Below are 88,636 nucleotides of genomic sequence, written 5' to 3'. Positions count from 1 at the left end.
CAATCTCGCCGTCTGCGTTCAGTTCCGCACTCATCCGCGACTGGTCGCCGGCCACAAGCTCATTGACCAGGAAGGCGTCACCAACTGGCAAACCGTCGACGCCCATGCGCTGGCCATACACATTGATTGCCGTCCCGTCCGTATCGGACTGCTCCCAGAACACCACATAGCCGTCATCCGGAAGCATCACCAGCGACAGGTCACGGTTCGAAAGCGCACCGGTATGAAGAACAATGTCAGGCGTGGTCGGAGCGCCTGAGGCATCAAAGTGACGCGCCTGAATACCCACATCGACCTCGTACCAGGCAGCAACAAAACCGCCGTCGGACAAGGCACCCGTCAATACATTCGATTCCTGCCCCGTCTTGACCGCCGCAATCGAGAAGGTACCGACAGCCACAGAACCGTCCGCATTCACAATCTGGGCGTAGGAATCCGTGCTGGTGGTGGAGCTGCCACTCCAGTCATGCCAGGTATACAGAACCCGGCCGTCCGACAGTTCCGTCGCACTCGGGCGGCCCGAATGCTGGCTGAACTGGGTCGTCGCGCCAACATTGTTGCCGTCGGCATCATAAATCTGGGCATAGGAATAATGATAGCTGGTCAGAATGCTCCAGCTCAGCACATATCCCCCATCCGACAAGGCCGTCACATCCGTGTAATAGGCACCGCCGCTGCTTCCAATCTCCGCAGCATCACCGATAGCCTGGACCGATGTGCCATCATACTGGAACTCGCGCACATTGACCCGTGCCGTGCCATCAAGCCCGGCATCCGTCCAGCTGATCACAAGGTTGCCATCCGCAAGCACCGCGACCGAGACATTCGCCTGATCCTCAAGGATCCGGTCGCTTACCTGGAACTCATAGCCCGCAGGCTGGCCATCCGCGCCATACAATTGACCATATACACCCCAGCCGTCACCGTCCTGGCCGTCAGACTGCCACACAATCACATGGCCACCCGCGAGCGTTGGATGATCAGCTGCAAAGGTCGCCACTCCCGGTTCCGTTTGGTCAAGCGCAACCTCGGTGTTGATCTGATGGTCAACTGCAGGATCGTCAACCGAAGGTGGTGGCGTCTGTGGTTCCGGTTCCGGCACCGGCGAGATCGCATCAATATCCAGCACACGCGCTTCGATGTCATAACCGTTGCCATCGCCGCTGTCGGACTGCCAGGTCACGACAATCTCGCCGTCTGCGTTCAGAGCCAGGTCGATATTCGACTGCGTACCTGCAGTTTGATCGTGAACGATAAATTCATCCCCGATCTTGATTCCCTGTGCATCAATACGCTGTCCATAAAGATTGCCATCTCCACCTTCCCAGGCAACCAGGAAAGTACTGTCACCGAGCCCAAGAACCTCTGGCTGGAGCTCCCATTTGCCTGCAATCGTTCCGCTGGAGATGGTAAACTGCGGTGTCGTGGCTGATCCAGCGGCATCAAAGAAGCGCCCCTGAATGTAGCCATCCTGGGTATGCCAAACACTGATGAACCCGCCATCATCTGTCGCAGCAGCAACGGCTGAATAATCATTGGCACTATTGCTGACATTGAATACCAGTGAGCTGCTTACAGCATTGCCACTGGCATCAAAGATTCTGCCCATGGCGTCGTGATCACCGCTGGAAGCCCCAGGAGGCAGACCAATCCAAGTGTAAAGAATATTCCCGTTTGAAAGCTCCGTCACCGACGGGAAAATATTATGTTTCGTTCCTGAAACCTGGATAAGACCGCTGATCGACGTACCGTCAGAACCAATGATCTGAGAATAAGTCTCGTATATCGATCCACCTGAATTATCATACCAGGAAACAACATATGCACCGCCGGACAGTGCAGCCACATCTGTTTGGACATAAGATGTCGAGGTCGCGCTTGTATCCAGTGTAAGCTCATTACCCACCGTGGACAGGCTCGTGCCATCCCAGTCAAACTTCTGGGCGACCACCTTGTTGTTGTCCATCCATGTCACCACAAAGGTGCCGTCATCCAGGGTTGCGACCGCCGCAAAGGCTTGATCGCCCAGTGCACCGCTGCTGACCTTAAACTCAAAGCCGACAGGCTGGCCCGTACCGTCATAAAGCTGGCCGTAGACACCTTCGCCGTCGCCGTCCTGACCATCCGATTGCCAGACAATCACATGACCGCCCGCAAGGGTGGCATGCGTGGCGTCAAACGTCGCAACGGACGGCTCCGTCTGGTCAAGCGCAACTTCTGTGTTGATCTGGTGATCCGTGCCGGGATCCGCAACCGGCGGAGGAGTTGGCGCTGGAACAGGCGAGATCACGTCCATATCCAGGATGCGTGCTTCGATGTCATAACCGTTGCCGTCACCGCTGTCGGACTGCCAGGTCACAACAACCTCGCCGTCTGCGTTCAGGGCAGCATCAATGTCAGCTTGCGTACCGGTTGTGCCCGCATGCACGACAAAGGCATCCCCAATGGAACCACCCTGAGCATCAAACCGCTGACCGTAGACATTCACATCATTGCCGACATCCGTTGTCTGCCAGAAGACAACGAAAGTGTCGTCCGCAAGCACAACCACATCGCCAGACTGCGTCATGTTGGTACCGCCCGATGTCCCATTCCCTGCGGAAACCTGGATTTCAGCTGTGGTCGCGATACCATTGGCATCAAAAAGACGCATGACCATGCCTTTGTGATCAACCGTCGTGCCATCCCATGCGTTCCAGACAACAACGAAACCACCATCGCTGAAACTATCTGCGGCAGACGCAGATTGGCGGTCACCACTGGCATTGTGCAGGATGAAGGAGCTCACAGATTCGACGCCGCTGGCATCAAAAATGCGGCCATGGACATTATCACGGCTACCGCTGGTGGACCAATCCGTCCAGGTCACCAAAACCCTACCATCAGAGAGCTCTGCAAGAGCCGGCAGAGCCTTGCCTGTCGAAGCATCCAGGGACTGGCTGACTGAATTCACCAGATTGCTGTTGGTGTCATAGAAATTGGTTCGCAGCACACCTGCACTATCAAACCAGGAGATTACGTGACCTCCAGCGTCAAGTGCTTCAACATCAAAGGGCGCCGGCCAACCGGCCGCGTAGTTTGCCGCCGAGGCATCCAAGGTCTGTTCGGCCCCAACAACGTCAAGGCCGCTTCCATTCCAACTGAATTCCTGAGTGTGAACGCTGAGCGTTCCATCTGAGGCTTCGCTATACCAGGCAACTAGGAAATTACCATTCGCCAGGACATCGACCTGTGCATGTTTCTGATCACCGGCCGCATTTGCATTCACCTGGAATTCAAAACCGACAGGCTGGCCCGCGCTATCATAAAGCTGGCCATAAATCCCGCCCTGATCACCGTCCTGACCGTCAGACTGCCACACAATCACATGACCGCCCGCAAGGGTGGCGTGCGTGGCCTCAAACGTCGCAACAGATGGCTCCGTCTGGTCAAGCACAACTTCTGTGTTGATCTGGTGGTCGGCAGCCGGGTCCGCTACAGATGGCGGAGGGGTTGGCGAATCGAATTCCAGCACCTTGGTGACGACATCATAATCACCACTTTCGTTGGACTGCCAGCTGACGACGACCTTGCCATCCGCCATGGTCGAGATTTCGGGGACCACCTGCAGGCCGGCTGGGGCATCCGAGATCAAGAATTCGCTATCAATCTTTTGGCCACTAAAGTCTATTAGCTGGCCATAGATGCTCTGATTGCCGGCATCCCCATCATCCCAGACAACCAAAATCTTGCCGTCGCTAACGACTGCAGCAGCCACTTCTGCGTTGGCAAAGACACTGCCATCAGAGATTTCGAAGAAGGATGCATTCGAATCCACCTGACCATCTGCCAGGACCACACGACCGTTAACGGGCCCGCCGTAGGTGTACCAGATTTCCATGAACTCACCGTCCGGCAATTCCACGATCTGCAGACCATTCTGGGTTCCAGAATAGCTGGAATTGGTTTTCACCGGCGTGGAAGTACCGGTCGAGTTATAGGAATAGGCGTAAACGTTGTCACCATAAGGCACCCAACGGAAACCCACTACAACGTCGCCATCAGTCATCTGGGTCACATCGGTGATCAGAAGCGAGCTTTCCGGCCACGGCTGGAATGAGCCGCCTGACGTTGAGGTGTCAGTTTCATCAAAAAATTCTATCCAGCCGCGCTTACCTGCACCGGTACCAGCCTGCCAGGCAATCACAAAGCCGCCATCATCTTTTGCTTCAATCTGGGTCAAGCCGAAGGTGCTGGTGCCTGCGACATCTGTCGCAATCTTGGTGCCATCCGCGGTCAGGTTCGTACCATCAAAATCATATCGCTGGACAAATACGCCATCGTCCGCTGCCCAGGAAACAACGAATGATCCGTCATCATAAGCCGCAATAGAGACCCCTACCTGAGCCCCAGATCCTGCTGCATCAATCGCCACCGCTGACGTGAGCGCATTGCCTTCAGCATCGAATATCCGAACATAGGCCTTGCCGGTGTTGTCATCCTGCCACGCCACGGCATATGCTGTGGAAGATAAGCCCGCTACTGCTGAATAAAGCTGATCACCAGTAAGGTTGGCATTAACTACCACTTCAGGCGTACTAGAATAAGTCATCGACACACTCCCGTCACAATATAATAGGGCCGCCTCCAAACAAGAGTGGACGCCTATAAAATTCGGATTTATGAATCCCCAAATCACACCTTTAAATAGAAAGGCACGAGATTGACGGATAGCGGGCCATTGTTATTGTGTCAAATACAATTTCATAAAATTCCTGGAATATCATGCGAGATGCATATCCACTTCAATGCCAGGAAGATGCGCATCCTAAAAGAACTGCTTCTCGCGAGTTTGGGGCGTTCTTGCGATATGGCGTCAATGTCCGCTTCCCCTCCCCCTAGCAGAGATGCAAGTTCCCCAAAATCCGAAAACGACATTAATTTTGTCCAGAAATTCCTGGACACATTTAGTGTCTCTTTTCACGCATAAGATAAAGGGCTGACAGAGGCGACTATGTAGCAGCGATGTCGCACCCACATTATCTAGTATGTTCGTTGGACAGAACTAGAGGCACAGGACAGCCACTGTCCCGCGACACTAATTTTGTTACTTTTCGACATTAGACTCAAAAGTCGCCCAACTGCGCAAGTAGACCCGAAAAAGATAGCCTTCGCCCTAAAACGCTCTAGCCATGCACTGTCAGATCAACAGGCAGCCGCCTGACACGCGTACCTGTCGCCCTGTATAGCGCATTCAGAACGGCGGGCTGTATTACACCTTGCAGGCGCTCTCCCATCCCCATCGGGGTTTCCTGGCTATCAACCAACTCAACGACCACCTCCGGCTCCTGGCCTATTCGAGCAATCCCGTAATCATGAAAATTCGACTGTTCGACCGCACCGCCCCTAACAGTGATTGCGTCATGAAACAACATGGACAGAGCAAACACGGCAGCACCTTCCGCCTGCTGCCGAACCCCATCAAGGTTCACGATAACACCGTTATCCAACACCAGTGAGATCTTGGTAACGCTGAGAGAGCCATCCTCCCCTTTTTGCACTTCTGCAAGGCAGGCATGGTAGAAGTTGATGTCACCGCTTTCTTCTGCACCGTACGCAAAACCCACTGAAACACCTCGCTGTTCAGCCTTCTTTAACAACTCACCCAACCGTCTCAGCACATAGCGCGCACGTTCCGATGCTCCAATATTCTTCTTTCGAAACTCAATCTGGTCTTCTCCCAATTGCTCACACAATTCGTCCAGAAACATTTCTTTCGCTGTCGACGTGTAGCCGTGGGATATGCCGCGCAGAATACCAATCGGCATTGGCCTGTCTTCCAGGGTGCCGTGCACCTTATAGTTAGGCACCCGATAGGGTGCAGGTTCCGCACCCGCCCACACAATACCGTCCCCACCTTCCTTATTCCGATACATGGGATTGGAATTGAATTTGATTGCAGACATCGCGGCCAATCTGCTGTCCCAGGATACAATATGTCCCCTTTCATCCACCGAAGCAGCGATCCTGTTGACCGCTAGCGTACGGTAATAATCATGCTGAATATCGTCTTCCCTTGTCCAGATCACCTGAACCGGCCTACCGATAGCTTGCGATATTTCTACAGCTTCGATCACAAAGTCTTCTTGGGCCCGCCGGCCAAAACCGCCCCCCATCAAGGTTGTGTTGAGGGTGATTGCGCTTTCTGGCCAACCAAAATGCTTGGAAACAAAATGAACAGTGGTTCCCGGACTTTGGGTCGGCGCCCAAATTTCACACCCGTCGCCCTTTACATGGGCCGTACAGTTCATCGGCTCCATCGTCATATGGGCTACAAAGGGAAACTCGAATGTTGCCTCAAGTATTTTATCGGCGTCGCCCAATACCTCGTCGACGTTTTGCCCCTCCGATAAAAAAATAGTCTCAGGGTTATCCAAATGACCATAAAACCTGCTTACAATTGAGCGGCTGTCTTCGCCTGCGAAAGAGCCTTCATCCCACTCAATTTCAATCAAGTCCCTCGCCTTTTTTGCTGCCCAAAAACTATCAGCTACAACAGCCAAACCGCTACTTACCAGCACTGCCCCAATAAACCCTTTCACGGTTTTGGAATTCTTAAGCGAATATGATCGCAAACGCCCGCCGAATACCGGACACCGCGCGACTACCGCTGTAGCCATGCCAGGAACACGCACATCAATGCCGTAGATCGCTTTTCCTGTAACTTTTGCCTTTGCATCCAAGCGGGGAAAACTCTTACCAATCAGCCTAAACTCTTCGGGCTGACGAAGAGGCAAGTCTATTTCTGATAGGGCCAGGCCTGTTGTGTATGCTGCCGCCTCGCCAAAGGTCATTGAGCGGCCGTCGATGTCGCAAAAAATTTTCCCCTCTTTTGTCCGAAGTGTTGCAACCGGCACCTTCCAAGCCTTGGCGGCCCCCTCCAGCAGCAAAAGCCTCAAGCGAGCGCCCGCCTGCCGATGAAAGTACCAGCCTTCGAAAGAGCTAATTGACGCCGTAGTTCGCTGTGGCCCGAAGCGCTCTTCACACGCATAGGCCTGCTTAACCTCATCAATCTGGTGCCAAGCGGCATCAAGCTCTTCAAGAAAATATTGTGCCAAAAGGTTCGTTACACCCTGGCCCATTTCAGAGCGGCTTACATAAAAAGTGATGCTGTTATCCGGGTGCAGATCGCATAGCGAATACATAGCCATTTTGGGAAGATCCGGTGTTTCGGCCCTCAACGGAATTGACGCTCCAGAAATAGAGAGTGCAAGAACCCCAGCGCTTGAAAGACCCACTTTAAGAAAAGACCGACGGGACACGGTAGGGCTGCTGCGGGCTTTCATGCTCTCTCTCCGGGATGCATTGAACATCCATGGTTTGTAGCCGAAAGCAACCTATCTTGCAGGTGAACAATGTTGATAATAACCATGCATGAAATTCATGGTCACCCGCCAGCTGGCTGGCTTTCGATTGTGCGGTGCTGGGCGTATTAATTCTGCTCATAGTTAACATCAACACTACAAATTTGAACTTTGCTGAATTCTCCTCAATTTTCTTGGAAACCATTGAGGAGACTGTAAATGCGTGCGCTCGTTAACCTGGTGGCACCCCTGATAATCGCCAGCAGTGTCCTTGCAGAGGATCTGCCGCCCCCCGAGACAGATGCGATCACACGCCATCCGATAGCAGACATCGCCTCAGAGGCCGCATTGAGTTCCGCCCCACTATTGAGAGGGTTGCTCAGCCTGCCCAATGACGCCCATTTTCCCGACCAAATCGAGAAAAACATACTGTGGTTAACGCTGCAGTTTAAGAAACGGGGTTTCGACGTTCGCCGCGTTGAAACAGAAGGCCTCCCACTACTTCTGGCAAGCAAACATGTTGATCCTGACGCGCAAACCACACTGATTTACCTTCAGGCAGATGGCCAGCCCACCGACCCAGAGAAATGGGACCAGGCATCACCTTTTACTCCTGTTTTCAAAGCGCCAACACCAGATGGCTGGGAAAAGAAGCCTTGGCCTTCAGCGGCGTCAGGCCCCCTACCAGACGCAGACTGGCGCGTTTTTGCCCGCTCCGCATCCGACGCAAAGGGCCCGATTGTCATGCTGATCGCAGCCCTGGATGCGATGGAACAACAGGGATTAAGGCCCACCACCAACCTGAAGCTTGTCATGGATTTCGAGGAAGAGCTGGGCTCACCAAACCTTCCACTGGCGGTAGATCAAAATCGGGATCTGTTCGACGCCGACCTGTTACTTATCTTCGATGGACCTCGGCACCTCAGCAATCAACCGACATTGTTTTTCGGCGCCCGGGGCATTGCCAGGATTACGCTAAAATCCTTCGGCGCGAAGGCACCGCAACATAGCGGAACGTTCGGGAACTACGCCCCGAACCCAGCTCAAGACATGGCAATCTTGCTGGCTTCCATGAAGGACCAACATGGCCGCGTCCTTATTGGCGGCTTTCAGGATGGTATTGTAATCAGTGACACCGAAATGAAGGCCCTCAGGGAGGTGCCAGACAACGAACAGGCCATGTTGGAACACCTGGGCGTCAAGTCACCGGAACGCGTCGCGTCGACTTACCAGGAAGCCATGCAGTATCCGTCGTTAACACTTCTCGGGATCGAGAGCGGCTGGACAGGCAAGCAGACAAGGACAATCGTTCCCGCCACTGCAACTGCTGAACTGGACATACGGCTTGTACCAGAGAAAGACCCAGAGGCGCTCATCCACCTCCTGCGGGAACACATTCAGGCCCAAGGGTTTCACATCATAGCCGGCAGCGTTCCTACCGAGAATGAACGCAAAACCTATGACCGGCTGATTGCCTTTGAACACAGAATATCCTACGGCGCCTTTCGCACAGCGTTAGATTCAAAGGCCGCCATCTGGGCCATACGTGCCATGACAAAAGCGTTTGGCCACGCGCCGGTTCAAATCCGGATTGTTGGTGGTTCGATCCCGATATCACCGTTTGTCAATGCCCTGGATATTCCGGCAATCGGCGTTCCAACGGTTTATCTGGAAAACAACCAGCACAGTCCGAATGAAAACCTCCGATGGGGCAATTATGTTGAGGGCATTCAGACCTTCTTTTCCCTACTGACAGAAGAGAGCGACCCCAGATGACCTCCATAACCACCAAACTAGCCAATTGCTCTGTAGGCATCGCCTTCCTGGCTTTGGGAGGAACAACATCTCCCGCATCCGCAAACGACAGGGGACCATATCTGGAGCAATGTCAGGTCGAAGGCATCAGTGGGCATGTCGATTGCGGTTCCATTGAGGTACCGGAAAATTGGCAGGACCCAGACGGTCGCAATATCTCCCTAAATATTGTCGTTTCCCGTGCGACTGAAGTCGGTGCAAAACTCGCCGACCCTCTGGTGTTCGTAGCTGGCGGTCCGGGTATAGATGTTACCTCCTCCGCAGCGTGGCGAAGCCAAAGCTGGGCCAAAATCCGTACGACGCGGGATCTGGTCTTCATTGATGCGCGCGGCACCGGCGGCAAGAAAGCATTGAAATGTGACTATCCTGGCCCACCCGAAGCCTACGCCACCATTATCGGGAAAATCTGGTCTGCCGACCGCTTCAGGCACTGCCTCCATCATCTTGGTGCCAACCATGACCTGTCCCAATACACGACGATCAATATCGCTACTGATCTTGCGTATGCCGTGAAGCTGTTAGGGTACAGGAACGCCAACTTTGTGGGGTCCTCGTACGGCTCCCGCGTCGTTATGGAACTGATGAGCCATCGCCCGGACCTCGTCCGCACAGGCATTACGGTTGGCATGGCTATTCCAAGAAAAAACGGAATCAATGATCTTGGGAAGCAATTCAAGGATGCGCTCGAAGCCCGCGTCCGACAGTGCAATCAAACACCAGCCTGCAATCAGGTCTACCCCACCTTTTACGAAGACTTCACAAAGATTGTCCGCCGGCTGGACGAAGGGCCAATTGAGGTGGAATTAGAAAACCAGGCTTTGGGAGGCACCGAGAAAATCTCCCTATCGAAGGGCTCTTTTCTTCATATCGTTCGCAACCTGCTTTATGACGCCAGGCGGTCAGCCCATATCCCCAAACTCATACAAGAAGTTGCCATGGGCAGGAACAATGGCCTTCTAGCCGACTTCGCGCAGCGTTTCGAACCTGGGCAGGCCAAGATGCTCGCTGATGCCATGTGGGCCACCATTCAATGCAGCGAGGATTTCAAGGGAACCGACCTTGACCATGTACAAAAGTCTAGTGTCACGAACTTCTATGGCCTGGACCGCGTAACCAACATAGCCAAACTGTGTGGCTTTTGGCCTCAGGCGCCCCACCCGGAAGCGCACTCGGAATATGCCGCATCGGCCCACCCCTTATTGATTTTCAACGGCTCTGCAGACCCTGCCACTCCTCTATCATGGGCTACAGATCTTGCATCCCAGCGCTCGAACACCTTTGTTACGGTTGTACCTGGTGGCAGTCATGGGCTTGGTTTTGTCTGGGATAACTGCTTAGTGCCATATGCGGACACATTCTTAACGACACAGGATGACAGCGGCCTCCGGGACGCGCAGGCATGTATCGCAAGAACACCGATGCCGGAGTTCAAGTAATGAACAGTGCCTTTGTGGGAATGCTACCCGACAGGGAGGAGGTGCGAAGGAGAAATACCTGAGTAGCGGCGAAAACATACCGCCATGTGATCCGCAGAACTAAAGCCACAAAACCGGGCGACTTCCTTGACGCTTTTGCCACCCTGCTCAAGCAGTGCTGTAGCCGTCTCCATTCGAATTTGTGAAACCATGAAGGCTGGTGACAGGCCAGTTTCAGCCTTGAACCACCTGTAAAAGCTTCTGCGAGACATAGCCATATGATCGGCCAATTCTTCAACAGAAAGGTCTCGACGCAGGTTTTGTCTTATCCAGGCCAATAACGCAGCGACCTTTGGGCCACTGGCTTGAGCGGCCAGAAGCATGCTGAGCTGGCGCTGACTACCTGAGCGCCGGTACGGAACCACAAGTTCCTTTGCAACCGAAAATGCTATTTCATCTCCGTACCAGCGAGCAACAAAGTCAAGCGCCAAATCTATCCCGCTAGCCACCCCCGCGGACGTTGCGATGTGTTCTGTCACTGAAAACAACTTGTCCGGATCAACCGTTAACGCGGGATATCTTGCTTCCAATCTCAATGCTGCCTGCCAGTGAGTGGTCACCAGAAGGCCATCCAGAAGCCCGCTTGGAGCCAGCAGGAATGTACCATTGCAAATGGAAACGATAAAGGTACCCGTTTTATGGAGCGCCCATAGCTTTTCGGCCAGCGCTTTGCTCTTTTCAACCTTCTCAAGGCTGGCGATATCCCCACCGGACAGGATAAGAACATCAAGGTCAACTTCCGGTGATACAAGGCTGCCATCTACACTAACCGTCATGCCATTGGAGGCCACAACAGATTTTCCATCCAGTGAAAAGTACGACAGCTGGCATTTTTTCTCCGATGAATGCTGCCGTGAAAGCCTTCGGGCAGTAGCATCTGCCACGCTAAACACGTCTGCGGGCCCCGTGACATCCAGGGACTGAAAGCCATCGAATACCAGAAAACCGATTTTTCGCACTGCCCGCTCCTTGGTTGGCACAAAATAACGTATATGCGGCACCAGAACTCTTGCCACAGAAACTATAATCCCTTCCGTAAATTGTCAAAGATACCCGGAAAGGACTACGCTAATGGAAATTACAACGGCTAAAACCTTCACCGCCCCCCGCCCTTGGGGCAACAAGGAAGTGGCACGATTTGGCGACATAGGTGTTCGCATCCACTGGACAGATCAACCCTATATCTGGCACGAAAATGACGGCGACGAAGTCTTTGTCGTCCTCGATGGTGCCGTAACGATGCAAGTTCGCATGGATGGCACCGAAAAGAATATCGAAATGCTACCAGGAGACATCCTTTCCATCAAAGAAGGCGAAGAGCATCGCGCAATTCCCACGCCCGAAGCCCGCATTCTCGTCATTGAAAAAATGGACAGCGTGTGATGACGGCCCGCGTTATACTCTCACCATGCTGGACCGGCACACGCGAATGGGGATGGTACCCCTGGCTGTCTCGAGAGCTCACTCAAAATGGCGTGCCTTTTGGTTTTGCCGATATGCCCAACCCCGATCTCCCGGATGTCGATACCTGGTCATCTGCACTCCTGGACCGCATTGATCACACCGCAATTCAAGAGACTATCTTGGTTGGGCATAGCCTGGGATGCATAAACATTCTGAACGCAATTGCTCAGCTCCCCCCCAATAAACCACATTTCAAAGCCGTGGTGTTCATTGCGCCTTTCACCCACCCCCTGGGTGTTACCGCAGTGGACACTTTTTTCACATTGTCAGTTGCTGCCAACCTGTCGAAACTGCCAGCAAGATACACGTGGGTTATAGCCTCCGACAACGACCCATACATTCCTGATACCTGGGCCAATCTGGAGCGCCTCAACAAGGGATCAAAGGCAAACACTCTGGTACTGCACGGCAGGGCCCATTTCTCGGCTGCTTCCGGTTGCACCGAATTGCCCGAACTATCGACTCTTATCCAGTCGATCCTGGAGTGTGACGATGAATATATCTAAGAACACGGCGCTACTCTTGATCGATTGGCAGCAAGGCTTTGACAAAACCACCCATTGGGGAACCGAGCGAAACAATCCTCATGCTGAGGAGCGGGCCCAGATGCTCCTCTCCTTTTGGCGCGCAACAAAAAAGCCAATCTTCCACATTATTCATGACAGCCTGGAATCAGACAGCCCCTTGAAAGTGGGCAGACCGGGGGGCCGTTTCAAAAGCGGCCTGGAACCCTTTGTCGGCGAGTGCGTCATCAAGAAAAACGTCAACAGCGGTTTTATCGGAACGCAATTGGAGAGATCCCTGAACAAACTTGGAATCAAGCAATTGGTCATTAGTGGTCTCACAAGCAATCACTGCGTCTCGACCACAACGAGAATGGCTGGCAATTTGGGATATGAAGTCCTTGTCGCTGAGGATGCCTGTGCGTGTTTTGACCGCGTATCCGCCTCGGGCACCCACTATCCTGCACAGCTCGTACATGACGTCAGCTTGGCCAACTTAGATCGCGAATTCTGCACCGTACTTCCGAGCATAAAAATTATTGAAGCACCGTTTCATAGAACCGCTTCTATGGAATAGAATCATCCCTGCCAATAACAAGACAGGGATGATATAGAGGCTGCCAAGAAGGCCCTATACCGCTCCCGGCTATGCTTCTATAACCAGCTTGCCAATCATACTGCCGCTTTCCAAGACTTCATGGGCTTTGGTAAAGGCCCCTGCTGAAAAGCCTTCTAGTTTCCTGGCCATGGTTCCCTGCATTTCCCCGTCATCAACCAGGCAGGCAATTTCACTCAAGATTTCTTTTTGGCGTGCCATATCAGCTGTTTGGTAGGTGGAGCGCGTAAACATGAACTCCCAGGCGATAGCGGCACTCTTATGCATGAATAGCTGGATATCGTGCTTTACTTTAGCGCTGGCCAGGAAGCACACAGCCCCTTGCGGTTTCACAAGGTTGGCCGCTATGTCGAAATAGGCGTCTGTGTCGTGACAGCATAAGATATAGTCGAACTGATCAGGCGGAAGAGAACCGACGTCACTATAGGATACGACAGAAGTTGCACCCAAAGCTTTGCACCAGGCCTGGCTCTCTGGCCGGGAAGCTGTCGCAGATACTTCCAGCCCAAGACGCTTCGCCAACTGGATCGCAATTGAGCCAACCCCGCCAGCACCATTAATGATCAGGAATTTCTTGCCCTTGTTATCATCAGTGCGCTCACTTACTCTCAATCGGTCATAGAGCGCTTCCCATGCAGTAAGGCTTGTCAACGGCATCGCTGCAGCTTCTGCAAAGTCCATTGCTTCAGGCTTCAGAGACACAATCCTGGCATCAACTGCATGAAACTCCGCATTGCACCCTGGCCGACGAATGTCACCTGCGTACCAGACCTTATCACCCACCTGAAAATCGGTGACACTGGCACCCACCTTTTCAACGACACCCGAACAATCCCAACCAATAACAGAGAATACGCCATCGTCGGCCTTGCCGCCCCTCACCTTCACATCCACCGGATTTACCGAAACGGCTTTCACCTTGACCAGCAAGTCATGGTCGCCAGGCTCTGGCACCGGCCGTTCTTGCTCAAGGAAACACTGAGGATCTGTGACAGGCAATCCTCGATCAAACCCAAATACACGCATACCAGCGCTCCTAAAATTAATGCAGCCCTTGACATATGCCCTTAGGAACAAAATTTAAAGTATGCACATTTTTGGTTTATACTATCACTTTGTATACTAAGGAGGCATTGGTGCGAGCAAAAATTGGACAGAGAAATGACCATACCTTCTGCGGCGTCGAAGCCACCCTTGAAGTGATTGGAGGCAAATGGAAGGGTGTAATTCTGTATCACCTCGTCCCTGAAACCCTCCGATTTGGAGAACTCGGGAAGCTCATGCCAAAGATCACTCAACGCATGCTAACCCGCCAACTGAGAGAGCTGGAAGGGGACGGTTTGGTCCACCGAAAGGTATACCCTGTTGTGCCGCCACGGGTAGAATATAGCCTGACAGAAAGAGGCCGAACCCTGGCCCCGCTCATTATGCAGCTTAAAAACTGGGGTGACGCCTACCTGAGCAAAGAACAGCCTGGCACAGGGTTCGACACAGAAACCCCTGGGGATTAGGTTAGGCGCACTAGCCCTGCCCCTTCGCAACAGCACGAACCCATTGAATGACCAGCGCCAGCATCTGTTCATCAGAATTACACGCCTGATTTAGAGATGCCCATGTCGGAAACGCAAGCAGGTGAGCAACCGTCACCTGAAGCTCGGGCGTGACATGTTCTGCGACAGCCAAAATGTCCTTGCTAACGTCTGCCAAGAATCCTTCGAACCCCTCCAGAGCATTTGCAAGTGGCGGTACGTCATCCTTGTCTCTGTATGTCTGATGCCACATTGGCGCCGTACGCCCGTAATAGGCATACAGTGAAGAAAGCGCTGCCTCGCAGCGACTGATCAGGTCGTCATAGCCCATCCATTCCTCAGCGCTGGGCCTGGGGTTCTGGTCGGTCCACCGAGAAGTGCACGCCTTCAGCTGAGCCTCTTCATCTGGGAAGTACTTGTAAACGGTTAGACGCTGGACACCTGCCTCTTCAGCAATTGCTGTCACAGTTGTGGCCTTCGGGCCCACGCGTTCATGAAGCGCAATGATTGCATCCACAATTCGCCCTTTGGTCTCCTCCTGAGCCTGAGCCCGACGGGTCATCTGATATTTTCGCTTGGACATTAAATGAACACCACTGTTTAATAAATTATTGACTCGACTAATCTGGACAGTATATCACATTAAATGATCAAATGTGTTCATTTAAATAAACAGGCGAGTTTGTGATGAGTACCCACAATCAACCTAGCACCCCCCATACCGAACCGACGATGGCGCCCCCTTTTCATGTGGCAGCCGACATCATCTGTTTACCGTCTTGGTTACCTGTACCTGGCGCAGGCATGCTACCTGTTAATTCCTTTCTTCTTCTGGGAAAAGAGCCGATATTGGTGGACACTGGCCTTTCCGCGCTCAAAGACCAATTCCTGAAGGCCCTGGATAGCATTCTTCCGCCGGAGCAACTCCGCTGGATATGGATCTCTCACACAGATGCTGATCACATTGGAAACCTCACCTCTGTCTTGGCACGGGCCCCAAAAGCCGAGGTTGTCACAAATTTCCTTGGCATGGGAAAAATGAATATGCTTGGCTGTGCTCCCGAACACTTTCATATGCTGGAGATCGGACAATCCCTTGAAACTCAGGACCGAGCCCTAACCGCCGTTCGCCCACTCTATTACGATGCGCCAGAAACCATGGGGTTCTCCGACGCCAAGAACAAAACCTTGTTCGCCGCAGATGCCTTTGGCGCACTGCTGTCACAACAATATATGCAAGCGGAAGACATCCCTGCAGTTGACCTGCGAACTGGCCTCATGCAGTGGGCACAGATAGACGCGCCCTGGTTAAGCATGTTGGATGATGACAAATTTTCTCGGGCCGTTGAAAACGTTAAATCGGAAGCCCATCAGATTGTATTGTCCGGCCACCTCCCCCCACAACAGTCAGGCCTTGCAGACCTCCCAGCTCTTGTAAAGGAGGCGCAAGAGCACCCACACAACTAACCCTAACAATAAGCCTCCGAAAAGTCGGCACGCCCAGCCCCTAACAGGCGTGCCGACATCCCTCGCAGACAATTGAGACCGCCCCCAACAAACTCGCCCCATTGGGACCGCAAGGTTACCCTACACAGGCCCAAGCAAAACGCACCCATTTGCGAGCTTCACGCCAGACACTACTGGGAGTTTTTGTGCGCGTTTAGTTCGATCAAGGAGTTAATCCAATGACCCGCGATTTCTCCCTGCTGGAGCAGGCAAAAGTATACTCATTTGACTATCTTTCGTCCCTTGCTAACCGAAGGGTCTTCCCAAGCATAGATAGCCTTGAAGCGATGGAGAAACTGGACGCGCCATTGCCGGAAAGCCCGCATCAGAACAAGAAGTGCTGCGTCGCCTGCATCAGTACGGCAGCTCAGCCACAACTGTGACCGCTGGTGGGCGCTTTTTTGGTCTCGTGGTGGGAGGGGCGCTCCCGATAAGCCTGAGGCTGGCACATTCTCTATGCTGAAGCGTGGCCGCGTCATCGGACTTGAAGTCGTCGTAGGCTTCCAGCAATTGCCGGCCTTAAGCCGGAGCCTGCTTCGCTGCGCTGCAACCCAGGCCTTCCCAGCCCTCCAAAGCGCAGATGAAGGCATCATCCTTCCCACAACCCCTTCGTGTGGATGATGACCCGCGGCCCGGCTGCCTACTCGCAGCTGGGCCGCTCCCTTGCCAGGCACTGCGACGTCCACTCGCATGACAACAGCAGCTACATTACCGAACGAATACACTGAAAAGCACGGAGATAGCTTGCAAGCATTATCCAAGCACAACTTAGGAACATGATAAGGAGACGCGGAAGAACTTGTTCAATCAGTAATTTTGAAAAACACAGCTTATCTCAGCTGCATCGCGGAACACACACAATGAAACGAAACCCATCAAATGCGATCAGGATTTCGCGCGAAACCGCTTTACCTTGGCCCTGTTTCCGCAAACTGTCATATCGCACCAACGGCGGTTTTTTTGACGGCTATAGTCCAAGAACATCCAGGCGCACTGGTGCCCCTGGCATTGGCGAACTCGGCTAACACGCTCAGGATCCAAAAGAATACTTTCTGCATCTTGCACAATTTTCCATAACACTGATCGCAAGGAGGGGCTTGCCCCGCCGAATGTCAAAACGAACGCACCATCTCTAAATTCAATGGCGCTATTTTCACAGGTTTCTTTCCTCCAGCGGTTGAAAGCTTCCATCATATCCGGTGAAACCTTTCGCCCGCTGACAACACAAGAGAACAAATGAAACAGATCTTCTCTCAGGCATTTGGCGTCCGAAAGAAGCAAGTCTGAACCTTCTCCTGACACCTTAACAGCTGCCTCGACTTGCTGAGCCGATAGAGCCCCAGCTTGAACAGCCCACTGAGCCAGTCGCGAAATATCAGAGATAAGTTCCCTTTCCCGCCCTTCGCGCTCATCAAGCGTGTTGACAAAGTCTAACGCCATAGAGCCGCCCGTTAACTCAAAAAAATATTCGTTTCCAATAGCTTGCCCGCCAAATCGGGTGTCAGGAGAAAAATTCATCACAGTAACCTCTTTAAATATGTTTGCAGGTTACCATGTTTTCATGTAACTGTCAAAATGACTAATAACGGTTACAATCTTGTTAGGAGTATAACGCCATGCGGTACCCAGCACTTATTCTCGCTCTTATCTCGATAATCTGGGGACTAACTTGGGTTTCGATCAAACTTGGCGCACATTCCGTCCCTCCGCTCTTTTTTGCAGGGACACGCTTTGTGGTTGCTGGAGTGATTCTGGCTGTAATTTTTTATCCGCGTCTGCAGTGGGCATCATTGTGCAGGGCCGCACTCAAGCTGTCAGTTGTTTCCATATTCCTGATTTCCTTTTGCTACGGTCCTCTTTACTGGGGCATGGCCCAAACATCGTCAGGTCTTGCGGCAGTCATCAACCTATCGTTGGTCCCCATCGGACTGCTGTTGTTTGGCGTTTTAGGAAAACAGGAACAGCTGACGGTCCCAAATATCGCTGGCGTGGTTATAGGCACTGCAGGCCTGATAATTATGTTCCTTCCGGAACTTCAGAATGGGCAAACCGCCAATGCTCTTGGCATTTCAGCCATTGTCACAGGCACTCTTTCTGCCTGCCTTGGCGCGGTACTCACCAAACGCTGGCTCAGTGACTTATCAACACAAACAATCAGCACGACAACTTCATTGTTAGGCGGAATTGGTCTCTTGATGTGGTCATTTGCCAGGGAAACCATCGGCGCTCACACGCTTATCGCTCTGGCAGAACCAACAGCTTTAATTAGCTGGCTTTTTCTGGTCGTGGCAGGCTCGCTCATCGCCTTTACCCTGTACATGCACCTTATAAAGGTTTGGGGCGCATTGCGTGCTGGCCTCTATGCATTCATCGCCCCGATTATTGCCCTGGTCGCAGGGAATGTAATGCTCGATGAAACAATGGAGCCTGTCCAATACCTCGGCGCAGCCATAATGTTTGGAGCAGCGGCCCTCATAACCGGCACACGAATGAAACAGGCGGCACCAAAAACAGCCGCCACCTGTACTATCCCCCAACAATAAGGAATTCCAATGAAACCAATAGCATTGATCGGCGCTCCCAGTAGCGCTGGGGCCTATGCTCCCGGACAAGAGAAAACCCCATCCGCTTTCAGGAGAGCCGGCTTGATCAGTCTTCTGCAGTCCGCTGGGCATACATGCCACGACTACGGAGACACTGAACACTTCCGTTGGACGGCAGACCGACAGTCACCAAAGGCAATGAATGTTGACAAGATTCATGCCACGGCCACGCAACTGGCCCCCCTCGTCGCCCGGGCGCACGCAAACAACTGTATCGCGCTGGTCATTGGTGGTGACTGCACAGTTGAACTGGGTGTGGTCGCCGGCGCCCTGCAATCAACCAACGATGTCGGCATGATTTATATCGATTTCGACGCAGATTTAAACACACCTGAAACAACCACCGATGGCGCACTTGACTGGATGGGGGTCGCGCACATGCTTGGCCTTGATGGCACGGTCGAAAAATTGCGAAGCCTGGGACCACATATACCAATGTTAGGTATGGATCAGGTTTGTCTCTTCGGAGCTGGAAATATAAAGCCACACGAACAGGAAGTTATCACTAGCAACAAAATCAAAATGTTCTCAGCAACTGAAGTCACAGATGCCCCAGTAGCGATCGGTAAAGCCGCACGCAACTGGGCTTCAAGGTTTGAAAAACTCGTTGTTCACCTTGATGTCGACATCATTGATTTTGAAGATTTTCCGATTGCCGAGAACGTTCGAAGAAAGCAGGCCCTCCGGCTTGATACTGTCATGACGGCGCTCTCTGCGATCTTGGAGGCCCCAAACCTGACGGCACTGACGGTGTGTGAAATAAACCCAGACCATAGCTCACCAGACGGTCATGACCTTGCAACATTTGGCCGCAAACTCGCTGCGGCTCTCGGCTAACCAGCAATAACAATCAAGAGTGTCCCATGCTCCTTCTTAACAACCACCCAAACAGCCAGAAAGCGCTCCCTAACGAGATTCAGCAGGCTTTCACAGAAGCAACTTGCCAGGATGTCATCAAATCATTCAGGGCCGTGGGTAGCGAACTCAATGCCACACCTTTACATCAGATGCATAATCTGGCTGACGAGTTTGGTGTTGCCTCGATTGCCATCAAAGACGAAGCCCACCGGTTAGGCTTGGGAAGCTTCAAGGCCCTGGGCGGGGCCTATGCAGTGTTCCGCCATTTTGAGGAAAAGCTTGGCGCACTTGATGACCTAAAACCCGATCAGGTTACATATCAAAACCCGACCTCCCGCGCGATTGCTGCGGCCATCACTGTAGCCTGCGCTACCGATGGCAATCATGGAAAGTCCGTGGCCTATGGCGCAAAGAAAATAGGTGCCCGCGCCCACATTTTCCTTCACCGAGATGTAAATCCTGAACGCGCCGATGCGATCGCTCAGTTTGGTGCAAAGCTACATTATGTGGATGGCACTTATGACGATGCCATTAAATACGCAGAAACAATAGCCAAGGCAAATGGATGGAGCCTGATATCGGATACTTCATGGCCTGGATATGAAGAGGTGCCTCTTACCGTCATGCAGGGATACACTATTCTCGCTCAGGAAATGCTCCAGCATCTTCAGAAGCCCCCAACTCATGTCTTTTTACAAGCGGGAGTTGGCGGAATGGCTGCGGCCATTTCAGCATTTTTCAAATCAGCATTAGGCGAAAGATGCCCCAAGATTATTGTTGTGGAACCTGAAAGCGCTGCATGTATCCAAGCTGGCATTCAACAAGGTTCTCCACATAAGGTTAGCGATGAGACTTCGACTGTAATGGCCATGTTGGAATGCTATGAGCCTTCCCATCTGGCTTGGAAGATTCTCACCCATACGGCCACAGCTACGCTATCCATTGAAGATGAAGCGGCAATAAACGCGTTACGCCTACTGGCGAAGCCTTATGGGAACGACCCACACATTGTTTCTGGAGAAAGCGGCGGCGCTGGGCTTGCCGGCTTTTTGCAGGTTGCATCGAACCCAGACCACAGAAAAGTTTTGGGAATTGATCATCAATCACGCATCCTCGCAATCAACACAGAAGGCGCAACAGCCCCAAAGCTCTATGCCGACCTACTAACCAATCATAGCCGTTTATCGGATGTGCCGGAGCAAGACGCGTGAACAGGAAAAATATAACACTCAATGCTGATCGGTTGCTATCTCGACTAGAACAACTTGGGGCGACAGGAAGAAGCCAGTCCGGTGTTTTGACACGACTGGCAGCATCAGATGAAGACAGAGCCGGACGTGACTTGTTGGTCAGTTGGCTGGAAGAAGCTGGCCTAGAAGTCAAAATTGATGGCATTGGAAACATCTTCGGCCTTTGGAAGCCCCCTCAAGGCCATGATCTTTCCCCGCTCATGATCGGGTCTCACATTGACACTCCAATAAATGCCGGCATTCTGGACGGCTGTTATGGCGTGATCGCTGGCCTTGAAGTTATCCAAAGCCTTCAAGAGGCGGGGCACACAGCTTCCAGGCCGCTCATGGTAGCAGCATTTTCAAATGAAGAAGGCGTTCGGTATGCGCCCGACATGATGGGCTCTCTGGTCTATGCCGGTGGCTTACCTTTGGATGAAGCGCTCGCGACCGTTGGCACCGATGGCACTGTCCTTGGCGATGAATTGCGCCGGATTGGCTACCTGGGCGAAAACCAACCAGGCTTTGTAACGCCGTATGCATATCTTGAACTGCATATCGAACAGGGGCCCATACTTGAACGCAAGGGAATTGACATCGGGGTGGTGGAAAACCTGCAAGGAATTTCATGGCAGCGGGTAACCATCAATGGACAAGCCAATCATGCGGGTACGACGCCAATGTCGATGCGTAAGGATGCAGGTGTCGCGGCTGCCAAGGTTATCACTTACCTGCACGAAACCGCATGCCGCTCTGAAACAAGCGTTGCCACTGTTGGAACCCTGTCCTTCAGACCGAATGCGATTAATGTTGTGCCCTCCCAGACAACCCTGACCGTCGATCTACGAGACCCGTCAGAACAAGAACTCCGGAAACTGGAGCAAGACTTGAAGCATTTTCTATCTGAACTGGCCGCAGATTCTGGACTAAAGATCGAATGTGAAAGGCTGGCTCGATTTGAGCCGGCCGAATTTGCCCCTGAAATTGTCGCCATGATTGAAAAGATAGCCCAGAACGATGGATTGACGACACTAAGGATGACATCAGGTGCCGGCCATGACGCACAGATGATGGCTCGCATTTGCCCATCTGCCATGATTTTTGTGCAAAGCGAAGATGGCATCAGCCACAACCCGAGGGAACATACGCCCACGCCAGACCTTCTAAATGGCGCAAACATCTTACTGAAAGTGATTCTAGAATTGTCGAGAGATAAGAACAGCACACAGGGAGTTGGACAGGAACTTCGGTAATTTGGAGGCTCAGACACCACGCCCATACCTACAGCTTTTCTGCGGCGTCCGCACCAAAGTCACATTGAACTGCTCACTTCAACGAAAGATTTGCTTCATGGCCAATATGCCTCTTTTTTCAAGATTAGCCACTCACCTGGACACCTGCTGCGCCCAAAGCAGGATGAAGAAGGTCCTCTCTGGTTTTCCTGGCCACAGCCGAGATGACATCCGTTTCTTCAAAGGAAGATCCGCACAATACCGCTATCGTGAAAGAGGCCAAGGAACACCTATTGTCTTTGTGGCTGACCCTCCTGTGACACTGGAGTTTTACGACGAATTGCTGGACCGGTATGCCTCCCACTTTCGTGTCATCATTTTTGAGATCCCGGCTATGGGTTTCACTGTCCCACGCTTTGGTCTGGATTTCACCTTTCCGTCCATTAATGACAGCATCATAGAATTTCTGGAATGTGTTGTAGGCCCGTCTGCAATACTGGCCTTTTCCTGCGTCGCGGGGTTAGGGGCAGTTGATATTGCGAACAGGCGCCCAGACTTGGTGAGCCGTCTTGTTCTGATTCAGACCCCGTCCTGGGCTGAAGAAATTCAGTGGAAAAAAACACGAGACCCAAAGAAGATTCTGGCGAAACCCTTCATCGGCCAAATTGTCATGAACTTCCTGAAGAAAAACCGTGCTCCCGCTTGGTTTTCGCTGGTTCTCGGCAACAAAGATTATTACCAGCCCTTCAGCGCAATGGCGCAACAGACAATAGCGGAAGGTGCAGGGTGGGCCCTTGCCAGCGCATTCCAACGATATTTGCCTGATGACGGGCCTGACCTCCCCCTGATCAAGCAGCCGTTTCTCTGTCTCTGGGGTGATCTGGATGGCAGTCATCTGCAAACAGACAAACAGTCCAGTCTGTCATTTGGCCCGAAAGGAAATATTGTCCGCTATCATGACCTGGGCCATTTCCCGGAGCTGGAAAGCGTTGATCGGATCTACGGGGATATCTCTCACTTCATCACAGGCGGATAGCGCGCATCTCCTGCAGCTTTAAAAATTACGCAACCCACAAAGCCCGCGTTTTGAGAGATGGAGACATTCTTCCGACTTGGAGTAGATGCCCGCCCCTTTCGACCGCAGCTGCTGGACATCCGCACCCAACCCTAAAATCCGATTTCAATTGAAACAGTCAGCAGGATCATCGCGACAAATGAGAAAATGATCCAAAGCGGGAAGATGAATTTGGCCCAGCGCCCCCAGCCCACCTGCGCGGTGGCCAGATAAGCCAGCAGCGTGCCGGATGTGGGCGTGATCATATTGGTCAGGCCATTGCCGAACAGGAAGGCCATCACGGTGGTTTGCGGCGGCACGCCCGAAAGCTGCCCGATCGGACCCAAAATCGGCATGCTGACCGCCGCCTGGCCCGAGGTGGACGGGATCAGGAAATCCAGCAGAAGCTGCGAGACAAACATGCCCTGCGCGGCCACGATGGCGCCGCCATCGCCGATCATGCCGGTCAGGCCGTGCACGACCGTATCCAGCACCTGCCCTTCCGACAGCACGATCGACACGGCAGTCGCCACGCCGATCAGGAAGCTGGCCATCAGCACCTTTTTCATGCCGTAAACGAACGCATCGGCCGCTTCGCTGGCGCCAAGGCCACTGGCCGCAGCCAGCGCAACACTGAGCCCGATATAGTAGGCCGACAGGCCATCATGGTGCCAATGCCACCGGTTGGACGCATAGACCAGAAGCGCCACCCCCAGCACCAAAAGAACCAGGCTGGCAGTTTGGCGCGGGTTCAGGCGTTCCTTTGTGAATTCAATGGTCTGTGACTGACCATAGGCTGCGTCGCGGCGCACCACCCACAGCATGAAGGCAATGCCCACAGCCAGGAACACCAGATAGAAAGCGAAACGCACACCGGCGCCGCTGAAAATCTGCAACCCGACAAGCGGCTGCGCGATGGTGAGCGGGATCGGGTTGGTAACAGACGTGAGATAGCCCACTTTCACAGACACCGTGACAATCGCGAGGCCAATGATACGGGACATGCCCAGCCGCTCCGCCATCGCCGCCATCACCGGGATCACAAGCAGATATTCGGACGCCAGCCCAAGGAAGGTACTGCCCGCGGAAAAGACAACCATCAGCCCCGGCACCAAGATCAGCATATTGCCCTTAAAGAGGCTCAGCAGCCGTTCAAGCCCGGCGTCAATCGCGCCCGTTCGGGTCAAAATCCCGAACATGCCGCCAATGATCAGCACCATGAAGATCAGGCCCGATGCCCGGTCCAGCCCCTTGGGGATCGCCATGGCGGTTCCAATCAGGCCAACGGGTTTGGCGATGTCCTGGCTTTCACTTGGCACCGCGAACAGGCTGGCGGGCGACCGGTCTTTGTCCAGCACCTGATAGCTGCCCGGCACAACCAGCTTGCCGTCGCGCGCATAGCGGCCAGAATCGACCGCATAGGTCAGCACCATGGCCAGCAGCAGAATGCCCAGCAAAATCACGATGGGATTGGTGGTTTTCTTGCGCGCCTCGGCCTTGATGTCCGCCGTGCTGTCAGCAGTGGCCTCTTCCTTACGGGTGTTGATCTCAAGGCTCATTCGGCGGTCACTTCCCTTGGCTTATGGGTAACAGAATATGGGATGGACGGGTTTCGTCCATAAAAATCCGGTTCCGGGCACGCATGGTGGTGGTCCAGTTCCCTTCCGGCTCACCCGTATTGGGGTTCAGGTCGAAATGCGGAAAATTGCTGCTGGCAATATCCACCCGGATACGGTGGCCTTTGCGGAACAGGTTGGCGGTGGCGAACAGTTCAATCGTCAGCTCATACACCCGGCCAGCCTCCATCAGTTCCGGATGCTCCCAATCGTCGCGGTAGCGCGCGCGCAGGATGCCGTCGGTGATATTCATGGCGAAACCGGCTGGATAGTCCTTGCCAGGGGGATACACATCCACCAGCTTGACCGTGAAATCCGTGTCCGGGCAATCAGACGCCACCCACAGCCGCGCCTCAATCGGCCCGGCGACGCGGATGTCGGCCTCAAGCGGGGCTGTCTCGAACGACAGCACGTCAGGCCGGTCCTTCAGGTCCCGTCCGGGCGATGTGCAGCCGAAGAAGCTGTCCTGTTCGCGCTGATCAAAGGCCCCGCCAGTCATCAGCGGCTCGCCTGATGTCACGGCGCCGCCGATGGTTGGCGTGGGCTGCCGGGGGTCGTAGATATAGTCTTCAAAAGCTTCGCGCCCATGCGGCGCCTGCGGGCGCAGGCTGCCACCTTTCGTCAGGAAAAAGGCCGTGGGCGCGCCCTGGCCTACCGGCCAATCGGGGAAGCTCAGCCACCGGCCGCCGTGGCTCAGGCGCCCGCTTGCATCTGCGTCGCCACTTCCGCCGCCCATGACAAACAGGCTGACCGGCTTATGTTCATCAAACATCGCGTCGGCCTTGCCCTTCAGATAGCGGTCAAACCAGTGCAGGCGATAGTCAAGATAATCCATGCCGAAATGGTGTTCAAAAACAGCGTCGTCGCCAAAGTCCACGTCACCGGCATAGGAAAAGGACCGCTGCCCGTGGGTCCAGGGCCCCATGGTCAGAAACACGGGGCTTTTGCGCCCCTCCCGAAGGCCCTGATAATTGGTGATTGAGGTGGCCACATAGGGGTCATACCAGCTGCCCATTACCATCACCGGGATGTCAGGCATATCACCGTACCGCCCGAGGGCCGACAGGCCGCGGCGCTGCCAGAAAGGCCCGTATGTGCCGTTCTGCCACTGTTCGAACAGGTAGGCCTCATATTCCGGCGCGGCGCTCAGGGGTGAATGCCCGGGCGTCCAGGGCATGTCGTGGAACCAGTCTGTCAGCCTGACGGCTTCAAGCGCGGCTTTGCGCGCCGGGTCAGCGGCTGTTTTGGGGCTGAGAAGCGCATGCTTGTAGGCCCAGGTGACCTGCTTCAGCTCAAACGCGCCGCCGCGGCGGATGCCGCCATGATAGGCGCTGGCGAAACCGCCTGAGTCCATGAACATGGCGGAAAGCCCGGGCGGATTCAGGCAGGCGGCGGAAATTTGTGTGTGCGCGCCATAGGACACGCCAAAAGTACCAATCTTACCGTCGCACCAGGGCTGGTCCACAATCCAGGCCATGGTGTCAAAGCCGTCCTCGGCTTCATTCAAATATTTGGAAAAGGTGCCTTCTGACCCATAGCGGCCCCGGCAATCCTGCATCACAACCACATAGCCGTGGCGGGCGAAATAGCGGGCGATTTCTGTCCTGGGGCGCGGCGCGGGGTGGGCGACAGACCGCTCTGACCTGTTCAGCCCCTGCTTGCCATATGGCGTGCGTTCCATCAGGACCGGCCATCTGCCGGACTTGAGGTCACTAAAAGCGCTGGGGAGATACACGTCTGTTGCCAGGCGGACGCCGTCACGCATTGTGATCATGACATCCTGCATGACTGTAAGCTCTTGCGGCGATGTATCCTTGCCGATGTGAACCAAGATGGAACTCCCCAACTACGCGATTTGATCTGTGAAGCGGATGCTCCACCCGGGTTCGAATACAGCCGGAACCCGGGTGGAAGCGTTTGGCCCATGGAGCCAACATTGTGTGAAACGGGCACCCCGAACAGGTGCCCGGTCCGGTGCTTAGAATTTGGCCCGGAAGCCCACAGAGAAGCGGCGACCCAGCACATCATAGGTGCCTGCATCCGTGTTGTGGTTACCGCGCGAGGCGTCCCCAATCAGCGGAGGCTTGTTGTTGAAGACATTGTCGATGGTGGTGTAGAGCGACAGGTCATCCGTGAACTGGTAGCTCACCGTGGCATCGAAATAATGCTGGTCACCGATATAGGGGCGGAAGAGGTTCTCGGGCTCTTCGTTCCCAAGGGCCACGCGTTCGTCCGTTACCTTGCCGATATAGCGGTAGCGCACGGAGGCGGTCAGCGCGTCGCGGCGGTAGGTTACCCGGCCGGTCATGCGCCATTTCGGGTTGGCCCGGCCACAGATTGTACGCACGCCCACGGCGCCCGCGCATTCGTTGGCCTCAAGGATCGGGCTGCCCTGGGTGATCGAGTCAAACAGCCGCGTGCCCGCAAGCTTGATGTCGAAATCGCCGCCCATGGCTTCGAACCCGTAGGCTGCGTTAAAGTCCACACCCTTGGTCTCAAGCGCCGCGATATTCTGGTTGAACAGCGACACTTTCGACAGCTGACCATCGCTTTCACGGGCCGTCAGCACGGCACAGAAAGGATCGTTCAGATCAAGCGCAACCGCGCAAGCATCGATCGTGGACTGCAGACCACCGCCAAACGTCGCGATCGCATCCTGGATTTTGATGCTGTAGAGGTCGGCTGACAACAGAAGCCCCGGCACAGCCTCTGGCGTATAGACAGCGCCGATCGACCATGTGTCGGAGGTTTCCTCGTGCAGGTCCGGGTTGCCGCCGAACAGGGCTTCAATCTGGATATTGTCCTGCGTGTAGGTGTCGATATTGGCCTCAGGAACGCCCAGCTGGACACAGAAGTCTGCCTCAGCCGCTGTCCGCGTTGGGTTCCGGACGATGTCACAGAAATCAGTCGCGCCAGGAAAGCCGTTGGATTGACCCAGGAACAGTTCGTTGATGTTCGGGGCCCGCACAGCACGCTGGTAAAGGCCACGGAACTTGATGTCAGGGACCGGGCGCCATTCGCCGCCGATCTTGTAGCTCGTGACACCGCCCGCAGTTGAATAGTCAGAGAAACGGATGCCCGCTTCAAGACCCAGATATTCTGCGCCTGTTACGCCTTCCAGGATCGGGATAACGCTTTCGAGATAAATCTCTTTCACGCTGTAGCTGCCTGCGGTGTCGAGACCGCCAGAGAAGCCGTCAATATCGCCGGCCTGCAGCACAGGGTCATTGAAGTTTTCGGCACTTTCCTTGCGGTATTCCACACCCACAGCAACACCGAGCGGGCCTGCTGGCAGGTCCATCACATCACCTGCGATGTTGGCACCCACCTGCTGCTGCTGAACGTTTGTCTGGTTCGATGCTGTAACCGTAAGGAAATCAACCATTTCCTGGGTCATCACACCCGCACCAAACGGGTTCAGCACCACACAGCCGTTGGATGTGTCGGCACACTGTGAAGGGTCGCCGTCGCTAACCAGCAGGCCTTGCTGGAAGCGGGAGATGGAGATATTGCCTTGCTGGCGCTGGCTTTCTTCTGACCGCCCGAAGTTGTAGAACACTTCCCAGCGCATGCCGTCAAAAACGTCACCGTTCAGGCCTGCCACCACACGCCACATATCGCGGGTGTTATCCTCGATCCGTGGGCCGGCCTCTTCCATCCGGCGGCGGATACCACTTTGAACAATGCCGTCAGCGTCCGTGTCCATCTGGGCGAATACGTCCCGCACGGCCGTTGGCATATAGGGGTTCGCCAGCGAGAAATCGAAGCCGGATTCAGAGAAAGGCGTCGGCGCCAGCTGGCGGTTGATTTTCGAATGGGTGTACGTGAGTTCGGTAAAGAACTCGACGCCTTCGGTGACCTCATAGTTTGCCGTGCCGGAGATGTTCCAGCGCTCAAGCGGCAACTGCAGTGCGTTTGTCGGTGCGAAATTGTAGCGGTCTTCCGGATCCTGGAACGTGCGGGCCTGGCCGCTGTCGGTAATGATGACACCGCCAGAAGTGATGGGCGTGCCGAAGCTGTCAAGGATACCAAGGTTATCGAGCGTGTTCGAGTTGAACCGGCCCTGTGGGATGGTGGTTGACCCACCCGGCACAAAGACCGGATTGCCGTTATCGTCTGTATCTTCCGCAAATTGAACGGCAGAGAAATCACGCTCTGACGCGTTGGTTTGCACACGCTTGAAATAGTTGCCGCTGAGGGTCACGTTGCCGCGCCCGTCGCCCAAATTGCTGCCAAGCGTGAAATCGACATTATAGCGTTCGCTGTCGCCTTCCTGGGTCAAGCCATACTGGCCGCCAACCTGCATGCCTTCGAAATCATCTTTCATGATGAAGTTGACGACACCCGCCATGGCGTCGGAGCCATACACGGCAGACGCGCCGCCGGTGACCACCTCAACGCGTTCGATCAGTGCAGGCGGGATGTTGTTGAGGTCCACAACGCCCGTGGTACCGTTACCCACCATGCGGCGGCCGTTCACCAGCACCAGCGTGCGGGCTGTGCCCAGGTTCCGCAGGTCAACGGTTGCGGAGCCGGAGCCCGGGTTGTTGGTGGACGGGCCGTTACTGCCGACTGTCTGCGGCAGGGCATCCAGGATGCGGTCCACTTCCACCGTCGCGGCAAGCGCGATTTCCTCACCTGACACCACATTCACGGGGCTGTTGGCAACAATGTCCTTACGCGGAATGCGGGAGCCGGTAACCACCACCTCCTCGAACGTTTCCATCGTATCCTGTTCCTGAGCCACCGCCGGCATCGCCAACGCGCCGGACCCAAGAAACGTGCCTAGCATTAGCATGCTGATGCGCGACTGTTTCATTTCTGTATTCTCCATCTTTATGGTCCTCCCAGAACCGTTACACACGGGGTTTTCCCCTTTGTTCAAAAGATCCCGGAAAGCCTAAGTGTGGAGGCAAGGCACATTCAATATTATGAGAATTTGGCGCTATCCCATTCCGCTTTTGCATGACCAAACTTGCGGCATAAACGTCGGGCTGAAGGCCTGGCAAAAAAGAAGGCGCCGCTGGGGGACGCCTTTAAGGGGAAAGTGCTTGGAGCTGTGCCTCCTTGAAGAGGGCTGTTGTTCCTTCTTGGGAGGAAGGGTCAGGGGGTAACGGGTTGGGCGGGCGCGAGGGAGATCGGAAGTCAGGCTACGTCAGACAACCTCGCTTGCATGGCACTCAACAATATTTTCAATCACAAAGCCTTGCGCTGTTGGGAACAGGGTCCGGATACGGGCGGCGAGTTCAATTTCATCCATCACAATCATCACCACATGCTGGGTATCTGCCCAGCGGCTGCTGAAAATGGGATGGTCTTCATTGTTCTTCATGCATGCCCTGACCTCGCCGTTGAAGACACTGACATCAAAGGCCCGCAGCGGGGTGCCGGAGCGGTAGCGCTCAACGGCCGAGAGCTTCTTCAGCACGCCCGTCGGGGAGAGGATTTCTTCAAGGTCCCCGTTCGCGTATAAGTCTGCAGGCTGCATATTCATTGGTCCATATCCCGTTCTGGTCATCACTTGGGACAAGCCTGAGGCCATTACTGGAAATGCTCAATAGTATGAAAAATTATTGCCCGGCCATTCCACTTGCGAATAACGGAGGCCCAAATCAGCGACTTTTGAAATAGGCCTTGCAGTGGCTAAAGAAGGCCGTCGCGGCCCGCGACATGGGGATTTGTGACGAGGTCACGAACGCGTAGCTGTGTTCGATGTTGGGCCGGAACGGCACAAGGCTGACCCCCAGGCCCTTATAGGTTCTGCCCATCAACTCATTGACAAAGGCCACCCCCACCCCCTGGGCAGCAAGCGCACAAGACGCGCCAATGGCGTGGGTTTCGGCCTTCACATTCATCCATATGCGGGCTCCGCGGAAAGCGTCTTCTATCTGGCGCTGGAAGGCCTTGCCCTTGCCCAGCAGGATCAGCGGCTGGTCCTTCAGGTCGTGCGGGGTGACAAACTCGCGTTTCTCAAGCGGGTGACCCTTCTTGAACACGCATACGGTGCCCGCAGACACAATATGTTCCACTGACAGATGCGGGTGCGAAACCGGCAACTTCAGGAAGCCGCAGTCCACCGCGCGGCACACGGCACGCTCCACAATGGTTTCATGGTTCCGGGAATCCACTGTGAATTTGATATCCGGGTAGGCTTTCAGGAAACTGGCGATCGCGCCTGCCAGCACGCCCTCAACAAAGCTGGGTGGCCCCACAACCCGCAGCTGGCCTTTGGCCAGGTTCCTTAGGTCATCAGCCAGAAGTTCAATCCGGTCGAAGCTCGACAGCGCCAGATCCACTTCCTGGCACAGCTCCACGGCTTCCGGTAGCGGCGTCAGGCGGCCCTTGTCGCGGTGGAACAGCTCCAGGCCCAACTGGTCTTCAAGCTGCGCCAGCTGGCGGCTGACAGCAGATTGGGTCAAGCCAAGGTTATGCGCCGCATCGGTCACAGACCCGGTGCGCATGATTTCGCGGAAGCTTTCCAGATGCTTTGACTTGGGCCTCACCAGATGTGTCCTGCATAGATTATGGCTCCCACCAAAATATGCGCTATCCGTACCTTATGCAAAAACATTCCGTAATAGCTATAGGTCATTCCCAAACCGCATAATGGTCTTTCACGAGAAGCGCCCCAGAAATGGCGAAGGCTCTACCCCAAAAAATCAATCCTGTTGAAATTGGGAGTGATAATCCGCGCAGGCAGAACGAATTCAAGGTCGCAAAACGGTGTCTCTTCGAAGGCTTTAAGATACTTCAAGCAGGGGTCCCTGTTGCCGGTGAGCCTCCGAAACCTGTGCGCAAAACGCTGAAACTGGTCGGAGCGCCATCCCAGGCTCTCACCCGTTAAATACGGATGGTATCAGTCAACTCTCGGGGGTCGGTTTTTTGGGTTGATACATGCGAAACTTGCCCATCCTCAGTGGGCAGCCCACAGAATCATGCTTTTGACCAAGCTGCGACGCGGATCAAAATTGATGGACCTGCTTGAAAAGTCTGTCGCACATTGGATAAATCACCGCTAGGTTGGCATTTGCATCAAACGCCCCAAAGGCACCGAAGGAACACAACAGGCTTTATGGACCGGAAAACCCTGACAGCATGGCATGAATGCCTGGGAAAAATCCTGCGCGAAAGCGATGACAAAGCGGCGGTCACATCGCTGGTCGTGCACCTGAAGACATTGTTTCGGGCCAACAGCGTGATCCTGATGGTCTATCGCGCGGGCAGCAGCCCCGTGTTCCTGCATAACGATACTGGCCACAGCTGGCGCAAGAATAATTTCGACGACTATATCGCCGCCTTCTATATCCTTGATCCCTTCTATCAGGCTGCGCTCAACCTGTCAGAAGACGGCTTGTTGGGCCTTGAAGAGATCACACCGCCGGACTTTCACAAAAGCGAATATTTCGAAGCCTGGTACCAGCAATCAGGCCTGAATGATGAAGTGAACTTCATGGCCCGTCTGGCTGACGGCAGCGTGGTTGCCCTGTCGCTGGCGCGGACCATTGATGCCCCGCGCTTTTCCGCACGCGACCTTGAAGACATGCGCATGATCGCGCCTGTCGTGTGCGGGCTTATGGCCACGCGCTGCAGCGGCGCACACAAGGAAACGGAAAAGGGGCGGCGCCTGCATGTGGAGCTGCAGTCTGCCCTGGGGGCCTTTGGCCGGGATATCCTGACACCGCGTGAGTTCGAGATCATGCAGATGCTGATGCACGGCCACCCGGCACGGTCGGTCGCGGATCAGCTTTCCATCTCCATGGAAACGGTGAAGGTCCACCGCAAGAAGATCTATGCCAAGCTGGACATCGGCACCCATGCAGAGCTGTTTTCCCTGTTTCTCGCTGCCTTGGAAAATACAGACACCACGCTGGGCGACGACCCGCTGAAGGCCTATTTGGGCGCCTGAGCCTGAGATCATCCCCCTAAGGGGGTATTTCCCAAAATCATGGCCTGAGCCACACTCACCAGAATTCCATGGGAGTATCTGGTGACTATGTTGACGATTGAGAATAAAAGCCTGCTGCCCGGCAGTGGGACAAACAGTTTTAGCGTAACGAATCCAGCCACGGGCGAGACCATCGCTGCGGTGACCGACATGACGGAAGCTGACGTTATGGCCGCCGTTGACCGCGCGGAAGCGGCTCTGCCCGCATGGCGCGACGCGCTGGCGAAGGAGCGCGCGGCAACGCTGATGCGTTGGCATGACCTGATCGTGGCCAATCAGGAAGACCTGGCGCGCATCATCACGGCTGAATGCGGTAAGCCGCTGGCGGAAGCACGCGGCGAAGTGGCATACGGCGCCAGTTTCATCCAGTGGTTCGCCGAGGAAGCCAAGCGCGTTTACGGCGATACAGTGCCAAGCACCCTGCCCGGCAAGCGCATCATGGTGATCAAGCAGGCGATCGGTGTCGTCAGCGCCATCACGCCCTGGAACTTCCCGGTCGCGATGATCACCCGCAAGGTCGCGCCTGCGCTGGCCGCTGGCTGCACCGCGATTGTACGCCCGGCCGAGGCCACCCCGCTGTCCGCCATCGCCCTTGAGGTTCTGGCGCTTGAGGCTGGCATGCCCAAGGATGTGCTGCAGGTTGTGACGTCGGAAAAGCCGCAGAAGGTTGGCGAAATCCTGACCACGCACCCGGCCATCCGCAAGTTTTCCTTCACCGGCTCCACCGCCGTGGGCAAGCAGCTGCTGGTGCAGTGTGCAGGCACGGTCAAGAAAGCGTCGATGGAACTGGGCGGCAACGCGCCTTTCATCGTGTTTGATGACGCGGATATCGATGCCGCTGTCGCAGGTGCCATGGTCAGCAAATATAGGAACGCCGGGCAAACATGCGTGTGCGCCAACCGCTTCTATGTGCAGGACGGCGTTTATGATGCCTTTGTCGAGAAGTTCGCGGCTGCAGTTGAAAAACTGAAGGTCGGCAACGGTGCCGATGATGGCGTGACTTGCGGCCCCCTGATTAACCAGGCGGCTGTCACCAAGGTAACCAGTCTTGTGGAGACAGCTGTCGCAAACGGCGCCAAGGCCGTGACCGGCGGCGCACGCCACGACGCCGGCGACAACTTCTATGCCCCGACAGTCCTCAGGGATGTTCGCCACGACATGGCGATCACCCAGGCTGAAATCTTTGGCCCGGTGGCGCCTGTCTACCGCTTCACGGACGAAGCCGAAGTGATCAAGCAGGCCAACGACACGCCATACGGCTTGGCCGCCTATTTCTATGCCCGGGACCTCGGGCGCGTTTTCCGCGTCATGGAAGGGCTTGAGTACGGCATGGTGGGTGTCAATGAGGGCATCATCTCAACCGAAGTGGCGCCTTTTGGCGGCGTCAAGGAAAGCGGGCTGGGGCGCGAAGGATCGCGCTACGGCATCGATGACTATCTTGAAATCAAATACTGTCTGTTAGGAGGGCTTTAATTATGAGTAACGCAGACCTTTGGGCGCGCCGCGAGGCCGCCGTTGCCCGCGGTGTTGGCACCATGCACGCCCGCTTCACCTCGCACGCCAAGAACGCCGTTCTGTGGGACGTGGAAGGCAACCGCTATATCGACTTTGCCACCGGTATCGCCGTGAACAACACGGGCCACAGCGACCCGCGCATTGTTGAGGCGGTCAAGGACCAACTCGATAAATTCTCGCACAGCTGCTATCAGGTGAACCCGTATGAAAGCTATATCGCGCTTGCGGAAAAGCTTAATGCGGCAGCCCCTGGCGACACACCGAAGAAATCCATTTTCCTGACGACAGGCGCAGAAGCCGTTGAAAATGCGGTGAAAATTGCACGGGCCGCCACTGGCCGCCCCGGCATCATCGCCTTCAAGGGCGGCTTCCATGGCCGTACCATGATGGGCATGGCGCTCACCGGCAAGGTGGCGCCCTACAAGATCGGCTTCGGGCCCTTCCCATCAGACGTGTTCCACGCGCCCTACCCGATTGACTATCACGGCGTCACAGAAGCAGACAGCCTGAACGCGCTCGACGCCATCTTCAAAGCGGACATCGAACCATCTCGCGTGGCGGCCATTATCCTTGAACCCGTTCAGGGCGAAGGTGGCTTCTATGCCGCCAGCCCATCCTTCATGAAAAGCCTGCGCAGCGTTTGTGACGAGCACGGCATCCTGTTGATCTGTGACGAAATCCAGACCGGGTTCGCCCGCACCGGCAAACTGTTCGCCACTGAGTACAGCGGCGTGGAGCCCGACCTGATGACTGTGGCCAAGGCCATGGCTGGCGGCTTCCCGATCAGCGGCGTGGTGGGCAAGGCCGAAGTGATGGACGCAGCAGCCCCTGGTGGCCTTGGCGGCACTTATGGCGGTTCCCCGCTTGGCTGTGTGGCAGGCCTCAAGGTGATGGAAATCATCGAACAAGACGGCCTGTGCGACCGCGCGAATGAGATTGGTGATCTGTTCAACAAGCGGCTGACCTCACTGCAGGCAGAGCTGCCGAATGTCATTGGCAATGTGCGCAACCTGGGCGCCATGATCGCCATGGAACTGGTTGAGGACGGCGACGCTGACAAACCGAACGCGGTCCTTACGGGCGCCCTTGTGAAGGCTGCGGCTGAAAACGGCCTGATTCTTCTGAGCTGTGGTGTCCGCGGCAATGTGATCCGCTTCCTGCCAGCCCTGACTGCGCCAACCGCGGTGCTGGAGGAAGGCTTGGACATCCTCGCAACTACCCTCAAGAACCTGGCTGCTTAATCGCAAGCTCAGCGTTCCCTAACTTGACCCCGAACTGCCGACTTGAACAGTTCGGGGTTTTTGTTTGTCGTGACGTCAAACGAAATCAATATGCTTGTTAAACGGCATTTCGCGCAGGCGCTTGCCGGTGGCGGCGAAAATGGCGTTGGCAAGCGCTGGCGCGGCCGGCGGCACTGGCGGTTCTCCAATGCCGCGGATCTGGTCAGAATTCTCAAGCCCACGCACAATGATGTCAGGGCACTGATGCAGCCGCATGGCTTCATGGTCATAGAAGTTCTGCTGCTCGGCCATTCCGTCCGAATAAGTGATTTCGCAGTTCATGGCGTGTCCAAGGCCAAACACCACACCACCCTTGACCAGATTGTCAAAATTGACCGGGTCAATCACGCGACCAACTTCCGCCGCCACATAGACCTTGTCGATCCTGATGCCATCTGGCGTGTTGGTTACCTCAACCACTTCGGCGACCGGCACACCGAAGCTTTCAACAAAGGCGACACCGCGCCCTCGGTTCGGGCCCAGGTCGCTGCCCCAGTTTGACATTTCGCCCACAGCCTCCAGAACGGCGCGCGCCAGCGGTTCCTGACACATGCGGATGCGTTCCTCCAGCGGGTCAGCACCCGCAGCAATGATCAGCTCATCCAGGAAACAGTCAGCAAAGAAACCGTTGGTTGACGCGCCTACAGACCGCCAACTGCTGACTGGGGCAAGGCCATCTGTTCGGTAGCCCGTCATGCGGAAGTTCGGCAGGGCATAGGGCAAGTTCCACGCCCCAGCGGCAATCTGCCGGTCCGCGCCTGGAGGGGCAACCTGGTTCTGGCGCGGCAGCTGCGACGCCTGCACCGACGGGCTGGCAATCCCAAGGTCATAAGCGTCAACACGCCCGTCCTTGACCGCCCCCCGCATCCGCCCCATGGAAATCTGGCGCGGAAAATCATGGGCGAAATCTTCTTCACGGCTATAGGTCAGCTTCACCGGCGTGCCGCGCATGGCCATGGCCACTTCGGCAGCGCGCTTGACATGCTCGTCCTCAAGCCGATGGCCAAAACTGCCACCCGCATACTGGTTGTGAAGGCGCACCTGATCCGGCTCCACACCCACAATGCCCGCCACATTGGCCTGCACAAAGCGCGGCAACTGGCTCGCAGTCCAGACATCCACGCCGTCGTCCGTGACCAGCACGGTCGCGGAGATCGGCTCAAGCGGCGCGTGGGCCACATAGGGCGCGCGGTACTCGGCTTCCACGACGTCAGCACCTGAAAGCGCCGCTTCAACGTCGCCCTCTTCGCGCCAGACATTGTCGATATGGTCATCATTGAAAGAACCCGCGAGCAAGTCCCAATGGCCTTCCATCTCGGATGGGTAGCTCACAGGCCCCCATTTATAGTCAATGGCGTTCGCGGCCTGAATGGCGCGCCAGGTATTGTCCGCCACCACGGCGACACCGCCGGTAACCCGCATGATTTTCTTGACCCCGCGCATACCTTCGGCGGCACTTGCATCATAGCTGATCAGTTCCCCACCTTGGCGCGGGTTCAGCTTTACGGTCGCATGCACCATGCCGTCGAACTCGAGGTCGATCCCGTAGGTCAGCGTGCCGGTGGATTTGGCCACAATGTCCAGCCGCTGTTGTGGCTTGCCGATATAGCGCCACTCATCTGGGTCCCTCAAGGGCACATCCGCGACCGGCTCAAGATTTGCGGCTGCAGCCGCAAGGTCCTCGTAGGGCACGCGGGTGCCGTCCGGCAGCATCACCGCGCCACCTTCGGTCTTGAGCGCACTGACCGGCACACCAGATTGCTGTGACGCCGCTTTCTTGAGCGTTTCGCGTGCCACTGCGCCCGCGAGGCGGAGCTTGTCGAACGAGTCCGGGACAGCGCTTGAACCGCCGGTCACCTGCGCGCCCATCAGTTTGATCACGCCGCCCATCACATCGCGCATGGTCTCTGCTGCGAAACTGTCATCGGTCGACATGAAAGGCACAGCCTCGGTCGCCAGCGCGGTGTTATAATAGGCCGGTGCCGGGTCGCCCGGGCTTACGTTCACGGCAAGCGGGTCCACATCCAGTTCTTCGGCGATCAGCATGGCCTGCATGGAGCGTACGCCCTGCCCGATGTCTGCGTGCGGCGCGATCAGCGTCACACCGTCCGCATCAATCTTCACCCAAGGCGTTAGTGCTGCTTCACCATCCTTAAGGTCTTTGAGAAGTGGGTTTGCATGCGGTTTCTTGACCATATAAAAGCCAAAAGCCACCCCGCCGATCACGGCGGCAGAGCCGACGAGGAATGCGCGACGGGTATAGGTCTTGATCTTGCCCATGATTACGCCTCCTGCAGCTTGGCGGCGGCTGATTTCACAGCCTCGCGGATGCGTGGGTAGGTGCCGCAGCGGCACAGGTTGCCAGACATGGCATCATCAATGTCCTGGTCCGTAGGGTTCGGGTTTTCAGCGAGAAGTGACGCAGCCTGCATCACCTGTCCCGACTGACAATAGCCGCACTGGGCCACCTGGTGATCGACCCACGCCTGCTGGACGATATGCAGTGCGTCTGGCGTACCAAGGCCTTCAATCGTCGTAACCTCAACACCCACTGCATCCGCCGCGGGCACCTGGCAAGACCGCATGGCTACGCCGTCGATATGGACCGTGCAGGCACCGCACTGGGCGACGCCGCAACCATATTTCACACCCTTGATGTCAAGCTCGTCCCGAAGCACCCACAGAAGAGGCATATCCTCTTCCACATCAACGTCATATGACGTGCCATTGACTTTAATCTGCATCGTGGGCCTCCCGGATTTATGCGGCGCATTCGCCAACTGTAACAAGAAACTTGCATTCATCAAAAAACATAATCAGAATTATGTTTCTGTTTTATGTTGTATCTGACAACCGCTTGTCAAGGACGGAACACCGGAAATTGCATTGACGACGTGAATGCGATACTCCTGACCGGCGGTGATGTGTGAGGAAGTCTGTGTCGAACAAATGGATGGAAGACCTGGAGTGGAAGAACCCTCCGAAGCAGTCGAGAAGTGAACGCACGCGCGATTCCCTTCTGGATGCCGCCGAGCGCCTGTTCGGAGAACACGGCGCCGACGCCACTTCCGTTACCGATATTGCCAAGGCGTCAGGCTGTTCAATCGGCGCACTCTACCACCATTTCAAGGACAAGGCGGCGCTGAAGGAAGCGCTGTTCGCCCGCGGGGCACAGCGGATAGAACGCTCGAGCGCCACGGCCCTCGACCCCGCCATCTGGGAAGGGGCAACCATCATTGACATCCTCAAGCGCTATCTTGAGTTCACGCTGCAGATCGAACAGGAAAGCCCGGGCTTCAAGACAGCCATCAAGGAAGCCATCAAGGACCGTGCAGACCTATGGCAACAGTTCAGCGCCATTGAGCATAAGCTGTTTGACGGCTTCCGCGCGCTCCTGATGATGCGCACGGGTGAGATTGGCCACCCTGACCCAGAGCTTGCCATCAGATTCATCATCGACCAGTGCAAGGCCATGATCGTGGTGCGCTGCGACCGCACGACCGACTTCGACCAGCTAAGGGACGTACCCGATGCGGTGTTTGTGGATGAGTTCCTGCACTCAGCCAGAGCCTATCTGCAACTGCGCAAATAGATAGGGCGGCCAAAGCCGCCCTTCCCTTACCTTTTAGCGTTTGAACGCCGGCCGCTTGATAAAGCGGCCATCCCCCTTGTTGGTGAACAATTCGCCATTCTTGTAACGCACCCTGCCCTGGCTAATGGTGTGGGACGCAAGGCCCGTCACTTCCATGCCTTCGAAGATGTTGAAATCCACATTCTGCTTGTGGGTTTTGGCGGAAATGGTCTTGGTCGCCTCCGGGTCCCACACCACGATGTCGGCGTCCGCGCCCTCTGCGATCCGGCCCTTCCTGGGGTAGATATTGAAGATACGGGCAGCGTTCGCGCTGGTGGCGCCAACAAATTCTTCCATCGTCAGCTTGCCGGTGCGCACACCGTGGGTCCACAGCACCGCCAGCCGGTCCTCAACGCCTGCCGTACCGTTCGGAATTTTGGTGAAATCATCCTTGCCCATGGCTTTCTGGTCGGCACAGAAACAGCAGTGGTCGGTGGCGGTAGTCTGCAGGTTGCCGGACTGCAGCCCTTTCCACAGCGCCTCCTGGTGATGCTTTTCCCGGAATGGCGGCGACATCACGTGGGCGGCGGCATATTCGAAATCCGGATGCTTATAGACGCTGTCGTCGATCAGCAGATGCCCCGCAAGCGCCTCACCATAGACGCGTTGGCCCGCGAGCCGCGCGCGGATGATTTCGTCCAGCGCGTCCTTGGTGGACACATGCACAAGATAAAGCGGCACATCAATGACTTCTGCCAAGCGTGCGGCACGGTTGGCAGCCTCGCCTTCCGCAGCCGGCGGGCGGGACAGTGGGTGAGCTTCAGGCCCGGTCATGCCCGCTTCCATCAGCTTTTTCTGCAATTGGAACACCAGTTCGCCATTTTCCGCGTGGGCGGTGACGATCGCACCCAGCTCCCGCGCGCGGGTGAAGCTGTTATAGAGCACCTCATCTTCGGCCATGATGGCGCCTTTGTAGGCCATGAAATGCTTGAAACTGTTGATGCCTTCCTCGTTCACCAGGCGGCCCATGTCTTCGGCGACGCCGTCGCCCCACCATGTGACAGCCACATGGAAGCTATAGTCGGCGCAGGCTTTTTCAGCCCAGCCGCGCCATGTATTGTAGGCTTCCATCAGCGGCTGTTGTGGGCTTGGGATCACAAAATCAATGATCATGGTGGTACCGCCCGCAAGGCCTGCGGCTGTGCCGGTATAAAAGTCCTCCGACGCCACGGTGCCCATGAACGGAAGCTGCATATGGGTGTGCGGGTCGATCCCGCCGGGCATCACATACTGGCCGCCCGCGTCAATCACCTCAGCGCCTGAGGGCACGTCCAGGTTTTCGCCGACAGCCTTGATGATCCCGTCCTCGACATACACATCAGCACGCTTGCGCGCGTCAGCATTGATAACGGTTCCACCACGAATAAGAAGTGACATAACAACGTCCCCTTTAGGTTATTTTCGAGCGAGCGCTAGATACAGAAGGCCGGCAACAAACAGGCCCGCGAACCAGGCGTAGCTATAGAGTGTGTCAAAGACGGCTGGTACGGTGTCCACGGCACCCGCTGCATGCAGGAAGCCCGGCAGATTCGGCAGAACGCCAACCACAAGCGCAATCAGACCGGCACTGTTCCAGGCACCGTAGCGGCCTGCATGGGTGAAAAGCGCGTCCTTATCCAGTTCGCATTTGCGGATCAGGAAATAGTCCACGATCAGGATGCCCGCGATGGGCCCCAGAAGCGCCGAATAGCCAATCAGCCAGGTGAACAGGTAGCCGCCCGCTGTTTCCAGCAATTTCCACGGGAAGATGGCGATACCGATCCCCGCGGTGATATAGCCGCCCATGGTGAAACTGATCTTGGATGGGCTGAGGTTCGAAAACCCATACGCCGGGGCCACCACATTGGCGGCCAGGTTGGTGGTGAGCGTGGCGATCACAAGCGCCGCCAGCGCCACAACAACGCCCATGCCGCCCATGCGGCCCGCGAGTACGACCGGGTCCCAGATAGCCTCACCATAGATGGTCACGGTCGCGCTGGTCACGGCCACGCCGATGAAGGCAAAGAGAGCCATCGGGATCGGCAGACCAATCGCCTGCCCGAGCATCTGGTCCCGCTGTGTTTTGGCGAAGCGAGTGAAATCCGGGATGTTGAGCGCCATTGTCGCCCAGAAGCCAACCATCGCCGTAAGCCCAGCGATGAAGGTGCCCATGAACTGGCCTTCCTTTGCGCCGCCCGGGCCGAACTGGCTGGGGGTGGACAGCATGGCGCCAAAGCCGCCCGCCTCGATATAGGCCCACGCCAGAAGCGCAAGGCCCATCAGGATCAGGAAGGGGGCTGCGTAAGTCTCAAGCCAGCGGATGCTTTCCGTACCGTGCTTGATGAAGAACAGATGGATCGCCCAGAAGGCAAGGAAGCTGAGCGTCTGGGCGATATCAATGCCCAGGAACGGCAGTGGCGTGCCGTGGAACATATTGTCCGTCAGGCCGTTGAGGATCACATAGATCGCGCTGCCGCCCACCCATGTCTGGATACCGAACCAGCCGCAGGCCACCAGCCCACGCGCGAGTGCCGGGATGCGCGCGCCCTTGGTGCCGAAGGCGGAGCGCAGAAGCACTGGGAACGGCACGCCGTGCTTGGCGCCAGCATGACCGATCAGGATCATCGGCACCAGCACAATCACATTACCCAGCAGCACCGTCAGGATCGCCTGCCACCAGGCCATGCCTTCCGATACCAGCCCGGCGGCCAGCATATAGGTGGGCACACAAACGACCATCGCCACCCAAAGGGCGGCGAAGGCTTTCCAGTCCCATGTGCGGGCGGCGGCGTCTGTCGGTGCAAGGTCGGCGTTCCAGAGGTCCGCGTCGTAGGACACGGCCCCGGTTTCCGTTGACGTTTCGTCGTGCATATCACTCCCCCTTTTCAAGGTCCCCTGTGCTTTGCTGCGGCGTCCCCCGATACCGCAGCAACCGGGATGGTTATTCCCCTTCTGTCAGGCGGCCATAAGTGCTTGGGCGCCTGTCACGGAAAAACTGCCAGCCGTTCCGGACTTCCTGAACCATGCTCATATCCATGTCATGGATGATCAGTTCGTCCTTGTCGCGGCTGGCTTCTTTCTCAATCTGTCCGCGCGGATTGACGAAATAGCTCTGGCCGTAAAATTCGCCGATGTCCCAAGGCTGTTCGTGCCCAACACGGTTGATCGCCCCGATCCAGCAACCGTTTGCGGCGGCGGATGCGGGTTGTTCCAGTTTCCAAAGATACTCAGACAGGCCCGCAACAGTGGCGGACGGATTGACGATATACTCGGCCCCATTGAGTGCCAGCGCACGCCAGCCCTCCGGGAAGTGGCGATCATAGCAGATATAGACCCCAAGCTTACAGTATTGCGTTTCAAAAACTGGCCAATTCGATGCGCCGGGCTTGAAGAAGAATTTCTCCCAGAAACCGGCAACCTGCGGGATGTGGGTTTTGCGGTATTTGCCCAGATAGCTGCCGTCGGCATCAATCACGGCGGCGGTGTTATAATAAACGCCCGTCACGTCATCGCGCTCATAGATCGGTACCACGATCACCATTTTGTATTTCGCTGCATATTCCTGCATCAGCTTGGTGGTCGGGCCGTTCGGGATCGGCTCCGCGCTTTCATACCATTTGGCGTCCTGGCTGGGGCAGAAGTAAGGCTGGGTGAAGACTTCCTGGAAGCACAGCACCTGCACGCCCTTCTCGCCTGCTTCCTCAATCAGCGGGATATGCGCTTCGATCATCGCCTTGCGGATGGTTTCCGGGTCATTGTCTGTTGAGGACTTGAGCGCCATCTGAATGAGGCCACCCCGGAGTGTGTTAGTTGAATTCGTCGTCATAAAATAACCCCTCTTAGCCCATGCTCGGGAAATTAAACTCTGCGCCCGCGCGAATGCCCGTGGGCCAGCGCGAGGTAACGGTTTTCAGTCGTGTATAAAAATGAACGGCTTCCGGCCCATAGATGCCGTGCGCGCCGAAAATGGATCGCTTCCAGCCCCCAAAGCTGTGGTAGGCCACGGGCACTGGAATGGGCACATTCACGCCCACCATGCCCACCTGGATGCGGTTGGCGAAATCGCGTGCGGCGTCACCGTCCCGAGTGAAGATGGCGGTACCGTTTCCGTATTCATGCGCGTTGATGAGGTTCACGGCCTCGTCATAGCTTCCTGCCCGCAACACGGATAGCACCGGGCCGAAGATTTCCTCGCGGTAGACGGTCATTTCAGGCGTCACGCGGTCAAGCAGCGTCCCGCCAACCCAGAAACCGCCTTCATATCCCTGAAGCCGGAAGTCGCGGCCATCCACGACCACGTCGGCGCCTTCGCTTTCGCCCTTGTCAATCAGGCCAACAATGCGGTCCTGCGCTTGCTTCGTGATCACCGGGCCCATTTCGGCGTCTGGATCAGTGCTTGGGCCGATCCTGAGCGCCTGCACCTGCGGCGCCAACTTGGCCACCAGCCGGTCGGCAGTTTCCTCACCCACCGGCACGGCAACAGACACGGCCATGCAGCGTTCACCGGCCGAGCCGAAGCCCGCGCCCATCAGTGCGTCAGCCGCTTGGTCAATATCCGCGTCTGGCAGGATGATCATATGGTTCTTGGCGCCGCCCAGCGCCTGCACCCGCTTGCCCGCCGTGCAGCCACGGGAATAGATATATTCCGCGACGGGCGTTGAGCCCACGAAGCTGACAGCCTGTACGTCCTTATGGTCTAGGATCGCATCCACTGCGTCCTTGCCGCCATGCACGACATTCAGCACGCCTTCTGGCAACCCGGCTTCCCTGAACAGGTCATACACCAGGTTTGCGGACGACGGGCCGCGCTCGGACGGCTTCAGCACGAACGTGTTGCCGCAGGCCACCGCCATGGGGATCATCCACAAAGGCACCATAGCCGGGAAATTGAAGGGCGTGATGCCCGCCACGACCCCGAGCGCCTGGCGTTCGGCACAGCTATCGATCCCGGGGCCAACATCGCGGCTGAAATCACCCTTGAGTTTTTCAGGGATGCCGCAGGCATACTCGACGACCTCGAGTGCCCGCGTCACCTCCCCGAGTGCATCATCGTGGGTCTTGCCGTGCTCCACAGAAATCGTCCGCGCCACCTCATCGCGCCGCGCGTCCAATATGTCACGCAGGCGGAACATCACCCGAGCACGCTTGGCCGGGGGTGTGGCAGACCAAGTTTCAAAAGCCTTCTTGGCGGCGGCGACGGCAGCGTTCACTTCCGTAGCCCCGCCCATGGCGACATCGGCGATCTGCTCGCCTGTCGCCGGATTATAGACAGGCGCGGTCTGGCCGGATGAACCAGCTGTGGCCGCGCCTTCAATGATATGGTTGATCAGTGCCATTTGCGTATTTAATCCAATGACTTGAGGATATCGCGCAGGGTTCCAAACGCGAAATCAATGTGAGATTTTTCAATGATCAGGGGCGGCGACAGCGCGATGGTGTCGCCCGTTGTGCGGATCAACAGCCCGGCCTCATAGGCCTTCAGGAAAGCTTCAAACGCCCGCGCGGTTGGCTTGCCAGGACGCGGTTCAAGTTCGATCCCCGCGATCAGCCCCATGTTCCGAAGATCGATCACATTCGGCAGGTCCTTCAGGCTATGAACTGCGTCTTCCCAGTAGGGGCTCAGTTCGCTGCCGCGGGTCAACAGGCCTTCTTCCTCGTAGGTGTCGAGGGTGCCGAGCGCCGCCGCGCACGCCATCGGGTTGCCAGAGAATGTATAGCCGTGGAAGAACTCCACCATATTCTCAGGCCCTGTCATGAAGGCGTCATAGATTTTATCCTGCACGAACACCGCGCCCATGGGGATCACGCCGTTCGCCAGCGCCTTGGCGGTCGTGACGATGTCGGGCTCGACACCAAAATGGTTCGCCGCGAAAGGTGAGCCCAGGCGGCCATAGGCGGTGATCACTTCGTCAAAGATCAGGAGGATGCCGTGCTTGTCACAGATCGCGCGCAGGCGTTCCAGATAGCCCTTGGGTGGCAGGATCACGCCCGCGGACCCCGCGAGCGGCTCCACGATCACGGCTGCTATCGTGGAAGGGTCATGCAATTCGCAGAGCCGCTCCAGGTCGTCGGCCATCTCTGCCCCGTTCGGAGGCTGGCCGTGGGAGAAACGATTGCCTTCAATGCCATGCGTGTGACGCATATGGTCAACGCCAGTCATCAGGCTGCCGAACATTTTGCGGTTGGCGGGCATGCCGCCCACGCTCATGCCGCCGAAGTTCACCCCGTGATAGCCCTTCTCGCGCCCGATCAGCCGCACACGCTGGCCTTCGCCGCGCGCCCGGTGATAGGCGATGGCCATCTTGAGCGCGGTCTCAACTGACTCTGACCCCGAATTGGTGAAGAAGACCTTGTTCAGGTCCCCCGGCATCATGCGCGCAAGACGGCTTGCCAGCTCAAACTGTTTGGGGTGCCCCATCTGGAAGGCGGGCGCATAATCCAGCTCTGCCGCCTGTTTCTGGATGGCTTCGACAATACGCGGCCTGTTGTGGCCTGCGTTGCAGCACCAGAGGCCGGCGATGCCGTCGAGCAGATCCCGCCCGTCCGACAGTTTAAAATAAATGCCGTCCGCGCCCACCACCATACGCGGGTTTGCCTTGAACTGGCGATTTGCCGTAAAGGGCATCCAGTAGGCTTCAAGATCGTTCGCTTTCGCGCCAGCGCTTAGTTCACTCATGTCCCCCTCCCCAGGTTGACGTTTGCGACTATCGGCCCGCTTATTCCGCTGCCTTCATCGGGTTCAGCGGATGTTCGGGCCAGGTCATATAGGGTTTGCCGTTATCGACAGGCCGCATTTCAATGCAATCCGGCACCGGGCAGATCATGGCGCACAAGTTGCAGCCAACACAGTCTTCGTCCACTACCGTGAAGCTGCGCCTACCGTCTTCCTTGACGGCATACTCGATCGCCTGGTGGCTTGTGTCTTCGCAGGCGATATGGCAACGGCCACATTCGATGCACTTATCCGGGTCGATAAAGGCCTTGGTGTCGAAATTCATATTCAGGGCATTCCAATCCACCGTGTTCTTCACAGCCTTGCCCCGGAAATCCTCAAGCGTTTTGTAGCCCTTCTCATCCATGAAGTTCGAAAGACCGGCGATCATGTCATCCACGATGCGGAAGCCGTACAGCATGGCGGCGGTGCAGACCTGCAGGCCGTTGGCCCCAAGGGCGATGAACTCGGCCGCGTCGCGCCAGGTCTCAATCCCGCCAATAGCCGAAATCTCGAGCCCCTGGGTGTCCGCAGAGCGGGCGATTTCCGCAACCATATTGAGCGCAATCGGCTTGACCGCCGCACCGCAATAGCCGCCATGACTGCCCTTGCCGTCCACGACAGGCGTGGGCGACATGGCGTCCAGGTCCACCGACACGATGGAATTAACCGTGTTAATGAGCGACACCGCGTGCGCGCCGCCCTTTTTCGCAGCCTCTGCTGACCACAGAATGTTGGTGATATTGGGCGTCAGCTTAGTGAAAACCGGCAGGTCCACCGCTTCCCTGATCCAGCGGGTGGTCTGCTCCACCAATTCAGGCACCTGCCCGATAGCAGAGCCCATACCGCGTTCGCACATGCCGTGCGGGCAGCCAAGGTTCAGTTCAATCCCGTGCACGCCCGAATTGGCGATCTTGATCGCCAGCTCTTTCCAGGCCTGCTCGTCAATCGGTGCCATCATGGAGCCGATGATCACCCGGTCAGGCCATTCCTTGCGCGTCTGCTCGATCTCCCGCAGGTTCACGTCCAGCGGCCGGTCGGAAATCAGCTCGATATTATTGATGCCGATGATGCCGCGGTCAGCATCCTGATGCACGCCGTAACGGCTCGAGACATTCACGACCGGCGGGTCTTCGCCCAGCGTTTTCCATACAACACCACCCCAGCCCGCCTCAAAGGCGCGGACAACATTATAATATTTGTCCGTTGGCGGCGCGGACGCCAGCCAGAAGGGGTTGATGCTATCGATTCCTGCGATCTTGCAGCTTAAGTCAGCCATTATCCCCTCCTACGCTTTCAAGAATTCGTCGATGGCGTGAGCGGCCTGCTTGCCGTCTTCCACTGCCTGCACCGTCAGGTCCTCGCCAGACTTGACGCAGTCCCCGCCCGCGAACACGCCGGTGAGGCTGGTGGCATAGCCGTCCAATACGGACACTTTGCCCGCTGCCAGGTCAAGCCCGTCCAGTGCGCTGCCGTCCAGCTTCTGCCCGATGGCTTTCAAAACCATGTCCGTTCGCACTTCGAACGTTTCACCGGTGCCTACCAGTGTACCATTTTTTTCATCCATTGCGGTGCGCTCGAACACCATAGACGTCACATGGCCATTGCCGTGGATCGCCACAGGCTGGGCCCACAGCTCAACCGTCACACCGTTGGTGCGCGCCAGCTCAATTTCAAAGCCCGTCGCGCTCATGGCCTCTTCACCACGCCGATAAACCAGCGTGACCTTTTCAGCACCCAGCGCCCGGCTCTGGACGGCAGCATCAATCGCGGTGTTGCCGCCGCCGATCACCACCACATGCTTGCCGACTTTCATGTGCGCCTTGTTGCTCTCTTGCCTGAGATCTTCAATGAACTGGATGGCATCCAGAACGCCGCCCTTGTCTTCGCCGTCAAGCCCCAGCTTGTTGGTGTCGCCAAGGCCCACGCCCAGGAACACCGCATTGAAGGTATCGCGAAGTTCACGCAGGCTGATATCCTTGCCAAGCGCCTGACCATGCTTGATCTCGATCCCGCCGACACCCATCAGGAAGTCAACCTCGCGCTGGGCGAAGTCATCGACCATCTTGTAGGCGGCAAGACCATATTCGTTCAGGCCGCCGGACTTTGGCTTGGCTTCAAACACAGTCACATTGTGGCCCAGCATGGCAGCCCGGTGCGCACAGGAAAGCCCGGCAGGCCCCGCACCCACAACAGCAATGCGCTTGCCGCTTTCGGGTGCACGCTTAAACGGGTGTTCGCCACCCTTGGCCATCAGATGATCTACAGCAAAGCGCTGCAAGAGCCCGATCTCGACCGGTTCTTCATCGCCGTGATTGCGCACGCAAGCCTGTTCGCACAGCACTTCCGTGGGGCAGGCACGGGCACAGGTGCCGCCCATGATGTTCTGGCTGAGGATGGTTTTCGCCGCCCCTTCTGTGTTCCGGGTGCGTATCTGATGAATGAAGGTGGGGATGTCGATGGATGTCGGACATGCGGTTATGCACGGCGCATCATAGCAATAGATACAGTGATCAGCCGCCTGCATTGCCTGCAACTGGCTCAACGGCTTGTGCAGGTCTCCGAAGTTGGCAGCAATCTCATCATCCGACAGGCTAACACCACCTGCCGCACCACAAAGCTTGTGCGTCATAACCACTCCCTAAATTTTCCACTCCCACTTGTACGCTATCTATTCCTGACTATTTGGTCAAGAATAAAAAACATAAAGGATACAGTCACGTAAGCACATTTTCGTGAAGCTGCAGCGACAGAAACAGCCTACTCCCGATCAAGATATACTTGCATAAAAAAACGGGCCCGCAAATGCGAGCCCGTCATGTGCCAAGTTATGGCTGTTGTTTATGCCCTAGAGGCCAAAGCGTTTGGTGAAACGCAGGCCAAACTCGGACCGGTCATTGGACCGCACGACGCCCACGAAACCATGGAACGTGTTATTCAGGCGGCCCTGGTCATACACTTCGTTGAAGATGTTTTCGCCGTAGAGGTCCACATCCCAGGTGCCGTCTTCGCTGGTATAGCGCACGTTGAAGCCAAACAGGCTGCGCGCTTTCAGGAGTTCGGTATCCGAGTTCACCACCTGGCCGAACATATCGTCGCGGTAGCTATAGTCCGCCTGCACTGTCAGCTCACCACCGCCATCAAGCATGGTGCGGTAGCCCGCCAGCACAGACGCCGTCAGCTCAGGCGCCAGCGGCAGCTTGTCACCAACCGCGACACCCAGAACTTCGCCTTCAAGGCTGCGAATTTCTGCATCCAGGTAACCGATGGAGGTATTGATGAACACGCCGCTGTCGAGATTGAGCTTGCTGTCGATCTCGAACCCGCGACCACGCGCCTTGGCGGCGTTGCCCGCACGGGTCACAAAGCCGCCAGCCTGCGGTTCAGACACCTGTACCACAAAGTCGGTATAGTTGGTGGTGAAGGCAGACGCCATCAGAAGCCAGTTGTCTGTTACCTGCCCTTTGAAGCCCACCTCATAGTTCAGCGCCTTCACTTCATCGAACGGGTCGAACTGCGCTTCGCCGCCGAACGGACGGGGCGGCAGACCACCTGTCTGATACCCACGCTGCACGGTTGCGTAAACCGACATATTGTCGTTCAGCGCATAGGTCATGTTGGCGTCCCAGGTAACAGCGCTTGTGTCAACTTCCTCGAAGTCGCGTACACCACCGAAGCTTGGAAACAAGGCGTTCGCCTCTTTCTTGTCTTCAGAATAGCGAAGGCCGCCGCCGATCGTCAGCTTATCGTTCACATGGTAGGAGCCGTTCGCGTAGATGGCGTATGCATCTGTTTCCTGGGCCAGATCGAAGAAGTCACCGTTCGCAATGGTGCCCGGGGTGTCAACCTGTCCATTGAAGGGTGAGAAGTTGAACGGACCTGAGAAGGCACTGCCGTCTTCGTTGAAGTAAAAGAGGCCCGACACCAGATCGAAATTGTCCCACGAACCGTTAATCTGAAGCTCGGCGCTATATTGCTCGGCTTCGCCCTCTTCCGGGAATTCAGACAGATGATAGGCCGTGGCGTCATCATCAAGCCCGCCGGTGTATTCCGTGCGGCGCCAGCTGGCGATAAACTTGGACGTCAGGTTTTCATTCATGTTCCACTCGGCTGTCATGGAAACACCCAGCGCGTTCGCGGACGTGCTCTCAAGCCCAGGCACAGCGGTGGCCAGGTCATCCGGGTCTGCCGGGAAGTCTGCATCACCCAGTTGCGGCAGTGGACCACAGCAATCGGCCGGTGCGCCGATCACTTCAGCGATATAGGGCGACTGGCCCGCTTCATTGTCCATGCCGTCAATGGCGAACAGGAGCGAGAATGTGTCACTTGGTTCGATCAAGAGTGCGACGCGGCCATTGAATTCTTTCTCTTCACCGATTTCGGCTTCCGGGTTGGCCAGATTCACGGCCTCGCCCACGCCGCCACGGTGCTTGAAGCTACCGGTCGCAGACACAGCGATCTTGTCCGACAGGCGCGTGTTGGCATAGAAGCTGCCGGCGTAGCGGTCCCGGGTACCAAGCTGCACGTCAACTTCGGCACCCTCTTCGTCGCCCGGCTTGCGGGTCACGATATTCACGGCCCCACCCAGCGTGTTACGGCCATATAGCGTGCCCTGGGGCCCGCGCAGCACTTCGACACGCTCGATGTTCTTCAGCGTCAGGTTGGACCCCATCTGGCGACCAAGATACACACCGTCGAGATACACGCCAACGCCTGGGTCGGTGGTGATCAGGTGATCCTGGATGCCGATACCGCGAATGAAGATCGCCGCCGCCGCCGTGTTGCCGACACCAAAGCGCGATACATTCAGGTTCGGCACATATTTGCCAACATCATCCATGTTGCTGACATTGAGCGCCTTCAGCGCGCTTTCACCAAACACGGAAAGCGCGGTTGGCGTCTCGAAGATGCTTTCTTCGCGCTTCCGGGCGCTCGTGACCATGATTTCCTCAAACTCACCATCGAACACGCTCTGCTCATCCTGGGCGTTCGCGACTGAGCCAACTGACAGCATGGCCAGCGTTGCAGCTGTCGTCATTAAACCGGCAGCATAACGCCGCCCTAACTGGGGTGTTTTCCTCATTTTCATGTTCCTCCCCCGATCAATGTCGGGACTTTCTCTTTATCCGCGCCTAATGCGATCACGGCGCGTTTCTTAATGGGATGCACTAAAGACAAAACAGAGGGACGCTATGAGTTCCTGACTTTCTAGTCAAGAACATAAAAATACAAAATATATGTGTCCCGAAAATGTGATCCGGCGTGATACCGGCCTCACAGGGAAAACCGCCATTTCCTGCGAATATAATGACTTCAATCCAGTTAACTTTATGAAAATTCTATGTTTTACCCGAATAGAGAAAAACGACTGTCGCGGGCGGTGGCAGTGATAGCATCAGACAATAGGGCTTGATGTACCACGGCACAGATTTAGCCATTTGCCCGCCAAAGATGTAGGGCTGGCGCGAAATTACACACCACCATGCAATCGTCAGCTTTTTGGGACGGAGGGTGCAGACGACGCCAAAGATGCTATAATCAGCCTTCACCGGTTTCTGGCCCGCACAGGCGCCAGCCTGAATGCCGTACAGGTCGAGGCCCTTCAAGAACAGATGAACATACCGGCACCACGACCGAGCAACCCAACTGGCGCCGGAAATTGTCTCATCCAATTGAAACAATCTTTGGCCACAAAGCGGTATCAGATATTTTGGCAGCCATCACCGACATACGTGGTGGCCCACACGAATGAAGCGAGAGCGACAGCCATGACCATCAAAATCGTTGAGACCACCCCATTTGACGGCCAGAAACCCGGCACCTCGGGCCTTCGGAAGAAGGTCAAGATATTCCAGCAACCAGGCTACATGGAAAACTTTGTCCAGAGTATCTTCGATGCCCTGGGTGGGGTCGAGGGCGTGTCACTAGTGGTGGGTGGCGACGGCCGCTTCTATAATGACGTTGCCATCCAAACGATCCTGAAGATGGCATCTGCGAATGGCGTGGCACGGGTTATTGTCGGCCAGCATGGTTTCCTGTCAACGCCCGCTGCATCCTGTGTGATCCGCAAAGGCGAACATACCGGCGGCATCATCCTGTCGGCCAGCCATAATCCTGGTGGCCCGGACGATGATTTCGGCATCAAATATAATGCCTCAAATGGCGGTCCTGCGGCGGAAAAGATTACAGATGCCATCTACGCCATGACACGGGAAATCAGCGAATATCGCATCATGGACGCGCCGGACATCGACCTTGGCACCCTTGGTGAAACCACCTTGGGGGCCATGACCGTAGAAATCGTGGATCCGGTCGTCGACTATCTGGAACTGATGGAAGACCTGTTTGATTTCGATGCCCTCAAAAGCCTATTCAAGGGCGGTTTCCGCCTATGCTTTGATGCCATGCATGCCGTCACCGGCCCCTATGCCAAAGCCATTTTTGAAGATGTCCTTGGCGCGCCAGCAGGCACGGTAATCAACGGCGAACCAAAACCGGATTTCGGCCGCGGCCACCCGGACCCGAACCCGGTTTATGCCAAACAGCTGTTCGATGTGATGTTTGGCCCGGACGCCCCCAACATGGGTGCGGCGTCAGATGGCGACGGGGACCGCAACATCATACTCGGGCGCAACACCTATGTAGCACCTTCCGACAGCCTGGCGGTACTGGCGGCCAACGCCCAGCTGATACCGGCCTATAATCAGGGCCTCAGGGGCGTCGCCAGGTCCATGCCCACAAGCTGCGCTGTGGACCGAGTGGCTGCTGCAATGAAAATCCCCTGCTTTGAAACACCCACGGGCTGGAAGTATTTCGGCAATCTCTTGGATGCCGGGCGCGCCACGCTGTGCGGCGAGGAAAGCGCGGGCACGGGCTCTGACCACCTGCGCGAAAAGGACGGCATCTGGGCGGTCCTGATGTGGCTCAACATCCTGGCCGAGACCGGCAGCAGCGTGAACGACATACTGACCAGCCACTGGCACAGCTATGGTCGGAACTATTATTCCCGCCACGACTATGAGGCCCTGGATGCGGGCACAGCCCAGGAACTGATCGCCGCCCTGCGCGCGAAGGTTTCTGAACTGCCCGGCGAGCGGTTTGGCGACGAAACGGTCGAGCTTGCGGATGATTTCTCTTACAGCGACCCGGTTGATGGGTCCGTCGCCTCAGCGCAAGGCATCCGGGTGATGTTCAAAAGCGGGTCTCGCGTGGTGTACCGGTTGTCTGGTACCGGCACGGAAGGCGCAACACTAAGGGTCTATATCGAGCGTTTTGTCGCTGGGCCAGACGGCCTTGATGAAGACACCCAGGAAGCACTCGCCCCGCTAATCGCCATCGCCAGGGATCTGGCGGAAATCAGAGAGCGTACCGGCCGCGCGGAGCCATCCGTCATCTCTTAAGTCTTCTCACCAGAAACCGAAAAAGCCTCGCGTCTGACGCGGGGCTTTTTTTGTGTCGGCAACACAGCCACCAGAGCACCCACAAAAGTATCTTTTAAATTCAGATGCTTACAGATGCATACTTGACGATCGAAACACTGTATGCACTGTACTATTACACATAGTACAGTTGATTCGAGGACCTATGACTGGCGTGACCAACTTGAGCATCCAGATCGTGACAGGCGACAGCCGGCCGATCTTCAAACAGATTGTCGATGGCATCCGTATGGAGGTGGCCAAAGGCAGCCTGCCGCCGGGTGCGAAGCTACCAAGCGTTCGCGGACTGGCGATGCAACTAATGATCAACGCCAACACGGTTGCCAAGGCATATGGCGAGCTTACAGCCCTTGGGTTGGTGGAAGCCCGACAAGGGCTGGGGCTTTTTGTCACCGAGCCGAGACAACTGTTGAGTGATGAGGAACAGCAAAAGCGGCTGGATGCAGCCGTTGGCGCGTTCATCAATGAAGTAGCGTACCTGAGTTACGACAGCGAGCACATAATCAAGGCAGTTCAGGACGCCCTTACAAGCCTTGGCGGCAAAGCCGGAAAAAACAGCGACGAAGGATAGAGAGAGTATGAACCACTGTATTCAAACCGAAGGGCTGACAAAGCGGTATGGCAAGAAAACAGCCCTCAAGGATTTCACGCTGGCCATCGGCCAGGGCGGCATTCACGCCATAGTTGGCTCTAACGGGGCGGGGAAATCCACCCTGTTTCGTATCCTTTTGGGCGTCACAACTGCCACAAGCGGCATCGCCCGCCTGCTGGGCGAGGACAGTCGCGATCTCTCGCCTGGCACGCGTGGTCGCGTTGGTTATGTGAATGAAGAACACACGCTGCCATTGTGGATGAAAGCACAGCAGATCACCGATCAGCAGCGCAGCTTCTACCCGGGTTGGAACCAGTCGATTTACGAGCAGGTGATTGGCTATTTCGACGTGGACCCTGGCCAGAAGATTTCCGGCCTGTCCCGCGGAGAGCGCGCCGGGCTTAACCTTTCCATGGCGCTGGCGCAGTCGCCTGACGTCCTTATTCTGGACGAACCAACGCTGGGCCTGGATGTAGTGGCGCGGCAGAGTTTTCTCGAAGCCCTGATGTTCACAGAAACAGAGGCCAACACCACAATCATCTATTGCTCGCATCAGATGGAAGAGATCGAGCGGGTCGCGGACCAGCTGATCATTATGGAAAAAGGGACACTTCAAAATAACAGCAGCCCGGACGCCTTTGTTGAGCGCATTTCCTACTGGATCGGCGACTTCGCAAATGGATTGCCTGCGAAAGGCGCCCTGCCTGGTTTCCTGACCTCCCGCACCATTGATGGGCAGCACCATATATTGGTCGCCGACCAAGGTGAAGAGTTTGGCCAGGTTCTGAAGAACAACGGGGCAAAGGCAGTCGCCAAAGCCCCGGTCAACCTGGAACGCGCCGTTAACGCCTTCCTGACCAAAAACCATAATACACCCGACAGCCGAGTATAGGACCTGAGCATGTTACAGATTTTCAAAAGCGAATTTCAGCGCTACCGCCTGTGGGCCATTCTGGCAACGGTGGGCCTCCTGGCCATCTACGTCTTCGTGGCGAAGCTTATGCCCTTCCTACAGGGCAATTCACCCTTCAAGTCCATGCTGTATCTGGGGTTGTTGCCACTTTCGGCCCTCTTCGGCTTTGTCCAGATGATGCTTCATCGGCGCACCAACCACTGGACCTACCTGATCCACCGGCCGCTGGCGCCACGGAATATCTATTTCGGCCTGGCGCTTGCCGGCGCAGCTGTCGTGTCCATGGTTGTTCTGGTTCCGTGGTTTATCATGGTTGGCGGGATGGATGCTTTCTCCGGTTCGGTAGTTGATACGCGCCACTATAGCTATGGCTTTTTCCTGCTATTTTGCTCGCTTGCAGCCTATTTCGTCGGCACTCTTGTAGCCATCAGCGCCAACAAAGGCGCCATTCTGCTGGCCATTTTCCTGAACTGGATGATGACCACAGAGCCCGAGAGCACATTCCTGCAGTTCTTCCCGATGCTGGTCATACTGGGGATCCTTGTGACGCTGAATGTTGTCAGTTTCAAACCGGACCTGAGTACCCATGAACGTCGCCCCTGGGCAATTACGCTTATGGTCTTTCCTATGACTTATGCCCTTCTGTTTGGCCTGTCCCTGTTCACAACGGTTTACTATCACGTTCCCAAATTCATCATGGGCACGCACCCCGACCTTAACCCGGTAGAAGGGACAGTCTCCTATATGTGGGAACTGGGCCCCGCAGAACAGGTGGCTTACGCCCTTGAGGGCAGCAGCCATCCTAAAACGGACTATTACATTAAGCAGGTCGAGCTTGCGGACATGGCCTATCTGGACAGTCGCGAGTGGTCATACCCGACAGAAGACCAGCTTCATACACTGGATATTCAGCATGCGCTTGCCCCCACGGGCACGAACAGCATATGGCAGTTCGCCCATGACGAGATGCTGATGATCGGCATGTCGGAAGCAACCAGAAAGCCCATCGGTGCCATTGGGGTAAACGGCTTTATCGACGATGCCTCACTTGCCACGGCAGCAGATCGATTTCAGGCAGTGCCCGTGATGGTTGGCAAGAAGTTCCTGATGACAAATAACCGCATGTACCAGCTGGATTTCGCTGAGCGCAGCATGGATATCAAGCATGAACTGCCCGCAGGCGAACGCTATGTCGCCAAGCCGCAAATCAGGGACGACTATGTCGCGATCCTGACAGACAAGCGCACATTGCTGTTTGACCCTAAAGTACTGCGCGACGAATTTGACAGGGCCGTACCGGAATACAGCATCGATCACCCAGCCTCACTAAGCAGCTTCCATTTTGTTGACACATACAGGTTGGTGGACGGTTATCTGATGCTGTATCGGGGGAACCATTTCTTTGGATTCAACAAGCCCGGCTCAGCTGTTGTCCATGCGAAACTCGGCGGCGCGGCGGAAACCATTCACGAGCGGCATTATGAGCTGAAACGCCACCCAAGCTGGATCCAATATCATTTCGAGATGATGTCCCCGACCATGGTTCTGATTGATCACCTGTACCGGTCAAAACTGATGAACAGTCGCATTGACAATATCAGGCCCGATGGTGACCTGGTCCTGAATGCGCTTCTCGGCAGGCAGCATCCTCCTCTTATCTACTGGATGGCTGGCATCCTGATGACCGTCTCTGCCGCCGCTGCCTTGATCATGAGCCGCAAGCATGGGCTTGGCCGCGCGCAGACTGCAACATGGGTGGCACTGTGCGCCATATTCAGCCTGCCAGCGCTGATCTCATTCTTCCTGATGAACCCATGGCGGACCAATCCGAAACAGGCCTAGCCCCAGGCCGGGAGGGGCTGGCCCATGCCCCTCCCCTGCAGTTAACGACAGCAAAAGATAGTGGATACAACAATGACGCCTTTTCAATTGAAAGCGCGCATTCAGGTGACGTGCGCCCTGATGCTTGCTGCAGCCAGCCTGTTCGCCGCCCCGGCGCCTGTTGCTGCCGACACCCTGGATGATGCGATCCAAACCGCCAAATCCCAATCCGAAGCCCCGCTTCTGTCCCGGTCTTTGTTGCTGAAGAAGCGCCAGATCGACTATGTCCGACTGTCGCCGAGCGGCGCCTTTCTGGCTTACAGCCTGAAGCATGGCAGGCACATGGAACTCTGGCTTTATGACGTCGCCAGTGAAACCCACAAGCGGTTGTTCGCAAGCGAGCTTGTAGACCAGATTTTCTGGTCTACCGACAGCCGTTATCTGTTTCTTGAATCATCACAAGGGGTGGCCGCCGTATCCATGGGAACACCCGATACACCGGCCTTTATCCTCAACCTGGATAGCGACAGCGATGAGCTACTATACAGGGTCGACCCAAGCCAGCCCCATGCGGTGATTGTATCAAAGGCAGCGACAGATGGCGGGCATGATTTCTTCCGCCTGCTTCCGGACAGTACGAAAGAGCTATTGTTTCAGTCATCCACTTTCGTCGGCGATGTCCTGCCCGGCACCGACGGGGTGTATTTCGCGGTGCGCATCGCAGGAGATGGCCTGGAGCTTGTTCGTATCCAAGGGGATACCGCCAAGCGCCTGCAGACGTGCAGTTTGGATGACCGCTGCAAACTGATTGCCTACGACCAAGCAACGGACAGCCTGCTTGTGCAGGGCACATTCGGCCAGAACCTCACAGGCCTTTACCGAATGGACGCTACAGATGGCACGGTCAACCGCCTGCACCAGGACCCCGGGGGAATGTTTGACATCAAATGGGTCATTATGGATACCGAGAACCAGCCACGTGCCGCTGGCTATCTGGACGACCACATTAGCTTCTATGGCCTCGACGCTGGTGCCCAACAGGCAATTGCAAAAATCGAAGCGGAGCTCGGGGCAGAGCAGTTGATGCTGCGCGCCAGCGATGACCTCACCCGCTGGCTGGCCGTGGATGACGGCATCCGGCCACCCAAAATCGCCCTTTATGACCGCATGGCCGACAACTTCACCTATCCCATGGAGCATATAACAGCCGAGGACCGCGACCTGCTGAAGTCCAGCGCCGCCATCCGTGTTCCCATCTGGTACAGCGTCAGCGACGGCATGCGCCAGCAAGGCTATGTGACCCTGCCTCGCGGCAAGAACCCTGCCGATGCGCCGCTTGTGATCGTGCCCCATGGCGGCCCGTGGGGCCGGGTTGACGGCACCTATGACACCCGCGCCCAATTCCTGGCAAATCGCGGCTATGCTGTATTTGAGCCCAACTTCCGGGCCTCCACCGGCTTTGGCAAGCAGTATACGCTAAGCGCTAACCGTGATTTCGGCGATGGTCGCGTGCAGCAGGATATCATCGACGGCATGGAATATGTTTTGTCTCGCGGTATCGGTGACAGGACCAGACTGGGCATATTCGGCCATTCCTTTGGTGGCTTCTCTGTGCTTGGGGCGATGGCCTTCACCCCCGAAACCTTCCGGGTGGGCATTGCTGGAGCACCCCCTGTCGATCTATCCAAAGCCATCAAATATTTCACCAATATGGATCGATCTCCTGCCTTTGCACTGCGCCTAAAGCGTTTCAAGAAATTGACGGTAGACCTGAATGATCCAGCAGACGTGAGGCGCATTCAGTCCCAGTCGCCGGATGCACACTGGCAAAAGATCTCACGCCCCCTCTATATCTGGGCCGGGGAGAAGGACCCGAAGGTCTCTGTGTTGAATGTGCGGGACTATGTGCTGCGGCTTCAAGGCAACACCCAGCCTGTTTCCTACCTGGAAGAGCCACGCGCAGGCCATAGCCCGAACAGCGCGCTTGCGATGGAAGCCTATTTCTACATGGTCGAAAAAGCATTGGCCGATCATCTGGGGGGCCGCCTTGAGATCGGCGGTGGCCAAAAGCTGAAGCGGCACCTGAAACGGGTTTTACTGATTGACGAAAACGCCCTGACAGAATGAAGGTCGATGCCTCCTGCCCAAAAAAAATGGGTCCGCGCGGTGCGGACCCGAGTGCCCCATAATAAGGCTGAGAGGTTAAGTTGCTAAGGGTTAGTTAGCAGGAACCGAACCGGCACCAGGATCGCACCAGTCCACGGTCTCAGTGGCTTTCACAACACCAATATTGGCAAAAGCCATGCTTGCCTTGCCTGTGACGCCAAACCGGAATGGCTCCAGCAGCGTCTCAAAGTCGGCAGCGTCTTCCGAGAGGCAAGCAAGAGGAACGGCGACCGTAGCCCACCCCTTGCCGGTGGAAGCTCTCAGGAATTCGTCAATATCAAGTGACCGGGTGCAGGCTTCACCACAGCGCACAGACAGGCTGGCGTCAGTAGCATCAAAACTGTCCACCCGCAGGTCGAACCGCAGTGCGGCACCAGCTTCTGCGTGATCGCTCAGGTCCATGGCAGGGGCATCGCCCATGAAGAACGCGCCGTTACCGTCACTGAGCCAATTCACCTTAACGGCGTCAGCCTGAATGTCTTTGTCCACCAATTCGGCAGTCATGGTACCGCCGGGAACCTGGGCATAGTAGCCGCTGATTACCTGCGAGGACTGGTCGCTAGCGACGAACAGACGCCACGGAGACATCGGACGCCCCACGAACAGATCCAGATCACCACCCGAAGCGGCAGCAACACCAACCACATCCTCAGGCAGCATGCCCACGACCGTGTCAGTATCGGCATAGGTCAGGCCATGGCCGAACGGAAACAGCGGCGCATACCCTTCGTCATGAAGGTTCAGCTTGCCCTGCAGCGGGTTGGCGGGCCAGGAGAAAGAGAGCCGCCCTTTGAAGTCATGGCGTGGGTTACCTTCAGCATCTGCGACCAGCACGTCCGCAACACCCTCCCCTTCAGAGCCGGGCAGCCAGGCAGCAACGAATGCGTCAGAGGCATTCAGTTCAGGATTGACCCAGAGCGGGCGGCCTGAAAGGAACACAGAAACCACAGGGATGCCGTCAGCTTTCAGCTCCTTGAGAAGTGCCAGGCTTTTCTTGTTGCCGGGTTCGAATTCAACCGTATCGATGTCGCCCTGGCCTTCCGCGTATGGCTCTTCGCCGAATACAACGACCGCCACATCAGGCTTGGTGTCATAGCTGCCGTCCACTGACAGCACTGCTGTACCGCCTGCTTCCGCCACAGCATCACGAATGCCGTCAAAGATGGAGGTCGCGCCCGGGAAATCGCTGTTCACGTTGCCCGTGCCCTGCCAGGTAATGGTCCAGCCGCCGGATTGCTTGCCGATATTATCGGCGCCGTCACCTGCCACCAAAACGGTTGCAGACGGGTTCAGTGGCAAAAGCCCACCGTTATTTTTGAGGAGCACAAGGCTTTCCCGCACGGCCTGACGCGCCACAGCCCGGTGTTCTGGCTGGCCGATGATGCCGTCCTGCCCTGCAACGCCGCGGTCAGACGGACGACCTTTCTCAAAAAGACCTGCCCTGATTTTCACCCGCAGGATGCGAGAAACGGCATCATCAAGCCGCGCCATGGAAATTTCACCGCTGTTTACCTGATCCAGCGTATTCTTATAAAGATCACGCCATTCCTCGATCGCCATGAACATATCAAGGCCCGCATTGATCGCGGTAGCACAGGACGCATTGGTGCAGCCCGGCACTTGGCCATGACCATTCCAATCACCCACGATGAAGCCTTCAAAACCCATCTGGCCCTTCAGCACATCCGTCAGCAGATATTTGCTACCGTGCAGCTTCTGGCCATTCCAGGAAGAAAAGCTTGCCATCGCGGTTTGAACACCAGCCGCCAGCGCACCCTTGTAGCCTGCGGCATGGATATCCAGCAGTTCCAGTTCCGGGATTTTGGCATCACCCTGGTCGTCACCGCCCTCTGTGCCGCCGTCCGCGATGAAGTGCTTTGCGGTTGAGACCACATGGTCCACATCCAGAAAGTCTGGTGTTCCTGGCACGCCCTGAACGCCTTCCACCATCGCGCGGCCATAGGCCTGTACGATTTCAGGGTTTTCAGAATAGCTTTCGTACGCCCGCCCCCAGCGGTCATCCTGAGCGACAGCCAGCGTCGGTGCGAATGTCCAGTCAATACCTGTTACGCGCATCTCAAGCGCGGTGACAGCACCAATCTGGCGCAGAAGCTCAGGGTTATTGGCGGCACCCAGGCCGATATTGTGCGGGAAGAGCGTAGCGCCAATGACGTTATTGTGGCCGTGTACCGCGTCACTGCCCCAAATAATGGGGATTGCCAGGCCGCCATCGGATGTGTCCATTGACGCATCATAAAAGGCGTCAGCCATGGCCAGCCATTCTCCGGGGGCCGCATATTTGTTGCGGTTCGGTAGCGAGCCACCACCGTTCAGCACGGAGCCGATATGGTAGGTTTTCACTTCCTCTGGCGAGATATGCTGGATTTCCACCTGCATGATCTGGCCCACCTTTTCTTCAACGGACATTTTCGCCAGGAGGGAAGCTACCTTCTGGTCAGTCGCCGGATCAGCCTTCACGGGGCTGGCAATTGTCGGCCACTCGACCTTGTCGGCCTGGCTATCGGTCGCGGTGGGCGCGTCCCCGCACCCTGCAAGGGCCAGTGCCGCAGCCACAACAAAAAATCGATAATCAAAATACTTCATAATCGTCCGCTTCCCTCGCAACACATCCCATCGGGCGCTATCATACTTCCCATATGATAGCGCTGTCATATTCATCTTAAACCTAGCACGAAAATCTGCCATGTCCACAAAAATCTGACAGCGCTGTCAGATGCAAGACAATTTATTTATCGGCCGTTTTCTGCCAAACACGGACCCAGTCGACCTCAAAGCGTGCAGGAAATGCGGCTTTGTCAACGCCTTCAGCACCGCCCCAGTCACCACCAACGGCAAGATTGAGGATCACATAAAAGGGATGGTCCAGCGGCCATTTTGCATGGCCATCACCAGCCTCTTTTTCGATCCGGTAATATTCCTGTCCGTCGATATACCAACGGATCTCATCTTCTTCCCATTCGACGGCATAGTCATGAAAGGCTTCCGCGGCGTCAGGCACTTGCATGAAGTCACCCTTCTGGGTGCCAATCTTGTGATTGTAGGCCCCGGTGTGGATGGTGCCATGCACCTGACCGGGGTTATAGCCCACGTGTTCCATGATATCGATCTCGCCAGACTTGGGCCATGGGCCGTAGCTGGCGGCCTTTGGCATCATCCAGAAGGCCGGCCATGTGCCCACACCCGATGGCAGCTTGGCCCGCATGGCAAAGCGGCCATAGGTCCAGCCCGGCATATCCTGTGTTGTGATCTTGGCTGAGGTTACCTTGTTGCCCATACGGGCCTCGATCACCAACTTGCCGTCCTGCACGCGCAGGTTCTTTTCACCACCCCTGTAGGCCTGCAGTTCATTATTGCCGAAGCCACAGTTCGTGGGACAGCCGTTGCCCTTCACCACACGCCAGACATTGGTATTCAGTTCTGGCCCATCGAATTCATCAGCCCAAACAAGCTCATAGCCATCATCGGACAGCACAGCCGTACTCATTGCGGCCAGCACGCCAGCCACAGATACGAATTTCATCAAAGTCATGCGGCCCCCTTCGCCATCACCTCAGTTGCCTTGCAGTATTGCTGCACATAATCGTTATGGCTTGGCAGCTGCATGGCTGTTTTCTCCACATTGGAGCGGATGTGCGCCAGGAAGTTATGCAACTCTTCGTCGGTCATCCGGTCCGCGATCGGGTGATACTGGCCGGGCATAATGCCCTGCCCCAGCATGACCTGTACCCAGCTGTTTTCGGCGAACAATTGGTCGTTCGGCCGGAACACCCGGCCCGCGTCACGGAACAAGGCAATACGGTGTTTCAGCCCGTCCGGGATGTCCATGTTCGCACATTGGCGCCAGAAGGGCGTGTCCCGGCGCTCGGTGACATGGTAATGGAGGATAATGAAGTCGCGGATATGCTCCATCTCATAGCTGGTCTGGGCGTTGAACTCGTCAATATCCGCCTGCACGATGCCGGTGTGTGGGAACATCTGCATCAGGCGGAAGATGCTGCGCTGAATCAGGTGGATGCTGGTGCTCTCCAGTGGTTCGATAAAGCCACTTGAAAGGCCTACCGCCACCACATTCTTGTTCCAGTGCTTGCGCCGGGTGCCTGTGCGGAATTTGATCACCCGCGGGTCCACCAGTGGTTTGCCTTCAATATTGTTCATCAGCGTATCAATGGCGGATTGGTCGTCCTGATAATTGCTGCAGAACACGAGCCCGTTGCCGACCCGGTGCTGCAGTGGGATACGCCACTGCCAGCCGCTGTCGTGGGCAATGGACTTGGTATAAGGGATCGGATCCGACACCGCTTCGGTCTGCACGGCAATTGCGCTGTCACACGGCAGCCAGTGGGTCCAGTCATGATAGCCGGTGTGCAGCGCACCTTCGATAAGGAGCGCGCGGAAGCCCGAGCAATCCACAAACAGGTCACCCTCGATCACCTTGCCGCCTTCAAGCGTCACGCTTTCCACATAGCCGCTTTCGCCGTTCTGCTGCACGCTTGTAATCTTGCCCTCAACGCGTTTGGCGCCATGCTCTTCCGCCATCTTGCGCAGGAACCCAGCATAGGCCGTGGCGTCCAGGTGATAGGCGTAATTCAGCCCCAGTTTCGGCAGATGGGCGAATTTGCTTTGCTCGGCAGCGATCAGCTCAAGGCAGTAATCCCCGAACTTATAGTCAATGCCTTCCTTCAGGCCCCGCAGCCAGAAATGCCAAAAGCCAGCCGTCCAGTGGTCCTTGCCGGTAATGCCGAAGGAGTGGATATAGCTTTCGCCTTTCTGCTTCCAGTTGACGAATTCGATGCCCAACTTGAAGGTGGCTTTTGTGGCGGCCATGAAGGCTTGTTCATCAATACCGATCAGCCGGTTATAGTTCACCAGCGTCGGAATGGTGGCTTCGCCCACACCCACAGTGCCGATCTGGTCGGACTCGATGAGCGTGATATCAAGCACGCCGCCCATGATTTTCGAGAGCGCCGTGGCGGCCATCCAGCCAGCCGTACCACCACCCACAATCACCACACGTTTAATCGTTTGTGCCGTCATCTGTTCAACCCATTCAAAAGGAAAGCGCGAATACGCCGCGCGTTATCGTCAGTCATCGGCCCCAGTACGCCCCTGCCCCGCTCAGGGATATGAGCCGTCGTTTCCTCTGTATTTTCAAATACATAGTGGTTGAAAATCTGTTGCCAGATTTTCTTCTGGTCTGCCGGAAGGTCGCGTATCGCCAGAAGCGCCAGCTGTAGCGCATTATTCGCCGGCCCCATATAGGACGGCGACTGGCGCCACCAGTAATTCACCAGCACATTGAAGGCTGCCAGGCCGTCCACCGCATGCCACCACATGCTGGGGATGAAGATGGCGTCACCAGCTTCAAGTTCGGCCACCTGCGCAACAGCGAGCGCATCGCGAAAACGCGGGAACCTGTCAAAATCAGGATTGTGCAGGTCCACCATGCTCACAGGCTGGCCTGCAGGTGTGAAATCAAGAGGGCCCACATAAAGGTTGGGCAGTTGATCTGGCGGGAACAGGGTGAAGCGCCGCTTACCGGCTGCCACACAGGCCACATTGTCCGCCAGGTCATAATGCGCCGCAATATGCGTACGGTTGCCGATCCAGATGCTTTCAATGCACTCCCTGTCGCCAAGGGGAATGCTGTTCTGTTCGCCAAATCCCGGCAAACAATCGCCGATAGTGGTAGAGCCCACATAGAAGAAAGGCGGCTTTTCGTCAGCCTCATGACTTTCCAGGAGGTCGAGAAACATATCGAGCTTGATGCGCTTATAATCGAAATTCAGGCCGCTCATGTCATCCTTGTAAAAAGGCTTGCCGCCCGCTTCCGGCCCGGCGTAGGAGACGATCACCTCCGTGCCATTATAGAGGCCTTTCAGATAGACCCCCGCCTCTGCTGCCGACTTCCTGCCCGCTTTCACAAACGGCCAGTCCGCTGCTAAACCGCGCAGCACCAATGGCTCCTGCCCGGTCAGCAACTCTTCCGTCAGGTCGGCGCTGGCGGCGCCCTTTATTTCACGGATGGGCTTCAGCTCGTTCATGATCAGCCCAGTATCCGGTTTTTCCGCTCAATCAGGTCCCGCAAATTTGAGAGCGAGGCCACAGCCATATAGAGCGGCTGCAGATAGCCCTTCTCATTGAGGACACCCAGTGCCGCACCATCGAGGCCATAGAGCTTTTCTTCATTGATGGCATGGAAGCCGACCAGCCGGTTGGTCGACCCATCCTTCAGGTCAATTTCCACCGCCAGAGGTTCCAGAAGGCCATAGCTGTCAATGGTGCTATAGAAATCGCCACTGGTGGAAGCACCCATATGAAGCCGGTCCAGGATCGCGGTAATCTGCTCAAGATATTCCGTGCTGCCGCCCTTGGGCAGGAACACGGGCTGGCCTTCTGTGGTGCTGACGCGCGGGCTGTCCATGTCCACATGAACAACGGTTTGCGGCTCTTCACCGGGGCGCTGCTGCATGCCTATCACAAACGGCTGCATTTCAACCACCATGGGCACATAGTGCGCATCCCAGCCTGCATCTGTCAGGAACAGGTTCTCGCCTTTGGTCAGTCCCATAAGGGCGACAGCCTGAATGGCACCGCTGTTCGGGTCCTTTTGAAACAGGATCGGATAGTGCGCCTGCAGGTCGCGAAATTCTGTGGGGAATGTAACACAGCTCATGATGGCGTCGCCAAGGGCCGCCGACCGCTCGGTAATAATGCGCAGATCCTTGTGATCCACATTGTTCAGCAAAACATGTTGCGTCATGAACCTTCTCTTCCACTTAACTGGTATTTTGTTTTTTATCAGCCTGTCCGGTTGCTCCCCAGCTCCGGCACGCTGTTCATGCTACGCCCGATTGGGCGGTCGGGACAAGGCACATAGGGGCAAAACCCGCGATGCCTTATACCCTTTAGGCAGAAAGCCGCCACGGATGGCGGCTTTCCATATGCTTGGGAAAGTCTGAAGGTGCGCTAGAACTTGTAGCGAACGCCCACATTGTAACGTGCACCGGCCTGGGTCGCCCACAGAACAGTGTTTTCACTGCGTCCGTGGTTGCGCTGCGTAGCCCCTGTCACGTTGATGCCTTCCAGGAAGACCGTAACCTGGTCATTCACATCGTAGCTTACGTTCACGTCGAACTGGCCATAGGCCTCTACATAGTTCGGATGACGCTGAGCATATTCACCCTGGATGATGCCAGCCAGGAACTTGTCACGCCAGTTGTAGGCAACCCGAACCTGCAAGCCGTCCTTGTCGTAGAAACCAACGACGTTTGCCGTGTCCGAAAGGCCAAACAGTGCGAACTGTTCCTGGTTCCAGTTTGTCAGGTCGTTGAAACCAACATCGCCATTTACGATGGTGTAGTTGAGGATGGCACCAAAGCCGCTGTCACCAAAGGTGTGCTGCAGGGCAAATTCCCAACCATTCAGCTTCGCAGAGCGCTGGTTCGACGGCACATTCACAACAAACTCAAGCGTCGGATCTTCGCCAGCAACGCCGAGGATGTTACCCGTGGTGTCACCATTGGAGTCAACGCCAGTGATTTCAACTGTGCTTGGGTCTGCGTTCGCGAAAATCCAGTTCCGGATTTCAACAAGGTCGTCACTGCCAACAGCCGCCACAGCGTCATTATAACGTGGGCCACCGAATGGGTTCGGCAGGTTAAACGGTGTTGCCGTGATGGTTTCCGTACCGATGAAGTTTTTCACTTTCTTGTCGAAATATCCGACTGCGAAATAGCTTGCATCGTCATAGTACCATTCAGCACTGAAATCCCAGTTGGTGGATTCGAATGGCAGGAGGCCCGGGTTACCCTGGCTACCTGTACCGCCACCAATACGGAAGATGTTGTTGATCGTCTGGCCACCCTGGATGTCCGCATAGTTCGGACGCGCAATTGTCTTCGAGTATGACGCCCGCAGGATAACGTCCTGAAGCGGCGAGAAGTCAATGTCGATGGATGGGAGCCAGTTATCGTAACTACCCTTCAGTTCCGTGAAGTCCTGCTCGGGCGAGAAGACCACCACTGCCTCGTTGGCTGCCACCCACTGTGTGCCAGTAGCAATCGGCACAAGTGCGCGGGAAGTCACATCTGTATCCTCATAGCGCAGGCCTGCCACGATATTCAGCGGATTACCGGAAACTTCCCAGCTTGCATTCACCTGGAAGTATGCCGCGAAGGATTCTTCCGTAGTGCGACGGTCAACCTGCCAGTCGGTAGACGCACACTGGCCATTGCCACCACAAACACCGTACAGGTCATCAATCAGACCGACCATGGTCTCAAAGTCATAGATAACCCACTCGTTGAAGAGTGCCGCATTGTCCGAGCCATCAAGCTTGTCGAACTTGTCGGCAACGCTGATGACTTCAAAGATGTCGTCCGGAAGGTCAGAAGCCGGGCCAGCACCGCCCCACGTATCACGCTGTACGTTGGCATAAGCCGAGCGCACTTTGTTTTCCGTGTAAGATGCACCGAAATCGATGCTTTCAACGATGCCCTCATCGAAATGCCAGGAGCCATTGAACTGCGCCTGCTCGATGTCTGTCCGCATGTAGCTGTTGCGGAAGCTCGAACCGGTGGACACGATACGCGATGGATCAATGCCCGTCAGGCCATCGATTTGCGTAATCGACAGAACCGGAAAGTCCTCGGAGAAGTCAACCGACTGCGACTGAAGCGAGAAGCTTGCTGTACCCAGTGCAACGTTGCTGCCATATGGGCTGTCCGCGCCGGATTCTGCGCTTGAGTTATGGTAGTCCAGCTCAAGCTCGAAATTGTCGGTTGGCGTCCATTCTACGTTGAAACCAAGGGACTTGTTCTCATTCTTGGTTGCGAACTCAACGCCGCCGAACGACAGGTCGCTTGGGCTCGCGCCGAAATCTTCCGAGTACAGCAGCGGACCAGCAACCGGGCCATCAGTCCAGGCGCTGGTAGTGTTGCCGTGGTTGAACCATACAGACATGTCGTGACGCTCTGTCCCGATCTTGTTCTGCGAATAGGTATAGTCAGCCGTCGCGGTGATGGTGTCCACAGGGCGGAACTGCATGGTCAACTGACCATTGATCCGCTCGCGGTCCACAGCCGTCATGGAATAAGCCATGTTCTGGGTCGTGGAATAATAATCACCCGCACCAGGGCGGTTGGTTACGTTGATGTCGGCTTCAGTGCCGCCATCCGGAATCTGCGGCAGTGTGCCCCAGTCGTTCTGGGTGCCTTCGAAAGCACCGCGCCAACCGGCGGAGGCCTGGTTATAGCCCAGCTTACGTTTCTGGTAGGAACCGGATACAGCCACACCAAACTTGTCTTCGGCGAAAGTGTTGCTGTAGAGGCCGGAGATTTCCGGCGTTACGGACGTACCTTCGCGAGAAGTATCCATCACCGCTTTGGCGCCGATTGTCGCCTTCATGCCCGGGCTTTCGAGCGGACGGGTGGTGGAGATATTGATCGTGGAACCGATGCCGCCGGTTGGGATAGACGCACGGCCGGTCTTGTATACTTGAACGCCAGAGATACCTTCAGCCGCGAGATTAGCGAAGTCGAAGGAACGAGAGCTTGAAGCACTTGTGTCTTCAAGACCGGAGGTCGGCATCTGACGACCGTTCAGGGTCACGAGGTTAAAGTCAGGGCCGAAGCCACGTACTGTTACCTTGCTGCCCTCGCCGTTCACACGGTCAATGGACACACCTGTGATACGCTGCAGCGATTCAGCGAGGTTGGTGTCCGGAAACTTACCGAAATCCTCGGCGCTGATGGCATCAACGATACCGCGGGCATCCCGCTTCACGTCCATTGCCTGTTTCAAGCTACCGCGAATACCGGTAACTACAATTTCTTCTAAATCCAGATCGTCAGACGAGGCGTCATTAGCCTCCTGAGCGAATGCGGTGGATGCTGTGACAGCCGCCAGAATAAGCGACATGGTACTCGCCACCGAATTTCGATAAATGCTTCCAGGTCTCATAAGTTTCCCTTCCGTTCCCCTAAGCTAAGTACATTTCCCTAACATGCGCTTAAATGGATCATATCTCCCAAATATGACAGCGCTGTCTTATCTAACTATAAAAATAGCCCGTATTTGTCCAGTCATTTCAGACAGCGCTGTCATAATTTGACTAAACTCAAATGACAAAATATCTTTTCTCACAATAAATTCATGGGCTTACGAGGAAAAAACCACACATTACCCATGGCAACTTATTTTGAAAAAAGACACCAAATACACGCATTACCCGCCTCACAGAGCACCATAAGGCGACTCGTAAGCTGTCATACGTGTCATATCATTGGATTACGCAGATAGTTTCCGAACGGATTTACGCTTGACCAACTCATAGTCAAAAATGACCGTCTTGTCTTCAAGCGCAGCGCTTTTGCCCTTGGCTTCGAGGATCAGGTCAACTGCGCCTGCTGCCATATCCTCAATAGGCTGACGGACAGTGGTGATTGCAGGCGACATAATCGTTGCCAGAAAATCATCGTCAAAACCCATGACAGATACATCAAGCGGCACACGCAAGCCGAGAGCCTGCGCACAAGCCACAACGCCAGCTGCCATTTCATCGTTACTGGCGAAAATGGCTGTGGGGCGACTTTCACTCTTCAGCAGTTTTTCAGCGGCGGTATAACCACTGTCGAAGGAAAACATACCTGGGGCAACCAGGTCATTGCTGACCGTCAGACCATGCGCCCTCATGGCCTTGGAATAGCCCTGCTCCCGGTCCAGGGAACAGCCGTGGTTGGGGTCGCCCTTGATGAAACCAATGCGCTGGTGTCCCTGCCCTATAAGAAATTCGGTAGCCTCAAACGCGGCCTTGTAATCATCAATTTCGATCTGGGCCATGTCTGTTGCATCAACGCCGGGGCCAATCCTTACCGTTGGCACACTGCGTTCCCGAAGCGCGTCAAGAACGGCAACGTCGTCACATACTGGCGACGACAGCACCACACCATCAAAACGAATGCTGTTCAAAATCTGCCTCAGCTTGGCGTCATTGCCGCGCTCCCTGAGCACATCAACAACAAGGTAGCAGCCTGCTTCTTCACAGCGGCGCAGAATCCCCCGTTGAACCTTGGAAATATAGTCACCGCTGGGGTCATCGACAAATAACCCGATCATGAAGGACCGGTTGCCCGCCAAGCCCCGCGCCTGCAGGGAAGGCCGGTAATTCAACTCTGCCGCAACCGCGAGAACCTTTTCTTTCTTGTCCTCTGAGACATATTTTTCGTTATTCAGAACGCGGGAAACGGTTTTCATCGACACGCCGGCAAGCCGGGCGACATCACTAATGGTCGCGTTTTTTCCCTTTAAATCATCCACTTCAACACTCCTGCGGCGCTCGACAAAACCTCAATAACACTATAGCTTCGTTATTGCGATTGTCACGTAATTATGATAGCGCTGTCAGGCACTTAACCAGGTTTCGGCCACACCCTCCACGGCCGCTTAGGGGACGGGATTGCACCAGAAAGCCGCCAGAACCGAATGGAAATCCTTTCTGGGATACGGCACGGGCGACTATGCCCTGAACCTGTTCTGGCAAAGCGTGGGCTTTTACCTGTTCTTCTTCTACACTGACGTGGTTGGCGTGCCGCCAGAAGTCGTGGGTACGATTTTTCTGATCGGCATGATATGGGACGCCGCAACTGATCCTGTCATGGGCTATCTTGCCGAACGAACCACGGGCCGATGGGGACCCTACCGACCTTATCTGCTCTTTGGCGCCATCCCGCTGGGAGTCTCATTTGCACTTTTGTTCACGCCGATCCATATCTCGGACAGTTTCTGGCAGGCCGCCTACATTCTAGGCACCCTTCTCCTGTTTCGCACCTGCTATACGGTAGTTTCGATCCCCTATTCCGCGCTGAGCGCCAGGGTAACCCGGGCATCCAACGGTCGGACACGTCTGGCAGCCATTCGCATGTATTGCGGTTTTCTGGGCGGCGTTTCCATTACCGCCTTTGCCAAATGGCTGCAGCAAAGTAAAACGGATGAAGTGGCATTTTCACTGATGGGATACAGCGCTGCAGTTGTCGGGATTATAGTCCTGATCATCTGCTTCATTTCCACTCGGAACACCCTGCAGGAGGATCTTCCTGACCGTCACCCCAGCGCCATGAGGGAAAGCCTCGCCGCGATCCTGAAAAACGGGCCGTTTTTGTTGCTGGTGGGGGGCATCATGCTGGTGACAGTTGCAACAACCATCATTGGGCAAAGCGTCCTTTATTTCTTTGAAAGCCAGGTGGGTGATCGCGGCCCCGGGACCACCGCTATCTTCATCATGTCCGGTGCGGGGCTGATTTGCATCCCGTTCTGGGCCTACGTTGCGCTCAAGATCGGCAAACGCAATGCCTGGCTGACAGGCAGTGTGATTGCAAGCGCTGGTTTGGCGCTCCTGTATGGTGGCTTCGGCGACAATTCGGTAACCGCGCTGGCTTCCATGGTGGTGGTGACACTGGGCCTCAGCTCCTTTGCGGTGATTTTCTGGAGCATGCTGCCAGACACCATTGAATATGGCGAATTTAAAAGCATGGTACAGAATGAAAGTCTGCTGATCGGCGTGGCTTCCTCTTTCCAGAAGATCTCCATAGGCCTGTCGGCCTTCGCGCTCGGCTTATTGCTTAAGTATGTGGGATATCAGGCGGATGCCCCCCTTGGCGCAGCCACGGCAGACGGCATTCGGCATATTTTCACCGTCATCCCCTTCGTTGCCCTCATGGTTTCAGGCCTGCTGATATTCTTCTATCCGATCACGGCGAAGCTGCACGGCGAGATCATCAGCGCACTGAAGGCTCGCAACAGCACTTGACCCGCAAGCAAACCAGTGCATGATCACCCGATGCTGAACCTGGACGATGCAAAACTTGAGAAACACTCGGTGACCATTGCTGGCCACCGCACGTCAATTTCGCTTGAAAAAGGCTTCTGGCGTCATCTCAGGCGGCTGGCGAAGGAACAGGACCTGTCGATGAACGAACTCGTTCGTCTTATTGACGAAGCCCGAACCGGGTCTCTCTCAGGCGCGCTCAGGGCTTTTGTCCTTCAGTCTTTGGAGAAGGCTCAGTAGCCTCCCCCTCGTCGCCTTCATTTTTCTTTGCCTCCTGCTTGGCTTTCAGGCGGCCCAGCAGGTCGAATGCACGAGAAAACACCTCTGCGCCTGGGTTAGCTGCCTGCTGGTCGCCTTGAATTTTCTGGAGGTCCTTTGCGAGCGTACTGCGCAGACGGCGCTCAATGCCGGCAATAACGAAGCGCTCCAGCGCCCGGCTCGCCCAGGATGCACTTGGGTTATCCAGCGGTCCTGAATATTCAACGGGAATTGCGGGTGTGTCAGGCGGTGTTGAAAGCGCCAGTGTGCCCTTGAGGTTAAGGAACGCATCACGGAAGTTGATCTGGCCATCGAGGCCGAATTGGCCCCACGCCCCTGTTGCAGCAAGCTCTTCCAGCAGCATAGTACCTGCATCCAGCGTGAAGCGCGCCTCCATTTCACTGAAACTGGTGCTGCCTTCACGCAGCCACTTGCCAACCGACCCCAGGAAAACAGTTGCGGAAGGAGCATTGCCCATTTCGCGCACCAGTGTCGGGACACTCAGGAAATTCAGGCTTCCGGCCCGGCCTTTCATTTCGCCACGCCCTTTGAGTGTCCTCAAAATAGCGTCCAGGCTGTCGCCCTGTCCGTCGAAGGAAAAGGATAGTGACCCGACGCCCTGTAGAGCTGCCGCAAGGCCTTCAGCCTTCAGCATCGCACCAATGTCGATTTCACTGATATTGGCGGTACCGCTCAAGGATAAGGCGTTTCCACCTATCAAATTCAAAGTGAAAGCGGAAGCCCCGCCATTCACCATGGCCTCGTCACCCAATGCAAATCGAAGGCTGCCATCCCCTGCAATCAGGCTGGCATTGGGAGCCGACACCTTCTGGCCCAGTATTTCCACCTGATCGAGTGCAACGTCGACCTTACCGGCCATGTCAAACAGGGATTGGTCAATTGCAAGCTCTTTGGTGGCGGGCGTCTGCCCGGACGCGCGCCCGAGTGGCGGATTATAGGTGAAGCCCGAAGCCACCAGCTTGCCAGCCATTTTGTTGTCTGCTCCGCGCGACAGGTTGCCCGCGAACCGGGCCGGACCATTGCGAATATCCAGATCCTGCGCATCCCAGGCACTTCCTCTCACCGTGACTTTGGCGCGTGCCCTGATGGGCTCCCCGGGGTGCGGCAACTGACCTTCCTGGTCAAGTAACTTCAGGACATCGCCAGCATGTTTGTGATCAAAGCTCAGGCGCCATTCCTGGCGACTATCCGTCTGGCTGCCTTCTGCCAACAGCTGGCCGCCTGCAATGGTCCCACTGAGCGTCATGCTCCGCGCACCCGTTTCACTGTCACCAACCGCAAAGGTCAGGTCAGCTGGTACCTTGCCTGCCAGGGTATAACCCTCAAGGGCAGCCAGGCGCGACAGGTCCTCGTGGGCCAATGTGCCCTGTACGCCTTCAATCTTTACGACATCCGATCCGTACCCAATGCCCCCACTCAGGGACAGGCTGCGCCCACGCCCCTCAGACAGTTTGGCTGAAACACGCATGGCCTCAAGCGGGCCGGCAACAGACAGGGTTCCGTTCACGCCGCTCAGCCCCAAGGCCTGTAAATAACGCGCAACGTCATCCGACAGGGCCTGAACCGCGGGGAAACCCCACTTGGCCAACGTGGCATCGCCTTCTATCTCCAGCTTGTCACCCACCTTGCGTAGCCGGCCAGCCAGTTCCAGTTTGCCGCCCGCATTCCTGACAGATAGCGATGAAAGCCTGAGCTGCTCTGGGCCGACTTCACCCATTGCCCGTAGGTTCGAATATCTTGCACCACCCCACAGAACCTCAGTCGCGATCATTTCAATGGCGATCGGCTGGGGCGGCATTGTGTCGAACAAATTGTCTGGTGTGCCTGTCCCAGACGTATCAGACACATAAGCATCCAGATTAAGGGTATCAGCCGCCAGCCTTACCGACTCAGGCCAAACGCTCCCAGTCTTGCCTGTAACGTCGCCTTCAAAGTTTGAAGTGTCCACGCGCGCCTCCAAGGCAGATAGACGCCACTTGTCAGGCGCAATGGATATGTTCGCTGAAAGCTCGCCCGTCGCCAACCGCCCGGGTGGAATACGCCCAGAGACATCAATCTGCATCCAGCGCAGCAAATCAGGCAGGTTACCAGACACTATTTGGAGATTCCCCTGCCCTTTGCTGGCCATCAAAGCCCCTGAAAAGAAGAGGCCCGAACCGCCTGGCAACAAGGCCTGCAGATTGGTAAGCTGGACACCCTCATCTGTCAGGCGCACCACCGCATCCAATTGCTGGATAACCCCGTTGCCAACCTGAATGCCTTCAACAGTCAAATCAATAGCCCCCGTGATGGGCGTCTTGGACGGCGTATTCAGCTCCACTGCCTCGACCGGTACTGTATTGGCTTGCGCATCAAGCCAGGGCGCCAGAACCAAAATCCCGAATGACGCCGACCCAGCCGCGTGAAAGCCACCATTTCGGCGCGCGACCGTCAGGTCGAGCCGTCCGCGCGTCCCGCCCACATCAAGCGTGCGGGAGATTGCACGGTATACACCGGCTTCGCGGTCCACCTGTACATCCAGTTCAAACGGCATTTCAGGCACGGAAGGCGCAACTTCCGTATTACCCGTCACTGTTTGGCTTGCCGCCACGAACGATGCGAGGTTATCGCCTTCCGTTTGGATACGCCCGGCAAAGCCATCGTCGAACAGCCGCCCTGAAATATGAAGACTCCCGCCCGCCATGCCGATATCGGTTTTAAAGGACAGGACACTATCGTCCCGACTTGGCCGCAGGCGCCCGGAAGAGGTGACTTTTTGCCCGGCAGAAACGAAGCTGCCATCCCATTCAAGCGGCCCTTCAGGCAATCGACCCTTCAGGTCGAAAGACAAGCCTTCAAGGGTACGGCTTACGCCCTGGTTATCCACCAGTTGCACGGTGCCGCCGACGATCTTGAGGCGTTCCATCTGCACTGACGTTGCCGGTGCGTCGGCATCACTCTCGGATTTTGGCCAGCCGCGGACGTTCCATGCGCCCTCGCTGTCTTCTTCAACCACAACATTCAGGCCATCAAACCCCAGATGCTGGATGGCAACGTCACCCTTCAGAAGCGCGCCAAACCCAAGCCGCATATCGATGCGGTCGGCGGTCGCAACAAAATCAGCGCCTGCGTCTCCTGCTGGATAAAGTCGAACGGTTTCTGCCGACACTTCAGGGCGCGGGAAAAGTCCAACGCTGACGCGGCCGGCAAGCTCAACCCGCATCCCCAGCCGTGATGAAGCCAGGTCTGACAGTGTTCCCCGGTACTGGTTCCAATCCAGAAAGCCAATCGCCACCGATGCCAGCAGCAACAGCGCCACCAGCGAGCCAAACAGCCAATATGTCAGTTTTAGCAATTTCCCGGTTGTCACGACTGGCTCCGTCCAATGTCTCAAACCCTAAGGGGAACAGTGCGAAAACATTCCCGCTTTGACAAGGGCTCATTGCTACCCTGCCCCGAGAATAGGGCATTGATGCGGCGAAAATCGCTTAACCTTTTTGATTTCAAATACTAAGGTACCTTTGATCGCTGGCCCGCGGGCCCCGTTTCAGGGCTAACTCAAGCCCCTTCGGTTACGGTCGGCCTATTTGACGATGTGTTCTTGGAGAAATGCGCCTGATGCCAGCATCCGGCAAAAAATCAGGTTTCTTTGGCCGGATCAGACGCCGCGTCCGCACCACCCTGTTTTCGGCAGGCGGGTACGAATTTGGCGCCATCACGATCCTCGCTGTTCTCGTCGGTATAATCTCCGGCTATGCCGCCATCGGGTTTTACCTGGCGATTGGCGAACTGCTTGAACTGATTTACGGCCTCAGCGAAGCAGAACTGGCCTCCGGCGCCAAGCACCTGCCCTTCTGGCACATCATGGGCGCACTGATTGGCGGCGGTTTGGTTGTTGGCCAGATACTACGCCTTATCAACCGGCATCAGGCACGCGGTGTTCCTAATGTGATTGAGGCTGCAGCACTTCATAACGGGCGACTGGGCATCAAAAGCGGCATCGCAAGTGCGGTTGCCACGATTGTATCGCTTGGTTCCGGCGCGTCGATGGGCCGCGAAGGCCCTGTGGTGCACCTGGGGGCGACCATGGCATCCGCCCTTACCCGTGCACTGCACCTGAACCCGTCTGCGGCTCGAACCCTTCTGGGGTGCGGCGTTGCAGCTGCTGTTGCGGCCTCCTTCAATGCGCCCATTGCGGGCGTCTTCTTCGCACTTGAAGTCATTCTTGGGCACTATGCTCTCCATGCGTTTGCGCCCATTGTGATTTCGGCCATTGCCGGCACGCTGGTCAGCCGAGCGCACCTGGGCAACTTCCCGGCGTTTGAAACCACCGAATATATGATCGTCAGTTTCTGGGAATTCCCAGCCTTTTTCATTCTTGGCATCGCTGCCGCTCTTGTTGCCGTCACTTTCATGTCCGGCATGGACTGGGGCGACAAGGTGCGCACAAAACTGGACAAAATCCCTTTCTGGCTGCAGCCGGCGATTGCTGGTGTCTTCGTTGGTGCCATCGCAATCTTCTATCCGGAAATCCTCAGTGTCGGCTATGAAGCCACCAGCCGGGCACTCAATGGCGAATATGGCTTTGAGCTTCTTGTATCCCTGATGGTGGCAAAAATGGCCGCGACAGTCATTTCGTATACCGGGCGCTTCGGTGGCGGCGTCTTCAGCCCCAGCCTGTTCCTGGGTGCCATGCTGGGCGGTGCGTTTGGCATCGTTGCTGCTGCCATCTTCCCAGAGCTGGCGTCTACGCCGGGGCTATATGCCGTGGTCGGCATGGGCGCTGTGGCTTCGGCGGTGTTGGGCGCGCCCATCTCCACGATGCTGATCGTTTTCGAGATCACAGGGGACTATAATGTAACCATCGCCGTGATGATTGCCTCGGCGGTTTCCAGCATGGTGACCAGTGCCTTCTTTGAACGGTCCTTCTTCCTGATGCAATTGGCCAACCGCGGCATTCGACTGGAAGGCGGCAAGGCGACATTCCTTCTGAAGTCCGCCCGCGTGGCTGACCATATGACCCGCGATTTCTTCACCGTGCGCGACACCGAACCTGCCCTGAAAGCGCGGGAGCTGCTGGTAACGCAAGGGGGTGGCCTGTTGATTGTGACTGACGAGGCCGGCCATATGACCGGCACGCTCACCTTCAGCCAACTGCCGCCAGATATTTTCGACAGTCCTGAGAAGGCGCAAACGCCGGTCGTCAAATTCATGCGCGACATGCCGCAAAAGGTGAAATCCACCGATGCACTGCAGCTTGCACTCCACCGACTGGAGATGAGCGGTGAAGAAGTGCTTCCCGTTATTTCCCCCACGCAGGAGGCCGTGGTTGTGGGCTTGATTCGCCACCGCGATGTGATGAAGGAATATAACCGGGCATTGCTTGAAAGCCAGGGCCGGGACCACAAAATGGGACGCCGCGCCTGAGGCTTGGGACAACCATCCAAAATGTTATCATCTGCTGCTTCCCGCACGCGCACGGGGGTGCTATAGACGCCTGATGATGAGTGATCCGTTCGATTTAGATGACCTGAGCCCAGAGCCCGCGCCCACAGCGCCGGCGCCGCACAGCAACATGCCGCCGCCCTATCTGGATGGCCTGAATGAGCCACAGCGCGATGCTGTTCTGGCCACCGAAGGCCCTGTATTGGTGCTCGCAGGCGCCGGCACCGGCAAAACACGCGTGCTGACCACCCGCCTCGGCCACCTGATGGCCACAGGCCGCGCCGCACCCTGGAACATCCTGGCCGTGACCTTCACCAACAAGGCCGCCAAGGAAATGCAGGAGCGGGTCGCCCGCGTGATCGGACGCCCAGTTGAAGGCATGTGGATCGGCACCTTCCACTCCATCTGCGTGCGCATCCTCCGGAAGCATGCGGAACTTGTCGGCATTCAGTCCAACTTCACCATCCTGGACACAGACGACCAGATCAGGCTACTGAAGCAACTGATTCAGGCCGAAAATATCGACGATAAGCGCTGGCCTGCCCGGGCACTCGCGGGCTTGATCGACCGCTGGAAAAACAAGGCCCTGACGCCGGACCGCGTACCGGAAGGCGAGAGCTATGCCTACGCCAACGGCATGGGCGGCAAGCTGTATCGTGCCTATCAGGAACGCCTGAAGATATTGAATGCCGCGGATTTCGGTGACCTGCTGATGCATGTGATCACCTTGTTCCAGGCCCATCCGGATGTATTGAAGGAATACCACAACCAGTTCCGCTACATCCTGGTGGACGAGTATCAGGATACCAACGTGGCCCAATATCTGTGGCTGCGGCTTCTCTCTCAGTCCAGCAAGAATATCTGCTGCGTGGGCGACGACGACCAGTCCATCTATGGCTGGCGCGGCGCCGAAGTGGGCAACATCCTGAAATTCTCGAGCGACTTCCCTGGCGCAACCGTTGTGCGGCTTGAGCAGAATTACCGCTCCACCGGGCATATCCTCGCTGCGGCGTCGTCGCTGATCACATCAAACGAAGGCCGTCTTGGCAAAACCCTGTGGACCGATGCTGGCGACGGCGAGAAGGTTACCGTCAAGGGCGTGTGGGACGGCCCTGAAGAAGCGCGGTCCATCTGTGAGGAAATTGAAAACCTGCAGTCCAAGCAGCATGCGCTCAGTGAAATCGCGATTCTGGTGCGTACCGGCTTCCAGATGCGCGAGTTCGAGGAACGGTTGATCACCCTCGGCGTGCCTTACCGCGTTGTGGGTGGTCCGCGCTTTTATGAGCGCGCCGAAATCCGCGATGTGATGGCCTATCTGCGCGTGATCGCCCAGCCCGATGACGCGCTGGCGTTCGAACGCATCGTTAATGTGCCCAAGCGCGGCTTGGGGACAGCCAGCATCCAGAAGGTGCATGGGCTGGCGCAGTCACATGGGGTATCGCTGCCGTATGCTGCGCGCATGATTGGCGGCATGGATATCCTCAGGCCCGCAGCTCGCAACAAACTATCAGCCCTGATGGATGATTTCGACCGCTGGCGCGCCATGCTTCACACCCACAGCCATGTGGAAGTCGCGGAAATCGTGCTTGAGGAATCAGGCTATATGGAAATGTGGCAGAACGACAAATCACCGGATGCGCCCGGCAAGCTTGAAAACGTCAAGGAAATGGTCTCTGCCATGGGCGAGTTCGAGAACCTGGGCGGATACCTTGAGCATATCGCACTGGTGATGGAAAATGATAATAACGACACTCGCGAGAAGGTGTCGCTGATGACGCTTCACGGCGCCAAGGGCCTCGAGTTCGATACCGTCTTCCTGCCCGGATGGGAGGAAGGCTTGTTCCCGAACCAGCGCGCGCTGGATGAAACCGGCGTCAAAGGGCTCGAGGAAGAGCGCCGCCTGGCCTACGTGGGCATCACGCGGGCGAAGAAGAAGGCCAATATCTATTTTGCCGGCAACCGGCAGGTGTTCGGACAGTGGCAGTCAAGCCTGCCCAGCCGCTTTATTGACGAACTGCCCGGCGACCATATCGAGATGGAATCAAGCCAGGGGCTGTACGGCAACCAGCGCCAGAGCCGCGGCTGGGGTGATGATTTTGCCGATGAGGGTTATTTCACGTCCGGCGGCGACAAATATGGCCCCGGATGGCAGCGGGCCCAAAGTTGGCGGCAGGAGCAGTCGTTTGACCAAACGCCGCACCGCGGCACGCCACCGACCATCACCATGAAGCCCTCGCGGCCAAAGAAGAAAAAAGCCCCAGCCCCCGTCAGCGATTTCGCCATCGGGGAACGGGTATTCCATGACAAGTTCGGCTACGGCATGGTTGAAGACGTCGAGGGCAACAAGCTGCTCGTCGAATTCGACAAAGCCGGCGCCAAGCGCGTGGTCGACACATTCGTCACCCGCGCCTGAGGAGATTATGATGAGTGATATCTGGTGCCTGAATGGCGAGCTGCCGGAAGCCCGCGCACGCGAACTTGAAGCAACCCTGGAGATGGTCGCGGACGAACGCGGCGAGTTTCCGCCCACGCTGTCCTATTTCGAACAGCCCGGCGAAGCTGAATGGCGCGTGGAAATCTTTTTCGCTACCCAGCCAGATAGCGAGTTCCTGACGGCTGTCCTCTCGCGCATGGGCCTCGGTGACTGGCCGCATGAGCTTGCCCCGGTTGAGGACAAAGACTGGGTCAGCGAAAGCCAGAAGCTGCTGGCTCCAGTGGAAGCAGGCCGCTTCTTTGTTTATGGCAGCCATGACGCAGACAAAGCCAAGGCGGATGCCATCAACCTCCAGATTGACGCGGGACAAGCTTTCGGCACCGGCAAGCATGAAACCACCGCCGCCTGCCTTGAGGTGCTGGATCAGCTCGCGGATGACATCCGCCCCAAAACCATGCTTGACCTGGGCACCGGTTCGGGCGTGCTGGCGCTTGCCGGCCAGAAGGTCTGGCCCAAGATGCGCATTATCGCATCAGACATTGACCCCATCGCCATCGAGGTGACGGCGGAAAACATCACGGTGAACGATGGCATTTCCCGTCAGGTGGGCTCTGGCCTGCCCGGCATGGCTGTTGTGGTGGCGCCCGGCCTTGATGACCCGGCCTTCAAGGATGAGAAACCGTTTGACCTGATCACCGCCAATATCCTGGCCGGCCCGCTTGTTGACCTCGCGCCCGATATTGTCGACGCACTGGCGAAAAGCGGCACGCTTGTGCTGTCCGGGCTTCTTGTGACGCAGGAAAAAGAAGTCCTCGAACCATATTTGGCTCGAGGACTAGTATCTCTGGGCAGAGTAGAGAAAGGGGAGTGGCTCGCGCTTGTTTTGCGCAAGCCGTGAAGCATTCCCGGGAAGGTGAAATGCTTCGGGGAGGATGGGCCAGCCTTGTTTCAGGAGAAGGCTGCCCCACTGAGAAATTCTAATGGTTGACTGTCAGGCCAGAGCCGCGTCAACCGCAGGGACTAATGAGCGAACGCTCCGCCGCCGAGAGCACCACCGCTCATGCCACCAAAACCACCACCGAGGCCGCTTGGGCGGGTGATTTTGATCCGGAACGGTTTCTTCTGCTTTGGCTCGACAGGGCGCATCATGCCTGCTTCGGTCATCAGGGCGAAGAAATCACCAGTTGCTGTAAGGTCGGATGCCAGCTCGTTAGCCGCTTCTTCGGTTGCTACCAGGAAGAACTGCTTGTTTGCAGAACCGCTTACCACACCAGGAATTTTACCTTCGCTTGCCATCAGGCCCATAAAGCTGAATGCTGCGATTTGTTCGTTCATTTGCGCTGTCTTAGCCATTGGTCTTCTCCTTAACCAATCATGCCCTTTGTGGGCTCCGTCAGCCCTTGCTGACAGGGCTTAGATAGGCCTGTCGGTCATGATTAAGAAGTGGTTAAAAACGCAAACAAGCTATGCATTAAACGCATAGCTTGAAAGTTTAAGCCTCCCGCTCACCGAATGGGGAAGCAAGGATATACGCCAACTTTTTCAGGAAGGTGTCGCTCCTATGACAAAAATAAGAAGCAGCAATAAAAGGCTCCATACCGCCATGCCTGACAGAATATAGGGTGTGGCCATGCGCCGTTCGAACCACAGGCGGGGCCGAATACCCTTGGCGAAGAACACCATAAGGCCCGCAAGGTTCACACACACCACATTGACGATCAGCAGCAGAAGCGCCCCATTGGCCAGCTGCCACTGTTTAATACCCAGCATGAAACCAAGCGTCGCAGCCGGCGGCAGCAGCGCCACGGCCACCATGACACCCACAAGCGTCATGGACAGCCCGGACGTCAGTGACAGGACGCCAGCAATACCGCTCGCGGCCGCCAGCGCCATGCCGCCAAGGCCGACTTCGGTGCGACCAAGAAGTTCCTGGCTTTCAGGAAGCTCACCCCAGATCATGCCCACAATAGCAGCCATGGCGATCGCCACCGACATGCCCGTGAAAGCGGTCGTGAAGGCGTCGCTCATCAGTTTCTTGTCGCCCAGAGACGTGCCAAAGGCAAAGGCAAGATTGGGGCCCAACAGCGGCGCAATCACCATGGCGCCAATCACAACAGCCACATTGTCCTGCACCATGCCAATAAGCGCCACAATGGTGGACAGAAGCGTCAGCACCAGATAGCCGCTGTCCAGATGCGCGCCCTGGCGCATCTTGATCATCAGTTCTTCACGGGTGTCTCCCGCCTCGCGCGCCTCCACGTCAGGCAGCGTTGCTTCAACCGGCATGATATTGATGCGCGCCCGGGAGGATGTCGCCAGCAGCTTCTGGATATCGTCGATGACCTTCTGGCGTTCGCCCGCACGCGTCAGCAGGACATATTGGACATGGTCGCCATCAAGCTCCGCCAACCGTTCGCAACTGACCACGCTATTGCTGGCGGCTATTTTCTTGACATGGGCTTCGGCCGCGACCGGCACGGTAACCTGCAACATCTTGAGCGGCATAGACTTTCTCCCCTAGAGGGGGAAATCTAGCGAAGCCACTGCTCAAGCACAAGCTTTAGCCTGCGATGTGTGCGAGCCACTCGTCTTCGGTCATGACCCTGACGCCCAGCTCTTCGGCTTTCTTGAGCTTCGAGCCCGCGCCGGGGCCGGCCACAACGATATCCGTTTTCTTGGAAACAGACCCCGCCACCTTGGCGCCGAGAGACTCGGCTTTCGCCTTGGCTTCATTGCGGGTCATCTTTTCAAGGCTGCCCGTGAACACGACGGTCAGGCCAGACACCGGGCTGTCGGTCGCCTGTGCTTCCACTTCGCGGACATTCAGCGCATCCAGAAGCCTGTGCAGCACCGCACGGTTGCGTTCCTCCAGATAGAAATCCGCGAGGCTCAGCACCACATCACCGCCGATGCCGTCAATGTCCGTCAGTTCACTGTTGTGCGACCTCAAGGCCCGCAGGCCTTCGTTGGACAGGCTGACGCCCTTAAGCCCAGCCACGGTGCGCAAGCGGCTGACGCGGATGTTCTCCGCCTTCAACGTCCCGGCATCAATGCGCGCAAGCCGCGCAGCCACAAGGCCGATAAAGCCCTCACCCGCCGCGAACAGGTCTGTCGGCTGCAATGCCGCTTCGAAGTCCTTCAGGTGTCCGAACGCCAGCAGGCAATAATTGATGGCACTGGCATCATGGGCCGAAAGGTCAGCGGTTGTCAGGCCGTTCATCAGCTCCAGCCCACGCGCCAGGTAAGCCACCATGGCGTCCGGTGTGCCGAAATTGCGCGCCAGCAGCTTTGCCGTTTCTGCTCCGATGCCCGGAATGCCCAGGCCAAAAATCACCCGGTAGAAATCAATATCGCGGCGCTCGTCAATCGCAGCCATCAGGTTGGAGACGGAGAGGTCACCCCAGCCTTCCCACTTCTGCATGGCGCCGCCTTCTGCCTCGTTCTTCTCTGAAAGCGCGAAGATATCGGCGGGCTCTGCGATCCAACCGCGTTCAAACAGCTGTTCCACCTGCTTAGAGCCCAGGCCTTCAATGTCGAACGCACCGCGGGAGACGAAATGGCGCAGGCGCTCAACCTGCTGGGCGGAACACACCAGGCCGCCGGTGCAGCGAATGACCACGTCATCATCCGACGCTTCGGCATGAGAGCCACACACTGGGCAGTTTTCCGGGAATTCAAACGGCACCGCGTCCGCCGGGCGCTGGTCCGTCACCACAGACACCACCTGCGGGATCACGTCACCCGCGCGCTGGATGACAACCGTATCGCCAATACGGACGTCCAGGCGCGCGATCTCGTCCCTGTTGTGCAGTGTGGCGTTAGAAACAACCACGCCGCCCACAGTGACGGGCTCCAGCTTGGCAACCGGTGTCAGCGCGCCCGTGCGCCCCACCTGAATGTCGATGTCACGCAGGATGGTCATGGCCTTTTCGGCCGGAAATTTGTGGGCAATGGCCCAGCGGGGAGCGCGCGCCACCATGCCAAGCCTGTCCTGCAGCGCCAGGTCATCCACTTTATAGACGACGCCGTCGATATCGTAATCGAGCGTCGGGCGCTCGCGTTCGATCAGGCGGTATTGCTCGATAGCGCTGTCCGCGCCGTCGCATTTCACCAGAAGCGGATTAACGTCGAAACCCCAGGCCTTGAATAAGTCGATCATACCCATCTGGCTGGTGGACGGCATCTCAGACACCTCGCCCCAGGCATAGGCGAAGAACTTGAGTGGGCGGGACGCAGTAATGCTGCTGTCAAGCTGACGCAGGGAGCCAGCGGCGGCATTGCGCGGGTTCGCGAATACCTTCGCGCCCTTTTCTTCCTGCGCCTTGTTGAGGGCGAGAAAATCTTCCTTGCCCATATAAACTTCACCGCGCACTTCGATCACATCTGGCCAGCCTTCACCCCCAAGTTCAGTCGGGATGCTATCCAGCGTGCGGGCATTGGCCGTGACATTTTCACCAACACTTCCGTCGCCGCGCGTGGCGGCCTGTATCAGCTTGCCATGTTCGTACCGAAGCGCCAGCGACAGGCCGTCGATTTTTGGTTCAGCCGTCAGGTCAACAGGAACATTGTCGCCCACTCCCAGGAAACGGCGCACACGGGCCACGAATTCCCGCACGTCATCATCATTGAAGGCATTATCGAGCGACAGCATAGGTTTCGCGTGCTTGACCTTCTCGAACCTGCTGGCCCGAACGGACGCGCCAACACGTTTCGAAGGGCTGTCCTTCCTGACAAGGTGCGGGAACTGGGCCTCGATCTCATCGTTGCGGCGACGAAGGGCATCATAATCTGCGTCGGAAATCCGGGGCGCATCCTCACCGTGGTACAGGCGGTCATGCGTCGCGATTTCCATCGCCAGCTGCGCCAACTCGCGGCGCGCCTCGGTTTCCGTTAAATCCGTGACGGGTACTGTAAACAAGTCAGTCATCAACTATCCATCAAGATGCAAAAGTTGGTCTGCCGCCGCGCGGGCCGCATCCGTAATCACATTGCCGGCCAACATGCGGGCGATTTCTTCGCGGCGGGCTTCGTCTTCCAGCGCGACAACGTCGGTGCGCGTTTCCGCGCCATGGTCGCCTTTTGAAATCTGGAATTGGCGGTTGCCGCGCGCGGCCACCTGCGGGCTGTGGGTAACAACCAGCACCTGCGCACTTTCAGACAGGCGCCTGAGACGTTCGCCTACGGCACTCGCGGTTGCCCCGCCAATACCCTTGTCGACTTCGTCGAACACCATGACCGGCGTGCTGGAACCACGCGCCAACACCACCTTGAGCGCCAGAATGAAACGTGCGAGCTCCCCGCCAGACGCGATCTTGACCAGCGATCCAAACGGCGTGCCGGCATTGGTTTTCACTTCAAAGCTCACCCGGTCCGCGCCTTGGGCAGTCCAGTCCCCTTCTGGCAGTGTTTCCACGGCCGTACGGAACTGGGCGTTTTCCAGTTTGAGGGGCGGAAGCTCCGCCATCACAAGCTTGTCCAATTCTGCAGCTGCAGCCTTGCGCTTGGCAGTCAAAGCTTCAACCGCCGCCTTCATCGCCTGTCTGGCGCCATCCACGCGGGCTCGGGCTGCGGCAACCATTTCATCGCCTGCACTAACGGCGGCGTAGCGCGTTTTCAAATTCTCAAGAAGGGCCGGCAGTTCATCGGGCTGGCAATTGTGCTTGCGTGCCAGGCGGCGGATTTCAAACAGGCGCTCCTCGGTGCACTCCAGCTCATGCGGGTCGAAATCCAGGTCCTGTGCCAGACGGTCCAGCGCGGCCATGCCCTCGCCCAGCTCGATCGCTGCGCGGTCCAGTGCTTCAATTACGGGAGACAGCAAATCACCGGCAGCACCCTCTGTGCGTTCCATGCGGCGAAGCACACCGCGCACGGTGGCGTCAACACCGCCATCTGCGGCCAGGTCATCCTGATAAGCCTTGAGGTCATCCGCCAGCTTTTCGCCTTGCATCATCAGCGTCCGGCGTTCAGCAAGCGCTTCTTCTTCGCCTTCTTCAATGCCCAGCGTATCCAATTCAGCCACCGCATGCTCAAGAAATTCTTCGTCTGCTTTGGCATTGGCCAGCATCTCTTCGGCTTCTGCCAGTGCTTCTGACGCTTCACGAAGCTCATTGTGTGCTGCAGCAACCGTTTTCAATTCCGTGCCATAGCGGCCAAAGTCGTCCAGTAGGCCACGGTGTCCGGCGCTATCGAGAAGGCCGCGGTCATCGTGCTGGCCATGAACTTCCACCAGCAGGCTGCCCAGTTCAGCCAGAAGCCCCTGCCCGATTGGCTGGTCGTTCGCCCAGGCCTTGGAGCGGCCATCAGCGGTGATTTGACGCCTGAGGATGATTTCACCCTCGCCGCCATCCAGGCCTTGATCTTCAAGAAGCGCGCAGGCGGGATGACCGGTAGCTACCGTAAAGGCTGCCGAAACCATGCCTTTTTCCTGGCCTTGACGAACAAGCGCCCGATCCGCACGTGCGCCGGTCGCAAGGCCAAGACTGTCCAGCAGGATAGATTTGCCTGCACCGGTTTCACCGGTCAAAACCGTAAGGCCCGCCGCAAAGGACAGGTTCAGCTTTTCGATTAAAACTATGTCACGAATGCTGAGACTGGTCAGCATCGCGCTCTCCCCTTAATTGACCAATCCCTAGAATGGCCAGAGTTTGCTCAGCCAGGAACCGCTTTTGCCTTCCGGCTTCATATCCTTGCCGCTGAGTAGTGCATAGCTATAGCGGTACCATTTGCTGCTTGGATAGTTGTGTCCCAGAACCGCCGCAGCCATCTTGGCTTCGTCATAGACACCAAGCGCCAGGTAGGATTCCACCAGTCGGTGGAGGGCTTCAGGCGTGTGGCTGGTGGTTTGGTAATTCTCGACCACATTGCGGAACCGCATTGTGGCCGCCAGATACTCCTGCCGCTTCATATAAAAACGACCGACCTTCATGTCCTTACCAGCCAAGTGGTCCAGCGTCAGGTCCAGCTTCAGGCGGGCATCACGGGCATATTCCGTGTTCGGAAAGCGGCGGATCACTTCTGTCAAAGAGCTTTGTGCCCTTAGCGTCTGCGCCTGGTCCCGGCCAACGTCCGAAATCTGCTCATAGTGGCTCAGGGCAATCAGATAATAGGCATAGGGTGCGGACCGGTTGCCCGGGTGCAATTGCAGGAAGCGCTCGGCAGCCAAGGTCGCATCGTCATAGTTGTTGGTCATATAGTGCGAATAAGCCGCCATCAGCTGCGCACGGCGTGCCCACACCGAATAAGGGTGCTGCCGCTCAACCTCATCGAAGGCGTACGCTGCCAGTTGGTAGCGCTTTTTCTTCAGATTGTCCTGACCGAGGTTGTAAAGAACCTCAACGTCGCGCGCGACATAGACGTCTTCTTCATCCTTGGAACTACACGCAGCCACACTGATAAGCGCAACGCCCAGAATAGATGTTTTCAGCCAATTTGCTGTCATGTCAGTCCCTTACTCCCGCACATCTTAAATGCATGCTTGCAATTCCCGCGTAAGATTTCTAGTCTCAGCCTAATGCAACCATTAGTATATTTTCAACAATCACTGAAAGGTAATTCCCACCCAACAATTCAGCGTAGGCGAATTCTCTAGCACAGGAAGCCGCAAGCGCCAACGGGGAATAGCCCTTTCAACAGAGAAGGAGACTCTATGGCGCCGCAAAGTGACGAAATTGAGGACAAGCACGATGGCTTGTCGGCGCGTAAAGCCGACCTGATCGACAAACATGTCGGCAGGCGTCTTCGAGACCGCAGGCGAACGCTTGACCTCAGTCAGCAGGACATCGCCAATATCCTTGGTATTTCCTATCAGCAGGTCCAGAAATACGAAAGTGGCCAGAACCGTGTCAGCGCCGGGCGGCTTTACCTGCTTGCCCATATCATGCAGACAAACGTTTCCCACTTTTATGAAGGGTTGCCAGCTGGGGATGAAATCCTGAGCGGCCGGATCACAGAAATGGACCTGATCATTCCGGAGCTGGAGACGCTCCCGAACGTGAATGTCCGGGACGCGCTCAGCGATTTGGTCCGTGCAATCAAAGATTCGAAAATCATGACCTCTTGAGGTCACGGTAAATAAGCAAACGGGGGTCGGGAAGCCGTTCAGGCTTCCCCTTTTACCAGCGCATCATAATCAAGCATCAGCGTTTTGGTAATTTCACCAACTTCAAAATTATAAGGGCCGATCTCACTCAGCGGTGTCACTTCAGCAGCAGAGCCGGTCAGGAACGCCTGTTCGAAGCCCTCAAGTTCCTCCGGCATGATGGCGCGTTCGATCACTTTGATCTGGCGCTTTTTCGCCAGTTCGATCACGGTCTGGCGGGTAATGCCGTTCAGGAAGCAATCGGGTGTCGGTGTGTGCAGATCACCGTCTTTGACGAAAAAGATGTTTGCACCGGTCGCTTCGGCGACCTGGCCGCGATAATCATACATCAGCGCATCGTCATAGCCTTTGGCTTCTGCGGCATGTTTCGACATTGTACAGATCATGTAAAGACCGGACGCCTTGGCATGCACCGGCGCGGTATCTGCCGCCGGGCGCCGCCACTTGGAGATGTCGAGCCTCAGGCCCTTCATCCGAGCTTCCGGCGAGAAATAGGACGGCCATTCCCACACGGCAATCGCCGCGTGAATGGTGTTATTCTGGGCCGAAACACCCATCATTTCGCTGCCACGCCACACAATCGGACGGCAGTAGGCATCAACAAGCTTGTTCTTTTCAAGAAGCTCCATGCAGGCGTCATTGATCTGGTCCTGCGTGTAGGGGATTTCATAGCCCAGCAATTCAGCCGACTTGAAAAGACGCTCGGTATGCTCTTTAAGCT

Annotated in this window: 64 protein-coding genes (1 of these 64 running past the window's edge); 28 read left to right on the top strand and 36 right to left on the bottom strand. The window is 56.5% G+C overall.

Annotated features, from left to right (window positions below):
- A partial coding sequence (locus B3Z17_RS01390) for a hypothetical protein (protein ID WP_286828252.1) occupies nt 1–4,591 on the bottom strand: 4,591 nt, incomplete at its 3' end.
- Between the two features lie 574 nt (nt 4,592–5,165).
- Nucleotides 5,166–7,325 (bottom strand): xanthine dehydrogenase family protein molybdopterin-binding subunit, encoded by a 2,160-nt coding sequence (locus B3Z17_RS01385; RefSeq protein ID WP_286828251.1) that lies wholly within the window; start codon nt 7,323–7,325, stop codon nt 5,166–5,168.
- A gap of 237 nt (nt 7,326–7,562) precedes the next feature.
- Between B3Z17_RS01385 and B3Z17_RS01380 the strand changes: the two genes are divergently transcribed.
- Nucleotides 7,563–9,119, top strand: a complete 1,557-nt coding sequence (locus tag B3Z17_RS01380; RefSeq protein WP_286828250.1) for a M20/M25/M40 family metallo-hydrolase — start codon at nt 7,563–7,565, stop codon at nt 9,117–9,119.
- Entirely contained in the window at nt 9,116–10,594 is a 1,479-nt protein-coding gene (locus B3Z17_RS01375) for an alpha/beta hydrolase (protein WP_286828249.1), read from the top strand. Before B3Z17_RS01380 ends, B3Z17_RS01375 begins: the two co-directional genes overlap by 4 nt.
- Before the next feature lie 23 nt (nt 10,595–10,617).
- Here the strand turns inward: B3Z17_RS01375 and B3Z17_RS01370 are convergent, their stop codons facing one another.
- Nucleotides 10,618–11,592 carry a GlxA family transcriptional regulator gene (locus B3Z17_RS01370; RefSeq protein WP_286828248.1) on the bottom strand — a complete coding sequence of 325 codons (975 nt, stop codon included), beginning with the start codon at nt 11,590–11,592 and terminating at the stop codon, nt 10,618–10,620.
- A 112-nt stretch (nt 11,593–11,704) separates the two neighbouring features.
- On the opposite strand from B3Z17_RS01370, the gene B3Z17_RS01365 reads away from it, so the two are divergent.
- The 3 genes from B3Z17_RS01365 to B3Z17_RS01355 are packed head-to-tail and all read left to right on the top strand — an operon-like array spanning nt 11,705 to nt 13,177.
- The gene (locus B3Z17_RS01365; RefSeq protein WP_286828247.1) at nt 11,705–12,016 is read left to right on the top strand and encodes a cupin domain-containing protein; all 312 of its coding nucleotides are present in this window, start codon (nt 11,705–11,707) and stop codon (nt 12,014–12,016) included.
- The gene (locus B3Z17_RS01360; protein WP_286828246.1) at nt 12,016–12,603 is read left to right on the top strand and encodes an RBBP9/YdeN family alpha/beta hydrolase; all 588 of its coding nucleotides are present in this window, start codon (nt 12,016–12,018) and stop codon (nt 12,601–12,603) included. Before B3Z17_RS01365 ends, B3Z17_RS01360 begins: the two co-directional genes overlap by 1 nt.
- Entirely contained in the window at nt 12,590–13,177 is a 588-nt protein-coding gene (locus tag B3Z17_RS01355) for a cysteine hydrolase family protein (protein WP_286828245.1), read from the top strand. Before B3Z17_RS01360 ends, B3Z17_RS01355 begins: the two co-directional genes overlap by 14 nt.
- Nucleotides 13,178–13,246: 69 nt before the next feature.
- Here the strand turns inward: B3Z17_RS01355 and B3Z17_RS01350 are convergent, their stop codons facing one another.
- Complete coding sequence (locus tag B3Z17_RS01350; protein ID WP_286828244.1) at nt 13,247–14,242, bottom strand: zinc-binding alcohol dehydrogenase family protein; 996 nt, start codon at nt 14,240–14,242, stop codon at nt 13,247–13,249.
- Between the two features lie 110 nt (nt 14,243–14,352).
- Here B3Z17_RS01350 and B3Z17_RS01345 point away from each other — a divergent pair, with 110 nt between their 5' ends.
- A complete protein-coding gene (locus tag B3Z17_RS01345; protein WP_068305205.1) occupies nt 14,353–14,727 on the top strand; it encodes a winged helix-turn-helix transcriptional regulator in 375 nt (124 codons plus the stop codon).
- Between the two features lie 10 nt (nt 14,728–14,737).
- Here B3Z17_RS01345 and B3Z17_RS01340 read toward each other — a convergent pair whose 3' ends face one another.
- A complete protein-coding gene (locus B3Z17_RS01340; protein ID WP_286828243.1) occupies nt 14,738–15,307 on the bottom strand; it encodes a TetR/AcrR family transcriptional regulator in 570 nt (189 codons plus the stop codon).
- A 125-nt stretch (nt 15,308–15,432) separates the two neighbouring features.
- Between B3Z17_RS01340 and B3Z17_RS01335 the strand changes: the two genes are divergently transcribed.
- Together B3Z17_RS01335 and B3Z17_RS01330 are read left to right on the top strand one after the other, a co-directional pair.
- Nucleotides 15,433–16,212 (top strand): MBL fold metallo-hydrolase, encoded by a 780-nt coding sequence (locus tag B3Z17_RS01335; protein ID WP_286828242.1) that lies wholly within the window; start codon nt 15,433–15,435, stop codon nt 16,210–16,212.
- 218 nt (nt 16,213–16,430) lie between these two features.
- Entirely contained in the window at nt 16,431–16,634 is a 204-nt protein-coding gene (locus B3Z17_RS01330) for a hypothetical protein (RefSeq protein WP_286828241.1), read from the top strand.
- 502 nt (nt 16,635–17,136) lie between these two features.
- On the opposite strand, the gene B3Z17_RS01325 is transcribed toward B3Z17_RS01330, so the two are convergent.
- Nucleotides 17,137–17,769, bottom strand: coding sequence for a CGNR zinc finger domain-containing protein (locus tag B3Z17_RS01325; RefSeq protein ID WP_286828255.1), 633 nt, complete (start codon nt 17,767–17,769; stop codon nt 17,137–17,139).
- Between the two features lie 98 nt (nt 17,770–17,867).
- Here B3Z17_RS01325 and B3Z17_RS01320 point away from each other — a divergent pair, with 98 nt between their 5' ends.
- The 5 genes from B3Z17_RS01320 (at nt 17,868) to B3Z17_RS01300 (ending at nt 23,209) form a co-directional block, all read left to right on the top strand.
- Nucleotides 17,868–18,794, top strand: coding sequence for a DMT family transporter (locus tag B3Z17_RS01320; RefSeq protein WP_286828240.1), 927 nt, complete (start codon nt 17,868–17,870; stop codon nt 18,792–18,794).
- 9 nt (nt 18,795–18,803) lie between these two features.
- Nucleotides 18,804–19,691: an arginase family protein gene (locus tag B3Z17_RS01315; protein ID WP_286828239.1), complete on the top strand. Its 888-nt coding sequence runs from the start codon at nt 18,804–18,806 to the stop codon at nt 19,689–19,691.
- A 26-nt stretch (nt 19,692–19,717) separates the two neighbouring features.
- Nucleotides 19,718–20,923 carry a diaminopropionate ammonia-lyase gene (locus B3Z17_RS01310; protein ID WP_286828238.1) on the top strand — a complete coding sequence of 402 codons (1,206 nt, stop codon included), beginning with the start codon at nt 19,718–19,720 and terminating at the stop codon, nt 20,921–20,923.
- Nucleotides 20,920–22,194, top strand: a complete 1,275-nt coding sequence (locus tag B3Z17_RS01305) for a Zn-dependent hydrolase (protein WP_286828236.1) — start codon at nt 20,920–20,922, stop codon at nt 22,192–22,194. Before B3Z17_RS01310 ends, B3Z17_RS01305 begins: the two co-directional genes overlap by 4 nt.
- Before the next feature lie 97 nt (nt 22,195–22,291).
- On the top strand, nt 22,292–23,209 hold the full coding sequence (locus B3Z17_RS01300; protein WP_286828235.1) for an alpha/beta fold hydrolase: 918 nt from the start codon (nt 22,292–22,294) through the stop codon (nt 23,207–23,209).
- Between the two features lie 131 nt (nt 23,210–23,340).
- Here B3Z17_RS01300 and B3Z17_RS01295 read toward each other — a convergent pair whose 3' ends face one another.
- The 5 genes from B3Z17_RS01295 to B3Z17_RS01275 form a co-directional block, all read right to left on the bottom strand.
- Entirely contained in the window at nt 23,341–24,786 is a 1,446-nt protein-coding gene (locus B3Z17_RS01295; protein WP_286828234.1) for a YfcC family protein, read from the bottom strand.
- A gap of 7 nt (nt 24,787–24,793) precedes the next feature.
- Complete coding sequence (locus B3Z17_RS01290) at nt 24,794–26,674, bottom strand: CocE/NonD family hydrolase (protein ID WP_286828233.1); 1,881 nt, start codon at nt 26,672–26,674, stop codon at nt 24,794–24,796.
- A 147-nt stretch (nt 26,675–26,821) separates the two neighbouring features.
- Nucleotides 26,822–29,677 carry a TonB-dependent receptor plug domain-containing protein gene (locus tag B3Z17_RS01285; protein ID WP_286828232.1) on the bottom strand — a complete coding sequence of 952 codons (2,856 nt, stop codon included), beginning with the start codon at nt 29,675–29,677 and terminating at the stop codon, nt 26,822–26,824.
- 321 nt (nt 29,678–29,998) lie between these two features.
- Nucleotides 29,999–30,337, bottom strand: a complete 339-nt coding sequence (locus tag B3Z17_RS01280; RefSeq protein ID WP_286828231.1) for a hypothetical protein — start codon at nt 30,335–30,337, stop codon at nt 29,999–30,001.
- 118 nt (nt 30,338–30,455) lie between these two features.
- A complete protein-coding gene (locus B3Z17_RS01275) occupies nt 30,456–31,346 on the bottom strand; it encodes a LysR family transcriptional regulator (protein WP_286828230.1) in 891 nt (296 codons plus the stop codon).
- 569 nt (nt 31,347–31,915) lie between these two features.
- Between B3Z17_RS01275 and B3Z17_RS01270 the strand changes: the two genes are divergently transcribed.
- The 3 genes from B3Z17_RS01270 (at nt 31,916) to gabT (ending at nt 35,544) form a co-directional block, all read left to right on the top strand.
- Nucleotides 31,916–32,749 (top strand): LuxR C-terminal-related transcriptional regulator, encoded by an 834-nt coding sequence (locus B3Z17_RS01270; RefSeq protein ID WP_286828229.1) that lies wholly within the window; start codon nt 31,916–31,918, stop codon nt 32,747–32,749.
- An 87-nt stretch (nt 32,750–32,836) separates the two neighbouring features.
- Nucleotides 32,837–34,261, top strand: coding sequence for an NAD-dependent succinate-semialdehyde dehydrogenase (locus B3Z17_RS01265; RefSeq protein ID WP_286828254.1), 1,425 nt, complete (start codon nt 32,837–32,839; stop codon nt 34,259–34,261).
- Between the two features lie 2 nt (nt 34,262–34,263).
- The gene (gabT, locus tag B3Z17_RS01260; protein WP_286828228.1) at nt 34,264–35,544 is read left to right on the top strand and encodes a 4-aminobutyrate--2-oxoglutarate transaminase; all 1,281 of its coding nucleotides are present in this window, start codon (nt 34,264–34,266) and stop codon (nt 35,542–35,544) included.
- A gap of 75 nt (nt 35,545–35,619) precedes the next feature.
- Here the strand turns inward: gabT and B3Z17_RS01255 are convergent, their stop codons facing one another.
- Nucleotides 35,620–37,863, bottom strand: a complete 2,244-nt coding sequence (locus B3Z17_RS01255) for a xanthine dehydrogenase family protein molybdopterin-binding subunit (protein ID WP_286828227.1) — start codon at nt 37,861–37,863, stop codon at nt 35,620–35,622.
- A gap of 2 nt (nt 37,864–37,865) precedes the next feature.
- The gene (locus B3Z17_RS01250) at nt 37,866–38,327 is read right to left on the bottom strand and encodes a (2Fe-2S)-binding protein (protein WP_286828226.1); all 462 of its coding nucleotides are present in this window, start codon (nt 38,325–38,327) and stop codon (nt 37,866–37,868) included.
- Between the two features lie 194 nt (nt 38,328–38,521).
- On the opposite strand from B3Z17_RS01250, the gene B3Z17_RS01245 reads away from it, so the two are divergent.
- Nucleotides 38,522–39,175: a TetR/AcrR family transcriptional regulator gene (locus tag B3Z17_RS01245; RefSeq protein ID WP_286828225.1), complete on the top strand. Its 654-nt coding sequence runs from the start codon at nt 38,522–38,524 to the stop codon at nt 39,173–39,175.
- Nucleotides 39,176–39,208: 33 nt separating this feature from the next.
- Here the strand turns inward: B3Z17_RS01245 and hydA are convergent, their stop codons facing one another.
- The 9 genes from hydA to B3Z17_RS01200 form a co-directional block, all read right to left on the bottom strand.
- Nucleotides 39,209–40,591, bottom strand: a complete 1,383-nt coding sequence (gene hydA, locus B3Z17_RS01240) for a dihydropyrimidinase (protein WP_286828224.1) — start codon at nt 40,589–40,591, stop codon at nt 39,209–39,211.
- Nucleotides 40,592–40,609: 18 nt separating this feature from the next.
- A complete protein-coding gene (locus B3Z17_RS01235; RefSeq protein ID WP_286828223.1) occupies nt 40,610–42,064 on the bottom strand; it encodes an NCS1 family nucleobase:cation symporter-1 in 1,455 nt (484 codons plus the stop codon).
- Nucleotides 42,065–42,134: 70 nt separating this feature from the next.
- Complete coding sequence (locus B3Z17_RS01230) at nt 42,135–43,019, bottom strand: nitrilase-related carbon-nitrogen hydrolase (RefSeq protein ID WP_286828222.1); 885 nt, start codon at nt 43,017–43,019, stop codon at nt 42,135–42,137.
- A gap of 13 nt (nt 43,020–43,032) precedes the next feature.
- Nucleotides 43,033–44,529 carry a CoA-acylating methylmalonate-semialdehyde dehydrogenase gene (locus B3Z17_RS01225; protein ID WP_286828221.1) on the bottom strand — a complete coding sequence of 499 codons (1,497 nt, stop codon included), beginning with the start codon at nt 44,527–44,529 and terminating at the stop codon, nt 43,033–43,035.
- Nucleotides 44,530–44,537: 8 nt separating this feature from the next.
- Nucleotides 44,538–45,869 (bottom strand): aspartate aminotransferase family protein, encoded by a 1,332-nt coding sequence (locus B3Z17_RS01220; protein ID WP_286828220.1) that lies wholly within the window; start codon nt 45,867–45,869, stop codon nt 44,538–44,540.
- 40 nt (nt 45,870–45,909) lie between these two features.
- The gene (preA, locus tag B3Z17_RS01215) at nt 45,910–47,184 is read right to left on the bottom strand and encodes an NAD-dependent dihydropyrimidine dehydrogenase subunit PreA (protein ID WP_286828219.1); all 1,275 of its coding nucleotides are present in this window, start codon (nt 47,182–47,184) and stop codon (nt 45,910–45,912) included.
- Between the two features lie 9 nt (nt 47,185–47,193).
- On the bottom strand, nt 47,194–48,537 hold the full coding sequence (locus tag B3Z17_RS01210) for an NAD(P)-dependent oxidoreductase (protein WP_286828218.1): 1,344 nt from the start codon (nt 48,535–48,537) through the stop codon (nt 47,194–47,196).
- A 216-nt stretch (nt 48,538–48,753) separates the two neighbouring features.
- Nucleotides 48,754–50,994 carry a TonB-dependent receptor gene (locus B3Z17_RS01205; protein WP_286828217.1) on the bottom strand — a complete coding sequence of 747 codons (2,241 nt, stop codon included), beginning with the start codon at nt 50,992–50,994 and terminating at the stop codon, nt 48,754–48,756.
- Nucleotides 50,995–51,244: 250 nt separating this feature from the next.
- The gene (locus B3Z17_RS01200) at nt 51,245–51,577 is read right to left on the bottom strand and encodes a hypothetical protein (protein WP_286828216.1); all 333 of its coding nucleotides are present in this window, start codon (nt 51,575–51,577) and stop codon (nt 51,245–51,247) included.
- Nucleotides 51,578–51,673: 96 nt separating this feature from the next.
- Here B3Z17_RS01200 and B3Z17_RS01195 point away from each other — a divergent pair, with 96 nt between their 5' ends.
- From B3Z17_RS01195 to B3Z17_RS01175, 5 genes are all read left to right on the top strand, one after another.
- Entirely contained in the window at nt 51,674–53,305 is a 1,632-nt protein-coding gene (locus B3Z17_RS01195) for an alpha-D-glucose phosphate-specific phosphoglucomutase (protein ID WP_286828215.1), read from the top strand.
- Nucleotides 53,306–53,489: 184 nt separating this feature from the next.
- Nucleotides 53,490–53,915: a GntR family transcriptional regulator gene (locus tag B3Z17_RS01190; protein WP_068305156.1), complete on the top strand. Its 426-nt coding sequence runs from the start codon at nt 53,490–53,492 to the stop codon at nt 53,913–53,915.
- A gap of 7 nt (nt 53,916–53,922) precedes the next feature.
- Nucleotides 53,923–54,828 (top strand): ABC transporter ATP-binding protein, encoded by a 906-nt coding sequence (locus B3Z17_RS01185; protein WP_068305155.1) that lies wholly within the window; start codon nt 53,923–53,925, stop codon nt 54,826–54,828.
- Between the two features lie 9 nt (nt 54,829–54,837).
- Nucleotides 54,838–56,691: a hypothetical protein gene (locus B3Z17_RS01180; RefSeq protein WP_286828214.1), complete on the top strand. Its 1,854-nt coding sequence runs from the start codon at nt 54,838–54,840 to the stop codon at nt 56,689–56,691.
- 72 nt (nt 56,692–56,763) lie between these two features.
- Nucleotides 56,764–58,797, top strand: coding sequence for a S9 family peptidase (locus B3Z17_RS01175; protein WP_286828213.1), 2,034 nt, complete (start codon nt 56,764–56,766; stop codon nt 58,795–58,797).
- Between the two features lie 90 nt (nt 58,798–58,887).
- On the opposite strand, the gene B3Z17_RS01170 is transcribed toward B3Z17_RS01175, so the two are convergent.
- The 7 genes from B3Z17_RS01170 to B3Z17_RS01140 all read right to left on the bottom strand — a co-directional run bounded on the left by B3Z17_RS01170 (nt 58,888) and on the right by B3Z17_RS01140 (nt 70,173).
- On the bottom strand, nt 58,888–61,440 hold the full coding sequence (locus B3Z17_RS01170; RefSeq protein WP_286828212.1) for a glycoside hydrolase family 3 protein: 2,553 nt from the start codon (nt 61,438–61,440) through the stop codon (nt 58,888–58,890).
- 142 nt (nt 61,441–61,582) lie between these two features.
- Complete coding sequence (locus tag B3Z17_RS01165) at nt 61,583–62,386, bottom strand: glycoside hydrolase family 16 protein (RefSeq protein ID WP_286828211.1); 804 nt, start codon at nt 62,384–62,386, stop codon at nt 61,583–61,585.
- Nucleotides 62,383–63,891 carry a tryptophan halogenase family protein gene (locus tag B3Z17_RS01160; RefSeq protein ID WP_286828210.1) on the bottom strand — a complete coding sequence of 503 codons (1,509 nt, stop codon included), beginning with the start codon at nt 63,889–63,891 and terminating at the stop codon, nt 62,383–62,385. Before B3Z17_RS01160 ends, B3Z17_RS01165 begins: the two co-directional genes overlap by 4 nt.
- Nucleotides 63,888–64,901, bottom strand: coding sequence for a cupin-like domain-containing protein (locus B3Z17_RS01155; protein WP_414672758.1), 1,014 nt, complete (start codon nt 64,899–64,901; stop codon nt 63,888–63,890). Before B3Z17_RS01155 ends, B3Z17_RS01160 begins: the two co-directional genes overlap by 4 nt.
- Complete coding sequence (locus B3Z17_RS01150) at nt 64,901–65,617, bottom strand: SapC family protein (RefSeq protein ID WP_286828208.1); 717 nt, start codon at nt 65,615–65,617, stop codon at nt 64,901–64,903. The genes B3Z17_RS01155 and B3Z17_RS01150 overlap by 1 nt, the downstream gene beginning before the upstream one ends.
- Nucleotides 65,618–65,823: 206 nt before the next feature.
- Nucleotides 65,824–68,775: a TonB-dependent receptor gene (locus tag B3Z17_RS01145; RefSeq protein ID WP_082714571.1), complete on the bottom strand. Its 2,952-nt coding sequence runs from the start codon at nt 68,773–68,775 to the stop codon at nt 65,824–65,826.
- Nucleotides 68,776–69,144: 369 nt separating this feature from the next.
- On the bottom strand, nt 69,145–70,173 hold the full coding sequence (locus tag B3Z17_RS01140) for a LacI family DNA-binding transcriptional regulator (protein ID WP_068305136.1): 1,029 nt from the start codon (nt 70,171–70,173) through the stop codon (nt 69,145–69,147).
- 139 nt (nt 70,174–70,312) lie between these two features.
- Between B3Z17_RS01140 and B3Z17_RS01135 the strand changes: the two genes are divergently transcribed.
- The gene (locus tag B3Z17_RS01135) at nt 70,313–71,662 is read left to right on the top strand and encodes an MFS transporter (RefSeq protein ID WP_286828207.1); all 1,350 of its coding nucleotides are present in this window, start codon (nt 70,313–70,315) and stop codon (nt 71,660–71,662) included.
- 30 nt (nt 71,663–71,692) lie between these two features.
- Nucleotides 71,693–71,920 carry a ribbon-helix-helix domain-containing protein gene (locus B3Z17_RS01130; RefSeq protein WP_074519506.1) on the top strand — a complete coding sequence of 76 codons (228 nt, stop codon included), beginning with the start codon at nt 71,693–71,695 and terminating at the stop codon, nt 71,918–71,920.
- Here the strand turns inward: B3Z17_RS01130 and B3Z17_RS01125 are convergent.
- Nucleotides 71,880–75,308 carry an AsmA family protein gene (locus B3Z17_RS01125; protein ID WP_286828206.1) on the bottom strand — a complete coding sequence of 1,143 codons (3,429 nt, stop codon included), beginning with the start codon at nt 75,306–75,308 and terminating at the stop codon, nt 71,880–71,882. The two genes, B3Z17_RS01130 and B3Z17_RS01125, sit on opposite strands and share 41 nt — an antisense overlap.
- Before the next feature lie 248 nt (nt 75,309–75,556).
- Here B3Z17_RS01125 and B3Z17_RS01120 point away from each other — a divergent pair, with 248 nt between their 5' ends.
- The 3 genes from B3Z17_RS01120 (at nt 75,557) to B3Z17_RS01110 (ending at nt 80,715) form a co-directional block, all read left to right on the top strand.
- Entirely contained in the window at nt 75,557–77,365 is a 1,809-nt protein-coding gene (locus tag B3Z17_RS01120) for a chloride channel protein (protein WP_286828205.1), read from the top strand.
- Between the two features lie 73 nt (nt 77,366–77,438).
- The gene (locus B3Z17_RS01115; RefSeq protein ID WP_286828204.1) at nt 77,439–79,796 is read left to right on the top strand and encodes an ATP-dependent helicase; all 2,358 of its coding nucleotides are present in this window, start codon (nt 77,439–77,441) and stop codon (nt 79,794–79,796) included.
- A 10-nt stretch (nt 79,797–79,806) separates the two neighbouring features.
- Nucleotides 79,807–80,715, top strand: coding sequence for a 50S ribosomal protein L11 methyltransferase (locus B3Z17_RS01110; RefSeq protein WP_286828203.1), 909 nt, complete (start codon nt 79,807–79,809; stop codon nt 80,713–80,715).
- 122 nt (nt 80,716–80,837) lie between these two features.
- Here the strand turns inward: B3Z17_RS01110 and B3Z17_RS01105 are convergent, their stop codons facing one another.
- From B3Z17_RS01105 to B3Z17_RS01085, 5 genes are all read right to left on the bottom strand, one after another.
- Nucleotides 80,838–81,170 (bottom strand): hypothetical protein, encoded by a 333-nt coding sequence (locus tag B3Z17_RS01105; protein ID WP_286828202.1) that lies wholly within the window; start codon nt 81,168–81,170, stop codon nt 80,838–80,840.
- A gap of 189 nt (nt 81,171–81,359) precedes the next feature.
- Complete coding sequence (locus B3Z17_RS01100; RefSeq protein ID WP_286828201.1) at nt 81,360–82,322, bottom strand: TIGR00341 family protein; 963 nt, start codon at nt 82,320–82,322, stop codon at nt 81,360–81,362.
- A gap of 55 nt (nt 82,323–82,377) precedes the next feature.
- The gene (gene ligA / locus B3Z17_RS01095) at nt 82,378–84,744 is read right to left on the bottom strand and encodes an NAD-dependent DNA ligase LigA (RefSeq protein WP_286828200.1); all 2,367 of its coding nucleotides are present in this window, start codon (nt 84,742–84,744) and stop codon (nt 82,378–82,380) included.
- Between the two features lie 3 nt (nt 84,745–84,747).
- The gene (recN, locus tag B3Z17_RS01090; protein WP_286828199.1) at nt 84,748–86,418 is read right to left on the bottom strand and encodes a DNA repair protein RecN; all 1,671 of its coding nucleotides are present in this window, start codon (nt 86,416–86,418) and stop codon (nt 84,748–84,750) included.
- Nucleotides 86,419–86,445: 27 nt separating this feature from the next.
- Nucleotides 86,446–87,255: an outer membrane protein assembly factor BamD gene (locus tag B3Z17_RS01085; protein ID WP_068305116.1), complete on the bottom strand. Its 810-nt coding sequence runs from the start codon at nt 87,253–87,255 to the stop codon at nt 86,446–86,448.
- Nucleotides 87,256–87,462: 207 nt separating this feature from the next.
- Here B3Z17_RS01085 and B3Z17_RS01080 point away from each other — a divergent pair, with 207 nt between their 5' ends.
- Nucleotides 87,463–87,876 (top strand): helix-turn-helix domain-containing protein, encoded by a 414-nt coding sequence (locus B3Z17_RS01080; protein ID WP_286828198.1) that lies wholly within the window; start codon nt 87,463–87,465, stop codon nt 87,874–87,876.
- A 38-nt stretch (nt 87,877–87,914) separates the two neighbouring features.
- On the opposite strand, the gene B3Z17_RS01075 is transcribed toward B3Z17_RS01080, so the two are convergent.
- Nucleotides 87,915–88,636, bottom strand: the 3' portion of a protein-coding gene (locus B3Z17_RS01075) for a branched-chain amino acid aminotransferase (RefSeq protein WP_286828197.1). The gene runs 157 nt beyond the window's last position; 722 of the gene's 879 nt are visible here — the last part of the coding sequence; its start codon lies beyond the right edge, outside the window — the gene reads right to left on this strand; the stop codon is at nt 87,915–87,917.

Source organism: Kordiimonas sp. UBA4487, from assembly GCF_002389025.1.
Taxonomy (GTDB): Bacteria; Pseudomonadota; Alphaproteobacteria; order Sphingomonadales; family Kordiimonadaceae; genus Kordiimonas; species Kordiimonas lacus.
This window is presented reverse-complemented; position numbering and strand designations above follow the sequence as displayed.

What these genes read in the sequence shown, in the direction of transcription:
- B3Z17_RS01300 (WP_286828235.1), top strand. Translation starts at nt 22,292, where the DNA reads ATGGCCAATATGCCTCTTTTTTCAAGATTAGCCACTCACCTGGACACC.
- B3Z17_RS01185 (WP_068305155.1), top strand. Translation starts at nt 53,923, where the DNA reads ATGAACCACTGTATTCAAACCGAAGGGCTGACAAAGCGGTATGGCAAG.
- B3Z17_RS01105 (WP_286828202.1), bottom strand. Translation starts at nt 81,170, where the DNA reads ATGGCTAAGACAGCGCAAATGAACGAACAAATCGCAGCATTCAGCTTT.
- B3Z17_RS01225 (WP_286828221.1), bottom strand. Translation starts at nt 44,529, where the DNA reads ATGGCACTGATCAACCATATCATTGAAGGCGCGGCCACAGCTGGTTCA.
- hydA (WP_286828224.1), bottom strand. Translation starts at nt 40,591, where the DNA reads ATGTCACTTCTTATTCGTGGTGGAACCGTTATCAATGCTGACGCGCGC.
- B3Z17_RS01170 (WP_286828212.1), bottom strand. Translation starts at nt 61,440, where the DNA reads ATGAAGTATTTTGATTATCGATTTTTTGTTGTGGCTGCGGCACTGGCC.
- B3Z17_RS01175 (WP_286828213.1), top strand. Translation starts at nt 56,764, where the DNA reads ATGACGCCTTTTCAATTGAAAGCGCGCATTCAGGTGACGTGCGCCCTG.
- B3Z17_RS01255 (WP_286828227.1), bottom strand. Translation starts at nt 37,863, where the DNA reads ATGGGCAAGATCAAGACCTATACCCGTCGCGCATTCCTCGTCGGCTCT.
- ligA (WP_286828200.1), bottom strand. Translation starts at nt 84,744, where the DNA reads ATGACTGACTTGTTTACAGTACCCGTCACGGATTTAACGGAAACCGAG.
- B3Z17_RS01210 (WP_286828218.1), bottom strand. Translation starts at nt 48,537, where the DNA reads ATGACGCACAAGCTTTGTGGTGCGGCAGGTGGTGTTAGCCTGTCGGAT.
- B3Z17_RS01165 (WP_286828211.1), bottom strand. Translation starts at nt 62,386, where the DNA reads ATGACTTTGATGAAATTCGTATCTGTGGCTGGCGTGCTGGCCGCAATG.
- preA (WP_286828219.1), bottom strand. Translation starts at nt 47,184, where the DNA reads ATGGCTGACTTAAGCTGCAAGATCGCAGGAATCGATAGCATCAACCCC.
- B3Z17_RS01220 (WP_286828220.1), bottom strand. Translation starts at nt 45,869, where the DNA reads ATGAGTGAACTAAGCGCTGGCGCGAAAGCGAACGATCTTGAAGCCTAC.
- B3Z17_RS01150 (WP_286828208.1), bottom strand. Translation starts at nt 65,617, where the DNA reads ATGACGCAACATGTTTTGCTGAACAATGTGGATCACAAGGATCTGCGC.
- B3Z17_RS01195 (WP_286828215.1), top strand. Translation starts at nt 51,674, where the DNA reads ATGACCATCAAAATCGTTGAGACCACCCCATTTGACGGCCAGAAACCC.
- B3Z17_RS01350 (WP_286828244.1), bottom strand. Translation starts at nt 14,242, where the DNA reads ATGCGTGTATTTGGGTTTGATCGAGGATTGCCTGTCACAGATCCTCAG.
- B3Z17_RS01365 (WP_286828247.1), top strand. Translation starts at nt 11,705, where the DNA reads ATGGAAATTACAACGGCTAAAACCTTCACCGCCCCCCGCCCTTGGGGC.
- B3Z17_RS01330 (WP_286828241.1), top strand. Translation starts at nt 16,431, where the DNA reads ATGACCCGCGATTTCTCCCTGCTGGAGCAGGCAAAAGTATACTCATTT.
- B3Z17_RS01130 (WP_074519506.1), top strand. Translation starts at nt 71,693, where the DNA reads ATGCTGAACCTGGACGATGCAAAACTTGAGAAACACTCGGTGACCATT.
- B3Z17_RS01265 (WP_286828254.1), top strand. Translation starts at nt 32,837, where the DNA reads ATGTTGACGATTGAGAATAAAAGCCTGCTGCCCGGCAGTGGGACAAAC.
- B3Z17_RS01250 (WP_286828226.1), bottom strand. Translation starts at nt 38,327, where the DNA reads ATGCAGATTAAAGTCAATGGCACGTCATATGACGTTGATGTGGAAGAG.
- B3Z17_RS01310 (WP_286828238.1), top strand. Translation starts at nt 19,718, where the DNA reads ATGCTCCTTCTTAACAACCACCCAAACAGCCAGAAAGCGCTCCCTAAC.
- B3Z17_RS01320 (WP_286828240.1), top strand. Translation starts at nt 17,868, where the DNA reads ATGCGGTACCCAGCACTTATTCTCGCTCTTATCTCGATAATCTGGGGA.
- B3Z17_RS01325 (WP_286828255.1), bottom strand. Translation starts at nt 17,769, where the DNA reads ATGAATTTTTCTCCTGACACCCGATTTGGCGGGCAAGCTATTGGAAAC.
- B3Z17_RS01085 (WP_068305116.1), bottom strand. Translation starts at nt 87,255, where the DNA reads ATGACAGCAAATTGGCTGAAAACATCTATTCTGGGCGTTGCGCTTATC.
- B3Z17_RS01160 (WP_286828210.1), bottom strand. Translation starts at nt 63,891, where the DNA reads ATGACGGCACAAACGATTAAACGTGTGGTGATTGTGGGTGGTGGTACG.
- B3Z17_RS01270 (WP_286828229.1), top strand. Translation starts at nt 31,916, where the DNA reads ATGGACCGGAAAACCCTGACAGCATGGCATGAATGCCTGGGAAAAATC.
- B3Z17_RS01280 (WP_286828231.1), bottom strand. Translation starts at nt 30,337, where the DNA reads ATGAATATGCAGCCTGCAGACTTATACGCGAACGGGGACCTTGAAGAA.
- B3Z17_RS01385 (WP_286828251.1), bottom strand. Translation starts at nt 7,325, where the DNA reads ATGAAAGCCCGCAGCAGCCCTACCGTGTCCCGTCGGTCTTTTCTTAAA.
- B3Z17_RS01205 (WP_286828217.1), bottom strand. Translation starts at nt 50,994, where the DNA reads ATGAAAATGAGGAAAACACCCCAGTTAGGGCGGCGTTATGCTGCCGGT.
- B3Z17_RS01355 (WP_286828245.1), top strand. Translation starts at nt 12,590, where the DNA reads ATGAATATATCTAAGAACACGGCGCTACTCTTGATCGATTGGCAGCAA.
- B3Z17_RS01375 (WP_286828249.1), top strand. Translation starts at nt 9,116, where the DNA reads ATGACCTCCATAACCACCAAACTAGCCAATTGCTCTGTAGGCATCGCC.
- B3Z17_RS01100 (WP_286828201.1), bottom strand. Translation starts at nt 82,322, where the DNA reads ATGCCGCTCAAGATGTTGCAGGTTACCGTGCCGGTCGCGGCCGAAGCC.
- B3Z17_RS01340 (WP_286828243.1), bottom strand. Translation starts at nt 15,307, where the DNA reads ATGACCCGTCGGGCTCAGGCTCAGGAGGAGACCAAAGGGCGAATTGTG.
- B3Z17_RS01335 (WP_286828242.1), top strand. Translation starts at nt 15,433, where the DNA reads ATGAGTACCCACAATCAACCTAGCACCCCCCATACCGAACCGACGATG.
- B3Z17_RS01115 (WP_286828204.1), top strand. Translation starts at nt 77,439, where the DNA reads ATGATGAGTGATCCGTTCGATTTAGATGACCTGAGCCCAGAGCCCGCG.
- B3Z17_RS01120 (WP_286828205.1), top strand. Translation starts at nt 75,557, where the DNA reads ATGCCAGCATCCGGCAAAAAATCAGGTTTCTTTGGCCGGATCAGACGC.
- B3Z17_RS01145 (WP_082714571.1), bottom strand. Translation starts at nt 68,775, where the DNA reads ATGTCGCTTATTCTGGCGGCTGTCACAGCATCCACCGCATTCGCTCAG.
- B3Z17_RS01230 (WP_286828222.1), bottom strand. Translation starts at nt 43,019, where the DNA reads ATGACGACGAATTCAACTAACACACTCCGGGGTGGCCTCATTCAGATG.
- B3Z17_RS01380 (WP_286828250.1), top strand. Translation starts at nt 7,563, where the DNA reads ATGCGTGCGCTCGTTAACCTGGTGGCACCCCTGATAATCGCCAGCAGT.
- B3Z17_RS01080 (WP_286828198.1), top strand. Translation starts at nt 87,463, where the DNA reads ATGGCGCCGCAAAGTGACGAAATTGAGGACAAGCACGATGGCTTGTCG.
- B3Z17_RS01235 (WP_286828223.1), bottom strand. Translation starts at nt 42,064, where the DNA reads ATGCACGACGAAACGTCAACGGAAACCGGGGCCGTGTCCTACGACGCG.
- B3Z17_RS01180 (WP_286828214.1), top strand. Translation starts at nt 54,838, where the DNA reads ATGTTACAGATTTTCAAAAGCGAATTTCAGCGCTACCGCCTGTGGGCC.
- B3Z17_RS01285 (WP_286828232.1), bottom strand. Translation starts at nt 29,677, where the DNA reads ATGGAGAATACAGAAATGAAACAGTCGCGCATCAGCATGCTAATGCTA.
- B3Z17_RS01315 (WP_286828239.1), top strand. Translation starts at nt 18,804, where the DNA reads ATGAAACCAATAGCATTGATCGGCGCTCCCAGTAGCGCTGGGGCCTAT.
- gabT (WP_286828228.1), top strand. Translation starts at nt 34,264, where the DNA reads ATGAGTAACGCAGACCTTTGGGCGCGCCGCGAGGCCGCCGTTGCCCGC.
- B3Z17_RS01110 (WP_286828203.1), top strand. Translation starts at nt 79,807, where the DNA reads ATGAGTGATATCTGGTGCCTGAATGGCGAGCTGCCGGAAGCCCGCGCA.
- B3Z17_RS01190 (WP_068305156.1), top strand. Translation starts at nt 53,490, where the DNA reads ATGACTGGCGTGACCAACTTGAGCATCCAGATCGTGACAGGCGACAGC.
- recN (WP_286828199.1), bottom strand. Translation starts at nt 86,418, where the DNA reads ATGCTGACCAGTCTCAGCATTCGTGACATAGTTTTAATCGAAAAGCTG.
- B3Z17_RS01360 (WP_286828246.1), top strand. Translation starts at nt 12,016, where the DNA reads ATGACGGCCCGCGTTATACTCTCACCATGCTGGACCGGCACACGCGAA.
- B3Z17_RS01295 (WP_286828234.1), bottom strand. Translation starts at nt 24,786, where the DNA reads ATGAGCCTTGAGATCAACACCCGTAAGGAAGAGGCCACTGCTGACAGC.